The sequence below is a fragment of the Halorubrum sp. PV6 genome (assembly GCF_003990725.2).
In the GTDB taxonomy this organism is placed as follows: Archaea; Halobacteriota; Halobacteria; order Halobacteriales; family Haloferacaceae; genus Halorubrum.
The window spans coordinates 2,062,283-2,170,059 of sequence record NZ_CP030064.1 but is presented as its reverse complement, the minus strand read 5'-3'; the positions used below and the strand labels follow the sequence as shown (position 1 = coordinate 2,170,059).

The following is a 107,777-nucleotide window of genomic DNA, read 5'->3' as shown; positions in this document are numbered from 1 at the left end:
GGTCGTCGTCGACGAACCGGTCGAGTCGCGCGTCGACCCAGTCGGGACTGACGAGCACGTCCGCCGGGTACGCCGTGTCTGTCGATGCGTCGCTCCGTCGCCGCTCCCCGTCGTTCGATGGATTCTCGGTCGTCATAGTTGCTGATCGACGAATCGCTTCGCCAGCTCTGCGGTCGCTCGTCGGAGCCGATACGAGGCGGTCGAGCGGGGCAAGCCGAGTTCGTCGGCGAGTTCGTCGAGGGTGACCTCCCGCGGCGTCTCGAAGTAGCCGCGCTCGACGGCCACGTTCAGGATCTCGCGCTGCTCGGCGCGAACGTCCGCACGCGAGAGCAGGCCGCTCTCCCAGTGGTCGACCTCCGTCAGGTGGGTAAACGAGAACGACAGCCCCTCGCCGAGCTTCGCGGAGAGGGTGTCGTACAGGAGCCCGATCTTCGAGTCGTCCTGTACCAGCACGCGCCACCGAACCGTGTCGCCGGTTCGCGTCTGCTCGAACAACACGCCGTCGTCGACGTACTTCGCCGCGATAAGCGGCACCGACTCGCAGTAGTCCACGTCGGTGACGTACGTGTACGCGACGCGTCGACGCTGCTCTTCGGTCAACAGGCTGGCGATCCGCGTCGAGTTACACGACCGAGCGCTGATCGACTCGCGGTCGACGGACTCGTCTAAGAGCAGGTCGTCGACGGTCGCGAGCGCGCTCGGGTCGCCGGTTACCGATTCGAGCGTCCACAGTTCCGTCGGCGCGAGACACGAGTAGATGGCCTCAGACCGGAGGGACTCGTGTTCGATGAACAGGTCGACGTAGTCGTCGACGCCGGGGTCGTAGGTTATCTCGAAGCTGAAGTCGTACATCTGGCGGTGAACTCGTTTTGTAAGCGGTCTCGGTTCCGCGGGCCGTCGCTGCAGCGCCGCCGACGAGGCCGGTCTGTCGGACCGTCAGCGGGCGTCTCGGTCGTTGGCTTGCGACAACACCCCTGATATGGGGTCGACGTACTTACGTCGTCCTGTATGGTACGAACACCCCGCATTCGACCGGATGCGCTGCGAAACCGGCTGCTGGTCCCGGCGGTCGCCGCGCTGCTCGCCGGACTCGGCGGCGTCGCCTTCGGACTCGCCCACGACGATATCGTCACCGCGCTGGGCGCGCTGTTGTTCGTCCCGAGCGCGCTGCTGCTGTTCGGCATCGTCGCCAAGCGCCGCGAGGGCGGCTCCCTCGCCTCGTCGAACCGACGGACGAACTGACGCCCCTCGCCCCGGTCACGCCGCATCCCGTATCCGCGCAGCGATGAGTCGGTCCACGTTGTACAGAAGCACCGCCACCGAGGCCAGGATCGTCGCGAAGTAGACGACGAGCTGCGGCGGCCCGGAGGCGGCCCCGCCCAACACCGCCCCCGCGAACCCGACGACCACCAACTCCACCCACGTGATCAACACTCGCGAGAGCAGCAGCGCCTCTCGCGTCGACGCCTCCGCCGTCATCTCCGTCGCGTCCGCGCCCATGTCAGTACGCCTCCTCCGCGGCTATCGGGCCGCTGAACGCCGAGTAGAGGACCGCGAAGTACGTCGCGACGAGCGGCAACAGCAGGGCCGCACCGACGGACATGAGGTTCAGCGGCAGCGTCGAGACGATGGCGTCGCCGACCGTTACCCCCGCGGCCGGGTCGATCATCGGATACATGAGGACCGCGACGACCGCGATCAACGCGTAGGTCAGCCCCGCGGCCGCCGCGAGCGCGACGACGTCTGACCGGCGCCGAAGCGCGACGACGTAGACGGCCCCCAGCACGACGGACCCGACGACCGCTGCGAGCACCGGCGCCGACAGCAGCGCGTCGACGCCGGCCGGGAGCCGGACCGCCAAGGCTCCGAGGGTCGCGACGACGCCGAGCAGGTACACCACGACCGCCCCGACGCCGATCTGCGTCACCCACTCGGGGAGCGCGTCCCGCGCTTTCAACTGGAGAAACGCCGCCCCGGAGACGACGGTGAGCACCGTGACGTCGACGCCGACGAGGACGCCGATCGGCGTGGCCGACCGGGGGGCGCCCACCAGCCAGTTCCCCGCGAACACGCCGAGGAGGAACGGCGCGAGGACGCTGCCGGCGACGAACGACCGTCCCCACCACCGCTGCCAGCGCGCGTCGTGGCGCTGTTCGTACATCTCCGGGGCGAGTCCGCGGAGGATGAGCGCCCCGAGAATGCCGAACATCAGGAGGTAGTGGCGGCTGAAAAGCCCCGCGTACACCGACGGGAACGCAGCGAACAGCGCCCCGCCGAAGACGACGAGCCACACCTCGTTGCCGTCCCAGAACGGTCCGATCGCCGAGAGGACCGCCTCGCGTTCCCCGGCGTCGTCGAGCGTCGCGAAGATAGCGCCCGCGCCGAAGTCGAACCCGTCGAGGAACAGGAACGTTCCGAGCAGGGCAAAGACGAGCCCGAACCACAGCGTCGGCAGCGGCAAGCCGAAAAGCGGCCCCGACGCCAGCAGCTCGACGCTCTCGCTAGTCATCGCCGGGCACCCCCGCCGTCGGGGCGTCGCGGTCGTCGACGGCATCGAGCGCCTCTCTGTCCGGCGGACCGCCGCGGAGGATGCGCGCGACGACGTACGTGTACAGGGTCAGGATAGCGGCGTAGACGCCGACGAAGCCGACGAGCGTCACGAGCGCTTCGTTCCCGGTGAGGCCGGGCGAGACGCCGTCGCTCGTCTTGAGGACCCCCTGGATCACCCACGGCTGGCGACCCACCTCGGTGACCACCCAGCCGAGTTCGACGGCGACGAACCCGAGGAGGCTCGACCCCATGAGCGCCTTGTGGAGCAGTCCGTCCTTGAACAGCTCCCCGGTGTACCATCGGTAACCGCCCCAGAACGCCAGGAGAATGAACCAAAAGCCCATCCCGACCATCGCGCGGAACGACCAGAACACGATGGCGACCGGGGGCGCCTCCGTCTCGAAGGTGTTCAGCCCGCGTATCTCCGCGGTCGCGTCGCCGCCGCTCGCGAGCCACGACGCGCCGCCCGGAATCCCGATGCCGAACAGCTCCTTCGCGCGCGGGTCGGTGAGCTGGCTCAGGTCGGTCGGGATCGCGAAGAGGTACTCGGGCACGTACGACTCGGTGTCCCAGACGGCCTCCATGGCGGCGAACTTCTGCGGCTGCGTCTCGTAGACGTGGCGGGCGTACAGGTCGCCCTGTAACACCTGCAGCGGCGCCGTGATCAGCAGCGCGACCAGCGAGATCTTCAGCGTCTTCTGCCAGAACGCGATGTTTGCGGTCTTGTACCCCCAGACGTGGTGTCGGTAGACGTAGTACGCCGAGACGCCGGCCATGAACAGCGCCACCGACTCGACGGCGGCGTTCTGCATGTGGACGTACATGTACCCGAATCGCGGGGTCAGGTACGCCGCGACCGGGTCGACGAGACGGACCACCTCCTGGCCGTTTTCGGTGACGAGTTCGTAGCCGCGGGGCATCTGCATCCACGAGTTCGCGATGAGGATCCAGACGGCCGACAGCCACGTCCCGACCCCGACGGCGAGACTGGAGACCATGTACAGCCGGTCGGAGACGCGCTCGCGTCCGAAGACGAAGATCCCGAGGAACGTCGCCTCCAACATGAACGCCATCATCCCCTCGATGGCGAGCGGACCGCCGAACAGCTCGCCGGCGGTCGTCGAGAACGCGGCGAAGTTCGTCCCGAACTCGAACTCCAGGACGATCCCCGTCACCGTCCCGACGACGAACGAGACGGCGAATATCTTGGTCCAAAACCGCCGCAACTGCTCGTAGACCGGGTCGCCGCCCCGGATGTCCTTCCACGTGAAGTAGATGAGGAACGGCGCGAGCCCCATGCTCATCACCGGGAAGATGATGTGAACGATCGTCGTCAGGGCGAACTGGAATCGGCTTGCGAGTACTGGGTCGATCATGCGTGATGGTGAGCGCGGTTGTCGCGTCGCGTCGGCTCGATCGGCGGTCGACTCTCCCGCGTAGTGCTCCGGACGCCTCCCGCATAACCTCGGAGTTGGCACAGGACAAACCGCCGTCGGCGGTCGATATCGGGCGTCGCGCGGGTTGGCGCAAGCCAACCGATCCCTTTGGTCGGCGCGCCGCGTCGGGTCACACATGGAAACGCGGCACGCCGTGTTGGCGCTCGTCTCGCTCGTGACGCTCGTGATGACCGTCCGCGCGGTCGTCGCCGCGGTCGCCGGCGACGTCGGCACGGTCGGTCGACAGGTCGGGGTCGGCGGGATCCTCCTCGCGTTCGGCGTCGCGCTCTACCGGAACTGGGACTCGATAGGCTGACGCGCGGGGGTCGCCCCCGGCGGACTCCCCCGCGCTCTCCTCGAAGTTGTCGTGCGACAACTGAACGCCGATATGCGTGGTTTTTGAACGTCTATGGGAGGGAGCCTCGATGACCGAACGCGTCGGCGTTCGACGCGACGCCACCGAACAACGACCACGCCCATCATGACAGCAACACGACCGTCCGTCCTCGTCCTCGGCGGCGGCGCCGCGGGGACGATGACGGCGAACGCGCTCCGTCGGCGCATCGACGCCGACGTGACCGTACTGGACAAAAGCCAGACGCACAGCTACCAGCCCGCCTACTACCTGATCCCCTTCGGCTACATGGACCTCGACGACCAGCGGCGGGACACGCGCGACCTGCTCCACGACGAGGTCCGCTTCGTTCACGACGAGGTCGTCGGCATCGACCCGGACAGCGAGACCGTCTCCGGCCGGGACGGGACCTACGAGTACGACGTCCTCGTCTCCGCGGTCGGGAACGACCTGCGTCCGAGCGCCGTTCCGGGGATGCGCGAGGGCTGGACGCAGACGGACTCCGTGTACCCCTTCTACCACGCCGACGCGGCGGCGGCGCTTGGCGACGCGGTCGACGAGTTCGACGGCGGGCGGTTCCTCGTCACGGTCCCGGACACGCCGATCAAGTGCGGCGGCGCGCCGCTGAAACTCGCGATGCTGCTGGAAGAGCACCTCCGCAACCGCGGGGTCCGCGAGGACGCCGAGGTCGTGATGACGAAGCCCGGCGAAGACGTGTTCGGGACCGGACCCAAAGCCCCGTATCAAGACCGGATCGAAGCGATCTGGGACGAGCGCGACATCACGTTCGTGCCCGAGTTCACCGTCTCCACGATAGACCACGAGTCCCGGACGGTCCACTCGGAGGAGGGCGACTCGCTGGAGTACGACCTGTACGCGCCGGTCCCGCCCCAGTACGGCCACGAGTTCGTCGTCGAGAACTCGCCGCTGACCGACGGCGGCGAGTACGTCTCGGTCGACGACAACACGCTCCAACACGAGACGTACCCGAACGTCTTCGCGCTCGGCGACAACGCCGACGTGCCGACCTCCCGGACGGCCTCGGCCGCGCGCAAGCAGTCGCACGTCGTCGTGGAGAACGTCGAGCGGTACCTCGACGACCGGGAGCTCGCGCCCGACTACGACGGCTACACGGCCTGTCCGATCCTCGTCGAGGAAGGAAAAGCGATGATCGCGGAGTTCGACTACGAGAGCGCCATCTCCGCGCCGGTCGTCAGCCGGCTCAACTGGATCCTCGACGTCAACGTGATCCCCTCGCTGTACTGGAACGTCTGGATGCGCGGCTACGACCCCGTTCCGTAATCCCATGAGCGACACCTCACCCGACCCGGACGCGTTCGCGACCGGCACCGATCCGGACATCGACGAACTGGCCGCGCGCGTCGACGCGCAGGCCGACGATCTGATCGCGCTGTTGGACCTGCTCGCGGTCGTCCGCGGGCTGAGCGACGACCTCGCGCCGGAACTGCGGACCGCCGCGGCGGAGAACCGCGAGCCGCTCGCCGACCTCCGCACCGCCCTCGAAAGCGAAGACACCGTGCGACTGGTCGAGCGGGTCGGCGACAATGCCGACTCGCTCGCCGACCTCCTCGACCTGGTCGTCGTCGCACAGGACCTGTCTGCAGACCTCGCGCCGGAGCTGCGGACCGTCGTCGCCGAGAACCGCGGGGAGATCGCGCAGCTCCGCATGGCGTTCGAGCGCGAGGAGACGCTCGTGCTGCTGCGTCGGATCGGCGACAACACCGACGCGTTCCTCGATCTCCTGTCGACGCTCGAACTCGCGAGCGACGCCCTCGCCGACGTCGCTCCCGAAGACGAGGCGGCCGCCGTGGCCGCCCGCGACGACGTGCGTCGACTCGCGGCGGCGTTCGACCGCGCGGCGTCGGTCGACGCGCTGGTCGCGCTCGGCGAGAACATGGAGACCGTTCGCGGACTGTTAGCGCTCGTCGAGGGGTTCGGCGACGCGGCCGACCGCGACACCGAGGAGTACTACCGGCTCGGGACGCAGCTCGGTCGGGCCACGGATCTGGTCGACCGGGCGAGCGACCCGCAGGTCGTCGAGACGCTCGACGCCGGCGCCAGCGCGTTCGCCGACGAGCGGAGCGACCGACGGGTCGGCCTCGTCGGGCTGCTGTCGGCGTTGCGGAACGACGACGTCCAGCGAACGCTCGGAACCCTCGTGGAAGCGGCGGAGCGCGCCGGGCGCACGCGGAGCCCCGAGGGACCGGAGTGAGTCGCGGCTCCGCGCGTTCACCCGCGGTCGCTCACGAGGCCGCCCACGGCCTCTCGGACGGAGCGCCCCTCGTCGACGACGTCGCGACGGTAGTGGACGTACACCGCGCCCAAGGGGGGTTGGATCACGTACGCCAACGCGATGGGCAGCACGGCGGCGGTCGGGACCGCGTCCGCGGCGACCACGATGGCGAGGGCGATAGAGAGGTTTCGCATGCTCGTCGCGTACACGAGCGCGACCGCCCGCTCCGCGTCCAACACCACCCGTCCCAGAGCGCTTCCGACGAACAGGATTCCCGCGTAAAACCCGACGAGCGGGACGACCGCGCTCGCCGACGCGACGGGGTCCGCGAGTATCTGGGCCGAGCGAAGCGACATCGCGACGAAGACGATGAGCGCCACGCCGAGCGAGGAGAGCCCGCCGAAGGTCGGTTTGAGGCGCTTGAACTCCTCGGCGGAGAACCGCCGGAGCAGGCCGTACCGAGTGATCGTCCCGGCGACCATCGGCAGGACGACGACCTGCGCGAGCTGTCGGTAGAGGGCCGTGGGGTCGAACCCGACGCTCGCGGGCACCAACACGGAGAGGTAGGTCGGCAAGACCGCGACCGCCGCGAGCAGGTTGACCGCCATCGCGACCAGCGCGGTCTCGAGGTCGCCCCCGGCGAGCCCGGTCCACGCGGCGGTCATCCCCGAGGTCGGGATCAGCGCGATGAAGTACAGCCCGATCGCGTACTCGACGCTGCCGCCGAAGAACAGCCGGGCGAGCCCGACCGCCAACAGGGGTGCGACGGCGAAGTTGAGCGCGAGGCTGAGCCCGACCGCCGCGGCGTGCTTCCGGACGTTGAGCACCTCGCGGAGGTCGATGTTGATCATCATCGGGTAGATCATCAGAAAGAGGATGGGGAGCACGGACGCCCGCAGGAGCCCCCTCGTCTCCGCCTCCGCGACCTGACCGAACAGCAGCCCGGCGGCGAGCGAGCCCACCACCACGTACAGGAGGTTCGACTTGAGCGCCCGGAGGACCGCGCCGATCATGGCTCGCACCTCCAATCCGGGTCCGGCCTCGTCGGTCGGATCGGATCCGCGTCCGATGCTCTCGGTCGTCCGCGCCGGGGCGCCGCGAGCCGGTTGCCACCGCGCACCTGTGACGTATTTGTGTATATTGTCCAAATAATACAACAATAAATGGAGGGGGCGCTAAAGAAACTTTTGCGCGCTACCGAGCGCGCGGAACCGTGATACCTCGCTAGACGTGGGAATAAACGAGTTCGACGACAGCGGCGCATTGCGGCGCCTCTCGGTCGTCGCCGCTTTCCGCCGCGTTCGACGTGACCTCCTTCGCAAGGAACTTGAATATTGTACAAGACAAACAATATAAGGTAGGGCCACGTAGCGACACCCATGCGCATCGTATTCGCGACGGACCTCTCGGACGCGAACAAGGCGGCAATCGAGTCGCGGACCTGTCTGGAGTGTCTCGACAACATCGGCGTGCGGACCGTTCACCTGCTCACCGTCGTCCCCGACAACGTCTCCACCGGCCTCCCCGGCATGGGCGTAGCGAGCGACGCGCGAACCGCGCTCGCGAGCCAGCGCGAGGCGTTTTCGGAGGCGGGCTTCGAAGTCGAGAGCCACGTCGCGCGGGGGACGATACACCGGCGGATCAACGGGCTGGCGGAGCGAGTCGACGCCGACGCGATCGTCGTCGGGTCCCGCGGGGAGTCGCCGCTGGAGAACCGATTCATCGGCGGGACCGTCAGAAACGTCGCGCGAACGGCGGTGCGGCCGCTGCTCGTCGAGCGGATCGAACGCACCGACGCCGGCCACGGGGTCAAGAAGGAACACCTGTTCCAAGACACGCTGTACGCGACCGACTTCTCTTCGAACGCCGAGCGCGCCTTCGACTTCTTCCCCCAGTTGACCGGGGCGACGCAGCGCGCCTTCCTGCTCCACGTGCGCGGTCGCGAACAGATGGACGGGGGTGACTCCGACGAGGCGGCCCGAGAGCGGCTCGACGAGATGGCTACCGAACTGCGCGACCAGATGGGGATCGAGGTGGAGACCAACGTCCGAACCGGGGGCGTCGTCGACGAGATCCTCGCCGAAGAGCAGCGCGTCGGCGCGACGACGACGCTCCTGGGGGCCCGCGGAACGAGCCGGCTCCGACGGCTGCTGCTCGGCGACACCGCGGAGACGGTCGTCGCGCGCAGCAACAACAACGTCCTCCTCGTTCCGCCGGAGTCCGCGGTCCCGCGCTGAGCGCGCTCCGCGACGGACGGGCGCCTCGCCGCTGCCGCCCGGACAGACCCGTCCGCCGCGCCCGTTCGGACCGGCGACACTTTATGCAGACCCCCGCGTAGTGTGGGTATGGAAACGATCGACCGCGGGTCGGCGGGCTCGGCTCGCGTCGCGATCGTCGGCGGTATTCACGGTGACGAGCCCGCCGGCGAGCGGATCGTCAGGCGACTTGCCGACGAACTCGACGCGGACGGGACGGGCAGCGGCAGCGTTCGACTGATCATCGCCAACGAGCCGGCGCTGGCGGCGGGCACGCGGTACACGGACACCGATCTGAACCGCGCGTTTCCCGGTGACGCCGACAGCGACGAGTACGAGCGCGCGCTCGCGCCGCGGCTCGCGGCCGAACTGGAGGGGATGGACGCGGTGCTCGCGCTCCACACCTCCCACAGCGCGCCGCCGCCGTTCGCGATCTACAGCGAGGTCACCCCGTCAGTTCGCCGAAGCGTGACGGCGATGCCGATCGACTACGTCCTCGACGCGAGCGGGCTCCGGGGCACGACGCTCGACTCGACTATCCCCCACACCGTCTCGATCGAAGTCGGGAAACAGGGCAGCGAGGAGGCCGTCGAGTTCGGCTACGAGGCGACGCTCGCGTTCCTCCGGGCGCACGGCGCGATAGACGACGCGCCGCCGACGTTCTCCGCGACGACGGTCGTCGCGGGCGACCGGGAGGTGCCGAAGGGGAGCGGCGACCCCCGCGTCCACTTCGCCAACTTCGAGCAGATACCCGTCGGTGCGGTGTTCGCCGAGGACGACGAGTACACGCACACCGTCGACGAGGAGGGCGTGGTCCCGGTCTTGGCGAGCGAGGAGGGGTACGAGGACATCTTCGGGATCTACGGGCGCATCTCGGGAACGCTCGAACCGCCGGCTGCGGGCGACGGCGCGGATCTCGCGACAGAAGAGAGCGACTAAGCGGTCGGGACCGGCGGCAGACGGCGGAGCGACGAACCGGACGGCACCGCTTCTCCCGCGGTCACTTCGCGGTCGGCGTCACGTCGCCGACCGCGTCCATCACCTGCATCGCGGCGCTCGCGGCGAGCCCGCGAGCGACCTCGTCGGTGTCGGCGTCGGCGATGCCGGCTTCCAGTTCGTCGGGGTCGGGCGTGAACCCCGCCGAGACCGGATGGCCCGCGGGAGGGTTGACGGCGACGGTGGCCTGCGGCCCGTTCGAGCCGACCGACAGCTCGGAGCCGACGGCGTAACTGTCCGGGAGATACGATTCGGTTCGCGATACGATTCCGGCGACCGCGCGCCGGAGACGCCGTTCTTGGTCCGGAGAGAGGTCGACGCCCGCGGGCTCGCCCGCGTTCGCCACACCCGGTGCCCCGGCGTACGGGTTGTTGCCGTTCATCGAAGACACGACAGATACGTGGAGCCTATTAAAAAAGGCGTCGGCGGTGGCGACCGACGCAGGCGGTCGGCCGGATCGCCTACAGAACGGGTTCAGACTCGCCGTACGCGGCGATGACGACCGCCGTGGTGAAGCGGTCGGGGGCCGCGGCCGCCGTCTCGACGCGGACCTCGCGGTCCGGGAGGTCCCAGTCGCGCAGGTCGCCGCCCGCGTCGAGCCCCGCGTGAATTCGCTCGCGAACGTCGTCGGGGTCCTCGCCGGTCACCTCGTAGAAGAGGCCGGGGCCCGGACCGGTGGCCCAGCCCAGTCCGGCGGCCACGTCGGGGTGGCGGCGCGGCGCGCGCTTCGTGTCGGCGTCCTCCGCGCCGGCGCGTCCGCCCTCGCGGAAGTCGACGGCGTCGCCCGGCCCGACCGTCCGGCGAGCCTCGACGACGGTGAGGCGATTCCCGGCGGGGCCGAGGTCCGGGACCGCGTCGACCGCTTCGACGGTCGCCTCGGCGGGGACGACGGAGGAGACCGCAACGAGGTTGTAGTTGTGGAGGTCGGCGTCGGCGAGCGCCGCGTCGTAGGAGGCCATCGCCGTGTCGGCGACGCCGACGCCGCCGGCGACGTGGATGGTGTTCATCGGCGTGGAGTCGGCGGCGCGAGCGCTAAGGGGTTACGGACCGGCCGCCGCTCGCGCGGTCTGTGTATCAACGGAACGCGGCGGGTCACGCCAGGTCGCGGTCGTCGCCCGCGTGCGCTCGGACCCACAGTTCGCCGATGCGCGAGAGGGTGGTCCGGTAGGACTTCCCGCGCTCCTCGCGCTCGATGTACCCCTTTCCGCCGGGGCCGAGGCGGTCGACGTTGTAGATCACCTTCGAGCGGAACGAGTCGGTGTACTCCTCGTTGAGGTCGTCGGCGAGCGTCTCCGCCAGCTCGGAGACCGACTCGAACTCGCCGTGTTCGCCGAGGGTGAAGAGGACCAGCTCCTCGAACGGCTTCACGTTCTGGAAGGAGGCGACCGGGAGCTCGATCACGTGGCTGTCGCCGATGCGTTTCGCGCCGATGGTGGTCCCGCGCTCGTCGAACTCCGCCAGCAGGTCGGTGGTGCTCGCGAGGCGGTCGGCGATTCGCTCGGCGTCGGCGTCTCCGTCGTCGTCGAGGTCCTGCAGGAGGTCTCGGGTCGCGCGCAGCTCCTCGGCGAGTTCGGTCTCCAAGTACTTCTCCGGAGCGGTGTAGTAGGTGTGAATCCGGTCGCGGTCGTCCTGTCGCTCGACCATGATCGAGTGGGCGGCGGTCGCGAACGCGAACGAGACCGGGCGCGGCATCGAACAGAGGTTCACCCACACCTCGCGCTCGTCGGCCGGCGCCTCCGGCTCCTCGGAGTCGTCGACGCCCTCGTCGCGGTCCAACTCGGCGTTTATGAGGTCGAAGGCGCGCTCGAAGGCGGCGTCGTAATCGTACACGTCGGTCAGCTGTTCGCGGACCGTCTCCGCGCCGAGGAGGTTCCGGAAGTCCTGCTCGAGCTTGCGCGCGATGTTGCGCGAGTACTCGACGTTCGCCTCGCTGCCGACCGTCCCCTGCAGGAGGATCACCCGGTCGACGTCGAACTGGTCTCGGATGAGGGGCGCGATCATCCGGTCGTAATCGAACCCGACCGGGACGATGTGCGTCTGCATACAGTGACTGTGCGCGCGGCGCTCGTAAAAAGCCGAAGTCTCGCGGCCCGTCGCACGCCGGGCGACGCTTCGCCCCGACGTTCGCGGTCGGGCTCGCCGCCGGGGAGGTTAATGAGCCCGCGCGGTAATTTTTGAAATGTTAAATAATATTTATATCATTTCAATTGCTACTAATCATAAGTTGAACCCAATAAAAAAAGCCGTGAGAACCACGTTTGACGACGTTAAAAACAGACGTGTCTACCTCGCCGCTTTCCACGGGGCGACCGTCCTGCTCGCTGGCTTAGGGATGGAGAATCTGCTTCGAGCGGTTGATCAACCGGGGTACGAACCGATCAAGATCAGTTGTATTCTCATCCTCGGTGTCTTCTCCGTTGTGGCTATCCAGTATGTGTATATGAAAAAAAATAATAATTTTGACAGCATTGCGCGTATTGGCGCGATGTTCTGTTTATATGGAAGCCTCGTCGCCGCTCTCGTCGCCTTCGGAAATTCCATTGGATCTGCGGTGGCGATGGACCTGAATTATACAGTTGCGATGGGCGGTTTAGCCGGGGTTATCGCCGGGATGCCGGTCGGATACATTTACGTGAGTTTCGGCCAGGCAAAGACCCTCGGACAGCAACGGCAAACAAAACTTCGCAGCGTTTCGAACCGTATGCGTATCCTCTATCGGGTCACTCGGCACAACATCCGAACGGAGACAAACATCATTCTCGGATACCTCGACCTGATCGACTCGGCGGACCGTTCAGGTGTCTCTGACGAGCATATGCGTGTTCTGCGTGAGCACGCGACGCGGTTAAACTCGATCTCAGAACACGTCAAACGACTCCGACTCATCTGGCAGAACGAGGACAGCACGGTCGACACGGCCGCGACCGCGCTCGTGGCGAAAGCGGTGCATCCCTTCCGCGGGCGCGGTGATGCGATAGACATCGGAGGAGTCGGCGACTCGACGGTTCGGTGTCACCCCTTCGCACACTGGGCGGTCGAGGAGGCGATCGACAACGCGCTGGCTCACAACGACGACGGAACGACTGTCACCGTGCGAACCGCAGCGGTGAACGGGCGCGTCAGGGTGATCGTCGAAGACGACGGTTCGGGGATCCCGCCGCTCGAAATCGAGTCGTTACGGCGGCGAACGGAGTCCCAGTTGGTCCACGGACAGGGGCTGGGACTGCAGGTTATCTACTGGGCCATCGAGTCGGCCGGCGGATCGCTCACGGTCGAAAACCGCGAGCGGGGCGGAACGAGGGTCGTAATGGAGTTTCCGGCAGTCGACTCCGGCACGGCGGTCTGAGCCCCGTTGCGGAGTCTGTGACCCCGCCGATCGAGGTCGCGTCCGACGCCCCCTCGTCGCCGGGGACGGCACGATTATACTGTGGCACGCCATAACAACGCACGTCATGTCACAGCAAGGCGTCCAAGAGGAACTGTACGTCGATCAGTACACGCTCGGGCTCGTCGGCCCCGATCAGGAGTGGGCCGGCACCGTCGCCGACGGCGGCACGGTGACGACGTACACGCCGCCGGGCTGTTGGGGGCCGATGGTCACCCCCTCGTTCCGGGGCGGCCACGAGGTGACCCGACCGATCCGCGTCGAGGGCGCCGAGGTCGGCGACGCGGTGGCGATCCACATCCGCGACGTGGAGGTGACGAGCATGGCCACCAGCACCGGCTCGATGGCGGAGCGCGACGCGGCGTTCGGGGACGACCCCTTCGTCGACCACCGCTGCCCGGAGTGCGGGACGACGTGGCCCGACTCCGTCGTCGAGGGCACCGGCGAGGACGCGATCCGGTGTGCGGAGTGCGGCGCCAACGCCTCCTCGTTCGGCTTCGAGTACGGGTACACCGTCGCGTTCGACCACGAGAACGGGGTCGGGATCACCCTCGACGAGGAGGGGGCCCACGCGCTCGCGACCGACGCGGAGCGCGTGATGGACATCCCCGAGAACGCCCGTCAGCACCCAATCTTGCTGTACGAGCCGGACGAGATGCCCGGCACGCTCGGCCGCCTCCGCCCGTTCATCGGCAACATCGGCACGACCCCGCCGGTGACGATGCCAGACTCGCACAACGCCGGCGACTTCGGGCAGAACCTGATCGGCGCCGACCACGACTACGGCGTCGAGACCGAGGAAGACCTCGAACTGCGCACCGACGGCCACATGGACGTGCCCGAGGTCCGGGCGGGCGCGACGCTGATCTGCCCGGTCGTCGTCGACGGCGGCGGGATCTACGTCGGCGACCTCCACGCGAACCAGGGCGACGGCGAACTCTCCTTACACACCACCGACGTGAGCGGGACCGTCACGATGGACGTCGAGGTGATCGAGGACGTCGACCTCGACGGGCCCGTCCTGCTGCCGAACGAGGAGGACCTCCCGTTCATCAGCGCGCCCTACAGCGACGAGGAGGTCGCGGCGGGCGACGACCTCGGCGCGGAACACGGCGTCGACATCGACACCGACGCCGCGCCGATCCAAGTGATCGGCTCCGGCGCGACCGTCAACGACGCCACGCAGAACGCCTTCGACCGCGCCGGGACCCTCCTCGACATGAGCGAGGGCGAGGTCCGCGCCCGGTGTACGTTCACCGGCGGTGTCCAGATCGGGCGGCTCCCCGGCGTGGTCCAGCTCGACATGCTCGTGCCCGCGGACGTGCTCGCGGACTCCGGGCTCGACGACGTGACGCGCGAGCAGTACGGCCTCTAACGCGGTCGTCTGTCGTCGCGGTCGCGACTCCGCCCGGCGTCCCCCGCCCGGCCCGCCGCAAGGAAAACTGGTAATTCCCCGGCCGCGAAAGACCACAGGTATGGACGCACGCGTACGCGAACACGCCGAGATAATCGTCGACCACTCCACCGACATCGAGTCGGGCGACGACGTGGTCATCCAGATGCCGAAGGAAGCGGAGGACCTCGCGGTCGCCCTCCACGAGCTCTGCGGGGACCGCGGCGCCAACCCCGTCTACCTCAACTACTCGAAGCGCGCTCAGCGCGCCTTCAAGCGCTCCTCCGACGACTTCTCGGAGCCGGAACACCGGCGCGCCCTCTACGAGGCGGCCGACGCCTTCATCATCGCCCGCGGCGGCTCGAACGCCACCGAGGACGCCGACGTCGACCCGGAGACCAACGCGGCCTACAACCGCGCGATGGAGGACGTCAAGCGGACGCGCCTCTCGAAGACGTGGTGTCTCACGCAGTACCCGACCGCGAGCCACGCGCAGCTGGCCGGGATGAGCACCGAGGCGTACGAGAACTTCGTGTGGGACGCGGTCTCGCTCGACTGGGACGACCAGCGCGAGTTCCAGTCCGAGATGGTCGAGATCCTCGACGCGGCCGACGAGGTCCGGATCGCGTCCGGCGAGGGGACGGACCTCACGCTCGACATCTCCGGCAACTCCACGCTCAACGACTACGGCGAGGCGAACCTCCCCGGCGGCGAAGTGTTCACCGCGCCGGTCCGCGACGGCGTCGACGGCGAGGTTCACTTCGACCTGCCGCTGTACCGCTACGGCCGCGAGATCGAGGGGGTCCGCCTCCGGTTCGAGGACGGCGAGGTCGTCTCGCACTCCGCCGAGCGCAACGAGGACCTGCTGACCGGCATCCTCGACACCGACGAGGGGTCGCGCCGCCTGGGCGAGTTGGGTATCGGAATGAACCGCCAGATCGACCGGTTCACCTACAACATGCTGTTCGACGAGAAGATGGGCGACACCGTTCACATGGCGGTCGGCTCCGCGTACCCGGAGACGGTCGGCGAGGAGAACGCCGTCAACGAGTCCGCCGAACACGTCGACATGATCGTCGACATGAGCGAAGACTCCGTCATCGAGGTCGACGGCGAGGTCGTCCAGCGCGACGGGACGTTCATCTTCGAGGACGGCTTTTAAATATCGTCCGCGCTCGGTCCCGTCGGAAGCGCGACCGCGCGCCGCGAGCGGTGGCCGGTGGACCGATTTATACCGTCACGGCGCGTACACGAACGTATGCCAGAAGAAGTCCTATTTAAATCCGAGAGCCGCCGGAGCCGCGAAGAGATCGCCGCGTACCTCCGCACGGTCGCCGATTCGCTCGCCGCCGGCGACGACCTCACGCTTTCGAAGGGCGGCGAGTCGGTGACGATGGCCCCGCCCGCACAGCCGACGTTCGAAGTGAAAGCCGAGCGCGAGGGACCGGCCGACGGGCCGGGCGAACTCAGCGTCGAGTTCGAGTTAGAGTGGGACGAGGGAGACGGCGGCGACGACGGCGAGTTAACAATCGAGTAGCGCGGCGGATCTCGGCGGCTCGCTCCCGAGAGCCGCTATATCGCGTTGCCCGGAACCTCGACGAAGGCGTCGCGCGCGGAGAGGCTGTCGAGCGTGGTGTCGACGCGGTCGCGGACCGTCTCGATCTGCGCCAGCAGCTCCTCGTACTCCTCGGTGTCCGTCATGTCGGTCGCTTCGAGCGCCGCCTTCTTCGAGGCCAGCGCGAAGAACTCCTGGCTGTTCTCGTCGAACTCGGCCCGGTGGAGCAACACCTCCACGAGCGTGAGCAGGTCCTCTTTCGTGACGGGCTTCGTCTTGTAGTCGTCGAACGGCATCTCGACGATGTCGACGTCCGGCTCGACCGCGGTCAACATCGCGATCCGCGCGTCGTACCCCTGTTCGCGGATCTCCGCGAGCACCTCGTGGCCCGACAGGTCCGGCATGCGACGGTCGAGGAGAACGACGTCGACCGTGTCGTCGGTCATCTCTATCGCCTCCTCGCCGCCGGTGGCGATCCGCACGTCGTACTCGTCGGCGAGGTACACCCGATACAGCTCGGCCAGGTCGGGCTCGTCGTCCACCGCGAGAACCGTGGGCTGCGTCGCGGCGCCGCTCATGGGAGCGACACCCGCAGTCCCGGCGTTGAGGCCTTGGGGTGGTCGTCGCCTGTTCGAATGTTCATGGAACGAACTACTCGCGTCGCCGACTAAAGCGTTGACCCACGAATATCAGCAATGATATTTTAAACGAACCCACACGCGAGCCGCCGGCGTTCGGCGAGGAACGGTCGGCGGCTGGCCCCGTCTCCGGCGGCCGTTCTCCGATCCGGATCCGACCGACGACGCGTGCCGGGCGCGACGCGCGGCGCGCCCCGGCCGGGAGACCGCCGTGACCCAAAGGCACATTTACGCGCGCTTCCTAGCCGTGTTCAACCAATGTCTCACAGCCCCTCACTGCCCGACCGCCCCCGTCTGGAGCTCGATCCGGAGATGAGCGAGGCGGAACGGCTCGAAGCGATCCGCCAGCACTTCCGGCGGATCCGGCAGGTGAACGACGAACTCGAGGAGCGCTTAGACGACGCCCAAGACCGGCGCGGCGACCTGAAGACGGACGTCGACGAGCTCAAACGCGAAAACGAGGTGCTGAAGACCTCCTCGCTGTACATCGCCTCCGTCGAGGAGATAACGGACGACGGCGTCGTTATCAAACAGCACGGCAACAACCAGGAGGTCCTGACGGAGGCGGCCACGAGGCTCGACTCCGACCTCCGGCCGGGCGACCGCGTCGCCATCAACGACTCGTTCGCGGTCCAGCAGGTCCTCGACGACGAGACCGATTCGCGGGCGCAGGCGATGGAGGTCACCGAGTCGCCCGACGTGGTCTACGACGACATCGGCGGCATCAGCGATCAGATCCGCGAGGTCCGCGAGGCCGTCGAGGACCCCCTCGACGACCCCGAGCAGTTCGAGAAGGTGGGCGTCGACCCGCCGAGCGGCGTCCTCCTCCACGGGCCGCCGGGCACCGGGAAGACGATGCTGGCGAAGGCGGTCGCCAACGAGTCGAACGCGACGTTCATCAAGATGGCCGGCTCCGAACTCGTCCGGAAGTTCATCGGTGAGGGCGCCCGCCTCGTCCGCGACCTGTTCGAACTGGCCGCCGACCGCGAGCCCGCGGTCATCTTCATCGACGAGATCGACGCTGTCGCCGCGAAGCGGACGGACTCGAAGACCTCCGGCGACGCCGAGGTCCAGCGCACGATGATGCAGCTGCTCTCCGAGATGGACGGCTTCGACGACCGCGGCGAGGTCCGGATCATGGCCGCCACCAACCGCTTCGACATGCTCGACGAGGCGATCCTCCGCCCCGGCCGCTTCGACCGACTCATCGAGGTGCCCGAGCCGAACGCCGAGGGCCGCGCGCGCATCCTCGAAATCCACACCCGCGACATGAACGTCGCCGAGGGGACGGACGTCAGCGAAGTCGCCAGCGAACTCGAGGGGTACAGCGGCGCCGACATCGCGTCGCTGGCGACCGAAGCCGGGATGTTCGCGATCCGCGACGGCCGGACCGAGGTCACGCAGTCGGACTTCGAGCAGGCCCGCGAGAAGCTCCAAGACGCGGAACAGGACGAACAGGTCATCAACTACCAGTACTGACCGGGCCGGTCGGCGGCCCGAAGCGGACGTACCGACGCTTCTCCCGGATGACCGATAACGACGCTTCTCTCGGATGATCCACCGCAACTCACGGACGGCGGCGCGTTGGCGGGCGGGAGCGACCGCGCTCCGGACGCGACGGGCCAGCGAGTGCCGTGACCGTCCCGCTTTTACCCGTCGGACGGGGAGTGAAAGGTGATGAATCCGGCGCGGGACCCCGAGGCGACCGACCGCGACGCCGCCGCCCTCGACGGCGAGTTCGGCTTCGCCGAGCCGTCGACCGACCAGTCGTTCGAGAACGCGCTCGCTGCGGCCCGCGCCGGCGACCGACTCACCGTCGACGACGCGACCGAACTGCTCGCCACCGGGACGGACACCGCGGGCATCGACCCGGTTCGGAAAGAGCGCGTCCTCGAACTGGCCGACCGCCGGCGCCGCGAGGAGGTCGGCGACGAGGTCACGTTCGTCGCCAACCTCAACAACAACGTCACCACCGCCTGCAACACCGGCTGTCTGTTCTGTAACTTCAAGGACTCGGCGCACGCCTTCGAGGCCGACAGCGACGCCGACCACGCGGGGTTCACGAAGACGCCCGCCGAGTCCCGCGCCGTCGTTGAGGACGCCCTCGATATGGGGGTCTACGAGGTGTGTTCGGTGTCGGGGCTCCACCCCGCGCTCGCCTTAAACGAGGAGCACCACGAGATACTCCGGTCGTACGACGACCCCGAGAGCGCGGTGAACTACAAGCCGCCCGAGCGATACGCGACGGATCCGGGGACCTACGTCGAGCAAATCGAGGCGATGTCGGTCGGCGGGGTCCACCTCCACTCGATGACGCCCGAGGAGGCGTACCACGCCGCCCGCGGCACCGACTGGGACTACGAGCGCGTCTACCGCGAACTCGCGGCCGCCGGCCTCGACTCCGCGCCCGGCACCGCCGCCGAAATCCTCGTCGACGAGGTTCGCGACGTGATCTGTCCCGGCAAGATCCGCACCGACGACTGGGTCGCGGCGATGGAGGGCGCGATGGCGGCCGGCCTCGACACCACGTCGACGATGATGTACGGCCACGTCGAGACGGTGGCTCACCGCGCGGAGCATTTAAAAGTAATCCGCGATCTGCAAGACCGGACGGGCGGAATCACGGAGTTCGTTCCCCTCTCCTTTATCCACCAGAACACGCCGCTCTACCGCCACGGCGTCGTCGAGTCCGGCCCCTCCCGCGACGAAGACGAGTTGGTGGTCGCCGTTGCGCGCCTCTTCTTGGACAACATCGATCACGTGCAGGCCTCGTGGGTCAAATCCGGCGACGCCCACGGGCTGAAACTCCTCAACTGCGGCGCGGACGACTTCATGGGGACCATCCTCTCCGAGGAGATAACCAAACGCGCCGGCGGCGAGTACGGCGAGTTCCGGTCGTTCGAGGACTACGTCGACATGATCACGGCCATCGGTCGGACTCCGGTCGAGCGCTCGACTGACTACCGAACCCGTCGCCGGATCGACCCTGAAAACGGGCCGCACGGCCCGCGACTCGGGCCGCGAGCCGACGGAACGCCGATGGTCTCGCAGCCCCCGAAAAGCGAGCCACCGAGCGCCGGGTCAGCGGACGCCGACGACTGATCGGCCCTGCGCGTCGGCTCCGTTTGGACTCTCAACTCGCGAGAACCGGCAACGTTTTCTTTATATTGGCACCCGTTATCACGGATATGCCCCCCGCGTCAGACGCGCCGACGTTCGGCTCAACGGCGGACGAGTCGCGCGACGACGGCGGTGAGTCGGACCCTTCCTCGGTCGCGCTCACCCGCACCGACGAACGAGTGATCGCGTACCTCGACGACGTGGGGACCGATTACCCCGCGTTCGTCGCGAGCAACACGGGCCTGTACGTCGACCACGTGGAGTCGCGGCTGGACGCGCTCGCCGACGCGGGACTCGTCGAACGAGCCACCGACGAGGCGGTGTTCCGGGTCACGGACGCCGGCCGCGAGGCGCTGCGTGCGGACTGTGCCGCCTGGTCGGACTGAGGGAGGGAGTCGTCGCTCGCGTCCACCTTTTTATCGCCCGAGGTCGGCGTGCGCCGACGAGAGGTGTCTGGAGCCGAGCGCCGCGAGCAGCGAGAGTTCGCCGGCGAGCGCGCCGACCGCGATCGCTTCCGCGAGCGCGTCGCCGTTGCTCCCGGCCGGGTCGCCGCCGCCGCGGACCCCGAGGATCTCTAGGCCGGCGGCCTGCGTCGGAAGTTTCGTCCCGCCGCCGACGGTGCCGACTTCGAGGCTCGCTATCGACACGGAGAGGTACAACCCGCCTTCGGGCGTCGTCTCCGCGGTCGTGATCGCGTTCGCTCCCTCGACGACCTGCGCCTCGTCCTGGCCGGTGGCGAGGAACATCGCGGCGACCGCGTTGGCGACGTGGGCGTTGAAGCCGAGCCCGCCCGCCTTCGCGGAGCCGACGAGGTTCTTGCGGGTGTTGATCTCGGCTATCGACTCGGGGGTGGTGTGCAGCCGGTCTTCGACGACCTCGCGGGGGATCGTCACGTCGGCGGTCACGGAGCGCCCGCGCCCCTCGACCGCGTTGACCGCGGCCGGCTTCTTGTCGGAACAGAGGTTCCCAGACAGCGCGACGAGCGAGGCGTCCGTCTCGGCTTCGATCGCGTCGCACGCCTCGCGTGTCGCGATGGTGACCATGTTCATCCCCATCGCGTCCTTCGTGTCGTACCGGAATCGGAGGTAGACGTTGTTGCCGACGACGTACGGCGTCACGTCGAGCAGTTCGCCGTGGCTCGTCGTCGATTCGGCCGCGTCCCGCAGCGTCTCCTCGTTGTCGCGCACCCACGAGACGAGCGCCTCCGCCTCGGCCACGTCGGCGACGCGGAAGACGGGCGCGCGGGTCATCCCGCTTTTCGTGACGCGTGCGGTCGCTCCGCCGGCGTCGTTGACGACCGAGCAGCCGCGGTTGATGGAGGCGACCAACGCGCCCTCCGTGGTCGCCATCGGGAGGTAGCGCTCGCCCGAGAGCGCGCCGCCGTTCACCGCGACCGGGCCGGCGACGCCCATCGGGACCTGCACGGCCCCGATCATGTTCTCGATGTTCGAGCCGTGGACGTCGGCCGCGTCGAACGCGTACTCGCCGACGGCGTCCACGTCGGCGTCGGCCGTCTCGGCGACGAGCAGGCGTCTGGCCGCCGCGGCGGTGTCGGTGTCGGCGTGCTCTTCGAGCGCGTGGAAGCGGACGTCGCCCTCGCGGACGCGGTCCGCCAGCGACGCGGGAGTGGGTTCCGTCATGGCCGACTGTCCTCGCGGCGCGTGCTAATGGCTATCGATTCCGACGGTTCCGAGCGAGTCGCCACGCCGCCGCGCGCCTACCGGCCCACGAAGTCGGAGAGGCGCTTGCGGAGCGAGTCGCCGCCGAGTTTGAGGTAGTAGGCGTCGCCGCCGTCCTCGTAGTAGTCGTTGATCCGGCGGACGACCTCGAAGCCCAGATGCTCGTAGAAGCCGAGCGCGCGGGTGTTGGTCGTGCGGGCGTGGCAGGTGACGGAGCGGTGGTCCTCGGCCACGTCGGCGATGAGCCGCTCGGCGTGGCCGCGCCCTCGGTGGTCGGGGTGGACGGCCAAGAAGAGAATGTACCCGTCCCGGCGCACGGAGGCGAACGCGACGATTTCGTCGCTTTCGACGAGCAGGTGTGTCGTGGAGCGACGGTAGGCGTCGACGAAGAACCCTCGGCGCTGCCGGAGGACCCCCTCGTCGGCGTGGATCCGCTCTTTGAGGTTCCACGCGTCCGTGGCGTGGTCGGCCTGGCCGGGCGGATCCGTCCGTTTCTCCACGTTGACGCTCACTGCAGCAACGTAACACGCCAGCGGAATATAACTCCACCGCCACCGGGGACGGTTGCGACCGGCTGGCGGTGCGAGATGGGATGGGCTGGCGGTGCGAGACGGGGTGCGCTGTGCGACGCGAGACGGGAGCACGGAGGTCGATGCGTCGAGCCTCGCCGGCGTCGCTCGGGGGTCGGTCGGCGTCTCGCGGAAGCGACGGAAGCGTTTTGTCGCGCTCGGTCTTGCATCCGGTAATGATCGACCCGTCGCCGGTGGGCCGGGACCGGCTCCGCCGCTCGTTTCTGACCGGCGTCGCCGTCATCGTCCCCTCCGTGATCACGCTGGCGGTGCTCGGCGTGGTGTTCAACGCGATCTACAACTACCTGAACGCGTTCTCGTCGGTGGTCGCGTCGGCGTTTCCGGCCGAGACGCTCCCCGTCGGTCGCCGGGTCGCCATCGAGGTCGCGACGCCGGTCGTCTTCGTCGCGTCGATACTCGTCATCGGCGTCGTCGTCGAGTCGACGCGACACGGCCAGCGCGCGGTCGACTACGCCGACTACGCCATCGAGCAGATTCCGGGCGTCGGCTCCGTCTACCAGGGGTTCCGGCAGATGAGCGACGCCATGTTGGAGTCGGACAGCGGGAACTTCCAAGAGGTCGTCCTCGTCGAGTTCCCCACCGAGGAGGTGTACACGCTCGCGTTCGTCACGAGCGAGACGCCGGACGCGGTCGCCGCCCCGGCCGAAGGCGGGTCGATGCGGACGCTGTTCATGCCGATGGCGCCGAACCCGGTGATGGGCGGTCACGTCCTCTTCGTCCCCGAACGCCGGATCGTCGAGGTCGACCTGACCGTCGAGGAGGGGATCCGGGCGCTGGTGACGAGCGGGGTCGCGCTCGAACGCGCGGCCGGCGAGGCCGAGGGCGTCTCGCCGGACCAGATCCGCGACGCCGGACGCGAGGGGCGAATCGGCTCGTACCACTCCTCGATGTCCGACGCCGCGAAACGCCCCGACGACGACTACGACGGGTCGGGCGACGAGCGCCTCACGCCGGACGACCGAGGAGACGATCGATGAGTTTCGCCCTCCGCGATCACACGGCAGACGTCGCCGTCGAGGCGACCGCGCCGACCCTCGACGCGCTGTTCGAGGCGGTCGCCGACGGGCTCACCGCGGCGAGTTTCGACGCGGTCCCCAAGACCGGCGAACGGTTCGAGACGACGGTGAGCGCCGAGAGCCGCGAGGCGCTCCTCTTCGATTACCTCGATCAGCTGATCTACGAGCGCGACGTGCGACTCGTTCTCCCCGCTGGCCACCGGTGTGCGATTAGCGGTCCCGACGATTCGACGCCGACCGACCCTGCACCGGCCGACGGAGCGACCTGGACCGTCGACGCGACGGCGCGTGGAGTCCCCCTCGGCGACGTCGCGGCCCGCGAGATCAAGGCGGTCACCTACTCGGAGATGACGCTGGAACGCCGGGACGGCGACTGGTACGCGTACGTCGTCTTCGACGTGTGAGCGCTGGATGGCCTCTCACCCGTTGACGGACCGCCGTTTGACGCCCGCCCGCTGACGCAACGCCCTTTGCCTCCCCGCGCTGAACCCCGGACATGACCACGCGCGAGTTCGACGGGATCCGGTTAGAGAAGGTCCGCGACCACGTCTGGGAGATCCCCCGCGAGGGCGACATGAACGTCCCCGCGCGAGTGCTCGCCAGCGAGTCGCTGCTCGAAGCGATCGGCGACGACGACTCGCTGCAACAGCTCAAAAATGCGACCCACCTTCCGGGGATGGTCGAGCCCGCGCTCTGTATGCCGGACGGCCACCAGGGGTACGGCTTCCCCGTCGGCGGCGTCGGCGCCATCGACGCCCGAAACGGCTGTATTTCGCCCGGAGCGGTCGGCTACGACATCAACTGCGGGGTTCGGATGGTCCGGACGAACCTCACCTACGACGACGTGCGCGGCCGCGAGGCGGAGCTCGTCGACGCGCTGTTCGAGGCTGTCCCCTCCGGCCTCGGCGGGGGCGGCGTCATCGACGGCGACGCCGACGCCATCGAGGGCGCCCTCGAACGCGGCGTCGAGTGGGCGGTCGAGGAGGGGTACGGGATCGAAAGCGACCTCGCGCGCTGTGAGGACGAGGGGCGACGGCCCGACGCGCGACCGGAGTACGTCTCACAGAAGGCGATGGACCGCGGCCGCAACCAGATGGGGTCGCTCGGCTCCGGGAACCACTTCTTAGAGGTGCAACGGGTCACGGACGTGTTCCGCGAGGACGTGGCCGAGGCGTACGGGCTCGCGGAGGACGGCATCGTCGTCCTGATCCACTGCGGGAGCCGCGGGCTCGGCCACCAGACCTGCAACGACTACCTCCGGCGGATCGAGAAGGAACACGGCGACTTGCTCGACGAACTCCCCGACAAGGAGCTCGCGGCCGCGCCGGCCGGCTCCGAGCTGGCCGAGGAGTACTACGGCGCGATGGGCGCCTGCATCAACTTCGCGTGGGTGAACCGCCAGCTCATCACCCATCAGGCCCGCGAGACGTTCGGCGAGGTGTTCGACGCCGACCCGATAGCCGACCTCGGGATGGAGCTGCTGTACGACGTGGCCCACAACATCGCGAAAAAAGAGGTCCACGAGGTCGGCGTCGACGAGGCGGGCCGGCCCGCGGTCGGCGACGAGGCGGTCGACCGGGCCGACCGAGAGGTGTACGTCCACCGCAAGGGCGCCACCCGCGCGTTCCCCGCCGGGAACGAGGCGGTGCCGGCCGTGTACCGCGACGTGGGCCAACCCGTCATCATCCCCGGCAGCATGGGGGCGGGCTCGTACGTGCTTCGCGGTGGCGACGAGTCGATGTCGGTGTCCTTCGGCTCGACCGCTCACGGCGCCGGCCGGCTCATGAGCCGGACGCAGGCGAAACAGGAGTTCTGGGGCGGCGACGTGCAAGACGACCTCGAAGCCGGCCAGCAGATATACGTGAAAGCACAGTCCGGCGCCACCATCGCCGAGGAGGCGCCCGGCGTCTACAAGGACATCGACGAGGTGATCCGCGTCAGCGACGACCTCGGGATCGGCGACAAGGTCGCGCGGACGTTCCCGGTGTGTAACATCAAAGGATAGGTCGGACGGCCCCGCTCCTTTCCCCGCGTCCCCGACGACTCCTTATCACGCATACCGCGGCCACTCCGCGTCGGGATGACGAGCCACGCAGCCACCGACGACGAACAGCGAACGACGACGCGGCGGTCGGTCCTCGGCGGCGTCGCCGCCACGGCGGGCGCCGCGCTCGCCGGGGTCGGCGCGCTCGCAACCGCGAGCCGACCGGCGGCCGCCGTCGACGGCGATCCGGCGGCCTTCGAGGCGGGCGACGCCCCGACGGTCACCAGCAACGACGGGCTGATCGAATCGGTCTACCTCTCGCCGACGGTCGACGTGTCGTGGACCGACTTCTCGGCCGGCGTCGAGCGCGTGACCCTCACGCTCGCCGTGGGGAGCGAGGCCGGTGTCGACGAGGTGTACCGCGAGACGCTCTCGGCGAGCGACCCGGCAGCGACGCCCGGCGACGTGGCCTCGGTGCGCGGCCTCGACGGCGACGGCGCCGACACGCCCTCGGACGCTCCGCCCGAGTTCGGCGCGGTCGACGGCGGCCTCACCGCCGCCTTCGAGCGCGTCGACGCGACGGCCCGCGGCGACGCGGTGACGACCGAGACGCTCTCGGCGACGGACCTCTCCGGCGGCGAGACGGCGACGACGACGCTCGACGTGGTGTTCCGCGCCGACGTCGCGGGCAGCGGCGAGGAGGTGACCGTCGTCCGAACGACCACGGTCGACCTGACCGTGGAGAACCCCGCCGGGGACGCGACCGCCGGCGGGTCGGTCGCCGTCGACGCGGTCTGATCGGCGTCCCCTATCGGGGCGGTGCGACGGCGACCGACGCTCACCGCTCCCGCTTCGCCGGCCGGCCGAGGCGCTCCTCGACGGCCTCGACTTTCTCCGCAGCGGTCGTCTCCGCGGTCCGCTTGTCGTCTATTTTTAAGACCGTGGAAACGCGGTCGCCGTCGACGGCCTCGTGGGCGGCCGCGGCCGCCGCGAACAGCGTCTCCGCGTCGTCGGCTTCGATCACGGTCCCCATCGGGTTCGTCTCGTAGCTCACGTCGAACGCGTCGAGCGCGGCGACGGCCGCCGCGACCTCGTCGGCCATGCTCCCCTCGATCACCGGTGCGACGCTCAACAGCGCAATCGCGGTCATAGCCGCGTCTCCGGGGCGCGAGCACTTAAGAATGGAGCGCGGGGCGGCCGCGCGCCCGCCGGCTCAGTCGAGCGCGTCCGCGAGGAAGGACAACTGGTGGCCGATCGCCGGCGTGAAGTCGGCGCCGAACGGCGAGAAGTGGTCGGCCGGCATGGTGACGACGGTGCCGCGAGACAGCGTTTCGCCCGCGTCGACGACCGCCTCGCTGTCGACGATGGCGTCGTCGGTTCCGGCCAGAAGCAGCGTCGGCGCGCGGATCTGTCCGAGCCGCGTTACCGGTCGGTAGTTCGCCACGTTGAGCAGCGTCCGCGCGGGCGTCTCGTTGCGCCACGCCGACTCCCGGTCGACCAGGTCGAGGTACTTCCGCTTCGTCCCCGGCTCCGTGATCGCCGCCAGCTCCTCGCTTCCGCCGACGATCGGGACCGTCCGCCCGCGACCGACCCGGTGGCCGAGCAGGTCGCGAACGCCGGCGGCCGCCGAGCGCGCGAGGTACCGCCCGCCGCGGCGCCGAGCGATCGCCCGCCCGTCGAGCATGGGGACAGCACCGATCACGGCGTCGACGTCGCGCCGCTCCGCCGCGAGCGTGAGGACGTGCGCGGCCGACAGCGACGCGCCCCATAACGCCAGATCGCGGCCGATTTCGTCGACCCGGCGAACGCGGTCGATCGCGGCCGCGTAGTCGGCGCGCTGGCCCGCGGGGTCGACGAGTTGTGCGTCGCCGTCGGACGCCCCGAACCCGCGGTAGTCGAAGAGGAACGCGGCGTAGCCGGCGTCGGCGAACCGCTCTGCGACGGCCGGGTAGCCGAAACTCCGCTCCGCGCCCAGTCCCGGCGCCATCACGACGACCGGGGGGTCCTCGCCGTCGCCGCCGGGGAGGTACAGCGTGCCGCGACAGGTGTCACCGTCGCTCTCGAACGCGAGCGCACGGGTGGCGAACCGCTCGCGCGGGGGGCGGTCGAGCCGTCGCTGCGCGCGGTTCACCGGATCCCTGCGGGTCACGCTTCGTCCTCCGAGTCGGCGGGCGCGGCGGCGTCGGGCGCGTCGTCGTCGTGGCTCAGCGTCGCGAGCACGCGCGAGGAGAACTCGGTCTCGCTGATCTCATAGCCTATCAGTTCCTCGAACCACGATCCGTCGGCGTGCCACGTCCCGAGGACGTCGCCCGGAGAGCGGACCACGGTCGCCTCGACGCGAACGGGGTCCCACGCGTCGGCCTCGGCGCGGTCGATGAGCGCGTTGAGCGCGCGCCCGATTTCGGCGCGGTGTACCTCGCGTCCGGGAAACGCCGTCATGTACGTGAGCTGTAAGGGATCGCCTGGCTCGACGGCCTCGACGCTGATCCCGTAACTGCGGAGCGTCGGCTCCACCTCGTTCGTCCGCTCGTCGCCGGTCATACGCGACCCACGTTCGGGCGCGATAAATCGGTACCGGCGTCCGGACGGCGTCGTCGCTCGGGGTGTGAGGCGGTCGTACGAAAGCCGCGGACGGGGGGCCGACCGCCGGCAGCGACGGTCGGGATCGATTTGTCAGAGGCACACGATGTTCCCGTGCGGCCGAAATTTACTATATCGCCAGAATATATAAGGTCTCGGGAAAATACTTTTTTAGTTCATTCAGTCGTCGCAAGCAACTCTCCGGTTCCGGACACCATTTATGAGCGCCGCCCGACTGGATCGAGTATGCTCCGGGAGACGACGGCGGCGCTGCGGCGGTCGCCCGACCCGGCAGGCGTCCTCGTCGTCGGCGGTCTCTTGACGCTGCTCTCGTGGCTCGTCATCCCGGTCTGGGTCGGCGGCGCGCTGGTTTTCCCCCCGCTCGCGCTGTTCGCCCCGCTCGCGCTCGCGCCCGCGTTCGTCGCCCGCGGCTACTTCGTCCGCGTCCTCGCCGCCGGCGTCGCGACCGGGAACGTCGACGGCGCCCCCTCCTTCGTTGGGTGGAACGAACTGTACGTGAACGGCCTCAAATCGACCCTCCTGAGCGTCGTCCTCCTCGCGCCGCTGGGGCTCGGACTCGCGGTCGTCGCCCTCGCTGGGGGCGCGCTCGCGGCCGGGGTCGTCGATCCCACGCCCGTCGCCGACACCGTTCGCGAACTCCTCGGCGCCGGCGGCGGCGCGGCGGTCGTCGGCGTCGCCGGTGCCGTCGTCGCGGCGACCACGGCGGCGTACCTGCTCGCGTTCGCGTACGTCAGGCCGGCGGCGCTCGCGGCGTTCGCCGCCTCGGGGCGCCTCAGAGACGGGCTCAGGCCGGGCCGCGTCGCGCGCGTCGCCGGCTCCGGCACGTACGCCGCGGCGTGGGTGGTCGCGGTCGCGACGCTCGGCGCCGGCTACGCGCTGTCCGGCCCGTTCGTCCCGCTCCTCGTCGGGTTCGTGTTCGTCTTCGCGGTCCGCGTCGCCGGGTACGGCCTGTACGGTCGCGGCGCGGCGGCGACGCTCGACGCCGGTGGCGCGGCCGCCGCCGTCGACGAGGAGACGACGACCCCCGCGGGAGACGAGTCCTCGGGGTCGTCCGGTCCGTCGCAGTCGGTCGGTCCGTCGCAGTCGACCGGCCCGTCGCAGTCGTTGCCCTCGGAGGTCCCGCCGGCGGTACAGACGGGGCGGTCGGTGCCGATCGTCGGCGCCGACGGCGGGTTCGACTGGCTGACGGCCGAGCGCGAGACCGGCCGCGACGGCGACGCCACCCCCGACGCGTTCGAGTGGGCGAGCGACGCCGCCGACCCAGAAGACAAGCGTTGATACGCCGGCGGTGTGACGTTCGGCCATGCGCATCACCGACCGGGGGTACGGCGAGGAGGGCCGCGAACGGCTCAGCCTCGTCCCCGAGAACGTCGACGACCTCTGGCACCTCGCACACGTCCTCGAACCGGGGGACCTCGTCGAGGGCGACACCACGCGCCGGATCCAGCGGAACGACGACCAGATGCGGGACACCGGCGGCCAGCGCGAACACCTGTTCGTCACGCTGGAGGTCGGCGAGGTGGAGTTCGCTCGGTTCGCCAACCGGCTCCGCGTCTCGGGCGTGATCGTCGCCTGTTCGCGCGAGGACCAACTCAACGCCCACCACACGATAAACGTCGAGGAACACGACGAGATTACGGTCGAAAAACAGTTCAAGCCGGACCAGACCGAGCGGTTAGAGGAGGCGACCGAGGCCGCGGAGAACCCCGACGTGGCCATCGCGACCGTCGAGGAGGGGGCCGCCTACGTGCACACCGTCCAGCAGTACGGCACCGAGGAGTACGCCTCGTTCACGAAGCCGACCGGGAAGGGCGACTACTCCCGGCCGCGCGAGGAGCTGTTCGCCGAGCTGGCCGAGGCGCTGGCGCACCTCAACGCCGACGCCGTAATCTTAGCCGGGCCGGGGTTCACGAAGCAGGACGCGCTCGATTACATCCAAGCGGAGTACCGCGACCTCTCCGAGAGCATCACCACCGTCGACACCTCGGCCGCCGGCGATCGGGGGGTCCACGAGGTGCTCAAACGCGGCGCGGTCGACGACGTACAGAAGGAGACCCGCATCTCCAAGGAGGCGACGCTCATCGACGACCTCACCGCCGAGATAGCGCAGGGCGCGAAGGCGACGTACGGCCCGGACGACGTCGCCGAGGCCGCCGAGTTCGGCGCGGTCGAGACGCTGCTCGTGGTCGACGACCGACTCCGAACCGAGCGGCAGGGCGAGGGCGACTGGGCCATCGACGCGAACGAGGTGATCGAGTCGGTCGAACAGCAGGGCGGGGACGTGGTCGTCTTCTCCTCGGAGTTCGACCCCGGCCAGCAGCTCTCGAACCTCGGCGGTATCGCCGCGATCTTGCGATATCGGCTGCAGTGAGGGTCGGAGACGGCCCGACGTCCATTTATAAGTGAACTGTGCGGTGGCGCGAGGAGCGCCGCGCGAGTCCTCGCCGGCTGGGCCTTGGAGGTGTTCGCCGAGCGGTTACCAGCAACGGTTTATAAGCGTACGACGAGGGCGCTGGAGACCTCGCCCGTCGACGTAGCGTACTCGGTTATCTACCCGTAAGCGCCTCGCTCGCGGGCGCGAAGTCGATCGTCTGCCCGCGACCCGCCTCGCTCGCCCGCTCGTAGAGCATGTGCGCGGCGGCGACGGTCTCGACGCCGGTTCCGCCGGAGTCGAAGACCGTCACCTCGTCGTCGCTCGTCCGGCCGGGATGTGTGCCGGCGATGACCTCGCCCAACTCCGCGGCGACGTGGTCCTCGTCGATCAGCCCCGACTCCAGCGCCGCGAGGAACGAGCCGGCGTCCTGGGTCGCTCGCGCGCAGAGGTCGGGGACGTACGTCGCGCGGGCGACGAGTTCGGGCGGGAGTTCGTTTTTCCCTGGGCTGTACTGTCCCATCGCGGTGACGTGGGTGCCGGGCTCGACAGCCGCGTTGTCGATGACGGGGTCGCTCGCGGTGGTCGCCGTGATGACCACGTCGGCTCCGGCGAGCGCCTCGCCTGCGCTCGCGACCGCCGACACGTCGGCGTCGAGCCGGTCGGCGAACTCGCCGGCGAACGCCTCGCGGTTCTCGGCGGTCGGCGAGAACACCCGCACGGCCTCGAACGCGCGGACTGTGGCGGTCGTCGCGAGCTGGCCGCGGGCCTGCGCGCCGCTCCCGATTATAGCAATCTCACTTGCGTCCTCGCGAGCGAGCGCGTCGACCGCGACCGCTCCCGCGGCACCCGTCTTGAACGGGTTCATCGAGGCGCCGTCGAGCAGCGCGAGCGGCTCGCCCGACTCGGCGTCGAACAGCGGCGTCATAAACCAGGCGTCCTCGGCGCCGAACCCCGCCGAGTAGGTGTACCCGCCCATCGCGCCCGTCTCCGGGAGGACGGCGGCGTACGTCGTAAGCATACCCGGCGGCTCGCGGTTGAGCAGTTTCGTCCGCGGCTCCGCGGGCGCGCCCTCGCCGATCTGGCGGTACGCGTCGCGGACGACGGTGACGTAGTCGGCCGGCTCAGCGAGGTCGTCGACGTCGGCGCTCGAAAGGAACAGGGTGTCCGTCATACCCGGCCACTCGGGGCGCGGGAACTAAACGGTACAGGCCGCGGCGATCCGTCGGGGTCAGACGGACGAGCGCCCGCTGGAGCCGCTCTGGCGGCGGTCGGAGCGCGCGGCGTCTCCCCGCACGTCGTCGCTGACTGGGGCCCGCACGAACATCGCGTGGACCATCACGGCGGCCGCGACCGCCGCGCCCGCGGGCAGCGCGGCCGTCAACGACAGCCCGACTAAGGCGAGGAACGCGGTCACGCCGATCAGTGCAGCCGGGATGAGCCCGAGGACGAGATCGTAGTATCCAGTCATGCTATCGTTGAATACTAACCGGAAATCGCTAATAAATCTTTCTCGTGGTTCGTCGGTAGTTCCTTCGAGAGTACGCCAAAGCAGTGCATAACTTATAGACCGAACACGCCGTCGACCGTCTCCGTCGAGGTCGTGAGCGGAAAGGGTGAGCGGCTGCGGGTCGTCGAATCGGGCGGTGCGTCTACCGGAGGCGGAAGTAGAGCGCGCGCCAGCCGCCGAGCGCGACGGAGCCGAGCACGAGCATGACGACGGCGAACGCGGGGGCGGCGCCGCCCCGGAAGACGAACGCGCGGAGCGCCAGCCCGACGGCCGCGGCGGGTATCCACGACCGAATCACCAGGGGGACCGACGACTTCGCGGTCTCGACGGCGCCGGCCGAGTACGCGCCGACGAGCGGCGCGACCAGCGCCCACGCGATCAGGAACGGCGCGAACACCTCCAGCAGGTACAGCGGATTTGACGACAGAAACTCGGCGGTGCTGTGGTTGAGCGCGCCGACGGTCAGCAGGACGATCAGTGCGAGCAGGTCGCCGACCGCGAGGGGCGCGGCGCCGCGGTCGAGGCGTGTTGCGAGGAACGACGAGTCGGCCATATCGACCCGTCGGGGTCCCCCCTACTTTGTACGCACGGATTCGATTCGACGACCGGCTACGCCGGGAGCGGCTCCGGGGTCACTCGTACAGCGGGTGCGCCTCGCAGAGCTCGACGACGCGCTCGCCGACCTCGTAGATCACGTCGTCGCTCTCGACGTTGTCGACGACGCGGTAGATGAGGTCGCCGACCTCCCGGATCGCCTCCGCGTCGAAGCCGCGGGTCGTGAGCCCCGCGGTGCCGGCGCGGATCCCCGAGGGGTTGAACGGCGAGCGCGTCTCGCCGGGGACCGTGTTCCCGTTGAGGACGATGTTCGCGGCCGCGAGCGCGTCGGCGGCGTCGCCGCCCGGCAGGTCCGGGTGCGACTCCCGCAGGTCGGCCAGAACGAGGTGGTTGTCGGTGCCGCCGGAGACGAGCGAGAGGCCGTGGTCCTGCAGCGTCTCGGCGAGGACCTGCGCGTTGTCGACGACGGTCTGCGCGTACTCCTCGAAGGAGGGGTCGAGCGCCTCCTTGAACCCGACCGCCTTGCCCGCGATGTTGTGCATGAGCGGGCCGCCCTGCCCGCCGGGGAACACCGCCTTGTCGATGTCGTCGGCGAACTCCTCGTCACACAGCACGATCCCGCCGCGGCCGGCGCGGATCGTCTTGTGGGTGGAGCCGGTGACGAAGTCGGCGACGCCGACCGGCGAGGGGTGGACGCCCGCCGCGACGAGCCCGGTGATGTGCGCGATGTCGGCGAGGTGGTAGGCGTCGACGGCGTCGGCCGCCGCCTGGATCTCCTCCCAGTCGACCGCTCGCGGGTACGCGGAGTAGCCGGAGACGATGATGTCGGGGTCGAACGCCTCGGCGGCCTCGTGGAGCCCCTCGTAGTCGATGTACCCCGTCTCGGTGTCGACCTCGTACTGCTCCACGTCGTACATCTGCCCGGTGAAGTTGGCCGGGTGCCCGTGAGAGAGGTGACCGCCGTGGCTCAACTCGAGCGAGAGGATCTTGTCGCCGGGGTCGAGCGTCGCGTAGTAGACCGCCTGGTTCGCCTGCGTCCCGGAGTGCGGCTGGACGTTGACGTGGTCTGCGCCCCACAGCTCCTTTGCGCGTTCGATGGCGAGTTCCTCGACGACGTCGGCGTACTCGCAGCCGGCGTAGTATCGCCCGCCCGGATACCCCTCGGCGTACTTGTTGGTGAGGACGCTCCCCTGGGCCTCCAGTACCGCCTCGCTCACGTGGTTCTCGCTCGCGATCATCGCGAGGGTCTGCTCCTGTCTGTCGCGCTCGCCGTCCAGCGCGTCGGCGACCGCGGGGTCAACTGCCCGGACGTGCTCGTGGTCCATGGTGAAACACCGGTTCGATCGCGCATTAATCCTTCCGTCACGTCCGTCGTTGCGGCGCCGTCACGGTCGCTGTTGCGGCGTCAACGCGCCCGTCGTTGCGGCGCCGTCACGGCCGCCCGATCGCCGCTCGCTCAGACCGCAGATCGATCAAACACCGAATCGGCCATATTTCGGTGTTTCGAGGGCTAGAAACACATTGTTCGCTCTCTGAATCCCGTTAATATTAAATACGCAACTGGCCTTTATTCGGAGAGATATATGGTGTCGAATTTACTGGAGGCAGACGTAGAAAACATCCTCGATGCCGCCTTTGCGGGCGACGACGAGGCCCTGTTCGTCGTCGACCCCGCGGCGGAGACGATCGTGTCGCTCGTCGAGGCGGCCAGCGACCGCGACGACCTCCCCGAGATGTCGATGCTCGTCGACGAACAGGCGCTCAAAGACGTGATGGAAGACTTCCTCGTCGCGTCGAAGGCGGCGGACCTCGTCGACCAGGGAGCGCTCGACCTCCGCGTCCTCGGCGAGGCGGTCGACAACGCGCTGTTTGTTTCGCCCTCGCGCGTCGTCGTGTTAGTGAGCACCACGGACCACGTCGCCGCGCTCGCCTCGGACGACGGCGAGTTCGTCGACGCGGTGTTCGAGACCCACAGCGAGGCGTTCGCCGACGCCGAGCCGTACGCGCTCCGGACGCCCGCGATCAGCCGCGTCCGGGAGACGATGGACGCCGAAATCGGCGCGGCGACCCGCGAGGACTTCGACGCCATGCTCGCCGCGATGGACGCCGCCCGCGGCGACGGCGGGGACCTCGACGAAGTGACGGTTTCGCTGCTCGTCGCCGCGAAAAACGACGTCCTCCTGTACGACATCTCGAAGTGGGGCGAAGACGTCGGCATCGCCTCGAAAGCGACGTTCTCTCGCACGAAGACTCGGCTCGAAGACCTCGGCGTCATCGACACCGAGAAGGTCCCGATCGACGTCGGCCGCCCTCGCCTCCGGCTGAAACTCGGCGACGAGCGCCTCCACGACCTCGACGCCAGCGCCCTCGCCGTCGAGGCCGCCGACCTGCTCGCCTGAACCCGCCTCCGCGCCGACCGGCCTCCAGTTCGCCGCCTCACCCGCGGCTTTTTTTCGCTGCTTCGCGTCGACGGACACATGGATATCGGACTTGTCGGTGACGGCCCCGCGGTCGAGGCCGTCTCGGCCGCGCTCGGCGACGTCGACGTGAACGTGATGCCCGTCGAGGCGGGGCTCCTCGACGGGTTCGACCTCGCGGTCGTGGCCGACACCGCCGGCTCGGAGCCGTTCGCGACCGCCGACGCCCTCGTCGACCGCTGGGTGGCGATAGAGGTCGGCGGGCTCGGCGGGGTCCCGCTGGCGTCGGTCGACGCCGCGGTGTCCGTCTTCGACGACGCCTGTTACGACTGCCTCCGGCGACGCGTCGCGAGCAGCGACCCCGAGGCCGCCGACGCCCCGACCGGCCGGCGGTCTGCCGTGCGCTACGCCGGCGCGAAGGCGGGGAGACGACTCATCCGGCTGCTCGCCGGCGACCCGGTGGCCGACACGGTCGTCGAGGTGCCCGGCCCCGAGCGGACCCTCCTCCCGGTCCCCGGCTGCGACTGCGGTTCCGATCCGGGGGACGCGCTCCCCCACGACGACGCGACCCGCTCGCTCGCCGAGGCCGTCGACCGGGCCGAGCGCGCGGTCGACTCCCGAGTCGGCCCCCTCACCGAGGTCGGCGAGCAGGCGTCGTTTCCCGTGCCGTACTACGTCGCGCGGCTCGCCGACACGACGCCGTTCTCCGACGGGCGCGCGACCGAGTTCGGCGGCGGCGTCGACGCCGGCTGGGACGCCGCGTTCATGAAGGCGCTCGGCGAGGGGTTAGAGCGGTACGCCGCCGGGACCTACCGCGAGGCCGCGTTCACGCACGCGCCGGCCGCGAACGTGCCGAACCCGGTGCCGCCGGACGCGTTCGTCCGCCCCGAGAGCGCGTCGCCGTACGCCCGCGAGGACCGGCTGGCGTGGGTGACCGGCGAACGCCTCGGGACGGGCGAGGTCGCGAGCCTCCCGGCGGAGTTCGTCCAGTTCCCGCCGCCGGAGCGCCGGTATCGCCCCTCGATCACCACCGGGCTCGGGCTCGGCAACTCCGGGCCGCACGCCGCGCTGTCGGGGCTCTACGAGGTCATCGAGCGGGACGCGACGATGACGAGCTGGTACTCGACGGCCGATCCGCTGGGAATCGACGTCGACGACGAGGGGTTCGCGGAGCTGCGGAAGCGCGCCCGCGCCGAGTCGCTCTCGGTGACGCCGCTGCTCGTCACCACCGACATCGACGTGCCGGTCGTCGCGGTCGGCGTCCACCGTGACGGCGACTGGCCCCGGTTCGCGGCGGGGTCGGGCGCCGACCTCGACCCCGCGGCCGCGGCCCGGAGCGCGCTCGCGGAGGCGCTACAGAACTGGACCGAACTGCGCTCGATGGGCCCCGACGCGGCCGAAGAGCAGGGCGCGGCGATCGGCCGGCACGCCGATTTCCCGGCGGAGACGCGGGCGTTCTTCGACCCGGAGGCGACGACGCCGGCGGCGTCGCTCGGCGAGCCGGAACTGACGGGCGCCGACGAGCTGGCCGCGGTCGTCGACCGCGTCGAGGCGGCCGGGCTGGAACCGTACGTCGCGCGGACGACGACTCGCGACCTCGCCGCGCTCGGCTTCGAGGCGGTTCGCGTCCTCGTCCCCGGCGCCCAGCCGCTTTTCACCGGCGACCCGTTCTTCGGCGACCGGGCGAGGGAGGTGCCCCGGTCGATGGGGTTCGAACCCGACCTCGACGCGACGTACCACCCGTTCCCCTGAGCCGTCGCGTCGCGATTGCCCCATCCCGCCGATTTAAACCGTTCCCGCCCGCTCACGACGGTATGGAGGTCCACCCGGACGCAGACGACGCGGCGGTGGAAGCGGTCGACGGCGTACGCCTCACGCAGGGCGCCGCCGGCGACGAGACCAGCATCCAGCGGTTCGTCATCGACCCCGGCGCCACGGTGCCCGAACACGACCACCCGCACGAGCAGGTGGGCGTGATCACCGAGGGCGCCCTCACCTTCGTCGTCGACGGCGAGGACCGGGTCGTCGAGGCGGGCGACACGTACGTGATTCCGGGCGACGAACCGCACGCGGCCCGGAACGACGGCGACGAGGTCGTCGTCGGCTACGACATCTTCTCGCCGCCGCGGCCGAACCCCGACTGGGGGGAGTAGTCCCTTATAAACCGTCGCGCTCGAACCGCCCGCGCGCCGGGCCGCGATCCGAATTCCGGGGCAACGCCCGCCACTGCCACGCACCCTTTATAAGACCGACCCGAACCGAATGACAAGTATGGCACGCGTGAGCGTCGGGGCGCGGCTCCACTTCGGCTTCTGTAACCTCAGCCTCTCGCACGAGCGCCTGTACGGCGCGCTCGGCGTCGGGGTCGCCGAGCCGCGGGTCGTCGTCGACGCGGAGCCGGCCGAGGCCGTGTCGGTCGACTCGGTCCCGGCAGGCGCCGACCCGTCCGTGCGCGCCGACCTCCGCGAGTACGCGACCACGGCCGCCGACCTGCTCGGCGTCGACGGCGCGCGACTCCGGCTCCGGGAGTCGCTCCCGCGCCACGCCGGCCTCGGGAGCGGGACCCGACTGGCCGCGGCGACGCTCGCGGCGGTGGCGGCCGCCCACGAGCGCCGGCCTCGCGTCCGAGAGCGCGCGCCGGCGCTCGGTCGGGGCGGGCGCTCCGGCGTCGGCGTCGCGACCTTCGAGGCGGGCGGGTTCGTCCTCGACGCCGGCCACCCCACCGCGCGCTTTACCACCGACCGCCCCGCAGACGGCGAGTGGACCGTGCCGCCGGTGGCGGCCCGCCACGCCGTGCCCGACTCGTGGCGATTCCTACTTGTCCGACCGGACGCCGACCCCGGCCGCGACGGCGACGCCGAGGACGGAGCGATGCGGACCGCGGTCGAGCGCGCGGACCCGGCGCTCTCCGACCGCATCGGCGGCATCGTCACCCGGCGCGCGCTCCCGGCGGTCGCGGCCGGGAACGCGGAGCGCTTCGGCGTCGCGGTCGCGGAGATCGGTCGGCTCAACGGCGCCTGGTACGCCGACGAGCAGGGCGGCGTCTACCGGCCGCCGGTCGGCGACGTGGTGGCGTCGCTGTCGGGGTCGCCGGCCGTCTTCGGCGCCGGACAGTCCTCGTGGGGGCCGACCGTCTACGGCGTCACCGACGCCGAAAACGCCCGTGCGGCCGCGGCCGCCGGCGAGCGCGCTCTCGCCGAGGCGGGCGTCTCCGGGTCGGTGTCGGTCGTCGAGGCGGCCGACGACGGCGCGCGGGTGACGCCCGGGGACTGACCGCCGGGCCGCCCCCGAACGAGCAACAACACTAAGCGGAGCGGCGTTCCCATAGGGAGTATGCCGAGTCTTCCGTTCGGCGTCGCCCGGCTCGACTCGCTGTTAGAGGGCGGGGCGCCGCCGGGGAACGTCGTGTTGCTCGCCGGCGAGTCCGGCGCCGGCGCCCGCGAGTTCCTGTACACCAGCGCGGCGATAAACGCCCTCGGGCACGCCGACGAGGAGCTGTTCGACCTCTACTACGGCGACATCGCCGCCGACGCGACGCTGCCCGAGGAGGTCCACTACATTTCGTTTACCGCGGACACCGGGGCGCTCACCCGCGAGATGGGGTACACGATGGCCGACGACATCGTCGACGCCGCCATCGACGAGATCAACTTCCGCGACCTCTCGCCCGAGTACTTCCAGCTCAGCCCGATCCCCCGCGACTGGTACGAGGCGGAGACGGCGTCGATCACGGAGCTGGGCGACCGCGGCGAGTACGAGGACGTCCTCACGGCGTTCGGCGACTACCTGTCCGCACACGGCGACGACAGCCTCGTCTGTATCGACTCCGTGACCGACCTCGTCTCGATGGTCGACGACGACACCGACTGGAGCGACGTGGCGATGGTGATGAAGGGGCTCAAGAAGGCGGCCTACGAGTGGGGCGGGCTCATCCTCGTGTTGGTCAACACCGACTCGATCACCGACCGGGAGTTCGGGGCGCTCATGGACGCCGCGGGCGGCACCCTGCAGTTCACGTGGGAGAGCGGCGGCTCACAGCGCGCCCGGACGATGTTCGTCCGCGAGTTCCGCGGCGTGCTCTCGCGGCTGGAGTCGGAGAACATCGTCCGGTTCGAGACCGAGATCCACGACGGCGGCTTCGACATCAGCGACGTGCGCAAGATCCGGTGAGGGCGGCTCCCGAGTATCGTTCGAGAAAATGACGCGACAGATTACTTAACCCTCCACGTCGAACGGGTCGTAGATGACGGGGGACCAGCGATGAGCGATTCCGATCCGACCGACGCCGCCGACGGTCCCGACACCGTCGCCAGCGACGAGGAGGCCGACGCGCCCGCCGACCTCGCTGACGCCGCGGCCACGGCCGCCGCCGAAGAGGTCGGCGCCAGCCGCGAGGAACTGGTGAAACGCGCTCTCGTCGCGCTCGCGGAGTCGGAGGGGATCGACGTCCCCGACGAAGAGCGGGTCGCCGACGTGGAGTCGCGACTCGACGCCCTCGACGAGTCGGTCGACGAGAAGGTCGCGGACCTCCGCGAGCGCTTCGTGGAGCTGTACCGAGACCTCGAATCGACCGCCTCCGCGGACCACAGCCACGAGGAGACGACCGAGCGGCTGGACGCGGTCGCGGCCGAACTCGACGCCGTCGCCGCCCGCCTCGACGAGGTGGAGGCCGAGGCGACCGCCGGCGAGACGGTCGACGAGCGGCTCGATTCTACTGACGAGCGGCTCGATGCCACTACCGAGCGACTCGACGCCATCGACGACCGACTGGCCGGCGCCGAGTCGACCATCGAGGACCTCGACGAGTTACCCGCCCGGATCGAGGCGCTCGAAGACCGCGTCGACGACCTCGACGACGTCGACGAGAAGCTCTCTCGCGTCGCGAGCGCGGTCGTCAGGGTCCGCCGGCGGCTGGATGCGGCCGAGCGCGACCGCGGCGACCGCGAGCGCCTCGACGCGCTGACCGCCGCCGCGAACCGCGCAGGGGTCCGGAAGGCCAAGTGTACCAACTGCGGCGACGCCGTCGACCTCGGGCTGTTGACCGCGCCGGAGTGTCCCCACTGCGGTCGCGGGTTCGCCGAGTTGGAGCCGAACACCGGCTTTCTCGGCACGTCGCGGCTGGTCGCCGCCGACCAGCCCGCGCTCGACGGCACGGTGAGCGGAAGCGCGTCCGACGCCGGGACGCACGGAGGCGACGTGAGCACCCGCGGGACCGACGGAGGGCGGGAGTCGTGACCGACGACGCGGACGACGAGGCGGCTCCGGGAGACGACGACGAGGGGTTCTCCGACCCGCTGGACGAACTGGGGGCAGACGAGGAGCCGGTCGACGACCCCTTCGCTCAGTTGGATGCGGACGCGGCCGACGCCGACGCCGACGCCCCCGGCGACGACGCGTTCGACGACGAGGCGTTCACGGACAGCGGGTCGGACACAGGGGCGAGCGAGTCCGAGGAACCGCTCTTCGGCGAGGCGAAGGCGGAGGGCGGCGAAGCGGGCGAGCGCGACGACCCGTTCGACGAACTCGGCCCGTCGACCGGCGACGCGGACCTCGACGAGGCGTTCGAACGGATGGACGTGGGCGAACTGTCCGACGAGGACGTCTGGAAGTCGCTTGACGAAGACGACGGGCCGCCGGGCCCCGGCGCCGCGGGCTTCGATTCTGCGGGGCCGTTCGGGGGCGCCGACGTCGGCCGCGTAATCTCGAAACAGGCGTACTGCCAGCAGTGCCCGCACTTCTCGGCACCGCCGGCGGCGACCTGCACCCACGAGGGAACCACCATCCTCGAAGCCATCGGGTTCGACGAGTTCCGCGTTCGGAACTGCCCGATGGTCGACGACGACCCCACCTTCGACGCGGCGGACGCGGAGTGAGTTATAAGACGTCGGCGAGCGCGTCCATGGCCTCGTCGACGCGCTCGACGCGCGCGGCGTGTCCCATGTGACCGATACGCAAGATATCGTCGGCCGACGCTCCCAGCCCGGTCGCGACGAGAACGTCGTGTTCCTCGCGGAGAGCCGCTTGGAGCGTCTCGGCTCGGCCGGGCACCTCGAAGGCCGTCACCGTCGGCGAACTGCGCTCGGGGTCCGGGTACGGCGCGAGCCCCAGGTCCGCGCCGCGCTCGCGACACTGCGCCGCGGCGGCCCGGTGGCGCTCCCTGACGGCGCCGAGGCCCTCCTCCAACCACAGGCCGAGCGCGGCGTCGAGCGCGACGACCTCGGTGGTGAGGTGTGTGTAGGGGAACCCGTCCGCCGTGTCGCGCCACGGGAGGAAGTTCGTGTACAGCGAGTGCGGCTCTCGCTCCGCCATCGCCGCCCACGCGCGGTCGCTGATCGCGGCGGTGGCGAGCCCCGGCGGGGCGCTGAAACACTTCTGTGAGGCGCCGAGACACACGTCGATCCGGTCGGTTGGCACCTCGACGCCGCCGAGCGACGAGACGGCGTCGACGACGGTGAGGATCTCTCCGTCGGCCGCTTTTAAAAGATCGAGCGCTGGGCCGAGGTCGTTGAGCGTCCCCGTGGGCGTCTCACAGTGGACCATCGTCGCGAGGTCGAACTCGTGGTCGTCGTCCCCGAGGACCGCGTCGAGGTCGACGAGCGGGAGCGGGGCGTCGTAGTCGGCGCCGACCACCGTCGCCTCGCCGCCGTACGACTCGACGAAGTCGGCGAAGCCGTCGCCGTAGAGCCCGTTCGAGAGGCAGAGCACCTCGGTCCCCGGTTCGACCAGCGAGGCGACCGCGGCTTCGAGCCCCAGTATCCCCTCGCCGCCGGGGACGACCACGTCGCGCGTCACTGCGTCGCCGTCGTCCTGGCCGTCTCCCCCGTCTGCGGGCTGGTCGACGCCGTACACCGTCGCGAGCCGGTCCGTCAGCCGGTCGTATATCCGGTGGAACTCGGGGTCCACGTCGGGGTTTATCAGTTCACGGCTCATCGCGTCGCGGACGGCGGCTGGGACCGCCGTCGGTCCCGGCGTCATGAGCATACGCCGTCACGGGGTTCTACCGGCATAAGGGCGCCGTCCCGGCCCGGCGGCGCCGCGCGTCTCACCCCCACGAGTACGTTTATATCCCGCCGAGTTGGATCTGATATATGACACGAAATCGCCGTCTCCCCTCCCGGACGGCCCTTTCCGTCGGCGGGTGCACACCGAGCGCGGGACCGGAGGCGTGAATGTCCCGCCGACTCGTGGCGCTCCTCGCCATGGCCGCGCTCCTCGGCGGCGTGTTCGCCGGCCTCGCCGTCGCCCAGGAGCAGCCGCCCTTCGTGCGCGGCGAACCGGAGCTGGACGTGTACCTCCCCGACGGTACCGTGTCGCCGGGGACGGCGACGGATCTCACGGTACAGATCGCGAACGACGGCGAGGTTGACGCGGGGGTCGACACCCGCAGAGCCGTCGTCACGGCCGCCCGGAGCGTCGTCGTCGAGGTCCGAAACGACGACTCGCCGCTCGTCGTCGAGACGGGCCGGTTCGCCGTCGGGTCGATCGGCGAGGGCGCGGTCCGCGACGTGCCGGTCGCGGTGCGGGTCCCGGCCGACGCGGCGCCGGGGACGTACTCGCTCGACGTGCGGCTCGACTACTCGTACACCTCCGTGTCGGTCCCGCGAAGCACGATTGTCCAGGACCGAACGCGAACCCGCACCGAGTCGGTCTCGGTGACCGTCGACGACGGGCCGCGGTTCGCGATGCGAACGGTCGACACGGACCTGCAGGTGGGCGACTCCGGCACGCTCGCCGTGAACGTGACCAACGTCGGCGGCGAGGTCGCTCGCGACCTGTCGGTCGAACTCGTCGCGAACGGCCCCGACCTCACGCTCGGCGAGACGGCCCGAAACACCGCGCGGATCGACCGGCTCGCCCCCGGCGCGAACGCGACGATCAGGGTCCCGGCGAGCCTCGGCGAGCGCGCCGCGGGCGACGCCTTCGACCTCACCGGCGCCGTTCGGTACACCGACGGCGAGGGGATCCGCGACGCCCACGAGGGGATTCCGGTCGGGGTCCGCCCCCTCCCGGAGCAGTCGTTCTCGGTCGCCGTCGACGACTCGACGCTCCGCGTCGGCGAGAACGGGAGCGTCAGCGGGACGATCAGAAACGAGGGGCCGACCGACGTGCGGGGCGTCGTCGTCGCGGTCGGCGACGGGGCGTTCGTCCCGCGCAGCCCGCGGTACGCCGTCGGCGACCTCGACGCGGGCGAGCGCGCCTCGTTCCGGTTCCGCGGCGAGATTCCGGCGAGCGCCGACTCGGTCCCTCAGCAGCTGCGCTTTACCGCCCGCTACCGGAGCGCCGCCGACTCTCAGCGAACGGTCACCGAGTCGGTGCGGGTCCCGGTCGCCGAGCGCCGGGACGCGTTGACGGTGTCCGCGGGCGACCCGCGGTTCGCGGCGGGCGAATCGGGCGTGCTGCGACTCGACGTGACGAACCGTCGGGACGTGACGATTGAAAACGTCGAACTGCGTCTCGTCGTCGACGCGCCGCTCGAAAGCGAGTTCCGCACGACCGTGATCCCGTCGCTGGCGCCCGGCGAGACCGGACGGGTCGCGTTCGACCTCACGGTCGACGGCGACGCCCCGCCGACCCGGTACCCGGCGAGCGTCGAGACCGCGTACACCGACTCCGACGGCGGTCGCGTCGACGGCGCTCCCGCGACGGTCGCCGTCGCCGTCACCGAGTCGTCCGGGGGCGACGTCCCCATCGAGATGGGCGTGTTGGTCGTGCTCCTGGTCCTCGTCGCCGCCGGCGCGTGGTGGTTCTATGTCAGATGAGCCCGGCTCGCCCATCGTCGCCGACGGGCTGACGAAGGACTTCGGGAGCGTGCTCGCGAACGACGACGTGTCCTTCGCGGTGGACGAGGGGGAGGTGTTCGGCTTTCTCGGCCCCAACGGCGCCGGGAAGTCGACGACGATACGGTTGCTGTTGGGGCTGTTGAAACCCACCGCGGGGACGGCGCGGGTGCTCGGCGCCGACATCCGCGACGAGACCGCGCTGACGGCGGCCAAACGCCGGATCGGGTACCTCCCGGCGCACCTCGGCTTCAGCGAGGCGGCGACCGGAGAGGCGGTGCTCGACTACCACGGCGCGATGAAAGGCGACGGTCGCCGCGAGGAGCTGTTGGAGCTGTTCACGCCGCCGATAGCGCGACCGATACGCGAGTACTCGACCGGGAACCGGCGCATGCTCGGGCTGGTACAGGCGTTCATGCACGACCCCGACCTCGTGATCATGGACGAGCCGACCGCCGGGCTCGACCCGCTCAAACAAGAGGCGTTCAACGAGTTCGTGCGCACCGAGCGCGACCGCGGCACGACCGTCTTCTTCTCCTCGCACGTCCTGAGCGAGGTCCAGCGCGTCTGCGACCGCGTCGGCATCCTGCGGGCCGGCTCCCTCGTCGAACTCGAAACCGTCGACGCGCTGCTTCACCGCAGCGGCAAACACGTCCGCGTCCACGCGAGCGACGCGGCGGTCGCCGAGATAACCGCGCTCGGCGGGGTCGTCGGCCCGGAGCGGTTCGGCGGCGGCGTCCAGTTCGTCTACGCGGGGGACCTCGACGCGCTCCTCGACGCGCTCGCGGCGCACGACGTTCGCGACGTCGAGATCGGCGAACCGCCGATAGAGGACGTGTTCGCACACTACTACGGGAGCGAGGAGTCGCCGGCCCAAGGAGACCGCGAGGCCTCAGATCGACGAGAGAACGGCTCGTCGGCGGTCGACGAGCGCGAGGCGGACAGTGCTTGAGACGCTTCGGTACGAGGGGAGACGCCGGCTCCGCGGCGCGGCGATCCTCACGGGCGGTATCGGGGCGTACGCCGGCTTCATCGTCTGGTATTTCACCATCTTGGAGGGCGTCGACTACGAGGACATCTTCGACGACCTGCCGCCGGCGATGCTGGAGGCGTTCGGCATCGAGAGCCTGTCGACCATCGAGGGGTTCCTCGGCGCGCAGGTGTTCAACTTCGTCTGGCTGCTCGGACTGGGGCTCTACTTCGCGTACGTCGCCGGCGGCACCATCGCGAGCGACATCGAGACGGAGCGGCTGGACCTGCTCCTGTCGCTCCCGGTCACGCGGTCGCGGCTGCTCTTCGAGAAGTTCGCCGCGCTGCTCGTCCCCGTCGTCGTCGTCAACGCCCTGGGCGGGCCGCTGATCTACCTGTTCGTCGTCGCCGCCGGGGAGACGATCGCCCTCGACCACCTGCTTCTGGCGCACCTCCTCTCGATACCGTTCCTCCTCGTCTGTGCGGGGATCGGCCTCGTTTTCTCCGTCGCTGTCGACCGCGCGGCGATCGCCGAGCGCGCCGCCGTCGGCACCGTCTTCGTCTTGTATCTGATCGAGTCGTCCGTCGGCGGCGCCGAGGGGTACGACTGGATGCAGTACGTGAGCCCGACGCAGTACTACGAGCCGACGCCGATACTGATGGACGGCTCCTTCGAGCCGATCGACTCGGCGATCCTGCTCGTCGCGTTCGTCGGCCTCATGCTCCTCTCGCAGGCCCTGTTCGTGCGCAGAGACGTGTGACCGTGGCTCACGGTACCACGATACTGGCCGTGCCTCACGGTACCATGATAACAGCCGTGGTTTATGGTAACACGATGGCCGGAGTATTCATAAGCATCTGTTGCTTTAGTTAGGCCACAATGATGCTCCCGACCCACGTCCTCGGTGGGATGTTGCTCGCCGCACCGCTGGTGCGTGTGGCCCCAGAGCTGGCGCCGATCGGTTTCGTCGCCGGGTTCGTCGGGGGGCTGTTCCCGGATCTGGACATGTACGTCGGCCACAGGAAGACGCTCCACTTCCCGGTGTACTACGGCGTCGCGGCCGTGCCTGCGGTCCTCGCGGCCCTGCTCGCGCCGAGCGCGGTGACCGTCGCCGCGGCGCTCTTTATCCTCGGCGCCGCCGTCCACAGCGTCGCCGACATGTACGGCGGCGGCCTGGAACTGCGCCCGTGGGAGGGGAACTCCGACCGCGCGGTGTACAACCACTACCGAGGGGCGTGGATCGCCCCGCGGCAGTTCGTGCGCTACGACGGCGCCGTCGAGGACCTCGCGCTGTCGGTCGGGCTGGCGCTCCCGCTCCTGTTCCTGCTCGACGGCCGGCTTCAGCAGGTCGTTCTGGGAACGGTCGCCGTCGCCGCCGGGTACACGGCCCTTCGGCGCTCCCTCGCCGACCTCGCGGGCCGGCTCGTCCCGTACGCGCCGGACGCGGTGTCGCCGTTCCTCCCGGACCGGTACTTCGACGACGAACCGGACCGGTAGCGGCGTCTCGGCCCGCCATTTATAAGTGAACGTCCGCACCGCGGGCCGCGAGAGCCGCTCCGGGAGGCGAACGAGACGACCGGTCGCGTCGCGCCGCCCGGACTCGTCGGCGTCCATCCGGAAGAGAACAGTCTGTTACGGACAACACCATACGCCCGCCGAGAGGCGAACGACGGCCACACTCGGTCTGATTCACTCGTGAGTGCGAGTTGTTAACACGCTACCGCTGCGACATCTTGCGATTTCTCGGCGGCGCCGAATTCGGAGCGTAACCAGCGATACGTTCTTTGTAAGTTATCCATGGTGGCGCGTTCGTCATACGGATATAGTATTGTGCGCTTGTCCCAAAATCATTATATCCTATCGACTGCTAGGTGTCTGTGTATGAGTGAATCCGGACTGCGGGAGCCGCCGCGCGCGCGTTCCCAGCCCGCGGAGGGGAACCGATGACCGGGACAGAGCTGCTGCCCGGCGCGTCGCCCACGCTGGCGGCGCTCGTCGTCCTCGCCGTGGTCGTCCTCGAAGCCGGCCTGCTCCACGCCGGATACGGCATCGTAGAGGACCGACTCGGTCCAGTCGTATTCAAACGGATCGCCCGCCGATAGATGCTCGGACTACTCGGATTGAGCCCCGGCCTGTTCGCGCTCTTCGTCGTCTTCGGCTTCATGGTCGGCGTGTTCTTCGGCTTCTTCGGGATGGGCGGGTCGTTCCTCGTCACCCCCGCGCTGCTCATCCTCGGCTACCCGGCGCCCGTCGCCATCGGGAGCTCGATGACGTTCGTCTTCGGGACCGCCGTGATCGCGACGCTGAAACACCACGACTCGGGGCAGGTGGACTACCGGCTCGGCGGGCTGATGTTCGTCGGCATCGCCCTCGGCATCGAGGGCGGGAGCCGGCTCGTGTTCGGCTTAGAGGCGCTCGGCATCGCCGACGCGGTCGTCGGGGTGGCGTACGTCCTCGTCCTCGCGGCCATCGGGCTCCTCTTCACCCGGAGCGCGCTGAACGACGACGGCGACGAGGACGAGACCGACGAGGGCGACGAAACCGACGAGTCGAGCGACGACGACGTTCCCGCCATCGCCCGGCGGATCCAGTCGTACGACATCCCGCCGATGATGACGCTCGCCGACGGACAGCAGGCGTCGCTGTGGACGATCTCCGGCGTCAGCGCCGCCGTGGGCGTCATCTCGGGCTTCCTCGGCGTCGGCGGGGGGTTCGTCCGGATGCCCGCCATCTACTACGTCATCGGCACCTCGCTCGCGGCGGCGGTCGGGACGAGCCTCTTCACCGGGCTCCTCTCCGGCGGCGTCGGGGCGTTCACCTACGGGCGCGCCGGCGTGATCGACTTAGGCATCGTCACCGCGCTGTTAGTCGGGAGCGCGCTCGGCGCCCGGATCGGCTCCGGGGCGACCGCCTACGTGAACGAGGACGACGTGACCATCTACTTCGGGGTCATGCTGCTCGTCGCGAGCGCCGCGGTCGCGCTCGGCGAGGGGGCGCGGTGGCTCTCGATGCCGGTCCTCGATCAGGTGAGTTTCGTCCTGCTCGTCGGCTCCGCGCTGTTCGTCTGCTCGATCATCCTCTATCACGGCGCCCTCGCGGTGCGCCGCGAGCGCGGACCGTCGTCGGTGTGAGCAGGCGGCTCCGGGGGCCGGTCCTCGGGTCAGTCGCGGTTCGGGTCAGCCACAGTTCGGGTCAGTCGCGGTCGTCGATCGCCCGCGTCGCCGCGAGCACCGTCTCGTGGAGCGCGCCGTTCGAGACGACGAGCCCCGTCGAGTCGTGTCGCCAGCGGTTCCCGTCCAGGTCCGTCGCCCTGCCGCCCGCCTGCCGGACCATGAACACGCCCGCGACCGAGTCCCAGGGGTTCGCGGCGAGGTTCGAGATCACTCCTTCCAGGCCGCCCGCGGCGACGGTCGGTAAGACGATCTGTGCGGCCCCCAGTCGGCGCAGGTCGCCGAACCGCCGGACGACGGCCTCGCAGGCGGCGGCGTACTGGTCGCGGGAGTCGAAGTCCCACCATAGCGTCGGGGCCACCGCGGCCCGCTTCGGGTCCGACACGTCGCTGACGGAGAGCTGCTCGCCGTTGCGGTACGCGCCTTCCGCGTCCGCGGTGTACACGTCGTCGAGCGCGGGGGCGACGATGGCCGCGGCGACCGGTTCGCCGTCGACGACCGCCGCCACCGCGGTCGCCCACACCGGTATGTCCCGGACGTAGTTGTCGGTGCCGTCGATCGGGTCGATCACCCACGCGGCGCCCGTCTCGGGGACGGTCTTGCGCTCTTCCTCTTCCTCGCCGACGATCGCGTCCTCCGGGAACGTCTCCCGGATCGCGTCGATCACCGTCCGCTGTGCCGCGCGGTCCGCCTCCGTCACCACGTCGGCGTTGCCTTTGGTCTCGACTTCGATGTCGCTGCGGAACCGCTCGTGTGCGACCCGCGCGCCGGCGCGCGCCGCGCGCTCGGCGACGGCGGCGCGCTCGTCTGTGTCGGTCATGGACCCGATCCGACCGCCGGACGCGTATACACGTCGATCCGGCGATCGCCGGCCCGCCCGAACTATTAACTCAGTTCCGAATCCGAGTACATTTAAGTACATTCGGGGGTGACGTGGGTGTATGGAACCCGAGGAAGCGGTCCGCCAGCTGGAGTACGCAATCGATGCCTCGCTTGACGAGACCGGACAGCGAACGGCCGCCACCTACCGCCCGACCTTCGAACGCGTCGCCGACCGCGCGGACGGGGGCGCCGTCTATGCGCTCGCCGGCGCGCTGGCCGACACGGTCGCCGCGGGCGACCGACCGTCTCCTGCCGAGGCGAACGCGACCGCCGACCGCGTACTCGACGACTGGGCGTACACCGACGGCGGGGCGTAAGCGCCCCGTCGAGCCCGGCCTGCACCCCCGCTCGAATCTCTCTCCTCGATCCGGCTGTCCCGTGAGCCGCGGCGCTGTCCGTCGTCCGGTTCGCCCTGCTGCGGGCCTCGTGTGAGAGGGTGAGTCGATCGCGAGCCGGCCGATACAGACCGTTATCGGTCGGCTAACGGTCACACACCGCGTGAAAAAAATCTCTCTGCGAACGATATCGCAACTACCGATCTACTCGACGCCCTGCTCTGCTGCCGCGTTCGCGTTGATCACAAGGCTCCCGTCCAGGACCTGTTCGCCGGTCGTGTCCGGACTGTCCGTCGTATCGATCTGGAGTGACACGTACACGGCCTCCCCTGAGGGAATCGACTCGCCCTGTCCGGGTGACCCACTTCCGGAGTCGCCGGGGTTCCCGTCGTTGAAACTGAGTGCTTCGAGGGGCTGTGTCTGCTTGACGGTCGGATCTGCGAGATCGATCGCGCTGGTGGCCGTTGCCGAGTCGACCTTACTCGGCGAATCGTCGGACGACGAATCGTTGATATCGGACGCCGCACCTTGGAGGTACAGCGTTGCTCCGGCCTCATCTTGGGTAGCGCTATCTTCGTCGAGGACGTAACCAATCTCCAAGTCGATCGTGCTGTCGGTCTGGTTTTTGACGACGAAGGCAGATTGATCGATGTCGTCCCCGGCGACGTAGGGCCGTCCGTCACCGGCCGCCCGGTAGCCAACCGTATCGTCGTCGTAGATGCTCTCGAAGTCCGTACTTTCGAGACCGTCACCCAGCGCGTCATCGTTCATCGCGCCGAGTTGGTACTTCGAGTTGTCGTTCACCCCTTGACCTCCCTGGCCCGAGGTGAAGTCGATTTCTAGGTCGCCGTTGTTCATGCCGACTATCTCACCGACACCACGCCCCCCACCGACCTCAAGCGCGACTAAGGCGCTGGAGTCGTCGACGACAGAGAGAGTCGCGTCCCGTTCGGCGGTCATTGAGGAGAACGCCCCCGTCCCTGTTGCGGCCGCTGCTCCCGAAGCCAATGCACCCAGTCCAATCACGAATTTGCGTCGTTCCATGTCGTATGTCACCTGTGTTCACGCACCCCCGCAACCCGCCCACCGGGCCGGGAGCGCTCGGATAGTCCATACGGGGGATGATACTTCGTTATGAATTTCTCGACATGTTCACGAGTCGCTCTTGATGCGTGACGTCCCCAGCTCAATGCATCGAAGGTGCGACTCGTCGTCCGGACCCGTATAATCTAAAAGACGTAGATGAAGCCCAGAAATCGCATTAAACCGGGTTCCAACTAATCAACGACTCCCTGAAAAACCGGTTGGGTGTCCTTACTGGATTTCAGCCACCCGATGTCTGACCGACGATCGAGGCCTAATTCACCAGAAAAATTATACTAACAGGTTAACTATCCTACCTATTTATCACGGTACCTCGCACACGTTTCAAGCGACAATCGCCGGTTCTTGGGAGGGGGTCGGCGTCACAATCCCGAGGTGGCCACACTAATGATCTCTACAACTGCCATGACCGATGGACCGAGCCGAAAGGGGAGTAAACTATCCGAGGATGAGATCTTCGAGGTGCTATCGAACAGACGGCGACGCTTCGTCATCCACGCGCTCAAGCGTGCAGAAGAGCCGCTCGATGTCTCGGATCTCTCGACTCGCGTCACCGGGTGGGAACTCGACGTCGACCCGGACGAGGTCGGGTACGAGGACCGACGGAACGTGTATAGCACGCTCCAACGAACGCACCTACCGAAACTGGAAGAGAAGAACGTGATAACTGTTCACGAGGAGGAGAACCTCGTCGAGCCGACGGCAGAGCTGGAGGAACTCGATATCTACGTCGAAGTCCTCGGGAGCCGAGAGATTCCGTGGAGCCTCTACTACGTCGGCCTCGCGGGACTCGCCGCCGCGCTCCTGTGCGCCGTCGCCGTCGAGACGCCGGGCTTCGCCGGCCTCGAAGCGCTCGACGTGGGCGTGTTCACCGCCACCGCCTTCGGCATCTCGTCGGTCGCACACCACACGATCGGCCGCCGAACGCGCCTCGGCAACACGGAAAAGCCGCCCGAACTCCGCAAGCGCAGATGAGCGCCGCAACCCGGTCGCCGCCGGCCCGGATGCGAACCCTTCGGACGCTGAGCCTCGTGCTCGCGTTCACGGCCGCGGTCGGGTTGATATTCGGCACCGCCGGGTTCACCGCGTTGGAGGCCGACCGCGGGGTCGCGGTCAACGTGACCGACGACGAGCGCGCGTTTCTCGGCTACGAGCCGCTGACCGACGATGTCCGCCACGGAGAGCCCACGGTCGTCGTCGAGTACCGGAACCAGTTCGGGTCCGACTTGGATGAGCTCAACGTCTCCGTCTCGATCGCGGACGACGGTTCGACGCGAGCCGCGATCGATTCGGTCGAGACGCCCTCTTCCATCGGCGAGGGGACCGCGGCCGGCGTCAACGTCACGCTGCACTGTCCCAAGCGAGAGCCGGTCCCGCTCCTGTTCGAGGCCGACGGAAACGGCGGCGGCGTCAGCGTCTCGCTCGACCGAGTCCACACGGTGACGTGCGTGCCGGAGGCCCCGGAAGTGACCGGCGTCACGTTCGACGACGCCGCGAACGGGAACGTCTCCGTGAGCGGCTCCGACGGCGACGTTGTCGCGACCGTGTGGCTCGCCGAGAACCCGCCGACCGAGAGCGTCGAAACCCTCACGGCGGTGTCGTTCGAGGGAGCGGCCTCGTTCGACACGTCGAAGAAACTCAAGCCGCAGGTCGTTCAGCACCCGTCCGCAGACGAACTCGCTCAGGATCAGAAGATCGTCGCCGTCGAGTTTCTCTCCCAGAGCGTCACGTACGTCCACCCCGGTTGGGACGCCGGCGTCTACGAGAACCCTTCCTCGAACAACGGCGTCGAGTATTACGGGGCCGTCGACGAGCAGTTCCTGCTGAACGTCTCGGTCGAAGGCGACGAGGTCACCGCCGAAAGCGAGGCCGACGACTGACTCCTCCCTCGGTTCGCCTTTTTATATCTCGATTCGCTCCCCGAGAGCGGGCGCGCTCGCGTCGACCCCGTCCTCGCGCAAGTCCGCCGCGAACGCCTCGCAGCGGTCGCCGTGGTTGATGAGGACCCGCGCGTCGCGGTACGACGCGAGGAACGACTCCAACCCCCCGCGGTCGGCGTGTGCGGAGAAGTCGAACGACTCCACGCGGGCGCTGACGGGCCGGACCTGTCCGTTTATCGCCAGTCGCCCGTGGTCTTGGAGCTCTCGGCCCGGCGTCCCCTCGACCTGGTACCCGGTGAGCGTCACCGCGTTGGTCGGGCTCCCGCGGATCTTCGGGAGGTACGAGTGGACGGGGCCACCGGCGAGCATCCCCGACGTGGTGATGATCAGCTCGTTGTCGGCGGCGATCCGCTCGCGCTGGCCATCGCGGCCCGTGACGAAGCGTGCGGCACCCTTCGCCTGGCGGAACGCCTCGGCGTCGCGCAGAAAGTCGGGGTACTGGCGAACCAGTCGCGTCACCTCGATACCCATCCCGTCGACGTAGGGGGTCAGGTCGTTGGCGGCGGCGACGAGCATGAGCTCTTGGGTCCGCCCGATGGCGAACGCGGGCGCGACGACGGTCCCGCCCTCCCACATCGTCGTTTGCACGCGCTCGGCCCATCGCTGTTCGACCGCCTGCCGGTCCTCGTGTGTCACGTCCGCGTACGTCGCCTCGCAGATCACGGCGTCGGCGTCGGGCCGGGCCGTCGTCCCCGACACGAGCCGTTGGTCGTCGGTGTGGAAGTCGCCGGTGTACAGCAGCGTCGTCTCGCCGTCGTCGACGAGGACGTGTGCGGAGCCCGGAATGTGGCCGGCGTTGAAAAGCGTCACCTCGTAGTCGGTCCCCCCGGCCGAGACGACGAACGGCTCCTCGTAGCCGTGCCGCCGTTCGACCTCGCCGAGCCGCGCGACGTGCTCCTCCGAGAAGGGACAGCGCGGGCTCGTCCCGTGGAGTTTCAGCGTGTCCCGCGCCAGCGTCCGCGTCAGGTCCGCGGTCGGCGGCGTCCAGTGGATCGCGGGCCGGCGGTCGCCTTTTACGAGCGCCGGCACCGCGCCGACGTGGTCGAGGTGGCCGTGCGAGACCACCACCGCGTCGGGTTCGGGGTCGCGGACCGGGTACTGCGGCGGGTCCGCGGTCAACAGGCCGTAGTCGATGAGCAGCGCGTCGTCGACGAGCACCGCGCTCCGACCGACCTCGCGGGCGCCGCCCAGAAACTCGACCTCCATTGCCGGCCCGTAGCCGCCCGTCGCGTTAGTGTTCGTCGGTCCGGTCGCCGTCGAGCCGCGCCGAGCCGCGCCCGGCGACCGGCAGCGGCCCGACGAACCACACCCACGCGGCGAGCGCGATCGCGCCGGGCAGTTCCGGCAGCGCCAGGCCCGTCACCGGCCACCACCCCGCGAGGAACGTCGCCCAGACCGCGACGTGAACCGGCACGAAGGCGAGCGCGAGCGCGCCGGTCGTCGTTCCCCGTCGGAGCGCCCCGTCGACCGCGAAGGTGGCGGTGAGGAGCGCGTAGAACCCGATCGCGGCCGGCGCGTGCAGCGGCTCGGTGAGATCGAAGCGCCCGACCCCCGCCATCGCGACCATCGCGAGCGCGAGGAGCGCGGCTCGGCCGGCAACGCCGACCCCGCGCCGCGCCGAGGTCGCCCAGACGCCGACCGCGTACCCGACGCCCGCGGCGCCGCCCAGCATGAGCCCCCAGTTGAACGCGGGGGCGCTCCGCGGGCGGACGCCCAGGTCCGAGAGCGCGTCGGCCGTCCACGAGAACGTCGGATCGAGAAGGATCGCGGCCGCGACGCCGCCGAGCGCGAACAGCGTGGCCGCGGCGCCGAGCGCGCGGACGAGGTCGGAGGCGTCACGCTCGGCGCGTTCGGTCGGTGGCGCGGCCATCCCGCGGGCGGTCAGTCGAGGCGTTCCGCGGCGTCGCGCTCGACCAGCGGCGCCGCGTTCTCGGCGGGGAGGGTCACGACGTCCTCGCTGGCGAGGTCGTACTCTCGCTCGTCGACGCCGAAGATGGAGCCGATGTCGCGCGTCACCCTGACGGTCGCGCGGTCGGTGGCGGTCGAGTCGGCGACGCCCGTCTCCGCGTCACTCTCCCCTGCGTCGCTCGTTGCTTCGTCACTCGTCGCTTCGTCACTCGTCGCTTCGTCACCCGTCCCTGCGCCGCCGGACGGTTCGCCCGTCCCCGCGTCGTCCTCGCCCTCCACGCCGGGCGCTCCGGGCGGGGCGGGCTCCGGCGGGACCGGCGTCGGCCCGTCGGCGTCGCCCGCATCGCGCTGCGGGGCCGAGGCGTCGCTTTTGCTCTCTCCGTCCGCGGCTCGCGCCCCGCCGTCGGTCGAGGCGTCGAGGGCGTCCGTGACCTCCTCGGTCGACCCGCCCATGGCGCCGGCGAGCGCGTCGCCGCGCCCTCCGGACTCGGCCGCCGCGCTCGGCTCGGTCGGCGGCTCGTCCGCCCCTTCGGCCGCCTCCGCTTCCGGGGGCTCGGGGGTCGGTGCGGGCGGCGCTCGGTCCTCAGTAGGCGCGTCGCTCGCGGGACGGTGGGCGTCCGAGTCCGTCGCGGGGGTTCGTCGGCCGGGGGCGTCGGATCGGTTGGCGGCGTCGAGTCCGTCGAATCCGTCGGGGGTGTCGAGTCCGTCGAATCCGTCGGGGGTGTCGAGTCCGTCGCGGGCACCTCACCGGCCAGCACGTCGAGCACGCGCGACTTGTTCTCGGTTATCCGGTCGACGAGGTCGTCGAACAGCTGTCGTTCCTCCGTGGTCATCCCGTCGGCGTCGACCGACATGTCCGCCGCCGCGAACGACGCGAGCTTGACGACCTTGCCGACGCGGCGCTCGTACAGCGCCTCGGCGACCTCCTCGGCGGTCTCGACCTCGTCGGAGAGGCGCCGCACGTCGTCGTCGGAGAACGGCTTCTCGACCTGCTCCGCGCGGCGGTCGCGGGCCGCGCGCAGGTCGGCGACGTAGGCGGCCACGTCGTCGTAAAAGGAGTCCCGCAGGTGCTGGAGGCTGTCCTTGCGGCGTTCCTTCGCTTGGGCCGATCGAAGCTCGTCGAGATTCATCGTTCGGGGGCTTTCCGCGCCTCGCCGCGGGCCATCAGGAAGACGCCCACGTGTTCGGGCACGGTGTTCGTACCGGGTTCAACTCTCGTGCGCTCGCCGTTTAATTCTACCGTCCGATCCGCGTCGGTCTCGATCCGGATATCGCGGCCGACGAACCGGTCGGGAACCGCGTCGCGGAGCGGGTCGAACTCGGCGAGTTCGTCCCGATTTAGGGGGGTGACGACGAGCCCGGAGCCGCCGTGAAGCGTCCCCGGCAGCCGGATGAGCCGACGCGTGTCGGTGGTCACCGGCTCGTCGATCGGCGCGGTGTCGGTCGCGGTCACCCGCGCGGCGAGCGCGGAGACGAGTCGGCGGACGCCGGGGCCGCCGGCCTCCACGTTGCCCTCGCGGACCGCGGTGGGGTTGCGGTCGAAGGCGCCGAGGATCGTCTCGGCGCGCCCCTCGCCGATCCCCTCCAGTTCCATCAGGCGCTCGCGGGCGTCGGCCTCGTCCATGTCCCGGAGGTCGTCGGCGTACTCGACGAGCGCCGCGTGGACGCGCGCGCCCCACCCGCCCTCGGTCCGGAGGACGCGCTTCGTCGTCCCGCGCTCGGAGACGGTGCGAATCAGCCCCTCGGTGTCGAGGTCGATGGCGCGCACGTAGTCGACGACCTCGCGGCGCGCCTCGCTGTCGAGTTCGCGGACGCTCTCGTCGCGAACGTGGACGTGGTAGCCGCGGCCGCCGGAGAAGACGACGGTGCAGTCGTCGAACGCGAAGTCGTCGTCGAGGAACTCTAAGAGCCGCAGGAGGGCGTCTTTACACGCGGCGAGCATCTCGGGGTAGCTGGTCTCGGCCGGGTCCACGCCGGGGAGGTGGTCGGCGTCGAGGTCGAAGACCAGATCCGCGGAGCGCCAGCCCTTCTTCGACATCGTCGAGGCGCCGGGGTCGTCGTACCGGGCGGCCGAGAAGTACGCGTGACGGGGCGCGTTGTCGGCAAAGAACGTGTCCACGTCGCCCAAGTCGTACAGCGACTGATGCCGGAGCATCGTCGTGCCCGACCCCGGCGTCCACGGGATGTGGCCCCACTCCCGGAGGTTCGCGTCCGGCGGGAGCACGGGCGAGGCCCGGCGGTAGTAGTCGCCGAACCGCCCCTTGAGGTACTCGCGCGTCCGGTCGTCCATCGTCTCCTTCGCTACCGGCGGTCGACGTATCAACGTATCGTTCGGGAGCGAGCAGGGGCGGATATCCCCGCCGGAGAGCCGCCCGCGAGTCACTCGATTTCGCGGATCACCCGCGCCGGATTCCCCCCGACGACGACGCGGTCCGGCACGTCGTCCGTGACGACCGCGCCCGACCCGACCACGGCGCCGTCGTCGACGCGCACCCCCGGATTGAGCACCGCGTTCCCCCCGATCCACACGTCGTCGCCGACGCTCACCGGCTCGGCGCGCTCGCGGCCCGCCGCGCGCTCCGCCGGGTTGAGCGGATGCGTCGACGTGTACACCTGCACGCCCGGTCCGAGCATACAGCGGTCGCCGAACGTGACCGCGTTCGCGTCGAGGAACACGCAGCCGTAGTTCGCGAAGAAGTCGTCGCCGACGGCGACGGTGTAGCCGTAGTCACACCGGAAGGTGGGGTGGACGACCGGGTCGTCGCCGACCTCGTCGAACAGCCGTCGAAGCAGCGTTTCGCGGCGTCTCTCGGCCGCCTCGCTCGTCGCGTTGTACCGCCGGGCGAGGTCGCGGGCGCGCGCTCGGTCGGCGACCAGCTCCGGCGCGCTCGGGTCGTACGGGTCTCCGGCGAGCATCCGCTCCGTCTCCGTGGGCATACGCCCGAGAGCGGACGCCCCGACATAGTGGTTCGCGTCGCGGCGGCCGCTCGCCGCTGCGCCGATTCTTAAACCGCCGTCACCCACGCCCGGTAGTCGTCGTCGAGCTCGTACACCTCGCGGAACGCCCGCTCGACGAACCCCGCGACGCGGTTCGCGTCCGACCGCGCGGTGACGACGGCGTTCGTCCCCTCCGCCTCCTCGGGGCTCACCAGTTCGTCGATCCGAAACTCCGGGAACTCGCCGAGGAGAGTTTTTAAACGGTCCAGCTCCGCGTCGGTGCAGTCGACGATGAGCTCCGTGCCCGCGAGTTGGATCCACGGCGGCACCTCGCCGCCCTCGGTGGTGTCGCTGTCGGGGTCGATATCCACCGTCATCACCTCGCTCGACCGCGCGCGGTGGGCGGTCGCCGCGTCCGCGAACAGTTTCAGGCGCTCCCCCTCGGTCGCGGCGTCGAATCGGGTCATGTCCGCTGCTCCGCGCCGCCGGGTCTTAAAAATCGGCACCCCGCCCCGACGCGAGCGACCCGGCGACCGGTCAGTCCCGCTCCGTCTCCGCGAGCACGTCCTCGGCGATGGCCGCGGTCCGTTCCGCCGTCCGGAGCCAGTCGTCGATTTCGCCCGTCCGGATGAGGTCCAACTCGGGTTCGTCGAGCCCGTCGCGCACCACGGCGGCGCGGCGGCGGCGCGCGTACGCCTCGTCGCGCGCGAGCTCGCGCACCGACCGGAGCGTCGCCACCGTCTCGTCGCCGGCGACCCGCGAGACCAGCGGGATCAACTCGTCGATCTCGTAGGCCAGCTCGTCGCCGGCCGCGGGCGGCCAGTCGAGCGTCAGCGGCTCGGCGTCGAGCCGCTCGACGTAGGTGCGGTGGACCGCGACCGCGGTCCGGAGCGCGCCGGGATCGTCGACGTAGTGTTCCAGCTTCGAGTTGGAGTAGTCCGCGTACTCCAACAGGGTCGGTAACGGCTCCTCGCCCGCCTCGTACTCGTCGACGTACTCGCGCAAGTCGGTCGGCGGCACGTCCGCGTCGACGAACGGCGTCCCGTCGGCGCGGTCGAGGAACGCGAAGACGTCTCGGGCCGACGCCGACTGATAAAAGTCGGCGAACTCCTCGCGGATCGCGTCGTTGTACGACTCGACCGGCGCTCGCACCGCCTCCACGTCGGCGTCGAGGTCGGCGTCGGCCATCTCGGCGACCTCGCGCAGCTCTTCGAGGCGGGCGTCGAGCCCCTTCCGCGCCTCCCGCGCCTTCTTGCGCGCGGCCCGGTACTCGTCGAGTGCGTCGTCGCGGTCCGTGAGCAGGTCGACGTACTCTCCCGCCGGTTCCAGCGCCTCGCGGGCGGCCGCGAAATCGGCCTCGGAGAGCCGGCGCTTGTCGACCGCCTCGTCGGCGGCGGCGAACGCGTCGGCCGCGAGCGCGTCGTCGTCGACGTCGACCGCCTCCCCGAACTCCCCGCGGAACTGAACGTACGAGCCGAAATCGCCCGTGCCGACCGCGTCGTCCTCGTACTGGTCGAGGACGCGGTGCGCCTGCCGGTAGGTGTCGGCGGCGGCCTCGATCCGGTCGCGTCCGATCTCGGCGATCCGCGCTTCGATCCGCGCGAGTTCGTCGTACCGCTCGCGCAAGGTCGCGGCCGCCGCGCCGGCGTCGCGAACGGGGTCGTCCGCGTCCGCCATCAGTACACCTCGTCCGGGTCGAACACCCGGTCGCCGACGTGCTCGCCGTCGACGGTGCGGTAGAAGCACGAGCGGTGCCCCGTGTGACACGCCCCCACGTTCTGGTCGACGAGGTAGAGGAGCGTGTCGGCGTCGCAGTCGACCCGCACCTCGCGCACCTCCTGGGTGTGGCCGGAGGAGCCGCCCTTGTGCCACAGCTCGTCGCGCGACCGCGAGTAGTAGTGGGCCTCGCCCGTCTCGCGGGTCCGTTCGAGCGCCGCCGGCGAGACGTACGCGAGCATCAGCACCTCGCCCGAGTCGGCGTCCTGTGCGATCGCCGGGACGAGGCCGTCCTCGCCGAAGTCGACCTCGATCGCGTCCTGCCCCGCGTCGGCGTCGGTCATGTCTCGCCCGACGCGTGGGGCTCGAATAGGCCTTTTGTCTGTCTACCCCCGCCGCAACACCAGCGCGTCGCCGTCGGCGTACGCGTCGGCCCGCCGGTCGACGACCGCGAACGACAGCGACTCGTACAGCGAGAGCGCGGCGTCGTTGTCCGGGTGCGCCTGCAGCGTCACGGGGCCGGTCGCGTCGTCGATGACGGCGGCGAGCAGCCCGCGGGCGCGTCCCTCTCGGCGGTAGTCCGGATCGACGACGAGCTCCGCGAGGTGGACGCCGGGGCGGTTCGGCGCGTCGACCGGGAGCAGGTAGCCGACCGCCCGCCCGTCGGCGACGCTGACGAGCGCCGAGCCGACCGCGAGCCCGTACTCCAACAGGTCCGCGTTCGGCTGTCGGAGGTGCGACTGGAGCTCCCGGATGCGGTCGGCGTCGCCCGGCCGCGCGGCGCGGACTCTCGGATCCGTCGCGCGGCCGTCGTCGCCGCGGCCGCCGGCTGACCCGTCCGTCATCTCACACCCCCACGCCGAGCGCGACCGCGGCGACGACCGCGACGGCGGCGCCCGAGAGCGTCGCGAGGAAGTTCACCGCCTGGTTCCCGACGCGGTCCCCCTCGATCAGCGCGCCGAGGAGGCTGTCGACGGTCATCCCGGCGAGGCCGGCGAGGACGACGAGCGCGCCGCCGAGGACCGCCCCGCCGATCGGCATCCAGAGCCCGGCGAGGGCGGCGACGAGGGCCGCGCCCGCGATTCCGGCCAGTTCGCCCTGCCACGTCACCGCGCCGTCGGTGCCCGGTTCGACGCGGCGCAGGGTCGTTATCAGCCGGGGACCGTCGTACAGTCCCCCGATCTCGGACGACAGCGTGTCGGCCATCGCGGTCGCGGTCGCCCCGGCGAAGGCGAGCGCGAAGAGCGCGCCCGGCACGTCGACGTGGGCGGTCCCCGCGTAGCCGACGAGCGCGGCGAGCGCGACCGCGGAGTTGGCCAGCACGTTCCCGGTGCCGCGGGCGCCCTCGTTCTCCTGTGCGACGCCCCGGCTCGCCTTCTCGTCGAAGCGGTACTTCGAGGCCAGCCCGCCGATGGCGTAAAAGGAGATGAGGGTGGCGAACCAGCCGAGCCCGCCGAGGACGACGGCGAGCAGCGCCGACAACACGCCCGTCAGCATTCCGGGGACCGAGGCCGTCCCGAGCGCGAACGAGACGTAGCCGAGCCCCCCGCTCACCGCCAACCCGAAGGCGACGAGCGGGACCGTGACCGCCGGGTCGAGCCAGATGAACCCCCAGACCGCGAACGCGACGAGGATCATCGTGATGTGCGCGTCCCGGTCGAAGACGAGCGACCTGACGAGCGCCGCCGCGAGCGCGGCCACGGCGGCGAGGAAGGCGACCTCCGGAAGCCCGCCGACGAGTCCCGACCCCTCCGTCTGGAGCCGCACGCCGACCTGTCCGGCGGCGGCCCCGGCCGTCCCGGCGCCGACGTAACTCGCCACGAGCGTGAACTCGTCGTCGGTGCGCCCGGCGGCGACGGTGCGGCCGAGCCGTCCGACGCCGACCGCGAGGGCCGCGGCGGCAAACGCCTCGTGCGGGAGCGGCGCGCGGGGGAGGGACGCGAACAGCGCGAGGCCGCCGGCGGCGACCGCGAACGCGACGAATCCGTAGAGGCGTTCCTCCTCGCGGTCTCCCGGCAGCGCGAGCGTCTCGAACCACTCGCCGTCGCGGACGCCGAAGAAGGCGAGGCCGGCGACGGCGAGGAACGGCACGGCTGCGGCGTCGCCGAGAGCCGGCGCGAGAACGGCGACCGCCGACACCGCGGCGAAGACACTCGCCCGTCGAAGCCTCCGTATCACACCCTCGGCTACCCGCGACGCGCACTTAACGGTCCCGACAGCGCTCGGGGGCGCACCCGCTCGCAGTCGGTCGATCACCGGCGGTCGGCGCGCTCGCGACGGCTCGGCGACCGCGAGTGAGCGCCCGGACCCCTCAGTACCGGTACTCGTTGAACTGCACCGCGTGGCCCTCGATGACGCGGACGGCTTCCTCCGGGTCCTCCTCCTCGTCGCTTCCCTGCTCCCCGTGTGAGGTACCCCCTCTCATACGTCATCGGTTATCGTGGTAGTTTATAAGGGTTTTCCACGGCGTGAAAGTGGTCGTTCGGGAACGTCGGCGAGCGGCGATGGGCGGTCGTCCCCGCCTCACCCGAGCAGCCGGTCGACGTCGCCGAGGTCTTCGAGCACGTGGTCCGGAGAGACGTCCGCCGCCGCGACGGCGGCCTCGTCGGTGACGCCGGAGAGGACGAGCGCCGTGGTCATCCCGGCGCGCTCGCCGAGCGCGATGTCGGTGTCGAGGCGGTCGCCCACGACGAGACACTCCTCCGGGGGATACGGCAGGCGCTCGCGAACCATCTCGATGGCGGTGTCCGAGGGCTTCCCGAGGACCGCGTCCGGTTCGCGCTCCGCGACTCCGGCGATGGCGTTGATGACGGCCCCGGACCCCGGCACGTCGCGGTCGGGCGCGGGGATGACGACGTCGGGGTCGGTGCCGATGAACGGAATTCCCCTTTCGAGCGCCCACAGGGCCGTACAGAGGTCCTCGTAGCCGAACTCGCGGTCGATGGACGCGACGAGCGCGTCCGCCTCGTCGACGTCGTCGGTCGTCGCGAGCCCGGCCGCCGCGAACTGGTCGAGCAGTCCGGCCTCGCCGATACACAGCAGGTCGTCGTCCGCGTGGTGCGCGCGCAGGTAGCGCGTCGTGACGGCGCCGGCGGTGAACACCTGGTCCGCGTCGGCGTCGTAGCCGGCGGCGCCCAGCCGGTCGACGTACGCCGGCGGCGCCTTCGTTGGGTTGTTCGAGACGAACAGCGTCTCGACCCCGGCCTCGCGGAGCCGCCGGTACCCCGCCGGCGCGCCCGGTATCGGCTCGTCGCCTCGCACGACCGTGCCGTCCACGTCCAAGACGGCGCCGCTGAACTCCATACCGTCGCTCGGGGCGCCACGCTCGTAGGCGTTGCGCCGCCCCGCGTCCCGCCTCGGCCCCCCGGTTCGCCGAGTCGCGTTTCATATCCGATACCCGTTTCACCTTCGGGATAACGGAAGCGTAAAGCGGGGCCGTTCCCAACCTGTCTTCACTGTGACGACGACTCAGGTGACGCTGGTCCAGATCGACAACTACGGGCCGTGGACGGTGACGCCGGAGCCCAGACGGGAGATGGACCTCCAGACGCTCCAGTCGCGACTCTTCGCCGACGTGGCCCAGTTCGTCGGTCCGCGGGACGCCTACGTCTTCTCCACCCGCTACGACAACATGATCGCCGTGACGAACGGCCTCGACGGCGCGGCTCACGCGGCGCTCCAAGAGTCGGTCGGGAACCGCTACCCGGTGACCGTCAGCCTCGGCACCGGCGTCGCCGAACGACCGATAGACGCCTTGGAGTCTGCGAACCGCCTGATCCAGACCGAGGGAAGCGCACAAGACGAGACCCGAAGCGAGGTGCTCGCCGGCGACTATCTTACCGAGACCACGCCGTCGGACCTCCAGATCGCGCACTTCGACGTGGTCGACGTGACCGGGAAGTACACCGACCGCGGCAACGAGTTCGACACGTTCCTCGCCGTCGAACGCGCGTACGGGTCGCTGGCGCGGTACCTCCGCGAGCGCCACGGCGCCCTCTCGTTTTTCGTCGGCGGTGACAACGTCGTCGCCGTCTGTCCGGATCTGCCCGAAACTGCCTTCGCCGACGCTGTCGCGCACGTCGCCGACGACGCCGACATCGAGCTACAGGTCGGCGTCGGTCGCGGCGCCTCGGCTCACGAGGCCGGCTTCGCGGCCAAACACGCTCTCGAAGCCTGTCGCGACGACGGCACGAGCGTCGAACTCGCCGGCGCGCCGGTTCTCAGCGACTGACCCCGCCGGACGACTCCCGTCGCCAGCCTGTTATCAGGAGTAATAATCTAACTGAGATATTTTTATACTCCTGGTCAGTACGCTCGGATAACATGTCTGATGAGATAGTGTTCGTCTGCACCGCGGACGGCTGTGACGCAGGGCCGTGGGAGGGCTCCCACGACGCCATGGCGCACTGCGCCGAGTACCCGGACCACGGCTACACCGGGCGCCCGCGCGACGCGGTCGACGACGTGATTCCGGCGACGGCGACGCGGAAGCGGGACAACCGAAACCTCCAGCACAAAGGGCACCCGAAGGGCGCGCTCGCCCAAGACGACTGATCGGTCCGCTTCTCGCCGGCCGCGGCTGCGGAACTCAGGCCTTCTCGAAGAGACCAAGGTCCTCCGCGACGAGGTCCGCGAGCTGGTCTTTCAGCGCCGGGTCGACCTCCGCGATCTCCTCGCCGTCGTGTTTTCCGTCGTTGTGTTTTTCCAGTGCGTCCGCCACGTCGGACAGGGCAACGCTGGTCTCCGTCCCGCACTCGCTACAGCGTATCGGGACGGACGGTTCGTCGGTGGACATAGTCGAGCAATTACGGGTCGCGGATATATGCCTTCGGGGCGCGCCCGCGCCGTGGCCCGGTTCGGCTCGAACCGCCAAGGTCAGGGCCGTGGGGTCGCTACTCGCTCGCATGCGCGTCCTCGTGACCGGAGCGGCCGGCGGCATCGGCGGCGGCGTGGTCGGAACCCTCGCGGCCGCCGGTCACGAGGTGATCGGCCTCGACCGCGACGCCGACGGGCTGGCCGCCCTCCCCGACTCCGTGGAGACGCACGCGCTCGACTTGCGGGACGGCGCCGCGGTCGCGGAGCTGCTCTCCGACCGCGACCTCGACCGCGTCGTCTCCTGCGTCGGCGGGTACGAGATCGCCGCGGTCGAGGACACCACGCCGGACGCCTTCCGCCGGCAACTCGACACGAACCTGACCGCGGTCCACACCGTCGTCCGGGCCGCGCTCCCCGCGCTCCGCGAGCGGTCCGGGCGAGCGGTCGTCGTCGGGTCGATGGTCGGCTCGACCGCGCTCCCCTATCACGGCGCCTACAGCGCCGCGAAGGCCGGCCTGCGCGGGTACGTCGACGCGCTCCGCCGCGAGGTCGAACCGCACGGCGTGACCGTCGCGTTCGTCGAGCCCGGCCCGGTCCCGACCGGGTTCAACGAGCGCGCGGCCGCGGGGATCACGGAGCGGCGGGCGGACGCCGACGGGCCCTACGCCGACGCCTACCGCGACTTCGAGGGGTACGCGCCGGCCGCGACCGACCGCGAGACCGTGGTCGAGGCGGTCGCTGACGCGGTGACGACCGATCGCCCGCGGGCCGTTACCCGAGTGAGCCGGCGGGCGCGCTGGCTCCCGCGCTTCGCGGCCGTGATCCCGGACCGGCTCTACGACCGGCTGGTTCGCGCCGGGCTGCCGGGCGGGGTCCTCGGTCGGCTGATCGACCGCTAACGTCGCTTCCGGGCCGAATTGACCGGACCCGGCCGCGACGGCTGTCGGTTCCGGTCGGACCGCGCCCGGTGTCGATGACTCCCAGTTTCCGGGTCGACTCGCAAACCCCTAAGTCCCGGAGACCCAAGTCGACGTATGGTCGAGGCACCACAGACCGAGGAAGGGTGGTTCGCGCTGCACGACTTCCGGTCTATCGACTGGGACGCGTGGCGCGACGCCCCCGAGAGCGAGCGAGAACGGGCGATCGAGGAGGGCGAGGCCTTCCTACAACACCGCGAACTGGTCGCCGACGCCGAGGAGGGCGACTCCGGGCTGTTCTCGGTGGTGGGCCACAAAGCCGACCTCCTCTTCGTCCACTTCCGCCCGACGCTCGACGACGTGTCGTCGATCGAGCGCCGGTTCGAGGACACCGCGCTCGCGAAGTTCACGGAGCGAACGACCTCCTACGTCTCCGTCACCGAGGTCTCCGGCTACGTCTCGGACGAGTACTTCACCGAGCCGGAGTCGGTCGACGAGGGGCTCAAACGCTACATCGAAGGGAAGATGCGCCCGGAGATTCCCGACGACGAGTACGTCTGCTTCTACCCGATGAGCAAGCGGCGCGGCGAGGAGTACAACTGGTACGACCTCTCCTTCGAGGACCGCGCCGACCTGATGGCCGGGCACGGCGAGGTCGGCAAGGAGTACGCCGGGAAGATCAAGCAGGTTATCGCCTCCTCCGTCGGCTTCGACAGCCACGAGTGGGGCGTCACGCTGTTCGGCTCGGACCCGACGGACATCAAGGACATCGTCTACGAGATGCGCTTCGACCCCGCCTCCTCGCGCTACGGCGAGTTCGGCGAGTTCTACATCGGGCGGCGGTTCCCGCCCGCCGATCTGGGCGCCTACCTCGCGGGCGAGACGGTCCCGACGCCGGACGGCGACGCCGACGGCGCTCACGGCCACGCACACGAGGAAGGCGGGCACCACGGCGACGGTCACGGCGGGGAACACGCCCACGGCGGCGCCGGCGGCTCGGCCCACGGCGACCACCCGCACGCGGAAAGCGAGGCGGGCGGCGAGGGGGACCACCCGCACGGTGACGACGAAGCGGGCGGCGAGGGCGACGACGACGACGACATCCGCGGTGAACTCGCGGATCTGGACATCTACGCCGGCAAGCCGCACGGCGAGGACGTGTACGCGACCGTCCTCTACAGCGAGGCCGACGAGGACGAGCTGTTCGACGAGGTCGAGGGGCTCCGCGGCAACTTCGACCACTACGGCACGCACGTGAAGACGGCGGTGTACGAGGGGCGCGTGACGGACCGCGCCGCCGTCGTCTCCATCTGGGAGACGGCCTCCGCGGCCGAGACCGCGGCGGGCTTCCTCTCGGAACTGCCGGGCATCGTCGCCCGCGCGGGCGAGGAGTCCGGCTTCGGGACGATGGGGATGTTCTACACCGTCAAGCCCGAACACCAGGGCGACTTCACCGACACCTTCGACGACGTGGGCGACGTCCTCGCCGAGATGGATGGTCACGTCGAGACCGACCTGATGATGAACGTCGAAGACGAAAACGACATGTTCATCGCCAGCCAGTGGCAGGCGAAGGAGGACGCCATGGGATTCTTCGGCTCCGACGAGTTCCGCGAGACCGTCCAGTGGGGCCGCGAAGTGCTCGCCGACCGACCGCGACACGTCTTCTTAGCGTAAGGCGGGACGCGGCCGGGATTTAAAAGGTGAGTCTGCGGTCGCGTACCGCTTCGAGAGAAGAGTCTGCTACGTCGACACGTCGATTCCGCTGTACGTCGACTCTACGTCTTCTGGATCGTTCGTCCCATCCACGAGACCGCTCTGGTCATCGCAGTCGTTCGTCAACACCAACTCTGCGGTGAGTTCGCCGCCGGTCAACTGCCCCTCGTCATCGTAGTACTCCCCGATCGGAATCTGATAGCGGACCCGTCCGGAGCCTTCCTGATAGTACGGCTCACCGAGGTCCGTCACGTTCGTTCCCCAATTTTGGGTGCCCGCAAGGCGGATCATCCGGCTTTCGTCTTGTCCTTCGGCAAACCCGACCGCATGAATCTCACAGACCACGTCGCTTTCGAACGTCACAGACAGCGTCGTGTCCGGCGTTATTGTGTAGGATTTGTCAGTTTGGGCCCATTGGTTCCCCTTTATTTTGACTGTCCGTCCGTTCTGCGATACCGTGGCAGTCCCATTATCACTGCCTGGGTTGACGTCTCCCGACGCTTTGAGCCCCCCACCGTTCGTCCCCAGGTCGACACCGAGAACCGAGACGGTGCGCCGCCAGTTTCCGATCGGCTGCTTGCTCGCCTCGTCCACCAGGTACACCGTGTACGAACTGGCAGACGCGGTGTACAGCAGCGTGACGCTCTCACCGACGGTCAGGCGGCCGTCGGCGTCGCTGTCAACCGCGTCGGACAGCCGAATCCGCTCCGTGTTCCCGTCGTTGCCATTTAAAACGACGACGGTGTCGCTCGCGTTGAGCGACTCGCCCGACAGATGGGTGAACACGAGCGACGAGCTGTTCATGTCGAGATTGAGCGCCGTACTCGGCGCGGTACGCGGCGTGTCGCCGACCGTGTTGGACCCGGCAACGAAGATGGTCCCACCGACAATGAACACGATCGCCACGAGGAGCACCGTGGCGACGACGGTCGACTGTGCCCTCGAATCCATTATTTAAACCACGACGGTGGTAGGTATAAACCATACCGCATCCACCGTCGCGAGACAGCGGCATCGACCGCCTGTTTTTAACTATCGCCTCGGCGAACGGGTGTCTATGTTCGACACGATCGTGGTCGCGACCGACGGCTCCGACAGCGTCCGCCGGGCCGTCGAGGTCGCGATCGACGTCGCCGTGCGGTTCGACGCGGAGGTTCACGCCGTCTACGTCGTTGACAGCGGCGAGGTCGAGTCCACGCCCGACGAGGTCCGCGACGACCTCCGCGAGGCGCTCGACGACCGCGGCGCGGCGGCGATCGACCAAGTGACCGACGCCGCGACAGCCCACGACGCCGACATCTCCATCTCGACCGAGGTTCGCGAGGGCCGGCCGGCCGCCGAAATCTCCGACTACGCGCGCGGTGTCGACGCCGACGTGGTCGCGATGGGCACCCGCGGCAGACACGGGGAGAACCGATTCCTCATCGGCTCGGTCGCCGAGCGCGTCGTCCGGACCTGTCCGATCCCCGTCCTCACCGTCCGCCAACTCACCGACGAGGACCCGCGGCGGACGACGATCTGAGCGCGGACACGCCCGCGACCGCCGGAGAACGGCGGAGTTTTCCCGCTCCCGACCGGTTCGCCGGTATGGACGACGAACTCATCGACGAGGGGAACGTTCCCCGTTCGCGGTACACGCGGCTGCCCGGCAAGGGCTTCTTCTATCCGGACTCGCTCGACGAGGAGCGCGCCGAGCGACGCGCACGCGAAGCCATCGAGGGGAGCGAAGCCGTCGTGATCGCCGACGGCGACGCCGACGGCCTCGCCTGTGCGGCGATGGTCCGCGAGGCGTACGACGCCGCGCTCGACCCCGACTCCTTCGAGGCCGCCATCGCCGCCCGGCTCGACGATGGGGCGGGAGCGGGTGAGGGAGACGCCGCCGACGAGGCCGGCGACGGCGACGAATCGCGGGACGCCGACGACACCGAGGACGCGCACGCCGAGTCCGCGGTCGGGCTGGTCGCCGCCGGGCCGTACTCCATCGACACGTCGCTTGAACGCGTGCTCGCGTACGCCGACGACGATATCGATCTGTTCGTCTGTGACCTCTGTCCCGACGACTACGAGTGGATCGCGGAGCCGCTGGAGGCGCTCGCGGAGACGACCGCCTCGATCCGGTGGTTCGACCACCACCAGTGGGACGACGAGACGGCGGCGGCCGTCCGCGACCTCGGCGTCGATCTCGTGGTCGGCGAGTCCGACGAGGAGTGTACCGCCGACGTGGCGCTCCGCTCGCTCGATCACGAGTTCGACGACCGCTGGAGCGAACTCGCGACCGTGACCCGCGATCACGACCTCTGGATCAAGGCGGACCCCCGCTCCGACGATCTGGCCGACTACTCGTACTGGGCCGGCAGCGAGGAGTACGCGACGATCGTGGGCGCGTACGGCGCCGACCTCCCCGAGACCGTCCAGTCGTTCGTCGCCGATCGGCGCGTCGAGAAGCAGGCCCGGATCGACGCCGCCGTCGACCGAGCCGTCACCCACGAGGTCGACGAGTGGAGCGTCGCCGTAACCTACGGTCGCTGTTCCCAGAACGAAGTCGCCGAGTCGCTCCGCGAGCGGGGCGCCGACGCCGCCGTGATCGTCAAACCCGCCGGCTCGGCGTCGATCCGCGGCTCCGAGGAGTTCCAGCACGCTCACGAGGTCGCCGGGAAGGTGAACGGCGGCGGCCACCCGCAGGCGGCCGGCTGCAAGCCCGACATCTACGACGACATGCTCGACTACGCACAGCACTGGACGACCGAGGGACAGGCCTGCAAGCGCGTCATCCTCGCGGCGTTCGAGGCGGTCGCGGACGAGGTCGCGGACGGCGACGCGACCGACGCGGAGTAGGCGGGATCGTTCCGGCTCCGGTGGCGCTGCGACCTGCCCGCGTCAACCCACCCGCCCGCGTCAACCCACCCATCCACCCGCGCCGACGAACCGTACTTTCATAGCGACCGACGCCGCTCCTTCGAGGTATGACTGACATCCTCGTCGCCGGCGAGACGCTCGTCGACCTGCTCCCGAACCCCGGTGAGACGCTCCACGACGTGGACGGCTTCACGCACCGACCGGGCGGCGCCCCGGCAAACGTCGCGGTCGGGCTCTCGCGGCTCGGCGCGACCCCGGCGTTCTGGACCCGCCTCGGCGACGACCCCTTCGGCGACTTCCTCCGGGAGACGCTCGACCGGGAGGGCGTCGACGACGCGCTCGCGAGGCGGGTCGACGGCAACACCGCGCTCGGCGTGGTCTCGCCGCCGGGCGTCGACGACCGACGCTTCCGGTTTTACGGCTCGCGAGACGTGACGTTCGGCTTCGAGCCCGACGCGGTCCCGACCGACGCGCTGGCGACCGCCTCGTGGGTCCACCTCGGCGGCGTCGCCCTCACCCGCCCGACGGGCCGGCGCGCGATGCGCGAGCTGGCGGCCGCGGCCGCCGAGCGGGGCTGTACGGTCTCGTTCGACGTGAACTACCGACCGGACCTGGTCCCGGCGGGGGACCGCGACGCCGTGGTCGACGCGATCCGCGACATCCTCGGCGACGCCGACGTGGCCTTCGCGAGCGACGAGGACGTGGCCGCGACCGGCATCTCCGCGGACGAGGGGCCGGAACTGGCGAGCGATCTGTTAACCCACGGCCCGCACACGGCGGTCGTCACGCTCGGCGCCGCGGGCGCGGTCGCGGCGAGTTCCCCGGCGGCGCCGTGGGGGGAGACGACCGCCCGACACGACGGGTTCCGCGTCGACGCGGTCGACGCGACCGGCGCCGGCGACGCGTTCACCGCGGGGCTGGTGGCGCTCCTGTCGGGGGTGACCGACGCCGACTCCCCGGCCCTCGACGGCGCGCTCGCGTTCGCCAACGCGACGGCCGCGCTCTCCGTGGGGGAGCGCGGCGGCATGACGGCGCTGCCGGACCGCGAGGCGGTCGAGGCGTTCCTCGCGGCGCGGCGGTAGCCGGCGCCCGGAGCCGCGCGCTTTATTCCCCGCCCGGCGCACGGGTCGGTATGGAGCGTTCCGAGTACGTCCGACGGCTCGACGACCGACTCGACACGGCGGCGTACGCCGACGTCGACGCCAGCGCGAACGGGTTGCAGGTTGGATCGGACCGCGGCACAGTTGACCACGTCGCCTTCGCGGTCGACGCCGCGACCGCGACGATCGAGGCCGCGGCCGACGCGGGCGCCGACGTCCTCGTCGTCCACCACGGCATCTCGTGGGGCGGGATCGACCGCGTGACCGGCCGAGCGTACGACCGGATTTCGGCGCTCGCCGACCACGATATCGCGCTGTACGTCTCACACCTCCCGCTCGACGGTCACGCCGACCTGGGTAACGCCGCCGGCGTCGCGGCGGAACTCGGGCTCGCCGACCGGGAGCCGTTCGGCGAACTCGGCCCCGTCACGATCGGAACGATCGGGGAGACGGCGGCGCCGCGGTCGGCGGCCGCGATCCGCGAGACGCTCGACGGCTTCGAGGGACAGTCGGACGACGACCCGTCGCCGACGCAGGTGCTCGACTTCGGCCCCGACGAGATCCAGCGCGTCGCCGTCGTCACCGGGTCCGGGACCGATTGGCTCGACGAGGCGGTCGAGGCGGGCGCCGACGCGCTCATCACGGGCGAGGGGAAGGGGAAGGCCTACCACGAGGCGCGGGAGGCCGGCCTGACCGTCTTCCTCGCGGGCCACTACGCGACCGAGACGTTCGGCGTTCGGTCGCTGCAGGCGCTGACGGAAGAGTGGGGGCTGGAGACGACCTACCTGAGCCATCCGACGGGGCTCTGAGGCGAGGCGGGGTCGGAGTCCCCTCCCGTCGCCCCCGAACGCAACCCTTACCGCCCGCGTCCGCCCACTCCGGGTATGCGCGATCACTTCGAGATCCGGGACCACGACGCCGCCGGGCGGATCGGTCGGCTGGAGGTCCCCCGCGCCGGGGTAACCGTCGAGACGCCGGCGCTGCTGCCGGTCGTCAACCCCAACGTCCTCACCGTCGAGCCGTCGCGGCTCGCCGCGGAGTTCGGCGCGGAGATGCTGATCACGAACTCCTACATCATCCGTAGTACCGACCGGATCCGCGACCGGGTCCTCGATCAGGGGCTCCACGACTTCTTGGGGTTCGACGGCGCGATCATGACCGACTCCGGCTCCTTCCAACTGGCCGAGTACGGCGAGATCGATGTCACGACCGAAGAGATAATCGAGTTCCAGCGGCGGATCGGCAGCGACGTGGCCACCCCGGTCGACGTGCCGACGCCCCCCGACGTCGACCGCGAGCGCGCCGAGCGGGAGCTGGCGACGACCCGGCAGGCCATCGCCGACGCCGAGGCGGCGGAGACGGGCGAGATGCTCGTCAACGCCCCCGTGCAGGGGTCGACGTTCCCCGACCTCCGCGAGGAGGCCGGCCGACACGCGAGCGCGAGCGACCTCGACGTGTTCCCCGTCGGGGCGATGGTTCCCCTCTTAAACTCCTACCGCTACGCCGAGGTCGTCGAGGCGGTGCGGGCGGCCAAGCGCGGGCTCGCCCCCGACGCGCCGGTCCACCTGTTCGGTGCCGGCCACCCGATGATGCTCGCGCTGGCCGTCGCGGCCGGCTGTGACCTGTTCGACTCGGCCGCCTACGCGCTGATGGCGCGCGACGGGCGCTACCTCACGGTCTCCGGCACCGAACACCTCGAATCGATGGAGTACTTCCCCTGCTCGTGTCCCGTCTGCGCCGAGTACACGCCCGCGGACCTCCGAGCGATGGACGACGGGGCCGGCCCCGACGACGAGGACCGCTCCGCCGAGCAGCTCCTCGCCGAACACAACCTCCACGTCACCTTCGAGGAGCTGCGTCGCGTGAAGGCCGCGATCCGGTCCGGCAACCTCCTCCAACTCGTCGACCGACGCGCCCGCGGCCACCCCGCGATGCTCGACGGGTTCCGGACCCTCCTCGACCACGCCGACGAACTGGAGCGGACCGACCCGGTGTCGAAAGACGCGTTCTTCTACACCTCGCACGAGTCGGCCCGCCGGCCCGAGGTCAGCCGGCACCACGACCGGCTCTCGCGGCTCGCGGTCCCCGACCGGCTCCTCCTCACCGAGTCGGACGCGCCGTCGAACCACGAGTACGACGCCGTGTGGCGGATAAAGCCCCCCTTCGGTCCCTTCCCGCGGGCGCTCTCGGAGACGTACCCGCTCACCGCGGAGGTCCCGGACCGGATCGACGGCGCGGCGCAGGTCGCGGCCGCCGAGGGGGTCGCGAGCCTCGTCGACGCCAACCCGGACGCCGACATCACGCTCGGCCACGACGACTGGGTGGCGCGCGCCGTCGAGGCCGTGCCCGACAGCGTGGACGTCGAAAACCTGCGGTTCATCGGGCGCTAAACGGTCGGCTCGCGGCCGCGGTCAGTCGTCGGCCGATCCCATCCGCCCGCTGTAGTCCCACGAGTGGAGCCGCTCCGGTTCGATCCGGATCTTCACCTCTTCGCGCTCCGGTCGGAGGAGCCGGTCGGCGGTCGGGTTGTCGGTCCCGCCGAGGTACCGATTCAACAGCGCTCGCAGCAGCTCCTTGTCCGCGTCCGGCGACACCGCCGCGTGTCCGCGTCCCCGCACTCCTTTATAAGGCGGGTCGTTCGTCGACACCTCGAAGGACACGTGGTCGTCCGCCGCGAGGAAGTCGGCGAGGTCGGCGCTCGCGCTCGTCGCGCAGTTGACGGCCCCGTCCCACGAGAACCACAGCGAGACGATCCACGGGGCGTCACGCGGGGTGCGACAGCCGAGCCGAACCGGGACCCGCGCCTCGCCGAGGAACTCGTCGATTCGGTCGCGGTCCCACGGGCCGGTTATCTCCATACGACTGATACGAGCGCCGGGAACCTAACGGTTCGGCCGGGGCGACCGCGGAACACAAGAGAATTGACCGTCCCCCCGCGAGAGGGAGTATGACCGAGTACTTCGAAGTCCACGAGCGCGACGGCGCCGCCCGGCTCGGGGAGCTTCGCCTCTCCGACCCCGTGACGACGCCGGCGCTCGCGGACCCGTTCCTCGCGGACGCGGGCAGCCTCTGGGCGGCCGAGCGCACGGTCCCCGACGGCGACGAAGAGGCGCTCACCGTCCTCCCGCACCGCGCGTTCCCCGCGGGCACCCGCGACGAGGTCCGCGAGTCGTTCGCCGTCGACCACCCCGCCGTCGAGTTCCCGTCCGCGGCCGTCGTCGACAGCGGGACCCCCCGCGACGTGGGCGCCGACGCCTACGTTCTCGCGGACGCGTCCGGCTTCGTCGGCCACGGCGAGGCGTTCAAGGAGGCAATCGTGACCGCGAAGGACGCGCTCCCGGCCGACACCGCGCTCGTCCTCTCGGGCGTCGCCACCCCCCGGAACGTCGCGCTGCTCGCGTACGCCGGCGTCGACCTCGTCGACGCGACGCTGGCGCGCACGAAGGGCACCCAGGGGATGTACTGCACCGCCGACGCCGAACACTTCTTGGAGGACCTCGAAGAGCTCCCCTGCGCCTGTCCCGCCTGCGCGAAACCCCGCGACGAGTTCACGCGGGAGGACTGTGCCGACCACAACGTCAACGCGCTCCGCGCCGAGTTGCGGCGGGTCCGCGAGCGAATCCGCGCCGGGCGCCTGCGCGACTACATCGAGGGACAGACCCGCCACGAGCAGTGGCTCACGGCCGCGTTCCGCGAGTTCGACGACCAGTGGGGGTACCTCGAAGCGCGGACGCCGCTCATGCGCGACGCCGAGGTGACGGCGGCGACGAGCGAGACGCTCGACCGCGTCGAAATTCGCCGATTCGCCGACCGGGTGACGAGCCGGTACCGCAACCGGTTCACCGACCAGCCGCTCGTGTTGGTCCCGTGTTCGGCCACCAAACCGTACAGCGACTCGCAGAGCCACGGGCAGTTCCACGACGCGATCCAGTGGCGCGGGCACACGGTCTCGATGACCTCGCCGATCGGCGTGGTCCCGCAGGAGCTGGAGACGACCTACCCCGCACAACACTACGACGCCGTCGTCACCGGCGACTGGAGCGAAGACGAGATCGGCTTCGTCAGCGAGGTTCTCCGCCGATATCTGGAGCGCAACGACTACTCGCGAGTGATCGCGCACGTCCCCGAGGACGGCTACCGCGAGATCTGCGAGCGGGTCGAAGCCAACCCCGCGATCGACGTACCCTTCGAGTACACCTGCGTCGGCCACCCGACGAGCGACGAGTCGCTCGGGGAGTTAAACGCCGCCCTGCAGGGCGAGCCGGCCTACAGCAAGCGGGAGCGCGAACACAACACGGTCCGAGCGCTCGCCGACTACCTGCTCGGGGACGGCGCCGGCGACGACCTGTTCGGCGGACCCGGCGAGGCCGACATCCGGACCACCGGCCGGTACCCCAAACTGCAGGTGTGGGGCGACGACCCCGACGCCGGGCGCGAGGGCGAGCCGGGCGAACAGCTCGCGACGATGGTCCCGCAGTACGGCACGCTCTCTTTCACCATCGACGGGGCGCGCCGGTGGGTCGAGAGCGACGCGCCGACGAAGCGCGTCGAAATCGACCCGTTCGTCCCCCACGGCTCCGTCTTGGCGCCCGGCGTCGTCGACGCGGACGACGACATCCGCGTGGGCGACGAGGTCGTCATCGAGGGGCCGAAGGCGTTCGCGGTCGGGCGCGCCGAGATGTCCGGTCCCGAAATGGTCTCGTCGACGCGGGGCGTCGCCAGCGAGGTTCGGCACGTCGACGAGACGTAGGGACGAGACGCGGCGAGAGCTATTTATAACGAGCGAGAGGACGGCGACAACAATTTATAAAGAGACCCGCGCTGGCGCGTGCCTGCGAGCGGCCGCTCTCGGCGGCCGCGAGTCAGCACGCGCGAGGGAGTCGGTCGTCCGGAGCGGCGCGGAGGACGACCGACGAGGCTGGGGAGGCGTGCGGCGCGGTTGCGGTCCCGTGAGTGGAACGAGCGGGAGCATGGAAGCCACAGCCCGCACAGCGAACGGAGTGCGCGAGCAGGAACGTCTTCCAGTGGTGCTGTGCGGGCGGGACGCAGAGGGACAGCCGGCGAGGCGGTGTTCACCGACGATCTCCCAGGCGCGATTTACCCGCGACCAGCCGAGTGCAACCGGCGGATCAGTATCTTCAAAACCGCGCCGAACGGATCCGCGAGTATGGCGCTCGAAAAGGAGGTAGACTGTCCCTCGTGTGGAGAGACCCAGTCGTTTTACCGGACCGGTGCGATGACGCTACACCTCGGCGAGAAGACGAAGTGGCGCTGCCCCGAGTGCGGGTACGGCTACGTCGAGATCGACGGTATCGACACGCTGCCGGCGTAGGTCGGCTCTCCTCTCACGCGCGGCCGCCGTTCTCTCTCTCCCACGGCCGACGTTCTCTCTCCCGCGGTTCGTCCTTTACCCCCGTCCGATCTCCTCCGTCCCGCTACTCCCTCTCCTCGCCGACCACGTCCGCCGTTAACACGCCAACGCCCTCGACCTCCGCCCGGACCGTATCTCCGGGCTCGATACCGCCCGCGCCGGGAGTCCCGGTCGAGATGAGGTCGCCGCGCTCTGCGGTGAACACGCGCGAGTGGACGCTGACGAGCTCCTCCGGCGGGAACAGCATCCGGTCGACGGTGTTCTCCGCGACCGTCTCGCCGTTGATCACGGTTCGGACCGTCGTCCCCGCGAGCCGGTCGACGCTCACCGGCGCCACGATCCACGGCCCGACGACGAGGAACGTGTCGTAGCTCTTCGCCCGCGTGAGGAACCGCGGGTTCCGCTGGAGGACGTCCTCGGCCGTCACGTCGATGACCGGGACGACGCCGGCGACGACCTCGCCGAACGCGCCCTCGTCGACGTCGGTGCAGGTCCGACCGATCACGAGGCCGAGTTCCGCCTCCGCCGTGATCCGGGCGGCCTCCTCGGTCGGCGGCAGCCGAATCGGCCCGCCGGGCGCGGTCAGCGCGGTCGCCGGGCGCATGAAACTCGCCGGCTCCGCGGGCCGGACCGCGTCGAGGTCGGCCGCGTGGTCGGCGTAGTTGAGGCCGATCCCCCACAGCTTACCGGGGTCGAACGGCACCCCGAACGACAGTCGCCGCGCCGGCGTCCGCGCGGCGGGGAGCGACTCGACCGACGGGAGCGACGACGCCCCGCACCCGACCGCCGCGCCGAGCGCCTCGTCGATTCCGTCCATGCCGGCCGACGCGAGGGGCACGAACCCGTCCTCGTCGCCGACGAGCGGGCGTCCCTCGACCGTCCGCGCGAGGCGAATCGGCGCCGCGTCGCTTCCCCCCGCCCGTGGCGTGTCGCTCGTCATCACTCCTCGCGATCCGTCCAGAAGTCGAATCCGCGGCCGGGCGCGAACACGTCGAGGCCAACCGCGCGCTCGTCGGTCCGGTTCTCGACGCGGTGTGACTCCCACCTGTCGAGGTGGACCGAGTCGTACGGTCCCAAGACGGCACTGTCGGCCTCGGTGTGCACGACGAGCTCACCCTCCAGACAGAGGCACACCTGCTCGTTCTCGTGGTCGTGCATCGGCGAGGAGTGGCCCGCCGGCTTCTCGAACCACTCGAAGGTGAATCGGTCGCTGCCCGCCAGCGCGGCGCGCGCCCACCCGGCTTCCGGCTCGTACGTCTCGGCGTCCTCGAAGGCGACGTGGTCCATGCGCCGTGAGATGACGCCCCACGGCATATCGGTTCGGGTCGCGGCGGGAGCCGTCCCGATCTGTTCGCCGTACCTCGCCGTCCCTATCTGTTCGCCGTACCCCGCCGTCCCGATCTGTCCGGCTCACACGGTCGTCCCGATCAGTTCGATCAAGAGGGTCAGCGATCCGACCGACGCGACCGTCGTGACGAACACGTTCAGCGAGGCGAACCCGGCGTCGCCGCCGAGCTCGGTCGCGAACACGTACGTCGACACCGCGGTCGGCGTGCCGAGCATCACGACGCCGGCGGTGAGCGTCGCCGCGTTGACGCCGAGCAGCGCGAGCGCCGCCCACGCGATGGCGGGCATACACGCCACCTTGAGCGCGACCACCGACGCGGTCGCCCCGCGGTCGATCGCCGCCCGGTCGACCTGCAGCGTGGCGCCGACGCAGAGCAGCGCCAGCGGGAGCGCCAGCGACCCGGCCCAGCCCAGCGCCGTCGCGGCCGGGCTCGGAACGCCAACCTCGAACCAGCCGATGGTCATCCCGGCGACGAGCGCCAGCAGGACGGGGTTGCCCGCGAGCGACCGGAGGTGTCGCCCCAGCGCGCCCTCGGTGTTCTCCCCGTTCATCGACACCAGCAGGATCACGGTCAGCGGCACCTGGACCAGCGACCCGATCCCCAAGACGACGCTCGCGATCGCGGTCACGCGGGGGCCGAACGTCGCGGCGACGACGGGGAGCCCGAGGTACCCCACGTTCGAGTGGTACGACTGGACGACCGCGACGCTCCGGCGCGCGCTCGGCGAGCGGCGGCGGTGGACGACGCCGGCAACGACCGCCGTGCCGAGGTACGCGGCGAGGACGGCGACGAGCAGCTCCCACGAGACGACCTCGCCGATGGCTTGGTCGTAGGTCGCGACGAACACCAGCGCCGGGAGCGCGCCGTAGTAGGCGGCCCGGTTGAGGAGCTCCGTGCGGGCCGCGTCGAGGACGCCGGCGTACCGGAGCCCCGTCCCGACGAGGAGCAGCGCGAGCAGTCCGGCGAGTCGCACGAGGACCTCCATCTACACGCAGCGAGGCCATCCCCCCGGTTGACGGTTGCGGTCGCGGTCACGCGGGGGCCGCAGACAGCGCTCCCCCAACTACAGGGTCGCGTCGCCGCCGCCACCGTCGACGACGATGGCCTGCCCGTTCACGTACCCGGAGCGCGGCGACGAGAGGAAGGCGACGGTGTTCCCGAGTTCGATCGGGTCGCCGATGCGGTCGAGCGGGTTGTCGACCCAGTCGGCGAGCCCCTCCTCGTAGGAGTCGTACTCGCCGCGCTCGATCGCCTGATCGACGAGTTCTCGGATCCGGCTCGTCTCGTGCGAGCCGGGGAGGACGGCGTTCGCGCGCACCTCCGGGCCGAGCTCTTTCGAGAGCGTCTTCTCTAAGCCGACGACGCTCATCCGCACCGCGTTCGACAGCACCAGCCCGTCTATCGCCTCCTTCACCGACCGCGAGGTGATCGTGACGATGGTCCCGCCGTCCCCGTCGGCCAGCGGCTCGGCGCACTTCCGGGCGAGGCGGACGACGCTCATCACGAGCAGTTCGTACGCCGCCTCCCAGTCCTCGTCGTCGGTGTCGAGGAACGCCCCCGAGGGCGGGCCGCCGGCCGAGGTGACGAGGTGGTCGAGCCGGCCGAACTCGTCGACCGTCGTCTCGACGAGCCGGTCGAGGTCGTCGGTATCCGTGATGTCGCCCTGCACGGCGACGACGCGGGCGCCGTCGGCCGCCTCGCGTTGCAGCGACTCTTTCGCCGCCGCGAGGCGGTCGCCGTCGCGGCCGTTGATGACGACGTTTACCCCCTCGCGAACGAGCGCCTGTGCGGACGCGAAGCCGAGACCGCTGCTCGATGCCGTCGTCAGCGCGACGTTCCCCGAGATGTCCAGATCCATACGGAACCGATCGCCTCGCCGCCGTTTAACGGTTGGCGACGCGGCGGGCGTCGCCGCCGGGAGGCTCATTACCCGCCCGGCCGACTCCGGGGACATGGACGCGACACGGCGACGGACAGGCGAGGTGATCCGGCGTGGTCGGTGAGGCGCGCGATCCGGACGGCGACGCGGGGCCGCTCGACGGGCTCACGGTCCTCGACGCCTCCCGCGTGCTGGTGGGGCCGTTCTGTACCATGCAACTCGGCGACCTCGGCGCCGAGGTCATCAAAATCGAGCGGCCGGGGGAGGGCGACCAGACGCGGACGTGGCGCCCGCCGGCGTTCGGTGAGGGAGAGGAGTCCGACCCCGACGACGCCCAGAGCGCCTACTACGCCAGCGTCAACCGAAACAAGCGCTCCGTCGAGTTGAACCTCGCGAGCGACGCGGGGCGCGCGGTGTTCCGCGACCTCGCCGGGGAGGCCGACGTGCTCGTCGAGAACTTCCGGGTCGGCAAGATGGCCGACTGGGGCCTCGACTACCCGGATCTCGCCGCCGCGAACCCCGAACTGATCTACTGCGGTATCTCCGGCTACGGCGAGTGGGGGCCCGACCGCGACGAGCCGGCCTACGACATCGTGATGCAGGCCCGCGGCGGGTTCATGTCGATGACGGGCGTCGAGGGCGGTCCGCCGGTTCGGATCGGGGTCGCGCTCGCCGACATCGGCGCCGGGATGTACGCGACCCAAGCGATCCTCGCGGCGCTCTTGGAGCGCGAACTCGGCGACGGCACCGGCCAGAAGATCGACGTGAGCCTGCTCGACGGACAGGCGGCGTGGACCAGTTACATGGCCGCCAACTACTTCGCGAGCGGCGAGCCGCCGGGCCGGATGGGGAGCAAACACCCGAACATCGCTCCGTATCAGGCGTTCGAGACGACAGACGGCTACGTCGTCGTCGCCTGCGCCGCCGACGCGTTCTGGCCCAAGCTCTGTGAGGCGCTCGATCGTCCGGACCTGCTGGCCGACGAGCGATTCGAGACCAACGAGAAGCGCGTGCGCAACCGGGACGCGCTCGACCCCGAACTCGACGCCGCGTTCGCGGAGCTCACGACGGCGGCGGCGATCGATCGGCTCAGCGATCACGGGGTGCCCGCGAGCCGCGTTCGCGACATGGCCGAGGTGTTCGACGACCCGCAGCTGGCCGCGCGCGACATGGTCGCCGAGTTCGAGCATCCGACCGCCGGCCCGATGCGGGTGCCGGGGTCGCCGATGCACTTCTCGCGCACGCCGACGACGAACCGTCGCTATCCGCCGTCGCTCGGCGAGCACACGGAGGCGGTGCTCGGCGAGTACGGGTACGGCGACGGCGACCTCGCGGAGCTGAAAAATCTGGGGGCGATTCCGGACCGATAGCGGGGCGCGACGCGCTCAGTCGTCGTCGTTCTCGGCGGTGATCGGGTCGCTCTCCTCGTCGGTGAAGCCGGCCGACTCCTCCTGCCGCTTTCGGGCCTCGGGGTCGAACTCGGCCTCGATGTCCTGGTACCGCGGGACGAAGGAGAGCTCGTGGTGGCTCTCGGTCTCGTGGCCGATGTACCGGTCTTCGAGGTCGAACTGCGCCTGCTCGTCGTTCTCGGCGATGTTCGAGAGATCCTCGTACACCGCGTGGGCGCCCGAGTGGAGCCCGTACAGCGTGATGAAGATGTACTGGTAGCCCAGGTCGCCGAGCTCCTCGAACGTGAGCGGGTCCTCTTGGGCGCCCCACTCGAACGACGAGGAGTAGTTGAAGGCGAGATCCAGATCGGGGTGGGTCTCGTGGATCGTCTCGGCGTACTCGACCGCGTCCTCGCGGGACGGGTCGGGCATCTCGGGCCAGACGAGGTCGACGCCGGCGTCGGCGTAGATCCGGCCGCGTTCGAGATGCTCCTCCCAGTCGCCGTTGGCGGAGCCGTACGCGTCGGTCCGGGCGATGATGACCGTGTCCTCGCTCTGCTTGGCGTCGACGGCCGCCTCGAAGCGCGACCGCGCCTGCTCGCGGGAGACGATCTGCTTGCCCGCGATGTGGCCGCACCGCTTCGGTGAGGTCTGGTCTTCGATGTGGACCGCGGCGACGCCGGCCTTCTCGTACTCGCGGACCGCGCGCCGGACGTTGTGGACGCCGCCGTAGCCGGTGTCGCAGTCGGCGACGACCGGGAGGTTCGTCGCCTCGACCATGCGCTTCGCGTTCTCGACCATCTCGGTCATGGTGACCATCTCCAGGTCGGGGAAGCCGAACTGGCCGAGGACGGTCGAGTAGCCGCTCATGTACGCCGCGTCGACGCCGGCCATCTCCGCGAGGCGGGCGTCGAGCGCGTGGTAGATGCCGGGCGCGAACGTGTAGTCCTGCTCTTCGAACAGCTCGCGGAGCTTTCGGCCGGCCGGGTTGTCGATATCTTTCCGATAGACGTCGTCGTCGAGTTCGTTGGGATGCATTAGTGGCTCTCCGTCGTCGCGTCGTCGTCGAACCGCGCTGCGGTCGATTCGGGTCGGTCGGTCGTCTCGTCGGCTCGGTCACCGCGGCCGTCGAACTGCTCTATCGCGCGCCGCGTGAACGTCGTCGGGTCCGGTCGCGGGCCGCGGCCGGTCCCAGCCATCGGGACGGCGCTCATCGCGACCCCCCGTCCGTCGCCCGGCGACGCGTCGGTCGCAGGTCGGGGACCAGCGGGGCGTCGCGCTCGGCTTCGGTCGGCGGCGGGCTCGGTCGCCGGCGGCTGTCGGTGGCCATCGGCTCCGTGGTGCGCGTCGTCGTGTGCGTCCTCGGGACGATGGGGGCACCCGCCTCCTCGGTGGTGGGCAGGCGCCCAGGGATCGATCGCGTAGAAGGATCGGCGGTCGGGTCTCGGCCCGTCGCGGTCGGACGGCTCGTCGTTCGGTCGGTCTGTCGGTTCGTCTTGTCGGCCGTGGGTGTGGTGTCGTCAGGTGTCGTCATCGGGTCGTGTAGGGGGTTGCGGCGGTCGTCTGGTTATCGTGCTGTCGGCGGGTCGGGGCGCTGCGTGTCCGCGTACGGATACTGTCATTGCGATTGGTACGAGCGGGAGGATGGTAATAAACATAATGATTGATAATGATAATATTCGTTAATGTGTTTAGGGCCTTTAAATGGTGGTTGGTACCTATCCGCACGGTATCGGGGAATCCGATCGACGACCCCGCGAGACGGCCGAATCGGACAGTTATAATCCGCCCCGGCGTGAACCGCCGGTATCGTGAACGAGCGAGACGCGCTTCGGGCGCTCGCGGCCGACCTGCCGCACGCCGGCGACGACGCCGCCGTCGTGGACGACACCGTGATCACGACCGACATGCTCCACGAGCGGACCGACTTCCCGCCGGGGACGACGCGCTACACCGCCGGGTGGCGCGCGGTCGGCGCGTCGCTCTCGGACGTGGCGGCGATGGGGGCGACGGCGACCGCGGCGGTCGCGGTGTACGCCGACAGCGACTTCGACGACGGGGGGCTCGACCGCTTCGTCGCCGGCGCGGTCGACGTCTGCGAGGCGGTCGACGCCGAGTACGTCGGCGGCGACCTCGACAGCCACGACGAGTTCACCACGGCCTCGACCGCCATCGGCACCCTCACCGGGGCCGGCGCCGTCACTCGATCCGGCGCGCGACCCGGCGACGCGCTCTGTGTCACCGGCGAGTGGGGACGCTCCGCCGCCGCGCTCCGATTATTTAAAAGGGATGACGACGAGGCGGTCGAGCGCGCGAACGACCTGTTCCGGTTCACGCCCCGCGTCGCCGACGGGCTGGCGCTCGCCGACCGCGCGACCGCGATGATGGACTCCTCGGACGGGCTCGCGCGCTCGCTCCACCAACTCGCCGAGGCGAGCGCGGTCGGCTTCGAACTGGACGCCGACCGCGTTCCCGTTCACCCCGCCGTCGAGGCTGTCGCCGACGAGTCGGGCGAGCGCTTCGAGCTGGCCGCGCACTTCGGCGAGGACTTCGAACTCGTCTGTACGCTCCCCGAGGAGGCGGTTCCCACGGCTCGCGAGGCGTGTCCGGGCGGGCTGACTCGCGTGGGACGGGTCGTCGACGAAGCGGACGGGGTCACCGCCGACGGCGACCCGCTCCCGGACCGCGGGTACACGCACGGGTCAGAGAGCGGTTCCGGCCGACCTCAGTAGTGCCAGGGGTACTCGCGGAACTGCGGCTCGCGCTTCTCGACGAACGCGTCGCGGCCCTCCGCCGCCTCGTCGGTCATGTACGCTAAGCGGGTGGCCTCGCCCGCGAACACCTGCTGGCCGACCATCCCGTCGTCGGTCATGTTGAAGGCGTACTTCAGCATGCGCATCGCGGTCGGCGACTTCTTCGTCATCTCGTCGGCCCACGCTATCGCCTCGTCTTCTAGCTCCTCGTGCGGGACCGCCTCGTTGACCATCCCCATGTCCGCGGCCTCCTCGGCCGAGTAGGTCTTCCCGCGGAAGAACACCTCGCGGGCCTTCTTCTGGCCGATCTGTTTCGCGAGGTACGCCGACCCGAACCCGCCGTCGAACGACGCCACGTCGGGGTCGGTCTGGAGGAACTTCGCGTGCTCGTCGCTGGCGAGCGTGAGGTCACAGACGACGTGCAGCGAGTGGCCGCCGCCGACCGCCCACCCCGGCACGACCGCGACCACGGGTTTCGGCATAAACCGGATCAACCGCTGAACTTCGAGGATGTGGAGGCGGCCCGCCCGCGCCTCCTTGACGAGGGGGTCGTCTTCCTCGCCGGCCTCGTCGTCGTCGCGGTACTCGTAGCCGGAGCCGCCCCGCACCGACTGGTCGCCGCCGGAACAGAACGCCCAGCCGCCGTCCTTCTCGGAGGGGCCGTTGCCGGTGAGCAGCACGCAGCCCACGTCGGCCTGCTTTCGCGCGTGGTCGAGCGCGGCGTACAGCTCGTCGACGGTGCCGGGGCGGAACGCGTTCCGGACCTCGGGGCGGTCGAACGCGATCCGGACGACCGGCACGTCGACGCCGCGGTGATAGGTGATGTCGTCGAACTCGTCTGTCACCTGCTCCCACGCGTCGGGGTCGAAGAGATCCGAGACCATGCCCTCCGTTGGCGGGCGATCCCATAAACGACGGCGGTTGACGGCCTCCTTCGGCGACTCCCGGACGACTCGCGGCCGAGTCTCGCAAGTATTGCGCGATCCTGTGACCCCGGATAAACCGCGAAACACGGTAAAACGGCCCTGTGGGGCCTTATAAACCGCGTACTCTGCCGATCGGTCGTCACCGAATCGTGCCGTCGTTGCTGGTGACGCGAGGGTGTTGGTCCCGGACGCCGTTGTGTGGATATGTACGACGCGAACTCGCCGCCGACGCGCCGGTCGTTCCTCGCCGGTGCCGGCGGCGCCGCGACGCTCGGACTCGCCGGCTGTCTCGGCGGTGGCGGGGACGGACTCGACGAACTGACGGTCGCACACATGCCGATCTACCCCGACCTCCAGTGGTACGTGATGGAGGGCGAAGGGTACTTCTCGTCGATCGACGCCGAAATCGACGGCCGGGAGTTCACCGACGGCCCGGCGATCGTGCAGGCGTTCAGCGGCGGCAACATCGACGTCGCGATGTTCGGTATCGTCCCGGCGATGATCGTCATCGACAACGACATCCCGGCGCAGGTGACGGCGGCAAACATCCGCGAGCCGATGGGGATCATGGCCGAACAGTCGTTCCACGACACCTTCGAGCAACACGGCGGCGACGCGTTCGACGTGTGGGCCGAAGAGAACGGGCGTCCCTTCCGCTTTGGGACCTTCCCGCAGGGGAGCGTCCCCGACGTGCTGCTCCGCTACTGGCTCAGGGAGACCGGTGTCGACCCCGAGGCGAACGACAGCGTGGAGATCCGCGAGATAAACGGCGCGAACGCGGTCTGGCAGGCGATAAACGGCGGCGACATCGACGGCACCTCGATCATGGAGCCGGTCCCGACGATCGCGCAGGCGGAGGGCTCCTCGGTCACGATGCTCCGGACGGCCGCCGAGATACTTCCCGGTCAGCCGGCGGCGGTCACGCTGATGAGCGACGAGGTGCGTGACTCCCCGCTCGCGGCGCAGTTCCTCGAACAGCACGTCCGCGCGACCGAGTTTATCGGCGCAAACCCCGACGCGACGGCCCAACACGTCGAGTCGGGGATCGGAATGCCCGCTGACCGCGCGCGGAAGGCGCTCGACTCGCCGCTCTCGAACTTCGTCACCGACCCGGCGTCCATCAGCGAGGCGACGCCCGTCTTCTCGGAGTTCGCGGCGTCGAACGGCCAGATCGACGAACAGCTCACCAACGACCAGATATTCGACCGGAGCGTCTACGACTCGCTGTAATGGCTACCGACACCAGACGGGAGGTCGACGGGAGCGCGCTGGGCGTCGATATCGCCCTCGGAGACCCGCGGCGACTGCTCCGCGGCGCCGCGGGGCTGGCCGGGTTCGTCGTGGTCTGGCACCTCGTCTCGCTCACGCAGCCGGCTATCGTCCTGCCCTCGCCGGTCGCGGTCGCGGCGGAGTTCCGGGGCCAACTCGCCTCGGGAGCGATGCCGGCGGCGCTGGTCTCGAGCGTTCGACACTGGATCCCCGGCACGCTCGTCGGCACGGGCCTCGGCGTCGGCGCCGGCGTCGCGTTCGCGTGGAGCGGCCTGCTCGACGACGTGACCGCGCCCCTAGTCCGGGTGTTACGCCCCGTCCCGCCGCTCGCGCTCATCGGCTTCGCCATCGCGTGGTTCGGCCTCAACCACGCCGGCGCGGCGTTCATCATCGCCGTCGGCGGGTTCTGGATCAACTTCTACGCGAGTTACGGCGCCGTCGAGGCGGTCTCCGACGACCTGATCGACGTGGGGCGGACCCTCGGCGTGCGCAGCGACCTCGATATGGTCCGGTCGGTCGTCCTGCCGGCGTCGCTGCCGGGGATCATGACGGGCATCCGCACCGGGCTCGGCCGCTGCTGGATGCTCGTGATCGCCGCCGAGATATTCTCCGTGCCGGGCGTCGGTCGCGAGATCCTCCGCGCGAGCAACAACCTCCGGGTCGACCGCGCGCTCGCGTACATCTTCGTGTTGAGCCTGCTGTATCTCGTCGTCGACGTGGCGTTCCGCGCGGTCCAACGTCGGGTGTTAGCATGGCAGGCGTGAACGGCGGCTCCGGAGCGACGGGCGGGTCGCCCACGGGAGACGGCGGCGACCCCGGCGTCGTCCTCGACGGCGTCGGGAAGACGTACGACGACGGCGGGACACCGGTTCGCGCGTTAGACGACGTGTCGTTTTCGGTGGCGGACGGCGAGTTCGTCTGTCTCGTCGGCCCGTCCGGCTGCGGCAAGACGACGCTGTTCCGGATCATCGCCGGGCTGACCCAGGCCACCGACGGGGCGGTCCGGGTCGCCGGCACGCCCGTCACCGACCCCACGACCGACATGGGCGTGGTGTTCCAAGAGTACCACCTCTTCCCGTGGCTCACCGTCGCGGAGAACGTCGCCTTCGGGCTCGAACGGACCGACCGGAGCGAGGCCGAGCGCGAGCGGCGGGTCGATGAGATGCTCGACCTCGTCGGCCTCTCCGAGTTCCGCGACTCGTACCCGAAGTCGCTCTCGGGCGGGATGAAACAGCGCGTCGCCATCGCGCGGTCGCTCGCGGTCGACCCGGAGCTGCTCGTCATGGACGAGCCGTTCGGCGCGGTCGACGCCCAGACCCGCGAGATGCTCCAGCGGGAGCTGCTCGACGTGTGGGGGTCGACCGGCAAGACCGTGCTGTTCGTCACCCACGACGTGGCCGAAGCGGTGACGCTCGCCGACCGAATCGTCGTGATGGCGGCCGAACCGGGCCGCGTCGACTCGGTCGTCGACGTCGACGTGCCGCGCCCGCGCGAGCGCGGCGACCCGGCGTTCGGCGACCACGTCGCCCGCATCCGGGAACTGATCGGCGCGGGGCCGTGACAACTGATCGGCGCGGGGCCGTGACAACTGATCGGCGCGGGGCCGTGACAACTGATCGGCGCGGGACCGTGACGAGATGAGCGGCACGCGGTCGCGAAGCGAGCCGACGCTTCGTCGGCGACCGCCCGTCTCGTCTCAGTCCCCGTCTCCCTCGTCTACGACGGCGGCCAGTTCGTCGATGTGCGTTCGGAGGACGGTGAGGGTCGCGTCGGCGTCGGCGTACCCCTGTTCGTAGTCGTCCAGCGTGGACTCGGCCTCTTCGAGGAAGCGTTCGAGGGCGTCGTCGGTGGCGTCGTCGACGGAGTCGTCGGTCATACAGCCCGGTTCGACCGCCGTCGGGTTATACCCTCGGCGCCGGGAGCGGGAGATCTGACCGGGGGATTTATCGCCGGTGCGGTAATATTGTGTGGTATGAGAAATACCGACGCGAAAAATGCGTGCGTCCGACGACTCGCCGCCGGCGCGGGGAGCCCATGATTCCCGGCTCGGCGGCGCCCGGCCGGTCCGCGACCGGAGGGCGGTCCGCGGTGATCGCGACCGACCTGTCCGAGGCGAGCGAGACGATGATCGAATCCGACACCGGGCTCTCCTGTCTGAACCGGATCGGCGTCGACCGCGTCCACCTCGTGACGGTCGTCCCCTCGAACATCCACTCCGGGATGCCGGGCATGAACTTCCAGAAGCGGCGGAAGCGGGCGCTCAAGCGGTACCGGTCGACCATCGAAGCCGAGGGGTTCGAGGTCGAGACGCACGTCGTCCGCGGGACGCCGCACCGCCGGATCAACGGCATCGCCGAGTCGGTCGCGGCCGACCTGATCCTGGTCGGCTCCCGCGGGAAGAGCCCCCTCGAAAACCGCGTCATCGGGTCGACGGCGCGCAACTTGGCCCGCACGACCGTCGTCCCGCTGCTCGTCGACCGCATCGAGCGCGGCGTCGACGACCCGGAGACGATCCGCCGGCACCTATTTAAACGGACGCTGCTCGCGACGGACTTCTCGGAGAACGCCGAGCGCGCGTTTCAGGCGCTCGAATACCTCCGGTACGCGACCGCCGAGGTGACGCTCGTCCACGTCCGGTCGCCGAAAGACGAAACGAGCGACGACGACCCCGCCGGGCGGCTGGGCGACCTGGCCGAGCGCCTCGACGACTGGGGGTTGGAGGCGCGGACCGAGGTCCGACGGGGCGACCCCGCCACGGAGATCCTCGCGGCGGAGGCGGAACACGACCCGAGCACCCTGCTTCTCGGCTCTCGCGGGCGCAGCCGGCTCCGGCGGCTCCTGCTCGGGAGCGTCTCCGAGGAGATAGTCACTCGCGCGACCGGGAACGTCCTCCTCGTGCCGCCGCCGCGCACGGCCTGACGGCGCAGCGGCGCTGCCCGCGTGAGTCGACGAGTCGACGAGTCGGTGACGACGGACGGGCCGTTAGCAGGATGTCGCAAGATTGTGTTATCTATACACAAGCCTTTTACAAGTACGCGCCGTACAACCTCGTAATACCATGCCGGACTCCCTGTCAGAACAGCTCCAAAGCGACATGCAATGCGAGGGGCTCTTAGAGTGTTTCCACGGGCTCAAGCCGCTCGACCGAGAGTGTTTCAGAGCCCTCGTCGAGAGCGACGACCCCATGACGATCGACGCGGTGGCGGAGGAGGTCGACCGCGAGCGGTCCACCGCCTACCGAGCGATCCAGCGCCTCTTGCAGACGGGCTTTATCAGCAAAGAACAGATCAACTACGATCAGGGCGGCTACTACCACGTGTACTCGCCGACCGACCCCGAGCAGATCACGAACGAGATGCAGCGAATGCTCAACGACTGGTACGCGAAGATGGGCCAACTCATCCAGGAGTTCGAAGAGAAGTACGACGGCTCGGAGACCGAGTCCGTCACCGCGTCGAGTTAACTCCGGCTCGGTTGCGGAAGCGGCTGTTCGCCGACTCGACCGTTTTCCTTGTATCGCGCGTTCGTCGTCAGCGACGGCGCAGCGCGTAGACGGCGTACCCGACGGCCGCGAGCAGCCCGCCGTAGAGCAGGCTCCCGTACACCGCCGGCGAAGCCTTGACGTACTCGCCGAACGGGTCGGTCAACGCGAGGACGCCGACGACGAGCGCCACGGAGATGAAGATGCCCACCGCACCGAATACTTTGAACGCCGCGTCGAGGTCTAGACCACGCGATTCGTGTCCGGTCGAATGGCTCATACTCCTCAGTACGGCTGCCACGTATAAATGGACCCGGCGGCGTTCTCACGCTAAGAGAACGCGACAGCGCGCCTCGACGGTACGGACGCGCGATGCCGTTTAAAAACGCGCTCGCGTCGCTCCGCTCAGGCCCCGCTCAGGCTCCGCTCTCGGGGTGCCCCTCGACGATGGCGACGCCCGAGGAGGCGCCGATCCGCGTCGCGCCGGCGTCGAGCATCGCCGCCGCCTCCTCGTAGGAGCCGACGCCGCCAGACGCTTTCACCGGGAGGTACTCGCTCATCAGTTCCACGTCGGCGACGACGGCGCCGCCGTCGGCGAAGCCCGTCGAGGTCTTCACCATGTCGGCGTCGGCGGCGACCGCCGCCTCGCAGGCCCGGCGTTTCTCCTCGTCGGTTAACAGTGCGGTCTCGATGATCACCTTCACCGGGATCGGTACCGCGGCGACCACGTCGGAGAGTTCGGCCGCGACCACGTCGTCTTCGCCGGCCTTCAGCCGACCGACGTTGATCACGATGTCGATCTCGTCGGCGCCGTGGTCCCACGCGCGGACGGCCTCGTCGCGCTTCGCCTTCGGCGCGTGCTGGCCGTGCGGGAATCCGACCACGGCCGCGATGGTCTCCGGCGCGTTCCGGTAGTCGGCCGCCTCCGCGACGTAGCACGGCGGGATACAGGCGTTCAACCCGTTGTCCGCGGCCTCGTCGAGAACGGTCTTCACGTCGGCCCAGGTCGTCTCCGGGCCGAGGACGGTGTGGTCGATGCTGGCGGCGAACTCGTCGCGGTTCATGCGCGTTTCGTTCGCGCGACCGATAAAAGGCGTACCGACCTGCGGAGCGGCGGGTCGCCGACGGACCGTCTCCCGACGCCGCCGAACGGTTGGATTCAAGTCCGCCGCAGGGGAACCGGGTGGTATGCAACCGGGAGATCGCGTCCGCGTCGACCGCGGGGACGTCACGAACGAGGGCGTACTGCTCCCCTCGACGACTCGCGACCACCTCGTCGTCAAGATCGACGGGGGGTACAACGTCGGCATCGACCGCGAGGCGGCCGACGTGGAAGTGCTCGAATCGGGCGTCAGAGACGTCGACGAGGGGGCCGACGCGGGCGGCGGCGAGGCCTCCGAGATCACCTTCGACGACGACCTCCCGACGATTTCGCTCATCTCCACCGGCGGGACCATCGCCTCCACCGTCGACTACCGGACCGGCGCGGTCACCGCCCAGTTCGACGCCGAGGACGTGTTGCGGGCCGTCCCCGACCTGGCCGGGCGCGCGAACTACCGCGGGCGCGTCGTCGCCAACATCCTCTCCGAGAACATGGACCCGCCGATCTGGCAGGAGCTCGCGACCGCCGTCAGCGAGGAGATCGAGGCCGGCGCCGACGGCGTCGTCGTCATGCACGGCACCGACACGATGCAGTACTCCGCCTCCGCGCTCTCCTTCATGCTCGACGCGCCGGTCCCGGTCGTGTTCACCGGGAGCCAGCGCTCCGCGGACCGCCCCTCCTCCGACAACGTGATGAACGCGGTGTGCGCCGTCGAGGCCGCGAAGGCCGACCACGCCGAGACGCTCGTCTGCATGCACGCCGACGCCTCGGACGACGCCTGCGCGCTCCACCGCGGCACCCGCGTCCGGAAGAACCACACCTCCCGCCGGGACGCCTTCGAGACGGTCGGCGCCGCCCCCCTCGGTCGCATCGACTACGCGGCGGCGGCCGAGGCGGGGGCCGACGGCGACGCGGCCGACGCCGCCATCGAGTGGGCCCGCGAGCCGCAACCACGGGGCGAGACCGATATCGCGACCGCGACCGACCTCGACGCCGACGTGGAGCTGGTGACGTTCACGCCCGGCATGGACCCGGCGGCGTGGGACTACCTCGACGGGAAAGACGGCGTCGTGGTCGTGGGGACCGGGCTCGGACACGTCCACACCGACCTCATCCCGCGGATCGAGGAACTGGTCGACGACGGAACCGTCGTCGCGATGACGAGCCAGTGCCTCGCCGGCCGCGTCTGCGACCGGGTGTACGACACCGGCCGCGACCTCCTCGACGCCGGCGTCGTCGAGGCGGGCGACACCCTCCCCGGCACCGCGAAGGTGAAACTGATGTGGGCGCTCGCGAACCTGTCTGACCCCGCCGACGCGATGACGCGCGACCTCGCCGGCGAACTCACCGAGGAGTCACAGCCCTGGCGATGACGGCGTCCGGCGCGGAGTCGTCAGTCACCCCCGTCATCCGCGAGGCCAACCCCGCGGACGCCGACGCGGTCGCGGCGTTCACGCGGGACACGTGGGGCGAGCGCCACGAGGACTACATCCCGCGGGTGTTCGCGGAGTGGGCGGCGTCCGACGACTCCGACAGCGCTACGCTCGTCGCGACGCTCCCGCCCGCGGCGCTCGACGGAAGCGACGCGATTGCGAGCGACGACGCCCGCGAACCGGAGGACACCCTCGTCGTCGGCGACGGGACGGGCGTCGCGCCGGAGGGTGAGTCGGAGGCGGTCGTCGGCTGTATCCAGGGCGTCCTGCTCTCCGAGTGGGAGGCGTGGGGGCAGGGGATCCGCGTCGACCCCGCGGCTCGCGGCTTCGGCGTCGGGACCGCGCTCTCTAAGGCCGCGCTGGGCTGGGCCCGCGACCGCGGCGCGACCGTGTGCCGCAACATGGTGTTCTCGTGGAACGTCATGGGGCTCGGGCAGTCGCGCGCCGCCGGCTTCGACCCCGCGACCGAGTTCCGCTTCGCGGAGCCGGTTCCGGACTCGTCGGCTCTCGACGCCGAAACGGCCGCCGTCGACGTCGTCGTCGACCCCGACCCGAACGCCGCTTGGGCGTTCTGGACGACCAGCGACGCCCGATCGCACTTAAACGGGCTCGCGTTGGACCCCGAGGAGCCGTGGGCCTGCTCGGCGCTCACCCGCGAGCGACTAGTGACGGCCGCCGCCGAGAACCGACTGCTCGCTGTCGCCGACGCGGACGGGTTCGCCGGGTTCGCGGTCCGGGTTCGGGTTAGCGAGCAGGAGGCGGACGGCGAGACGGTCCGAACCGCGGTGTACGGGGTCGCCGCGTGGCGCGACGCCGACGCGGCGGGCGCGCTGTACGACGCGATCGCCGCGGACGCCGCCGCGGTCGACGCGGACGGCGCGCGAGTCCTGATCCCCGAGACGGTCGAACACGTGAGCGACACGGGCGCGAGCCGGGTCGCCGTCGCCGCCGAACCGGACTTCGTGATGCGCGCCGACCTCACGGGCGAGCGACCATGAGCGCCCTCGGCGTCGCGCTCCCGTGGTCGCTCCCGCTCACGCTCGTGATATACGGCGTCCTCGTCGCGGCCGCGGTGTGGATCTACCGGGACGCGAGCGCACGCGGGAACCGCTACGCGCTCCTCTGGGCGCTCGCGACCCTCGTCTTCGCCATCGTCCCGGTGCTCGTGTACCTGTATCGCTACCGCGACGCCGGTCCCGCGCCGTAACCCGCACCGATCACTTATCAATATCGTCCCAAACCGCACGAACGAATGCCCTCCGTCAGCCTCCCGCCGCGGCTCCGAGCGCTCGCTCGCGGTCGCCGTCCCCGCGCCCTCTCGGTCGCGGCCGCGAACGTGCTCCCGCTCGTCGGCGTCGTCGCGCTCGACTGGAACGCCGCCGCCCTGATGGCGCTCTACTGGTTCGAACTCGGTATCACGGCCGGCTGGGCGCTCGTCCGCGCGCTGTTCGCCGGGCGGCCGTCCGAACTCGACCGAGACGGACTCGTCGTCGGCCCGCTCGCGCAGCGACGCGCCGGCCTGTCAATCCCGTGGACCGGCGTCGAGATCCGGCTCTCCTCGCTGCTCGTCCTCCCCGTCGCGGCGCCGGTCCTCGCGGCCGTTTGGGCGGTCGTCGGGGTCCTCACGGTCGGCGTCGTCGCTGACGGCGGGCTGGCGCCCGACGCGCTCGACACCGTGACGCTCGCGGTCCTCGCCGTCTTCGTCGCGGAGGGCGCGACGACGCTCGTCGAGTACTTCGGACGCGGCGAGTACCGCGACCACAGCGCCCAGACCGCGATCCAGGGCGTGTTCGTCCGCGGCGCGGCGATCTTCTTCAGCGCGCTGTTCACCGTCACCGTCGTCGCCGCCGGGACGCTGGAAGACGACACGCCGATCAGCGCGCTCGATCCGGACGCGATCGGCCTCCCGCTCCTGCTCGGCGTCGTCGCCGTGAAGTTCGCCTTCGACCTCTCTGGGCTGTACGGCGACCGACTGGCCGCGTTCGACGAGTCGTCGTCGCTCGATCTGGGGTTCGCCTACGACCCGCCCGCGGCGGAGCCGGTCGACGGCTCGCTGACGGGGACGGTTCGGACCGTCCGTCAGTCCCGCCGGAGCCGACTCGCGGGGGCGCTGACCACGCCGCTCGGCCACCCCGGCCTGTGGTACCTCGCCGCGGTCCCCGCGCTCGTGGCCGCGCTGTTCGCGATCGGCGGCGAGTGGGCGACCGTGGCCGCCCTCCTCGCGGTCGCGGTCGTCGTCCCGCTGGGGGTGGCCGCGCTCGACCACGAACTGCGATACGGGCTCGTCGCCTACCGCGCCGGCGACGACGCGCTCGTCGCCCGCGACCGCCTGTCCGGCGCGACGCTGTGGCGCGTCGAACCGTGGGACGAGACGGCCCTGCGCGTGACGCGGGGGCGGCTCGACCGGCGGCTCGGCACGGCGACCGTCGTGATCGAACTCCGCGACGACGAGTACCGGATTCCGGGGCTCGCGGACCCGGAGCCGGTGCTCTCCGTCTTCGACAGGCGGGCGGAGCGACCCGACGGGGCGACCGACGACTGACGGTCCCGCCGACGCGCCCCCGCGATATCGCACGTGATACGCAAACCCGAACGCCTAATGGCGCCCGCGCCGCCCGTGGTGACATGTTCGCGACGCTGCCGGACGCCCTCCGCCTGTTCGTCGTCCCCGTCTTCGCGTGGGCGGCCCTGCGGGACGTTCGGACTCGACGCCTCCCGAACCGGGTCTGGCCGCCGCTGTACGCGTTCGGGGCCCTGCTCTTGATCTGGGAGACCGCGGCGGTGTGGCCCCTCGCCGGCCTCGAAGGGACGCGGTTCGCGGTGCGGGTCGCGATCAGCCTCCTCTTCGTCGCCCCCCTCGGGTACGCGTTCTGGTACCTCGGCGCGTTCGGCGGGGCGGACGCGAAGGCGCTGATCGCGCTCGCCGTCCTCTTCCCGACCTTCCCCGCCTACGAGATAGCCGGGGTGACGCTCCCGGTCGTCGACACCCTGCTCGGCGTGTTCTCGCTGACGATCCTCACGAACACGGTGTTGCTCGCGCTCGCGTACCCGCTCGGGCTCGCCGGGAGCAACCTCCTCCGCGGAGAGCTCTCGCCGACGATGTTCTTCGCGCGGCCGGTGGCGACCGACTCGCTGCCCTCCCGCCACGGGCGGCTGTTCGAGGACGACGACGGCCGGACGCGGACCGGCCTCGATTTGGACGCGCTCCGGATGTACCTCCGCTGGCGCGGCCTGACGCTCGCGGAGTTCCGCGCGAACCCGGACCGCTTCCGCGACCCCGCGAGCGTCGGCGAGACGCACGACCCGACCGACGGCGGGACCCACCTCAGCCCGCGGACGGACGGCGGCACCGCGACCGGCGACGCGGGCGGGAGCGACCCCTGGGCCGCGGCGCGCTTTTTCGACGAGATCGACCACGGCGCGTACGGGACCGACGCCGAGACGCTCCGCGGCGGCTTGGCGGTCGTCGCGCGGCAGGACCGCGTGCTGGTGTCGCCGGGGATGCCGTTCGTCGTCCCGATGGCGGTCGGACTGGTCGTCTCGCTGACCTACGGTGACGTGCTGTTCGCGGCGCTCGGCGCTATCGGACTGGTTTAAATAAGGTACCCTCTCGCCGTCTCCTTTTATACCGGGTCGCCGCTCACGCTCGGGAGCGTTTATCAATAGCCTCGCGGGTCGCCGCGGTCAGCTTCCCGCGCGGAGATCGCCGACGGTGAGCACCCGCGTCCCGACCGGCTGTTTCACGAACTCGCCGACCTCGCGGCCGAACAGCCCGCTGACGCCGCGCTGGGCGGCCACGTCGAGCAGCCGTTGGTCGATAACGCCGTCGATGACGACGGTGTGCGGGGCCGTCTCGGCGTCTTCAACCGCGCCGAAGGCGTCGCCCGCGTCGACCTCCGCGAGGACGCTGCGGTCGTCGCCGAGGAGCCGGGCGCGGTCGCTGCCGGCGTCGACGACCTCCTGGACGTGTTCTTCGATCGAGCGCGGCTCGTCGTCGAGGACGGCGTCGTCTGCTTCGTCGGCTTCGCTCGTGATCTCGCCAGATCCACCCGCGTTCTCGTCGGCTTCGTCAGCACTCTCGTCGTCGGGCTCGGAGACCGCCTCGGCCGCTCGGCGCTCGGCGCTCTCGTCGGCTTCGGCCTCGGCCTCGGAATCGACCGCTTGGGCCGCCGACTCCGCTGACTCCGCCGACTCCGCCGTCGCGTCCGTCGCGGCCGACGGTGCGGCCTCGACCGCCTCCACGAGTCCCCCCTCTACCGCACCGCGGGCTTGGGCGCCGTCGGCGACGACACCGTCGTCGCTCGCCGCCGCGCCCGCCGCCTCGCCCCCGGCCGTGCGGTCGCCGTCGTCGCTCGCCGACTTCGCTCCGTCCCCGGAGCGGTCGGCGCCGTCGCTCGCGGTCGCGTCTCCAGCGCCGCTCTCGGGGGCGTCTCCGGCGCCGCCCTTGGGGCCGCTTCCAGCGTCGCCCTGGGGGGCGCTTCCGTCGTCGTCCGCGGCCGCCTTCCGGAGGTTCGGCTCGTCGGCGAGGCTGCTGTACGGCACCTTCCCGCGGAGCGCCTCGAAGACGGCGTTGCGGCCGAGGTCCTCGACCGACTCGCCGGGCGGCGCGAACGCGACGTAGTCGACGTTCCCCACCTGCGCGAGCTCGCGGAGGATCAACTCGCCGCCCCGGTCGCCGTCGAGGAAGGCGGTGACGGTCCGGTCCGCGGTCAGGTCCGCCACCGCGTCGGGGACGTTCGTCCCCTCGACGGCGACCGCGTTCTTGATCCCGCAGTCGAGAAGTGTGAGCACGTCGGCGCGCCCCTCGACGACGATGACGGCGTCCGAGTCGCCGACGCGGGGGCCGGCGGGGAGTCCCTCGTAGTCGACGATTCCCTCGACGCGGGCAGCCTCTCGGACCTCTTCGAGGATGTCGTTGCTCGCGAGGCTCGTCTCCTCGAAGCCGCCGGCGATGAGCTCCTTCGCGCGCTCGACGACCTCGCGGCGTTTCGCCGCCCGAACGTCCTCGATGCTCGTGACCTCGACCGAGGCGTGACAGGGGCCGATTCGGTCGATGGTCTCTAAGGCGGCGGCGAGAATCGCGGTCTCGACCTTATCGAGGCTCGACGCGACCGTGACCTCGCCGAACGACTGGCCGTTCTCGGACTCGACGGCGACGTCGATCCGGCCGACCCGCGAGGACTCTTGGAGGTCCCGTAAGTCGAGTTCGTCGCCGAGGAGTCCCTCCGTCTGCCCGAACACCGCGCCGACGACGTCGCTCCGTTCGACGACGCCGTCGGCCGCGATGGTGGCGTGGATGAGATATTTTTCAGTGTCTTTCATGATGGTGAATGGTGATGAGTGGACGGTACAGACCGCCCGTGTATTGTTGTGTCCGTCGCCGAAAATAGTTATCGCACCTGACTGCGTTGCCGGTTATTGAAGAAAAATTCTCTTCGACAGTGTCGTTCGAATCAGTCAAATACTATTTAACCACTGAGTTGTAACGTTGTCCCAGATGAGACGAGTTCGAAGCGATCTCGTATGGATACCGATATTCGCGGTCCTCGTCGCGCTCGCCGTGCCGTGGCCGCTGTGGGGTGTCGACCGAGTCGTCGCCGGCTTACCGGTGTGGATCTGGTGGCACGTGGCGTGGCTCGGGCTGTGTACCGTCCTGTTCTCGCGGTTCGTCGGGAGCGGCGCGTGGGAGCGGGGCATGGGTCACTCGGAGGCGGACGGCGGCGCGGCGATCGGGGGTGACCGACGGTGACGCTCGGCCTCTCGCTCGGCATCGTCGTGGGCTATCTCGTCTTTGCGCTCGCCATCGGTCTCGTCGCCTACCGCGTCTCCGAGTCGACCGCCGAGGACTACTACCTCGCGAACCGCTCTATCGGGACGGCCGTCCTCCTCTTTACGACGTTCGCGACGCTGCTCTCCGCGTTCACCTTCTTCGGCGGGCCGAACCTCGCGTTCGCCGCCGGCCCGGAGTGGCTGATCGTGATGGGGACGTTAGACGGCGTGTTGTTCGCGGTGCTGTGGTACGTCATCGGCTACAAACAGTGGTTGATAGGCGATCGAAACGGCTACGTCACGCTCGGCGAGATGCTCGGGGACCGGTTCGGCTCCGTCGGCCTGCGCGCGCTCGTCGCCGGGGTGAGCCTCCTCTGGCTGTTCCCGTACGTCATGCTCCAGCAGATGGGCGCCGGCGAGGCGCTCGTGGGGCTCACCGACGGCGCCGTGCCCTACTGGGGCGGCGCGGCGCTGGTCACCGGATTCATGATCCTCTACGTCGTCCTCGCCGGGATGCGCGGCGTGGCGTGGACCGACACCGTGCAGGGGCTGTTCATGCTCTCCGTCGTCTGGATCGCCGCCGTGTGGGTGGTCTCGGCGGTCGGCGGCGTCGGCGCGGCCACCGGCGCGATGCTCGACGCGAAGCCCTCGTTCGGGTCGTTCGGCGGCGGTCTCTACTCGCCCGGCTTCATCATCTCGACAGCGATTACCATCGCGTTCGGCGTGACGATGTTCCCGCAGATCAACCAGCGGTTCTTCGTCGCGCGGTCCGGCGAGACGCTGAAACGCTCGTTCGTCCTGTGGCCCGTGTTGGTCCTCCTCCTCTTCCTCCCCGCGTTCATGCTCGGCGCGTGGGCGGCCGGGATGCCGATATCGGTGCCTGAGGGCGCCAACGTGCTCCCGGTCGTCTTAAACGAGTACACGCCAGCGTGGTTCGCGGCGCTCGTGGTCGCCGGGGCGATGGCCGCGATGATGTCCTCGTCGGACTCGATGCTGCTCTCCGGGTCGTCGTACTTCACCCGCGACCTCTACCGTCCCGTCATCAACGCCACGGCGTCCGACCGCCGTGAGGCGTGGGTCGCCCGCATCGGCGTCGCCGTCTTCGCCCTCCTCGCGTTCGTCGCGAGCCTCTTCCGGCCCGGCACGCTGATCGAGGTCGGCGACACCGCGTTCTCCGGGTTCGCGCTGCTCGCGCTCCCCGTGATCTGTGCGCTCTACTGGGAGCGGACGACGCGCACCGGGATGGTCGTCGGCGTGCTCGTCCCGCAGGTCGCGTACCTCGCGGTGGTGCTGTCCGCCGTCGTCGCCGCCGTGCCGACGCTGCCGCGCACGGTCGCCGGCGGATGGGACGTGGCGCTCGGGCTGATGGCGCTGTCGGCGATACTCACCGTCGGCGTCTCGCTTCTCACCGCACAGACCGCGGACAGCGACGCCTCGCGGTTCGCGGTCGCCGGCGACTGACGGCGGTCGCTGTCGCCATCGGCTTCGGCTGACGCCGCCCTCGGCTTCCGCTTTTCGGGTCGATTGATAAAGAACGGCCGCGGCTCCCGGCTCAGTCGTCGAGTTTCTCGGCGATCGACTCCGGGGCACCGTCGATGTCGCTCGGGGCGGCCTCCTTCGACGCCGGCCCCTCCGGGAGCGTGTCGAACTCGGGGTCGAACAGCTGGAGCGCGGTCCGGATCGTCTCCCAGTCGTCCTCGCCGGCCGCGTCCCGCAGCGACCGGGTCGGCGCGGCGAGCAGCTGGCCGACCAACGCGTCCGCGAGGTCCTCGACGGTCTCGCGCTGCTCGTCGGTGAGGTCGCCCTGCGCTTCGAGCTTCGAGACCGCGCGGTCGACCTCGCGGGCCTTCACGCGGTCGGCGCCGGCGTACATCGCCGAGATGGCGTCGTCGGCGCGCTTGCGCTTGTACGCCTGCAGGATGCGGTCGAGCTCCTCGTCGATGATGGCTTCGACCTCCCGCGCCTCCGCCTCGCGGCTCTCGCGGGTCCGCCGCGTCACGTCCTCTAACGCGTCGATGTCGTACAGCGAGATCCCCTCGCGCTCGCCGAGCGCCGGGTCCACGTCTCGCGGCTGCGCGATGTCGATACAGACGAGCCGGTCGGCGCCGGTCACGTGTTCGGCGCCGATCACCGGCTCCGAGCTGCCGGTCGCCGCGATCACGAGGTCAGCGCCGGGGACCACCGTCGCGAGGTCGGCGAGCGACACCGCCTCGGCGGGCGTGTCGACCTCGCCGGCGACGAACGCCGCGTTCGGCACGGTCCTGTTGGCGACGATGATCTCCGAGACCGGGGTGTCGTCGAGCGTCCGGGCCGCGAGCGTCCCCATCTCGCCGGCGCCGATCACGACGGCGGAGCCGTCGGTCAGGTCGATCTCGGTCGCGGCCAGCCGCACAGCGGCCGACCCCAGCGAGACGACGCCCTCGTTGATCGACGTCTCGTTGCGCGCCCGCTCGCCGACGTGGAGCGCCTTCGTCACGGCGTCTTTTAAAACGGGGCCGATGCCGCCCGCGGACTTCGACTCCTCGTAGGCCTCCCTGAGCTGTCCGATGATCTGGTCTTCGCCGAGGACGAGCGATTCGAGCCCGGACGCGACCCGCATGAGGTGTCGCAAACTCTCCTCGTGGTCGAGCCGGCGGACCGATCCGCTCGGGACCTCGGGCGCGAACGACTCCAGCGCGACCGACCCCTCGGCCGTCTTGTCGGTGACGACGTACGCCTCGGAGCGGTTGCAGGTCTGGAGCGCGAACGCCTCCTGGACCCCGTCTCTCGCGAGCAGGTCGGAGACGGTGGCCCGGACGCCGTCGCCGCCCGCGGCCTCGATCTCGTCGACCGTCGCGCGGGAGTGGGCGACGCTCACGCCGGTGATAGCGCCCGTCTCCATCATCTGTTGAGTACCTCCTCGATCACGGAATACGCCTCTTTTTCACCGTAAGTATCCCCCTTTTGTAAACCCTTCCAAACCCCCGCGGATCGGACGACGCGACGGATCGCCGCCCGCCGTTTTTCCGGGGGTACACCTTGGTCTTTCAGCTCCTCGCGGAGCCGCCCCGACAGCTCCGCCATCGCCCCCGCGCCCTCGATGTCGGCCTCGATGCGCTCGCGCAGCGCCTTCGCGAGCGCCGGACTCGCGCCCCCGGTCGAGAGCGCGACGCGGACCGGGTCGTCCGTCACGGTCGCCGGGACGACCACGCTCCGTGCGCCCCGCCCGCCCGAGTGGTCGGCCGCCGACACGTCGGTCCGGTTGACGAGCAGGCCCGCGTCCAGCGCGGCCGCCTCGGCCGCCGTGTTGATCGCCGCGTCGTCGGTGGCGGCGACGACGAGCGCGGGACCGACGCGGGCCACCCACTCGCGCACCGCGTCGGCGTCCGGCGCGGCGCGCACGAGTTCGACGCCGGGGCCGTCACCCCCCGCCGCGAGGTCGCGCAGCCGCTCGTCGAACGCGGGGCTCACGACGACGACCCGCGCCTCCGCGGCGAACCGGGCCGCCTTCCGCGACCCGACCCCGCCGCCGCCGAACACGAGCACCGCCTCGCCGGTGAAGTCGTGATACAGTGGGATCACGGGTGTCTCTCTCTGGCCGTCGTTCGCCGGGTCACGCCGTGTTGCTGTCCGCGCGGTCGGCGATGCGGATGCCGGTCTTCTTTAAGATCCGGGTCGAGAACAGCGTGTCCCAGTCGTCCTCGCCGACGGTCCAGTACTCGTCCATCAGCGCTTTGACCTCCGCGATCCGCCGCTCGCTTTCGGCCTCCGTCCGCCCGTGGGTCATCGCGAAGAAGTTGTACTCCCAGACGCCCTCGTGCCGGGGGCGCTCGTAGCAGTGGGTGACGAACTCGAGGCTCGCGACCGCCGGGCCGACCTCGGCTAAGGCGTCTTCCGGGACGTTCCAGACGGTCATCCCGTTCTCCGTGTAGCCGAGGGCGTAGTGGTTCGGGATGACGCCGACGCGTCGCACCTTCCCCTCCGCGTTGAACCGCTTTATCGTCTCGATCACCCAGTCGGCGTCGGCACCGATCGCGGCCGCCACGTCGGCGTACGGCGTCTCGGTGATCGGAAGCCCGCCCTGAATCTCCACGACCAGGTCGCGCTCCTCCGGCGTGAGCGTCTCCCGACTGCTCGGCGTCACTTCGGGGCCGAGATCCGACAGGTCGACGTCGCCCTCGGGGACGGGGCCGTCGAGGAGGAACTTCGCGCCGACGTGGAACTCCTGGACCTTCGGGAGGTTGTACGTCTCCTGTCCGGTCGCCGCCTCGATGTCCGCGAGGACCTCCTCGACGCGGTCGGTCCCGTCTTTGTCCGGGTCCGGGTGGTCGGCGACGCTCACCACGAACCACATGTTGAGGTGCGGGTGCTCGCGCTCGTAGTTGTGCGCGACCGCGGTGAACTCGTTTACCGTCTCCGCGACCTCCTCGTACCGGTCCGGCGGGGCGTGCATCGCGACGAGCGACGCCGCACCGCCGATCTCTTCGGCGTTGACGAGCGCGCCGAACCGCGAGAGGATCCCTTCCTCGTCGAGTTCGCGCACGCGATCGCACAGTTCCGGGCCGGTCACGTCGACCCCGCGCTCGCGGAGCGCGGCCGCGGCCGGTTCGAACGGGCGCTCGACGACGGGGAACCCGCCCTGGAAGGCGTTGATGATCCCGCGGTCGAGCGCCGTCAGATCCGCGTCGACCTCTTGCATACCGTATCATCGGGTCCGCGCGAGAATAAGGGATTCGGCCCGCTCGTCGGCGGCCGCGTCGGGCGGATCGTCGCGTTCCGAGGGGGCTCAGCCGTCGAGGTCGCGAGCGATGTCCGAGAGCGACGACCGAGGGCCGCGCGTCGCCTCGTACATCGCCCGTTCGCCGGGGATACGAAGGCCGTACAGCTCGCCGGGGACGACGACGTCGAGGACGACGACCTCGCCCGGCTCTCGACCGTTCTCGTCGAGCCACTCGGCGAGGCGGTTCGCGCCCTCGCCGGGCTCCCGCGCGAGCCGCCGGTTGTCGAACGCGCCCCGGAGGAGTCGCCCCTCGCCGTCGCTCCGCACCGGCGCGTAGTGCTCCTCGCGGTCGAAGGCGACGCGGACGATATCGCCCGCAGCGAGCGACAGCGACTCACAGGTGCCGGACTCGACGCGCCCGTCGAGCGCGTCGTCGTTCGGGATCCGGACGCAGGGCCGGCGAGTGCCGCCGCTCCGGGCGAGTGAGACGCGAATCGAAGCGACGCCCTCGTCGTCGGAGGGAACGCGGGGCATCGAAAACGGGGAGTTACTCCTCGTCGGCGTCGTCGCCTTCGCCGAGCGCGGCGGCGACGTCGTCGCCCTCGACGACCGAGACGTTGATCTGCGCCACGTCGTCGTCGATTTCGCGGCCGCGGACGGTGATGCGCTTGCGCTCGCCTTCGCGGGACGGCTCGAAGCCGACGCCACCCTCCAAGAGGAGTTCCTTCAGGCGCGTGCCGGAGACGTCCTCGCGCATCGGGCGCCCGGTCTCGTCGGAGCCGCCGGTGATGGCGACCGTGTGCTCGGAGAGCCCGACGGCGTCGCCGCCGATCTCGTCGCCGATCTCGCGACCGAGGAATCGGTTTGCGTCCTGTCCGTCGACCTCTCGCTGGAACGTCTCGCCGGTCTCGGGGTCGGCGATGACGACTTTGAATTCGGCCATGCGCGAACCGAGACCCCCGCGAATAAAAAGCACGTCGAAAGCGTAACGCGGCCGCGATCCGCCGGGCGGCCGCCTCGACGCCGACAGGCGCCCCTCAACCGTCCGGGTCGATCCGGGTCACCCGCGGATCGCCGTCGCCCCAGGGTCCGTCGAGAAACGCCGCCTCCAGCGCCCGTGCCACGCGCTGCGGGGATTCGGGGCCGCCGGCGCCGGCGATGCTCCCGACCGTCTCCGGGTCGAACGACACGTCGAGCGCGTCGTATATCGCGGCGGTGACCTCGGCGATGTCGCTCGCGTCGGCTCGCGTGACGATCACACACCCCGCCACGAGCGCGGCGTCACCGCGAACGCGCTGGGCGATCCCCGCGACCTTTCCGCCGCTAGCGACCCGGATCGAGTGGTCGCCGGGACAGAACGACGCCGGCGGCTCGCCGACCGTCACGTCGGCGCCGAGCCCCCGCAACGCGTCGCGGACGGTCTCGGTCGCGAGTTCGTAGCGCTCCGATATCGACCCGCGGTCCCGGCCGTCGCCGAGCGGGAGCGCGTGCGCGAACGCGAGCGTGTCGCCGGGGTAGGCGACGGCCCGCCCGCCGACGTCGCGCTCTATCGTCGCGAACCCGCGCTCCGCGGCGGCCGCCGTCGCCCGCCTGAACCCCGACTCGCGGGCGTCTCGCCGGCCGAAGGCGACCTGTCGAACGGGCGTCCACACCCGGACCCCCGGTTCGCCGTCGCCCGCGTTCGCGAGCAGCGCCGCCGTGTGTTCGCGGTCGACCGCGGGCCGCGGGTCGCGCCCTCTGACCACGTGCATACCCGGAGCGTGGGGCCGCCCGGCCAAGCCGCTTGCGACGGGCGTCTGACGGGCGTCGGCGGCGAGTCAGCCGACGGCGGAGCCGTGGCACAAAGGTTTTGCCAACACTCCGACTGTCTCCGATACCGATGAGTGAACTCGGTGCGCTGCCGGTGCAAGCGTACCTCGCAGCCTGCCTGCTCGCCGGCGCCATCGGGCTCTGGCTCGGCCGCGTCGCGTGGCTCGACCGCGACGAGCCGGGGACCACCGAGGTCGCGCTCTACCTGCTCTGTGGCGGCGGCATCTCGCTTTTATATGCCGTCCGCGTCGCCGCCGCGAGCGAACTGGCGATGGTGGTCGCGCTCAACCTCTCGACGCCGCTCGTCGCCGCCGTCCCCGGCGTCTGGATGGCGTTCGTGCTGGCGTTTTCCGGACACGACCAGTGGCGCACCGAGAACCGCACCGTCGCGCTCGCGGTGCTGCCCTTCGTCTGGGTGTTGGCCGCGTGGTCGAGCGCCACGCACGGGCTCTCGCGCCGGTCGCTCTCCGCCGTCACCGAAGGGCCGTTCACGCTGCTCTCCTTCGGCCCCGGCGTCGCGGACGCGGCGTTCGTGCTGTACGCCTACGGGCTCTGCGTCGCCGGCATCTTGGTCGTGATCGACCTGTACCGCCGGACCGGGAACCGCTACCGCCTCCAGACGTTCGTCATCCTGCTCGGCACGCTGTTCCCGCTCCTCGGCGGCGTCGTCACGCTCGTCGACGTGGGGAGTTACGCGCACCTCGCGTGGTATCCGACGGGGCTCGTCGTCCACGGGGTCTTTTTATACGGCACCGTCTTCTGGCTCGGAACGCTCGACGCCGCCGTCGTCGCGCGCGACACGGCGGTCGAGGTGATCCAGGACCCCGTCATCGTCGCCGGGTCGGACGGCCGGATCCGCGATCTGAACCCGGCGGCGGAAGCGCTGCTCTCGCCCGACGCGCTCGGCGCGTCGCTCTCCGACGTGTTCCCGCGGCTGGAGGTCGGCGTGGAACACCCGATATCGATCGACGACCGCCAGTTCGACATCCAGGAGGACCCGATCACGGACCCCCGCGGCACCGACCGGGGACACGTGTTCCTGCTCCGCGACGTGACCGAACGCGAGCGCCGGCAGACGGAACTGGAGCGCCGCGAGGCCGAACTGGAGCGGCAGAACGAGCGGCTCGAAGACTTCGCCGGCGTCGTCTCACACGACCTCCGGAACCCGCTCGCCGCGGCGACGGCGGCGGTGGAGCTCGCCCGTTACGGCGACGGCGACACCGAGGAGGCGCTCGACCGCGCCGCGAACGCCCACGAGCGGATGGACGACCTGATCGAGGGGCTGCTGTCGCTGGCGACCGCCGGCAAGTCGGTCGACTCGCTCGACCGCGTTTCGCTCGACGGCACGACCAGGCGGGTCTGGTCACGCCTCGAGACCGCGGACGCGACGCTGTCGGTCGGCGGGTCGGACGTCACGGCGCTCGCGGACGGCGACCGGCTCGAACAGCTCCTCTCGAACCTGTTCCGGAACGCGATCGAACACGCCGGCGACGACGTGACGGTGCGGGTCGAGATTGACCGCGGCGACGACGGGGTCACCCTCCGTGTCGCCGACGACGGTCCCGGCGTCCCGCCGGAGAAGCGCTCGCAGGTGACCGAACGCGGCGTGTCGCTCGGGGGCGGGACCGGGCTCGGACTCGCCATCGTCGGCGACATCGCCGAGGCGCACGGGTGGTCGCTGTCGGTCGGAGAGTCCGAGGCCGGGGGCGCCGAGTTCGTGATCTCGGGGATCGAGCCGGCGGACGACTGACCCGGCGCGGGGCTCCGTCGCCGAGCAGCGCCCCGGTGACGCGCCGGCGACGCCCCGGTCGCCGCCTCCGACGCCCACTTGACCGTCGGCCCCCTTACAACGAGGCGATGGCCGTCACGCTCCCGTCGGCAGTCCTCGACCGCTACCGGCGATTCTCGCGGTTCAACTCCCCGTACCCCGCCCACGACGACGGCTGCGCGATCGATCTCTATCCGGCCGGCGAGACGGGCATCTCCCCGGTCGCTGGCGTCGTCCGCGACACGCGGACGGTCGGCTGCCCGGACCGCCCGTACGCCGCCGCCGAGGACCACCTGATCGTCGTCGAACTCGACGACGACTGGTGTCGGCGGGCGGGGGCCGCGCCCGGCACGCGCGCCCGGATACTGCACGTGGTCCCGGCCGTCTCGCCCGGCGATCACGTCGCCGTCGGGGACGCGCTCGGACCGATGACGCGCTCCGGCTTCTTCGGTCGGTGGGTCGACGACCACGTCCACCTCGGGTTCAGACCGCCGGACGCGAACGCGCTCCGGGCGAGCGGGTCGCTGCCGGTCGACGTCGCGGCGTCGGTCGCGCCGGTGCGGTGGGACGGGACCGGCGTGGTGAGCGCGCGCGGCCCGACCCACGTCGTCCTCGACGCGCCCGCCCACCCGGCCCCCGGTCAGGGGTTCGCGGCGCTCGCGAGCGATGAAGGGATTCCGCTCGACGGGGGGCTGGCCCACTACGCGGGCGGCGGCTCGTTCGACGCGCTCGCCAACGGGGCCGAGGTGTCGCTCTGGGGGACGCGCGTCGGCGTCGCCGCGGGGCGCGGCCTCGCCTGGGAGCCGGTCGACCTGCTCGCGAACGGCGAGCGCGTGGTCGGGCTCTCGCTTTTCGCGGCCGCCGGCGACGGGGTAGCCGCGAAGGTCGTCTGCCCGGACGCCGCGTTCGAACTCGGGGACCGCGTGTCGCTCGCGCTCGCGCCGAGCGACGACCCGATCCGGCTCGGCGTGGGGTGAGAGAGAGACCGAGCGGCCGCTCCGACCGCGCGCCAACCCCACTGCGGTTGTCGGGAGTTCCGAGGGCTACAAACGGGGCGACGCCGAGAGTGGGGTATGGACCGGAGTCAGGTCGAGGCGATGGAGCCGCTCCCGCAGGACGCGGTCGACCTCGTCAAGCGGCGGATCGAAGACGAACACGGCTACCTCTCGTGGCTGAACACGTCGGTCGACGTGGTCGAGCGCGGGCGCGTCGTCCTCTCTATCCCGTTCGACGACAAGTTGACGAACAGCGACGGCGGCACGATCCACGGCGGGGTGGCGGCGACGCTCGCCGACACGGCCGGCGGTCTCGTCCAGCGGACCGCCTTCGAGGACCCCGTCTCGGGCGGCGTGGCGACCGTGAACCTGGACGCGAACTACCTCCGCCCCGCGACCGGCAACCTCCGCGCGGAGGCGACCGTCGTCAGGTCGGGCGGGTCGATCGGCGTCAGCGACATGACGGTCACCAGCTCCACGAACGGCGACACCGCCGAGGTCGTGGTCGGTCAGGGCTCGTTCCGGCTGTTCCGCGAGTAGCCCGCCAGCCCGCGGAGCGGGTCGTCGTCCCCGCCCGCTCCCAGCGCCTCCAGCGCGCCCGCCAGTTCGCCGACCGCCTCGCGCTCGACGCGGTCGGGCGCGGCGCGGACGACGACCGACTGCTCGCCGAGCGACACGAACCCGCAGCCGAGGCGCTCGGCCGTCTCGCGGAGGCCGAGGCCGGCGTCGGCGTCCGCGGCGAGCACCTTCCTGACCGGGCTCTCGAACGCGCGGACGGTCCGCTCGTAGCCGTCGATCCGGTCGGTGAGGTCGGCGCGCGACGCGTCCCGCTCGGCCGCGAGGTCGTCGAGCGCGTCGTCGAACGCCCGCCGGAGCCCCGAGTCGGTGGGCCGGTTGACGAAGCGGCGGTCGCCGTCGACCAGATCGGCCAGCCCCGTCACGTCGGCCGGGTTCCCCGCGGGGACGACCAGCCCCCACTCGCGGGTCCAGCCGCCGAGGTCGACGGCGTCGACCTCTCTCGCCGTCGGGCCCGCGACGACCGCCGCGTCCGGCACGCCGTCGCGGAGCCGGCGGAGCCCCTCGCGGGAGCCGACCGTGAGGTACCGGGGCGAGTCCAGCCGGTCGAGCAGGCGGTTGAGCGCCGGGTCGTCCTCGCCGACCGCAAGCAGGGTAGGCGGTCTGACGTCGGGCGAGAACAGCTGGACCGAGACGCGCTCGCCGCGGTCGAGGTACTCGGTGTCCGGGTCGACCGGGACGACGCCGTCGGCCTCGACGAGGCTCGTCGTCGCGCCTGACCCCTTATCGACCGGGTAGACGAGCGGGGGGTCTCCGTCTTCCACCGCGAGCAGGCCGACCGGCATCAGCCGCATGCGCCCCTCGCCGTAGCGCTCGCCGACCGCCATCCGTCCCTCGACGGTCGCCGTCGCGGGCGCCGGCTGCCCGGCCGCCTCGCGGATCGCCGGCGCGACGAAGGTCCGGAAGATGGTGAGCGCCGAGACGGGGTAGCCGGGGAGCCCGACGTACGCGGACTCGCCCGCCCTGCCGCTCTCGCTCGCCGCGTCGCTCCCGCCGCGGTCGAGCCGCCCGACGAGCATCGGCTTGCCGGGCTTGACCGCGACGCCGTGGAGCAGCAGGTCGCCGCGCTCCTCGATCACGCGGTAGATTACGTCGACCGCGCTCGCCGAGGTCGACCCCGACGAGAGCACCAGGTCGCACTCGTCCGCCGCCCGCCGGAGCAGTCGCTCCATCTCCGCGTAGTCGTCGCCGGCGTGGGGGTAGAGGACCGGCTCGCCGCCCGCCTCCTCGACGCCGGCCGCGATCGTCGTCGAGTTCACGTCGTATATCTCGCCGCGCGAGGGGTCGAGCGCCTCGCCGGGGCGAACCAACTCGTCGCCGGTCGAGACGATGCCGACCCGCGGCCGCCCCCTGACCGGCACCTCGTCGACGCCGAGCGCCGAGAGCAGGCCGATTTCGCGCGGTGTC

At 70.2% G+C, this 107,777-nt stretch carries 118 protein-coding genes (2 of these 118 running past the window's edge); 63 read left to right on the top strand and 55 right to left on the bottom strand.

Features of this window, described 5'->3' with window-relative positions:
• Both DOS48_RS24810 and DOS48_RS24805 read right to left on the bottom strand, forming a co-directional pair.
• Positions 1-136, bottom strand: the beginning of a protein-coding gene (locus DOS48_RS24810; RefSeq protein WP_127118278.1) for a sulfurtransferase. 785 nt of this gene lie to the left of the window's left edge; only the first 136 of its 921 coding nucleotides appear in the window; its start codon is at positions 134-136; its stop codon lies off the left edge, out of view.
• Entirely contained in the window at positions 133-852 is a 720-nt protein-coding gene (locus DOS48_RS24805; RefSeq protein WP_127118277.1) for a helix-turn-helix domain-containing protein, read from the bottom strand. The genes DOS48_RS24810 and DOS48_RS24805 overlap by 4 nt, the downstream gene beginning before the upstream one ends.
• Before the next feature lie 156 nt (positions 853-1,008).
• Here DOS48_RS24805 and DOS48_RS24800 point away from each other — a divergent pair, with 156 nt between their 5' ends.
• A complete protein-coding gene (locus DOS48_RS24800; protein ID WP_127118276.1) occupies positions 1,009-1,242 on the top strand; it encodes a hypothetical protein in 234 nt (77 codons plus the stop codon).
• A gap of 15 nt (positions 1,243-1,257) precedes the next feature.
• Here DOS48_RS24800 and DOS48_RS24795 read toward each other — a convergent pair whose 3' ends face one another.
• Genes DOS48_RS24795 through DOS48_RS24785 form a run of 3 tightly spaced genes read right to left on the bottom strand, consistent with a single transcriptional unit; the run spans position 1,258 to position 3,926 of the window.
• Positions 1,258-1,500, bottom strand: coding sequence for a hypothetical protein (locus DOS48_RS24795; RefSeq protein ID WP_127118275.1), 243 nt, complete (start codon positions 1,498-1,500; stop codon positions 1,258-1,260).
• A gap of 1 nt (position 1,501) precedes the next feature.
• The gene (locus DOS48_RS24790; protein WP_127118274.1) at positions 1,502-2,509 is read right to left on the bottom strand and encodes a cytochrome d ubiquinol oxidase subunit II; all 1,008 of its coding nucleotides are present in this window, start codon (positions 2,507-2,509) and stop codon (positions 1,502-1,504) included.
• On the bottom strand, positions 2,502-3,926 hold the full coding sequence (locus tag DOS48_RS24785; RefSeq protein WP_127118273.1) for a cytochrome ubiquinol oxidase subunit I: 1,425 nt from the start codon (positions 3,924-3,926) through the stop codon (positions 2,502-2,504). Before DOS48_RS24785 ends, DOS48_RS24790 begins: the two co-directional genes overlap by 8 nt.
• 196 nt (positions 3,927-4,122) lie before the next feature.
• Between DOS48_RS24785 and DOS48_RS24780 the strand changes: the two genes are divergently transcribed.
• The 3 genes from DOS48_RS24780 (at position 4,123) to DOS48_RS24770 (ending at position 6,574) form a co-directional block, all read left to right on the top strand.
• On the top strand, positions 4,123-4,302 hold the full coding sequence (locus DOS48_RS24780) for a hypothetical protein (protein ID WP_127118272.1): 180 nt from the start codon (positions 4,123-4,125) through the stop codon (positions 4,300-4,302).
• A gap of 165 nt (positions 4,303-4,467) precedes the next feature.
• Entirely contained in the window at positions 4,468-5,643 is a 1,176-nt protein-coding gene (locus tag DOS48_RS24775; RefSeq protein ID WP_127118271.1) for an NAD(P)/FAD-dependent oxidoreductase, read from the top strand.
• Between the two features lie 4 nt (positions 5,644-5,647).
• Entirely contained in the window at positions 5,648-6,574 is a 927-nt protein-coding gene (locus tag DOS48_RS24770; protein ID WP_127118270.1) for a DUF1641 domain-containing protein, read from the top strand.
• A 17-nt stretch (positions 6,575-6,591) separates the two neighbouring features.
• Here DOS48_RS24770 and DOS48_RS24765 read toward each other — a convergent pair whose 3' ends face one another.
• On the bottom strand, positions 6,592-7,608 hold the full coding sequence (locus DOS48_RS24765) for an arsenic resistance protein (protein ID WP_127118269.1): 1,017 nt from the start codon (positions 7,606-7,608) through the stop codon (positions 6,592-6,594).
• 366 nt (positions 7,609-7,974) lie between these two features.
• On the opposite strand from DOS48_RS24765, the gene DOS48_RS24760 reads away from it, so the two are divergent.
• Both DOS48_RS24760 and DOS48_RS24755 read left to right on the top strand, forming a co-directional pair.
• Positions 7,975-8,832, top strand: a complete 858-nt coding sequence (locus tag DOS48_RS24760) for a universal stress protein (RefSeq protein ID WP_127118268.1) — start codon at positions 7,975-7,977, stop codon at positions 8,830-8,832.
• A gap of 108 nt (positions 8,833-8,940) precedes the next feature.
• Positions 8,941-9,789 carry a succinylglutamate desuccinylase/aspartoacylase family protein gene (locus DOS48_RS24755; RefSeq protein ID WP_127118267.1) on the top strand — a complete coding sequence of 283 codons (849 nt, stop codon included), beginning with the start codon at positions 8,941-8,943 and terminating at the stop codon, positions 9,787-9,789.
• 61 nt (positions 9,790-9,850) lie between these two features.
• On the opposite strand, the gene DOS48_RS24750 is transcribed toward DOS48_RS24755, so the two are convergent.
• The 3 genes from DOS48_RS24750 to DOS48_RS24740 all read right to left on the bottom strand — a co-directional run bounded on the left by DOS48_RS24750 (position 9,851) and on the right by DOS48_RS24740 (position 11,889).
• Positions 9,851-10,228, bottom strand: coding sequence for a DUF5811 family protein (locus tag DOS48_RS24750; RefSeq protein ID WP_127118266.1), 378 nt, complete (start codon positions 10,226-10,228; stop codon positions 9,851-9,853).
• 79 nt (positions 10,229-10,307) lie between these two features.
• On the bottom strand, positions 10,308-10,853 hold the full coding sequence (locus DOS48_RS24745; protein WP_127118265.1) for a pyruvoyl-dependent arginine decarboxylase: 546 nt from the start codon (positions 10,851-10,853) through the stop codon (positions 10,308-10,310).
• A gap of 85 nt (positions 10,854-10,938) precedes the next feature.
• Positions 10,939-11,889, bottom strand: a complete 951-nt coding sequence (locus tag DOS48_RS24740; RefSeq protein WP_127118264.1) for a DUF6293 family protein — start codon at positions 11,887-11,889, stop codon at positions 10,939-10,941.
• Between the two features lie 181 nt (positions 11,890-12,070).
• Between DOS48_RS24740 and DOS48_RS24735 the strand changes: the two genes are divergently transcribed.
• The 4 genes from DOS48_RS24735 (at position 12,071) to DOS48_RS24720 (ending at position 16,161) form a co-directional block, all read left to right on the top strand.
• Entirely contained in the window at positions 12,071-13,192 is a 1,122-nt protein-coding gene (locus tag DOS48_RS24735; RefSeq protein ID WP_158283846.1) for a sensor histidine kinase KdpD, read from the top strand.
• 106 nt (positions 13,193-13,298) lie between these two features.
• Complete coding sequence (locus DOS48_RS24730) at positions 13,299-14,606, top strand: acetamidase/formamidase family protein (RefSeq protein ID WP_127118262.1); 1,308 nt, start codon at positions 13,299-13,301, stop codon at positions 14,604-14,606.
• Between the two features lie 100 nt (positions 14,607-14,706).
• Positions 14,707-15,786 carry an aminopeptidase gene (locus DOS48_RS24725; protein WP_127118261.1) on the top strand — a complete coding sequence of 360 codons (1,080 nt, stop codon included), beginning with the start codon at positions 14,707-14,709 and terminating at the stop codon, positions 15,784-15,786.
• A gap of 96 nt (positions 15,787-15,882) precedes the next feature.
• Complete coding sequence (locus DOS48_RS24720) at positions 15,883-16,161, top strand: amphi-Trp domain-containing protein (protein WP_127118260.1); 279 nt, start codon at positions 15,883-15,885, stop codon at positions 16,159-16,161.
• A gap of 35 nt (positions 16,162-16,196) precedes the next feature.
• On the opposite strand, the gene DOS48_RS24715 is transcribed toward DOS48_RS24720, so the two are convergent.
• Positions 16,197-16,757: a response regulator gene (locus tag DOS48_RS24715; RefSeq protein WP_127118259.1), complete on the bottom strand. Its 561-nt coding sequence runs from the start codon at positions 16,755-16,757 to the stop codon at positions 16,197-16,199.
• A 318-nt stretch (positions 16,758-17,075) separates the two neighbouring features.
• Between DOS48_RS24715 and DOS48_RS24710 the strand changes: the two genes are divergently transcribed.
• The 3 genes from DOS48_RS24710 to DOS48_RS24700 all read left to right on the top strand — a co-directional run bounded on the left by DOS48_RS24710 (position 17,076) and on the right by DOS48_RS24700 (position 20,323).
• Entirely contained in the window at positions 17,076-18,296 is a 1,221-nt protein-coding gene (locus DOS48_RS24710) for a proteasome-activating nucleotidase (protein WP_127118258.1), read from the top strand.
• A gap of 198 nt (positions 18,297-18,494) precedes the next feature.
• Positions 18,495-19,919, top strand: a complete 1,425-nt coding sequence (gene cofH, locus DOS48_RS24705; protein ID WP_127118257.1) for a 7,8-didemethyl-8-hydroxy-5-deazariboflavin synthase subunit CofH — start codon at positions 18,495-18,497, stop codon at positions 19,917-19,919.
• An 86-nt stretch (positions 19,920-20,005) separates the two neighbouring features.
• A complete protein-coding gene (locus DOS48_RS24700; RefSeq protein ID WP_127118256.1) occupies positions 20,006-20,323 on the top strand; it encodes a DUF2250 domain-containing protein in 318 nt (105 codons plus the stop codon).
• A 30-nt stretch (positions 20,324-20,353) separates the two neighbouring features.
• On the opposite strand, the gene hmgA is transcribed toward DOS48_RS24700, so the two are convergent.
• A complete protein-coding gene (gene hmgA / locus DOS48_RS24695; protein WP_127118255.1) occupies positions 20,354-21,577 on the bottom strand; it encodes a hydroxymethylglutaryl-CoA reductase (NADPH) in 1,224 nt (407 codons plus the stop codon).
• A 77-nt stretch (positions 21,578-21,654) separates the two neighbouring features.
• Positions 21,655-22,128 carry an N-acetyltransferase gene (locus tag DOS48_RS24690; protein ID WP_127118254.1) on the bottom strand — a complete coding sequence of 158 codons (474 nt, stop codon included), beginning with the start codon at positions 22,126-22,128 and terminating at the stop codon, positions 21,655-21,657.
• A gap of 233 nt (positions 22,129-22,361) precedes the next feature.
• On the opposite strand from DOS48_RS24690, the gene DOS48_RS24685 reads away from it, so the two are divergent.
• From DOS48_RS24685 to DOS48_RS24670, 4 genes are all read left to right on the top strand, one after another.
• Positions 22,362-23,183, top strand: a complete 822-nt coding sequence (locus DOS48_RS24685) for a DUF502 domain-containing protein (RefSeq protein ID WP_127118253.1) — start codon at positions 22,362-22,364, stop codon at positions 23,181-23,183.
• Positions 23,180-23,626, top strand: a complete 447-nt coding sequence (locus DOS48_RS24680; protein WP_127118252.1) for an archease — start codon at positions 23,180-23,182, stop codon at positions 23,624-23,626. Before DOS48_RS24685 ends, DOS48_RS24680 begins: the two co-directional genes overlap by 4 nt.
• A gap of 92 nt (positions 23,627-23,718) precedes the next feature.
• Complete coding sequence (locus DOS48_RS24675; RefSeq protein ID WP_127118251.1) at positions 23,719-25,227, top strand: RtcB family protein; 1,509 nt, start codon at positions 23,719-23,721, stop codon at positions 25,225-25,227.
• A gap of 75 nt (positions 25,228-25,302) precedes the next feature.
• The gene (locus DOS48_RS24670; RefSeq protein WP_127118250.1) at positions 25,303-26,004 is read left to right on the top strand and encodes a hypothetical protein; all 702 of its coding nucleotides are present in this window, start codon (positions 25,303-25,305) and stop codon (positions 26,002-26,004) included.
• A 40-nt stretch (positions 26,005-26,044) separates the two neighbouring features.
• Here DOS48_RS24670 and DOS48_RS24665 read toward each other — a convergent pair whose 3' ends face one another.
• From DOS48_RS24665 to DOS48_RS24655, 3 genes are all read right to left on the bottom strand, one after another.
• On the bottom strand, positions 26,045-26,356 hold the full coding sequence (locus DOS48_RS24665; protein ID WP_127118249.1) for an MTH1187 family thiamine-binding protein: 312 nt from the start codon (positions 26,354-26,356) through the stop codon (positions 26,045-26,047).
• A 63-nt stretch (positions 26,357-26,419) separates the two neighbouring features.
• On the bottom strand, positions 26,420-27,355 hold the full coding sequence (locus DOS48_RS24660; RefSeq protein ID WP_127118248.1) for an alpha/beta hydrolase: 936 nt from the start codon (positions 27,353-27,355) through the stop codon (positions 26,420-26,422).
• Positions 27,352-27,747 carry a hypothetical protein gene (locus DOS48_RS24655; protein WP_127118247.1) on the bottom strand — a complete coding sequence of 132 codons (396 nt, stop codon included), beginning with the start codon at positions 27,745-27,747 and terminating at the stop codon, positions 27,352-27,354. The genes DOS48_RS24660 and DOS48_RS24655 overlap by 4 nt, the downstream gene beginning before the upstream one ends.
• Before the next feature lie 285 nt (positions 27,748-28,032).
• Between DOS48_RS24655 and DOS48_RS24650 the strand changes: the two genes are divergently transcribed.
• Together DOS48_RS24650 and DOS48_RS24645 are read left to right on the top strand one after the other, a co-directional pair.
• Positions 28,033-29,085 carry a DUF4013 domain-containing protein gene (locus DOS48_RS24650; RefSeq protein ID WP_127118246.1) on the top strand — a complete coding sequence of 351 codons (1,053 nt, stop codon included), beginning with the start codon at positions 28,033-28,035 and terminating at the stop codon, positions 29,083-29,085.
• Between the two features lie 25 nt (positions 29,086-29,110).
• Positions 29,111-30,178, top strand: coding sequence for an mRNA surveillance protein pelota (locus tag DOS48_RS24645; RefSeq protein ID WP_127118245.1), 1,068 nt, complete (start codon positions 29,111-29,113; stop codon positions 30,176-30,178).
• Positions 30,179-30,353: 175 nt separating this feature from the next.
• On the opposite strand, the gene DOS48_RS24640 is transcribed toward DOS48_RS24645, so the two are convergent.
• The 4 genes from DOS48_RS24640 to glyA all read right to left on the bottom strand — a co-directional run bounded on the left by DOS48_RS24640 (position 30,354) and on the right by glyA (position 33,568).
• On the bottom strand, positions 30,354-31,352 hold the full coding sequence (locus DOS48_RS24640) for an ornithine cyclodeaminase family protein (protein ID WP_127118244.1): 999 nt from the start codon (positions 31,350-31,352) through the stop codon (positions 30,354-30,356).
• Positions 31,353-31,409: 57 nt separating this feature from the next.
• Entirely contained in the window at positions 31,410-31,649 is a 240-nt protein-coding gene (locus tag DOS48_RS24635) for a hypothetical protein (protein ID WP_127118243.1), read from the bottom strand.
• Between the two features lie 181 nt (positions 31,650-31,830).
• Positions 31,831-32,241 carry a DUF3054 domain-containing protein gene (locus DOS48_RS24630; RefSeq protein WP_127118242.1) on the bottom strand — a complete coding sequence of 137 codons (411 nt, stop codon included), beginning with the start codon at positions 32,239-32,241 and terminating at the stop codon, positions 31,831-31,833.
• A 79-nt stretch (positions 32,242-32,320) separates the two neighbouring features.
• Complete coding sequence (glyA, locus tag DOS48_RS24625; RefSeq protein ID WP_127118241.1) at positions 32,321-33,568, bottom strand: serine hydroxymethyltransferase; 1,248 nt, start codon at positions 33,566-33,568, stop codon at positions 32,321-32,323.
• 258 nt (positions 33,569-33,826) lie between these two features.
• Here glyA and tbsP point away from each other — a divergent pair, with 258 nt between their 5' ends.
• The 7 genes from tbsP (at position 33,827) to DOS48_RS24590 (ending at position 40,533) form a co-directional block, all read left to right on the top strand.
• Positions 33,827-34,642: a transcriptional regulator TbsP gene (gene tbsP, locus DOS48_RS24620; protein ID WP_127118240.1), complete on the top strand. Its 816-nt coding sequence runs from the start codon at positions 33,827-33,829 to the stop codon at positions 34,640-34,642.
• A 78-nt stretch (positions 34,643-34,720) separates the two neighbouring features.
• Positions 34,721-36,412 (top strand): YcaO-like family protein, encoded by a 1,692-nt coding sequence (locus DOS48_RS24615; protein ID WP_127118239.1) that lies wholly within the window; start codon positions 34,721-34,723, stop codon positions 36,410-36,412.
• Between the two features lie 62 nt (positions 36,413-36,474).
• The gene (locus DOS48_RS24610; RefSeq protein ID WP_127118238.1) at positions 36,475-36,813 is read left to right on the top strand and encodes a cupin domain-containing protein; all 339 of its coding nucleotides are present in this window, start codon (positions 36,475-36,477) and stop codon (positions 36,811-36,813) included.
• A gap of 118 nt (positions 36,814-36,931) precedes the next feature.
• Positions 36,932-37,933, top strand: coding sequence for a beta-ribofuranosylaminobenzene 5'-phosphate synthase family protein (locus tag DOS48_RS24605; protein ID WP_127118237.1), 1,002 nt, complete (start codon positions 36,932-36,934; stop codon positions 37,931-37,933).
• A 60-nt stretch (positions 37,934-37,993) separates the two neighbouring features.
• Positions 37,994-38,830 carry an HTR-like protein gene (locus DOS48_RS24600; protein ID WP_127118236.1) on the top strand — a complete coding sequence of 279 codons (837 nt, stop codon included), beginning with the start codon at positions 37,994-37,996 and terminating at the stop codon, positions 38,828-38,830.
• 90 nt (positions 38,831-38,920) lie between these two features.
• Positions 38,921-39,895, top strand: coding sequence for a hypothetical protein (locus DOS48_RS24595; protein WP_127118235.1), 975 nt, complete (start codon positions 38,921-38,923; stop codon positions 39,893-39,895).
• Positions 39,892-40,533: a hypothetical protein gene (locus DOS48_RS24590; RefSeq protein ID WP_127118234.1), complete on the top strand. Its 642-nt coding sequence runs from the start codon at positions 39,892-39,894 to the stop codon at positions 40,531-40,533. Before DOS48_RS24595 ends, DOS48_RS24590 begins: the two co-directional genes overlap by 4 nt.
• Position 40,534: 1 nt before the next feature.
• On the opposite strand, the gene DOS48_RS24585 is transcribed toward DOS48_RS24590, so the two are convergent.
• On the bottom strand, positions 40,535-41,641 hold the full coding sequence (locus DOS48_RS24585) for an alanine--glyoxylate aminotransferase family protein (protein ID WP_127118233.1): 1,107 nt from the start codon (positions 41,639-41,641) through the stop codon (positions 40,535-40,537).
• Positions 41,642-41,829: 188 nt separating this feature from the next.
• On the opposite strand from DOS48_RS24585, the gene DOS48_RS24580 reads away from it, so the two are divergent.
• The 6 genes from DOS48_RS24580 to DOS48_RS24555 all read left to right on the top strand — a co-directional run bounded on the left by DOS48_RS24580 (position 41,830) and on the right by DOS48_RS24555 (position 47,538).
• Entirely contained in the window at positions 41,830-43,419 is a 1,590-nt protein-coding gene (locus DOS48_RS24580) for a COG1361 S-layer family protein (protein ID WP_127118232.1), read from the top strand.
• Positions 43,409-44,389 (top strand): ABC transporter ATP-binding protein, encoded by a 981-nt coding sequence (locus DOS48_RS24575; protein WP_127118231.1) that lies wholly within the window; start codon positions 43,409-43,411, stop codon positions 44,387-44,389. Before DOS48_RS24580 ends, DOS48_RS24575 begins: the two co-directional genes overlap by 11 nt.
• Positions 44,382-45,167: an ABC transporter permease subunit gene (locus DOS48_RS24570; protein WP_127118230.1), complete on the top strand. Its 786-nt coding sequence runs from the start codon at positions 44,382-44,384 to the stop codon at positions 45,165-45,167. The genes DOS48_RS24575 and DOS48_RS24570 overlap by 8 nt, the downstream gene beginning before the upstream one ends.
• A 119-nt stretch (positions 45,168-45,286) precedes the next feature.
• Positions 45,287-45,904 carry a metal-dependent hydrolase gene (locus DOS48_RS24565; RefSeq protein ID WP_127118229.1) on the top strand — a complete coding sequence of 206 codons (618 nt, stop codon included), beginning with the start codon at positions 45,287-45,289 and terminating at the stop codon, positions 45,902-45,904.
• A 446-nt stretch (positions 45,905-46,350) separates the two neighbouring features.
• Entirely contained in the window at positions 46,351-46,509 is a 159-nt protein-coding gene (locus DOS48_RS24560; protein WP_168654263.1) for a hypothetical protein, read from the top strand.
• Complete coding sequence (locus tag DOS48_RS24555; protein WP_127118228.1) at positions 46,510-47,538, top strand: sulfite exporter TauE/SafE family protein; 1,029 nt, start codon at positions 46,510-46,512, stop codon at positions 47,536-47,538.
• Positions 47,539-47,599: 61 nt separating this feature from the next.
• On the opposite strand, the gene DOS48_RS24550 is transcribed toward DOS48_RS24555, so the two are convergent.
• Positions 47,600-48,397, bottom strand: a complete 798-nt coding sequence (locus DOS48_RS24550) for an inositol monophosphatase (protein ID WP_127118227.1) — start codon at positions 48,395-48,397, stop codon at positions 47,600-47,602.
• 121 nt (positions 48,398-48,518) lie between these two features.
• On the opposite strand from DOS48_RS24550, the gene DOS48_RS24545 reads away from it, so the two are divergent.
• Complete coding sequence (locus DOS48_RS24545) at positions 48,519-48,776, top strand: hypothetical protein (protein ID WP_127118226.1); 258 nt, start codon at positions 48,519-48,521, stop codon at positions 48,774-48,776.
• A gap of 222 nt (positions 48,777-48,998) precedes the next feature.
• Here the strand turns inward: DOS48_RS24545 and DOS48_RS24540 are convergent, their stop codons facing one another.
• Positions 48,999-49,838, bottom strand: a complete 840-nt coding sequence (locus DOS48_RS24540) for a hypothetical protein (protein WP_127118225.1) — start codon at positions 49,836-49,838, stop codon at positions 48,999-49,001.
• A 447-nt stretch (positions 49,839-50,285) separates the two neighbouring features.
• Here DOS48_RS24540 and DOS48_RS24535 point away from each other — a divergent pair, with 447 nt between their 5' ends.
• Both DOS48_RS24535 and DOS48_RS24530 read left to right on the top strand, forming a co-directional pair.
• Entirely contained in the window at positions 50,286-50,873 is a 588-nt protein-coding gene (locus DOS48_RS24535; RefSeq protein ID WP_127118224.1) for a transcriptional regulator, read from the top strand.
• Complete coding sequence (locus DOS48_RS24530; protein ID WP_127118223.1) at positions 50,870-51,778, top strand: hypothetical protein; 909 nt, start codon at positions 50,870-50,872, stop codon at positions 51,776-51,778. The genes DOS48_RS24535 and DOS48_RS24530 overlap by 4 nt, the downstream gene beginning before the upstream one ends.
• Positions 51,779-51,799: 21 nt before the next feature.
• Here the strand turns inward: DOS48_RS24530 and DOS48_RS24525 are convergent, their stop codons facing one another.
• The 11 genes from DOS48_RS24525 to DOS48_RS24475 all read right to left on the bottom strand — a co-directional run bounded on the left by DOS48_RS24525 (position 51,800) and on the right by DOS48_RS24475 (position 61,702).
• Positions 51,800-53,044: an MBL fold metallo-hydrolase gene (locus DOS48_RS24525; protein ID WP_127118222.1), complete on the bottom strand. Its 1,245-nt coding sequence runs from the start codon at positions 53,042-53,044 to the stop codon at positions 51,800-51,802.
• A gap of 25 nt (positions 53,045-53,069) precedes the next feature.
• On the bottom strand, positions 53,070-53,708 hold the full coding sequence (locus DOS48_RS24520; RefSeq protein ID WP_127118221.1) for a DUF998 domain-containing protein: 639 nt from the start codon (positions 53,706-53,708) through the stop codon (positions 53,070-53,072).
• A gap of 11 nt (positions 53,709-53,719) precedes the next feature.
• Complete coding sequence (locus tag DOS48_RS29410; RefSeq protein WP_244629336.1) at positions 53,720-54,199, bottom strand: hypothetical protein; 480 nt, start codon at positions 54,197-54,199, stop codon at positions 53,720-53,722.
• Positions 54,200-54,872: 673 nt separating this feature from the next.
• Positions 54,873-56,036: a DNA primase small subunit PriS gene (gene priS / locus DOS48_RS24510; RefSeq protein WP_127118220.1), complete on the bottom strand. Its 1,164-nt coding sequence runs from the start codon at positions 56,034-56,036 to the stop codon at positions 54,873-54,875.
• A gap of 89 nt (positions 56,037-56,125) precedes the next feature.
• Positions 56,126-56,683, bottom strand: a complete 558-nt coding sequence (locus tag DOS48_RS24505) for a sugar O-acetyltransferase (protein ID WP_127118219.1) — start codon at positions 56,681-56,683, stop codon at positions 56,126-56,128.
• Between the two features lie 68 nt (positions 56,684-56,751).
• Positions 56,752-57,150 (bottom strand): hypothetical protein, encoded by a 399-nt coding sequence (locus DOS48_RS24500; RefSeq protein WP_127118218.1) that lies wholly within the window; start codon positions 57,148-57,150, stop codon positions 56,752-56,754.
• A gap of 70 nt (positions 57,151-57,220) precedes the next feature.
• Positions 57,221-58,360: a hypothetical protein gene (locus tag DOS48_RS24495; RefSeq protein ID WP_127118217.1), complete on the bottom strand. Its 1,140-nt coding sequence runs from the start codon at positions 58,358-58,360 to the stop codon at positions 57,221-57,223.
• Positions 58,360-58,743, bottom strand: coding sequence for a phosphoribosyl-AMP cyclohydrolase (hisI, locus tag DOS48_RS24490; RefSeq protein ID WP_127118216.1), 384 nt, complete (start codon positions 58,741-58,743; stop codon positions 58,360-58,362). The genes DOS48_RS24495 and hisI overlap by 1 nt, the downstream gene beginning before the upstream one ends.
• Positions 58,744-58,785: 42 nt before the next feature.
• Positions 58,786-59,244: a GNAT family N-acetyltransferase gene (locus tag DOS48_RS24485; RefSeq protein WP_127118215.1), complete on the bottom strand. Its 459-nt coding sequence runs from the start codon at positions 59,242-59,244 to the stop codon at positions 58,786-58,788.
• A 1-nt stretch (position 59,245) separates the two neighbouring features.
• Complete coding sequence (locus DOS48_RS24480) at positions 59,246-60,577, bottom strand: DUF92 domain-containing protein (protein WP_193309114.1); 1,332 nt, start codon at positions 60,575-60,577, stop codon at positions 59,246-59,248.
• Between the two features lie 345 nt (positions 60,578-60,922).
• A complete protein-coding gene (locus tag DOS48_RS24475) occupies positions 60,923-61,702 on the bottom strand; it encodes an HAD-IIA family hydrolase (protein ID WP_127118214.1) in 780 nt (259 codons plus the stop codon).
• 154 nt (positions 61,703-61,856) lie between these two features.
• On the opposite strand from DOS48_RS24475, the gene DOS48_RS24470 reads away from it, so the two are divergent.
• The gene (locus DOS48_RS24470; protein WP_127118213.1) at positions 61,857-62,630 is read left to right on the top strand and encodes a GTP cyclohydrolase III; all 774 of its coding nucleotides are present in this window, start codon (positions 61,857-61,859) and stop codon (positions 62,628-62,630) included.
• A 92-nt stretch (positions 62,631-62,722) separates the two neighbouring features.
• Positions 62,723-62,953: a hypothetical protein gene (locus DOS48_RS24465; RefSeq protein ID WP_127118212.1), complete on the top strand. Its 231-nt coding sequence runs from the start codon at positions 62,723-62,725 to the stop codon at positions 62,951-62,953.
• A 34-nt stretch (positions 62,954-62,987) separates the two neighbouring features.
• Here DOS48_RS24465 and DOS48_RS24460 read toward each other — a convergent pair whose 3' ends face one another.
• Positions 62,988-63,194: a hypothetical protein gene (locus DOS48_RS24460; RefSeq protein ID WP_127118211.1), complete on the bottom strand. Its 207-nt coding sequence runs from the start codon at positions 63,192-63,194 to the stop codon at positions 62,988-62,990.
• 109 nt (positions 63,195-63,303) lie between these two features.
• Here DOS48_RS24460 and DOS48_RS24455 point away from each other — a divergent pair, with 109 nt between their 5' ends.
• Both DOS48_RS24455 and DOS48_RS24450 read left to right on the top strand, forming a co-directional pair.
• Entirely contained in the window at positions 63,304-64,113 is an 810-nt protein-coding gene (locus tag DOS48_RS24455) for an SDR family oxidoreductase (RefSeq protein ID WP_168654262.1), read from the top strand.
• 135 nt (positions 64,114-64,248) lie between these two features.
• On the top strand, positions 64,249-65,808 hold the full coding sequence (locus DOS48_RS24450; protein ID WP_127118210.1) for a heme-binding protein: 1,560 nt from the start codon (positions 64,249-64,251) through the stop codon (positions 65,806-65,808).
• Between the two features lie 66 nt (positions 65,809-65,874).
• Here the strand turns inward: DOS48_RS24450 and DOS48_RS24445 are convergent, their stop codons facing one another.
• On the bottom strand, positions 65,875-66,798 hold the full coding sequence (locus tag DOS48_RS24445) for a type IV pilin N-terminal domain-containing protein (protein WP_127118209.1): 924 nt from the start codon (positions 66,796-66,798) through the stop codon (positions 65,875-65,877).
• A gap of 106 nt (positions 66,799-66,904) precedes the next feature.
• Here DOS48_RS24445 and DOS48_RS24440 point away from each other — a divergent pair, with 106 nt between their 5' ends.
• The 5 genes from DOS48_RS24440 (at position 66,905) to tgtA (ending at position 72,193) form a co-directional block, all read left to right on the top strand.
• Positions 66,905-67,369 (top strand): universal stress protein, encoded by a 465-nt coding sequence (locus DOS48_RS24440; RefSeq protein WP_127118208.1) that lies wholly within the window; start codon positions 66,905-66,907, stop codon positions 67,367-67,369.
• Between the two features lie 65 nt (positions 67,370-67,434).
• The gene (locus tag DOS48_RS24435) at positions 67,435-68,682 is read left to right on the top strand and encodes a DHH family phosphoesterase (RefSeq protein ID WP_127118207.1); all 1,248 of its coding nucleotides are present in this window, start codon (positions 67,435-67,437) and stop codon (positions 68,680-68,682) included.
• Between the two features lie 128 nt (positions 68,683-68,810).
• Positions 68,811-69,785: a carbohydrate kinase family protein gene (locus DOS48_RS24430; protein ID WP_127118206.1), complete on the top strand. Its 975-nt coding sequence runs from the start codon at positions 68,811-68,813 to the stop codon at positions 69,783-69,785.
• A 50-nt stretch (positions 69,786-69,835) separates the two neighbouring features.
• Entirely contained in the window at positions 69,836-70,612 is a 777-nt protein-coding gene (locus DOS48_RS24425; RefSeq protein WP_127118205.1) for a Nif3-like dinuclear metal center hexameric protein, read from the top strand.
• A gap of 75 nt (positions 70,613-70,687) precedes the next feature.
• On the top strand, positions 70,688-72,193 hold the full coding sequence (tgtA, locus tag DOS48_RS24420) for a tRNA guanosine(15) transglycosylase TgtA (RefSeq protein WP_127118204.1): 1,506 nt from the start codon (positions 70,688-70,690) through the stop codon (positions 72,191-72,193).
• Positions 72,194-72,214: 21 nt separating this feature from the next.
• Here the strand turns inward: tgtA and DOS48_RS24415 are convergent, their stop codons facing one another.
• On the bottom strand, positions 72,215-72,661 hold the full coding sequence (locus tag DOS48_RS24415; RefSeq protein WP_127118203.1) for a pyridoxamine 5'-phosphate oxidase family protein: 447 nt from the start codon (positions 72,659-72,661) through the stop codon (positions 72,215-72,217).
• Between the two features lie 89 nt (positions 72,662-72,750).
• Here DOS48_RS24415 and arcS point away from each other — a divergent pair, with 89 nt between their 5' ends.
• Together arcS and DOS48_RS24405 are read left to right on the top strand one after the other, a co-directional pair.
• Complete coding sequence (arcS, locus tag DOS48_RS24410; protein ID WP_127118202.1) at positions 72,751-74,553, top strand: archaeosine synthase subunit alpha; 1,803 nt, start codon at positions 72,751-72,753, stop codon at positions 74,551-74,553.
• A 417-nt stretch (positions 74,554-74,970) separates the two neighbouring features.
• On the top strand, positions 74,971-75,135 hold the full coding sequence (locus DOS48_RS24405; RefSeq protein ID WP_168654261.1) for a hypothetical protein: 165 nt from the start codon (positions 74,971-74,973) through the stop codon (positions 75,133-75,135).
• A gap of 103 nt (positions 75,136-75,238) precedes the next feature.
• Here the strand turns inward: DOS48_RS24405 and DOS48_RS24400 are convergent, their stop codons facing one another.
• The 4 genes from DOS48_RS24400 to DOS48_RS24385 form a co-directional block, all read right to left on the bottom strand.
• A complete protein-coding gene (locus DOS48_RS24400) occupies positions 75,239-76,114 on the bottom strand; it encodes a fumarylacetoacetate hydrolase family protein (RefSeq protein WP_127118201.1) in 876 nt (291 codons plus the stop codon).
• A complete protein-coding gene (locus DOS48_RS24395; RefSeq protein ID WP_127118200.1) occupies positions 76,114-76,461 on the bottom strand; it encodes a cupin domain-containing protein in 348 nt (115 codons plus the stop codon). The genes DOS48_RS24400 and DOS48_RS24395 overlap by 1 nt, the downstream gene beginning before the upstream one ends.
• 123 nt (positions 76,462-76,584) lie before the next feature.
• Positions 76,585-77,508: an AEC family transporter gene (locus tag DOS48_RS24390; protein ID WP_127118199.1), complete on the bottom strand. Its 924-nt coding sequence runs from the start codon at positions 77,506-77,508 to the stop codon at positions 76,585-76,587.
• Between the two features lie 78 nt (positions 77,509-77,586).
• Positions 77,587-78,381: an SDR family oxidoreductase gene (locus DOS48_RS24385; RefSeq protein WP_127118198.1), complete on the bottom strand. Its 795-nt coding sequence runs from the start codon at positions 78,379-78,381 to the stop codon at positions 77,587-77,589.
• Positions 78,382-78,515: 134 nt separating this feature from the next.
• On the opposite strand from DOS48_RS24385, the gene DOS48_RS24380 reads away from it, so the two are divergent.
• Positions 78,516-79,772 (top strand): CaiB/BaiF CoA-transferase family protein, encoded by a 1,257-nt coding sequence (locus tag DOS48_RS24380; protein WP_127118197.1) that lies wholly within the window; start codon positions 78,516-78,518, stop codon positions 79,770-79,772.
• 15 nt (positions 79,773-79,787) lie between these two features.
• On the opposite strand, the gene aceA is transcribed toward DOS48_RS24380, so the two are convergent.
• The 3 genes from aceA to DOS48_RS24365 are packed head-to-tail and all read right to left on the bottom strand — an operon-like array spanning position 79,788 to position 81,324.
• On the bottom strand, positions 79,788-80,828 hold the full coding sequence (gene aceA / locus DOS48_RS24375; RefSeq protein ID WP_127118196.1) for an isocitrate lyase: 1,041 nt from the start codon (positions 80,826-80,828) through the stop codon (positions 79,788-79,790).
• Positions 80,828-81,004, bottom strand: a complete 177-nt coding sequence (locus tag DOS48_RS24370) for a hypothetical protein (RefSeq protein WP_168654260.1) — start codon at positions 81,002-81,004, stop codon at positions 80,828-80,830. Before DOS48_RS24370 ends, aceA begins: the two co-directional genes overlap by 1 nt.
• Positions 81,001-81,324 (bottom strand): hypothetical protein, encoded by a 324-nt coding sequence (locus DOS48_RS24365; RefSeq protein WP_127118195.1) that lies wholly within the window; start codon positions 81,322-81,324, stop codon positions 81,001-81,003. Before DOS48_RS24365 ends, DOS48_RS24370 begins: the two co-directional genes overlap by 4 nt.
• Before the next feature lie 277 nt (positions 81,325-81,601).
• Between DOS48_RS24365 and thiL the strand changes: the two genes are divergently transcribed.
• Positions 81,602-82,522 (top strand): thiamine-phosphate kinase, encoded by a 921-nt coding sequence (gene thiL / locus DOS48_RS24360; RefSeq protein WP_127118194.1) that lies wholly within the window; start codon positions 81,602-81,604, stop codon positions 82,520-82,522.
• Here thiL and DOS48_RS24355 read toward each other — a convergent pair.
• Positions 82,516-83,427 carry a 1,4-dihydroxy-2-naphthoyl-CoA synthase gene (locus tag DOS48_RS24355; protein ID WP_127118193.1) on the bottom strand — a complete coding sequence of 304 codons (912 nt, stop codon included), beginning with the start codon at positions 83,425-83,427 and terminating at the stop codon, positions 82,516-82,518. The genes thiL and DOS48_RS24355 overlap by 7 nt on opposite strands.
• Before the next feature lie 246 nt (positions 83,428-83,673).
• Between DOS48_RS24355 and DOS48_RS24350 the strand changes: the two genes are divergently transcribed.
• From DOS48_RS24350 to DOS48_RS24340, 3 genes are read left to right on the top strand one after another with little or no spacing between them, the layout of a single operon-like run.
• A complete protein-coding gene (locus DOS48_RS24350) occupies positions 83,674-84,699 on the top strand; it encodes an ABC transporter substrate-binding protein (protein ID WP_127118192.1) in 1,026 nt (341 codons plus the stop codon).
• Positions 84,699-85,502, top strand: coding sequence for an ABC transporter permease (locus DOS48_RS24345; RefSeq protein ID WP_127118191.1), 804 nt, complete (start codon positions 84,699-84,701; stop codon positions 85,500-85,502). The genes DOS48_RS24350 and DOS48_RS24345 overlap by 1 nt, the downstream gene beginning before the upstream one ends.
• The gene (locus DOS48_RS24340) at positions 85,490-86,299 is read left to right on the top strand and encodes an ABC transporter ATP-binding protein (protein WP_127118190.1); all 810 of its coding nucleotides are present in this window, start codon (positions 85,490-85,492) and stop codon (positions 86,297-86,299) included. Before DOS48_RS24345 ends, DOS48_RS24340 begins: the two co-directional genes overlap by 13 nt.
• 135 nt (positions 86,300-86,434) lie before the next feature.
• Here the strand turns inward: DOS48_RS24340 and DOS48_RS24335 are convergent, their stop codons facing one another.
• Entirely contained in the window at positions 86,435-86,614 is a 180-nt protein-coding gene (locus DOS48_RS24335) for a hypothetical protein (protein ID WP_127118189.1), read from the bottom strand.
• Positions 86,615-86,772: 158 nt separating this feature from the next.
• Between DOS48_RS24335 and DOS48_RS24330 the strand changes: the two genes are divergently transcribed.
• Both DOS48_RS24330 and DOS48_RS24325 read left to right on the top strand, forming a co-directional pair.
• Positions 86,773-87,657, top strand: coding sequence for a universal stress protein (locus DOS48_RS24330; protein ID WP_127118188.1), 885 nt, complete (start codon positions 86,773-86,775; stop codon positions 87,655-87,657).
• Between the two features lie 139 nt (positions 87,658-87,796).
• On the top strand, positions 87,797-88,201 hold the full coding sequence (locus DOS48_RS24325) for a helix-turn-helix domain-containing protein (RefSeq protein WP_127118187.1): 405 nt from the start codon (positions 87,797-87,799) through the stop codon (positions 88,199-88,201).
• A gap of 67 nt (positions 88,202-88,268) precedes the next feature.
• Here DOS48_RS24325 and DOS48_RS24320 read toward each other — a convergent pair whose 3' ends face one another.
• Together DOS48_RS24320 and deoC are read right to left on the bottom strand one after the other, a co-directional pair.
• Complete coding sequence (locus DOS48_RS24320; protein WP_127118186.1) at positions 88,269-88,499, bottom strand: hypothetical protein; 231 nt, start codon at positions 88,497-88,499, stop codon at positions 88,269-88,271.
• A 136-nt stretch (positions 88,500-88,635) separates the two neighbouring features.
• The gene (gene deoC / locus DOS48_RS24315) at positions 88,636-89,283 is read right to left on the bottom strand and encodes a deoxyribose-phosphate aldolase (RefSeq protein WP_127118185.1); all 648 of its coding nucleotides are present in this window, start codon (positions 89,281-89,283) and stop codon (positions 88,636-88,638) included.
• A 124-nt stretch (positions 89,284-89,407) separates the two neighbouring features.
• Between deoC and gatD the strand changes: the two genes are divergently transcribed.
• The 5 genes from gatD to DOS48_RS24290 all read left to right on the top strand — a co-directional run bounded on the left by gatD (position 89,408) and on the right by DOS48_RS24290 (position 94,351).
• Positions 89,408-90,694 (top strand): Glu-tRNA(Gln) amidotransferase subunit GatD, encoded by a 1,287-nt coding sequence (gene gatD, locus DOS48_RS24310; RefSeq protein WP_127118184.1) that lies wholly within the window; start codon positions 89,408-89,410, stop codon positions 90,692-90,694.
• Positions 90,691-91,752, top strand: a complete 1,062-nt coding sequence (locus DOS48_RS24305; RefSeq protein ID WP_127118183.1) for a GNAT family N-acetyltransferase — start codon at positions 90,691-90,693, stop codon at positions 91,750-91,752. The genes gatD and DOS48_RS24305 overlap by 4 nt, the downstream gene beginning before the upstream one ends.
• Positions 91,749-91,961, top strand: a complete 213-nt coding sequence (locus tag DOS48_RS24300; RefSeq protein WP_127118182.1) for a hypothetical protein — start codon at positions 91,749-91,751, stop codon at positions 91,959-91,961. The genes DOS48_RS24305 and DOS48_RS24300 overlap by 4 nt, the downstream gene beginning before the upstream one ends.
• Positions 91,962-92,006: 45 nt before the next feature.
• On the top strand, positions 92,007-93,296 hold the full coding sequence (locus DOS48_RS24295) for a DUF6498-containing protein (protein WP_127118181.1): 1,290 nt from the start codon (positions 92,007-92,009) through the stop codon (positions 93,294-93,296).
• Between the two features lie 83 nt (positions 93,297-93,379).
• The gene (locus DOS48_RS24290; protein ID WP_127118180.1) at positions 93,380-94,351 is read left to right on the top strand and encodes an A24 family peptidase; all 972 of its coding nucleotides are present in this window, start codon (positions 93,380-93,382) and stop codon (positions 94,349-94,351) included.
• An 87-nt stretch (positions 94,352-94,438) separates the two neighbouring features.
• On the opposite strand, the gene dnaG is transcribed toward DOS48_RS24290, so the two are convergent.
• The gene (gene dnaG, locus DOS48_RS24285; RefSeq protein WP_127118179.1) at positions 94,439-96,076 is read right to left on the bottom strand and encodes a DNA primase DnaG; all 1,638 of its coding nucleotides are present in this window, start codon (positions 96,074-96,076) and stop codon (positions 94,439-94,441) included.
• A gap of 175 nt (positions 96,077-96,251) precedes the next feature.
• On the opposite strand from dnaG, the gene DOS48_RS24280 reads away from it, so the two are divergent.
• Positions 96,252-96,503 (top strand): DUF3311 domain-containing protein, encoded by a 252-nt coding sequence (locus tag DOS48_RS24280; RefSeq protein ID WP_127118178.1) that lies wholly within the window; start codon positions 96,252-96,254, stop codon positions 96,501-96,503.
• Complete coding sequence (locus DOS48_RS24275; RefSeq protein WP_127118177.1) at positions 96,500-97,984, top strand: sodium:solute symporter; 1,485 nt, start codon at positions 96,500-96,502, stop codon at positions 97,982-97,984. Before DOS48_RS24280 ends, DOS48_RS24275 begins: the two co-directional genes overlap by 4 nt.
• Positions 97,985-98,075: 91 nt before the next feature.
• Here the strand turns inward: DOS48_RS24275 and hemA are convergent, their stop codons facing one another.
• From hemA to DOS48_RS24245, 6 genes are all read right to left on the bottom strand, one after another.
• Positions 98,076-99,407 carry a glutamyl-tRNA reductase gene (hemA, locus tag DOS48_RS24270; RefSeq protein ID WP_127118176.1) on the bottom strand — a complete coding sequence of 444 codons (1,332 nt, stop codon included), beginning with the start codon at positions 99,405-99,407 and terminating at the stop codon, positions 98,076-98,078.
• Positions 99,404-100,084, bottom strand: coding sequence for a bifunctional precorrin-2 dehydrogenase/sirohydrochlorin ferrochelatase (locus DOS48_RS24265; protein WP_127118175.1), 681 nt, complete (start codon positions 100,082-100,084; stop codon positions 99,404-99,406). Before DOS48_RS24265 ends, hemA begins: the two co-directional genes overlap by 4 nt.
• Positions 100,085-100,115: 31 nt before the next feature.
• Positions 100,116-101,201, bottom strand: coding sequence for an Lrp/AsnC family transcriptional regulator (locus DOS48_RS24260; protein ID WP_127118174.1), 1,086 nt, complete (start codon positions 101,199-101,201; stop codon positions 100,116-100,118).
• A gap of 87 nt (positions 101,202-101,288) precedes the next feature.
• Positions 101,289-101,756, bottom strand: a complete 468-nt coding sequence (locus tag DOS48_RS24255) for a hypothetical protein (protein WP_127118173.1) — start codon at positions 101,754-101,756, stop codon at positions 101,289-101,291.
• Between the two features lie 13 nt (positions 101,757-101,769).
• Positions 101,770-102,165, bottom strand: coding sequence for a 30S ribosomal protein S6e (locus tag DOS48_RS24250; RefSeq protein ID WP_127118172.1), 396 nt, complete (start codon positions 102,163-102,165; stop codon positions 101,770-101,772).
• A gap of 94 nt (positions 102,166-102,259) precedes the next feature.
• On the bottom strand, positions 102,260-102,973 hold the full coding sequence (locus tag DOS48_RS24245; protein ID WP_127118171.1) for a lipoate--protein ligase family protein: 714 nt from the start codon (positions 102,971-102,973) through the stop codon (positions 102,260-102,262).
• A gap of 128 nt (positions 102,974-103,101) precedes the next feature.
• Here DOS48_RS24245 and DOS48_RS24240 point away from each other — a divergent pair, with 128 nt between their 5' ends.
• The 3 genes from DOS48_RS24240 to DOS48_RS24230 all read left to right on the top strand — a co-directional run bounded on the left by DOS48_RS24240 (position 103,102) and on the right by DOS48_RS24230 (position 106,334).
• Positions 103,102-104,781: a histidine kinase N-terminal 7TM domain-containing protein gene (locus DOS48_RS24240; protein WP_127118170.1), complete on the top strand. Its 1,680-nt coding sequence runs from the start codon at positions 103,102-103,104 to the stop codon at positions 104,779-104,781.
• Between the two features lie 107 nt (positions 104,782-104,888).
• Positions 104,889-105,776, top strand: coding sequence for a hypothetical protein (locus DOS48_RS24235; protein ID WP_127118169.1), 888 nt, complete (start codon positions 104,889-104,891; stop codon positions 105,774-105,776).
• Between the two features lie 96 nt (positions 105,777-105,872).
• On the top strand, positions 105,873-106,334 hold the full coding sequence (locus DOS48_RS24230; RefSeq protein WP_127118168.1) for a PaaI family thioesterase: 462 nt from the start codon (positions 105,873-105,875) through the stop codon (positions 106,332-106,334).
• Here the strand turns inward: DOS48_RS24230 and DOS48_RS24225 are convergent.
• A protein-coding gene (locus DOS48_RS24225) for a molybdopterin biosynthesis protein (RefSeq protein ID WP_127118167.1) crosses the window boundary here: on the bottom strand, positions 106,304-107,777 show its 3' portion. Its footprint extends 506 nt past the window's final position; 1,474 of the gene's 1,980 nt are visible here — the last part of the coding sequence; the start codon falls outside the window, past its right edge; the stop codon is at positions 106,304-106,306. The genes DOS48_RS24230 and DOS48_RS24225 overlap by 31 nt on opposite strands.

Excerpts from the sequence above, each read along its gene's own strand:
- DOS48_RS24755 (WP_127118267.1), top strand. The coding sequence starts at position 8,941 with ATGGAAACGATCGACCGCGGGTCGGCGGGCTCGGCTCGCGTCGCGATC.
- DOS48_RS24775 (WP_127118271.1), top strand. The coding sequence starts at position 4,468 with ATGACAGCAACACGACCGTCCGTCCTCGTCCTCGGCGGCGGCGCCGCG.
- DOS48_RS24365 (WP_127118195.1), bottom strand. The coding sequence starts at position 81,324 with ATGACGACACCTGACGACACCACACCCACGGCCGACAAGACGAACCGA.
- DOS48_RS24540 (WP_127118225.1), bottom strand. The coding sequence starts at position 49,838 with ATGGAACGACGCAAATTCGTGATTGGACTGGGTGCATTGGCTTCGGGA.
- DOS48_RS24445 (WP_127118209.1), bottom strand. The coding sequence starts at position 66,798 with ATGGATTCGAGGGCACAGTCGACCGTCGTCGCCACGGTGCTCCTCGTG.
- DOS48_RS24555 (WP_127118228.1), top strand. The coding sequence starts at position 46,510 with ATGCTCGGACTACTCGGATTGAGCCCCGGCCTGTTCGCGCTCTTCGTC.
- glyA (WP_127118241.1), bottom strand. The coding sequence starts at position 33,568 with ATGGACCACGAGCACGTCCGGGCAGTTGACCCCGCGGTCGCCGACGCG.
- priS (WP_127118220.1), bottom strand. The coding sequence starts at position 56,036 with ATGGACGACCGGACGCGCGAGTACCTCAAGGGGCGGTTCGGCGACTAC.
- DOS48_RS24350 (WP_127118192.1), top strand. The coding sequence starts at position 83,674 with ATGTACGACGCGAACTCGCCGCCGACGCGCCGGTCGTTCCTCGCCGGT.
- DOS48_RS24640 (WP_127118244.1), bottom strand. The coding sequence starts at position 31,352 with ATGACGGACACCCTGTTCCTTTCGAGCGCCGACGTCGACGACCTCGCT.
- DOS48_RS24370 (WP_168654260.1), bottom strand. The coding sequence starts at position 81,004 with ATGAGCGCCGTCCCGATGGCTGGGACCGGCCGCGGCCCGCGACCGGAC.
- DOS48_RS24465 (WP_127118212.1), top strand. The coding sequence starts at position 62,723 with ATGTCTGATGAGATAGTGTTCGTCTGCACCGCGGACGGCTGTGACGCA.
- DOS48_RS24545 (WP_127118226.1), top strand. The coding sequence starts at position 48,519 with ATGGAACCCGAGGAAGCGGTCCGCCAGCTGGAGTACGCAATCGATGCC.
- DOS48_RS24750 (WP_127118266.1), bottom strand. The coding sequence starts at position 10,228 with ATGAACGGCAACAACCCGTACGCCGGGGCACCGGGTGTGGCGAACGCG.
- DOS48_RS24325 (WP_127118187.1), top strand. The coding sequence starts at position 87,797 with ATGCCGGACTCCCTGTCAGAACAGCTCCAAAGCGACATGCAATGCGAG.
- DOS48_RS24525 (WP_127118222.1), bottom strand. The coding sequence starts at position 53,044 with ATGGAGGTCGAGTTTCTGGGCGGCGCCCGCGAGGTCGGTCGGAGCGCG.
- DOS48_RS24400 (WP_127118201.1), bottom strand. The coding sequence starts at position 76,114 with ATGACGAGCGACACGCCACGGGCGGGGGGAAGCGACGCGGCGCCGATT.
- DOS48_RS24530 (WP_127118223.1), top strand. The coding sequence starts at position 50,870 with ATGAGCGCCGCAACCCGGTCGCCGCCGGCCCGGATGCGAACCCTTCGG.
- DOS48_RS24685 (WP_127118253.1), top strand. The coding sequence starts at position 22,362 with ATGATCGACCCGTCGCCGGTGGGCCGGGACCGGCTCCGCCGCTCGTTT.
- DOS48_RS24485 (WP_127118215.1), bottom strand. The coding sequence starts at position 59,244 with ATGACGGACGGGTCAGCCGGCGGCCGCGGCGACGACGGCCGCGCGACG.
- DOS48_RS24630 (WP_127118242.1), bottom strand. The coding sequence starts at position 32,241 with ATGGCCGACTCGTCGTTCCTCGCAACACGCCTCGACCGCGGCGCCGCG.
- DOS48_RS24240 (WP_127118170.1), top strand. The coding sequence starts at position 103,102 with ATGAGTGAACTCGGTGCGCTGCCGGTGCAAGCGTACCTCGCAGCCTGC.
- DOS48_RS24450 (WP_127118210.1), top strand. The coding sequence starts at position 64,249 with ATGGTCGAGGCACCACAGACCGAGGAAGGGTGGTTCGCGCTGCACGAC.
- DOS48_RS24575 (WP_127118231.1), top strand. The coding sequence starts at position 43,409 with ATGTCAGATGAGCCCGGCTCGCCCATCGTCGCCGACGGGCTGACGAAG.
- aceA (WP_127118196.1), bottom strand. The coding sequence starts at position 80,828 with ATGCATCCCAACGAACTCGACGACGACGTCTATCGGAAAGATATCGAC.
- DOS48_RS24550 (WP_127118227.1), bottom strand. The coding sequence starts at position 48,397 with ATGACCGACACAGACGAGCGCGCCGCCGTCGCCGAGCGCGCGGCGCGC.
- DOS48_RS24730 (WP_127118262.1), top strand. The coding sequence starts at position 13,299 with ATGTCACAGCAAGGCGTCCAAGAGGAACTGTACGTCGATCAGTACACG.
- DOS48_RS24535 (WP_127118224.1), top strand. The coding sequence starts at position 50,286 with ATGATCTCTACAACTGCCATGACCGATGGACCGAGCCGAAAGGGGAGT.
- DOS48_RS24610 (WP_127118238.1), top strand. The coding sequence starts at position 36,475 with ATGGAGGTCCACCCGGACGCAGACGACGCGGCGGTGGAAGCGGTCGAC.
- DOS48_RS24435 (WP_127118207.1), top strand. The coding sequence starts at position 67,435 with ATGGACGACGAACTCATCGACGAGGGGAACGTTCCCCGTTCGCGGTAC.
- DOS48_RS24650 (WP_127118246.1), top strand. The coding sequence starts at position 28,033 with ATGCTCCGGGAGACGACGGCGGCGCTGCGGCGGTCGCCCGACCCGGCA.
- DOS48_RS24250 (WP_127118172.1), bottom strand. The coding sequence starts at position 102,165 with ATGGCCGAATTCAAAGTCGTCATCGCCGACCCCGAGACCGGCGAGACG.
- DOS48_RS24300 (WP_127118182.1), top strand. The coding sequence starts at position 91,749 with ATGAGCGCCCTCGGCGTCGCGCTCCCGTGGTCGCTCCCGCTCACGCTC.
- DOS48_RS24395 (WP_127118200.1), bottom strand. The coding sequence starts at position 76,461 with ATGGACCACGTCGCCTTCGAGGACGCCGAGACGTACGAGCCGGAAGCC.
- tgtA (WP_127118204.1), top strand. The coding sequence starts at position 70,688 with ATGCGCGATCACTTCGAGATCCGGGACCACGACGCCGCCGGGCGGATC.
- DOS48_RS24235 (WP_127118169.1), top strand. The coding sequence starts at position 104,889 with ATGGCCGTCACGCTCCCGTCGGCAGTCCTCGACCGCTACCGGCGATTC.
- DOS48_RS24745 (WP_127118265.1), bottom strand. The coding sequence starts at position 10,853 with ATGAACACCATCCACGTCGCCGGCGGCGTCGGCGTCGCCGACACGGCG.
- DOS48_RS24385 (WP_127118198.1), bottom strand. The coding sequence starts at position 78,381 with ATGGATCTGGACATCTCGGGGAACGTCGCGCTGACGACGGCATCGAGC.
- cofH (WP_127118257.1), top strand. The coding sequence starts at position 18,495 with ATGAATCCGGCGCGGGACCCCGAGGCGACCGACCGCGACGCCGCCGCC.
- DOS48_RS24680 (WP_127118252.1), top strand. The coding sequence starts at position 23,180 with ATGAGTTTCGCCCTCCGCGATCACACGGCAGACGTCGCCGTCGAGGCG.
- DOS48_RS24765 (WP_127118269.1), bottom strand. The coding sequence starts at position 7,608 with ATGATCGGCGCGGTCCTCCGGGCGCTCAAGTCGAACCTCCTGTACGTG.
- tbsP (WP_127118240.1), top strand. The coding sequence starts at position 33,827 with ATGGTGTCGAATTTACTGGAGGCAGACGTAGAAAACATCCTCGATGCC.
- DOS48_RS24345 (WP_127118191.1), top strand. The coding sequence starts at position 84,699 with ATGGCTACCGACACCAGACGGGAGGTCGACGGGAGCGCGCTGGGCGTC.
- DOS48_RS24585 (WP_127118233.1), bottom strand. The coding sequence starts at position 41,641 with ATGCTCATGACGCCGGGACCGACGGCGGTCCCAGCCGCCGTCCGCGAC.
- DOS48_RS24780 (WP_127118272.1), top strand. The coding sequence starts at position 4,123 with ATGGAAACGCGGCACGCCGTGTTGGCGCTCGTCTCGCTCGTGACGCTC.
- DOS48_RS24355 (WP_127118193.1), bottom strand. The coding sequence starts at position 83,427 with ATGGTCTCGGATCTCTTCGACCCCGACGCGTGGGAGCAGGTGACAGAC.
- dnaG (WP_127118179.1), bottom strand. The coding sequence starts at position 96,076 with ATGAAAGACACTGAAAAATATCTCATCCACGCCACCATCGCGGCCGAC.
- deoC (WP_127118185.1), bottom strand. The coding sequence starts at position 89,283 with ATGAACCGCGACGAGTTCGCCGCCAGCATCGACCACACCGTCCTCGGC.
- DOS48_RS24715 (WP_127118259.1), bottom strand. The coding sequence starts at position 16,757 with ATGAGCGGCGCCGCGACGCAGCCCACGGTTCTCGCGGTGGACGACGAG.
- DOS48_RS24605 (WP_127118237.1), top strand. The coding sequence starts at position 36,932 with ATGGCACGCGTGAGCGTCGGGGCGCGGCTCCACTTCGGCTTCTGTAAC.
- DOS48_RS24475 (WP_127118214.1), bottom strand. The coding sequence starts at position 61,702 with ATGGAGTTCAGCGGCGCCGTCTTGGACGTGGACGGCACGGTCGTGCGA.
- DOS48_RS24430 (WP_127118206.1), top strand. The coding sequence starts at position 68,811 with ATGACTGACATCCTCGTCGCCGGCGAGACGCTCGTCGACCTGCTCCCG.
- DOS48_RS24500 (WP_127118218.1), bottom strand. The coding sequence starts at position 57,150 with ATGACCCGATTCGACGCCGCGACCGAGGGGGAGCGCCTGAAACTGTTC.
- DOS48_RS24560 (WP_168654263.1), top strand. The coding sequence starts at position 46,351 with ATGACCGGGACAGAGCTGCTGCCCGGCGCGTCGCCCACGCTGGCGGCG.
- DOS48_RS24290 (WP_127118180.1), top strand. The coding sequence starts at position 93,380 with ATGTTCGCGACGCTGCCGGACGCCCTCCGCCTGTTCGTCGTCCCCGTC.
- DOS48_RS24340 (WP_127118190.1), top strand. The coding sequence starts at position 85,490 with ATGGCAGGCGTGAACGGCGGCTCCGGAGCGACGGGCGGGTCGCCCACG.
- DOS48_RS24335 (WP_127118189.1), bottom strand. The coding sequence starts at position 86,614 with ATGACCGACGACTCCGTCGACGACGCCACCGACGACGCCCTCGAACGC.
- DOS48_RS24455 (WP_168654262.1), top strand. The coding sequence starts at position 63,304 with ATGCGCGTCCTCGTGACCGGAGCGGCCGGCGGCATCGGCGGCGGCGTG.
- DOS48_RS24635 (WP_127118243.1), bottom strand. The coding sequence starts at position 31,649 with ATGACTGGATACTACGATCTCGTCCTCGGGCTCATCCCGGCTGCACTG.
- DOS48_RS24785 (WP_127118273.1), bottom strand. The coding sequence starts at position 3,926 with ATGATCGACCCAGTACTCGCAAGCCGATTCCAGTTCGCCCTGACGACG.
- DOS48_RS24245 (WP_127118171.1), bottom strand. The coding sequence starts at position 102,973 with ATGCACGTGGTCAGAGGGCGCGACCCGCGGCCCGCGGTCGACCGCGAA.
- DOS48_RS24520 (WP_127118221.1), bottom strand. The coding sequence starts at position 53,708 with ATGGCCGCGCCACCGACCGAACGCGCCGAGCGTGACGCCTCCGACCTC.
- DOS48_RS24700 (WP_127118256.1), top strand. The coding sequence starts at position 20,006 with ATGCCCCCCGCGTCAGACGCGCCGACGTTCGGCTCAACGGCGGACGAG.
- hmgA (WP_127118255.1), bottom strand. The coding sequence starts at position 21,577 with ATGACGGAACCCACTCCCGCGTCGCTGGCGGACCGCGTCCGCGAGGGC.
- DOS48_RS24415 (WP_127118203.1), bottom strand. The coding sequence starts at position 72,661 with ATGGAGATAACCGGCCCGTGGGACCGCGACCGAATCGACGAGTTCCTC.
- DOS48_RS24320 (WP_127118186.1), bottom strand. The coding sequence starts at position 88,499 with ATGAGCCATTCGACCGGACACGAATCGCGTGGTCTAGACCTCGACGCG.
- arcS (WP_127118202.1), top strand. The coding sequence starts at position 72,751 with ATGACCGAGTACTTCGAAGTCCACGAGCGCGACGGCGCCGCCCGGCTC.
- DOS48_RS24720 (WP_127118260.1), top strand. The coding sequence starts at position 15,883 with ATGCCAGAAGAAGTCCTATTTAAATCCGAGAGCCGCCGGAGCCGCGAA.
- DOS48_RS24740 (WP_127118264.1), bottom strand. The coding sequence starts at position 11,889 with ATGCAGACGCACATCGTCCCGGTCGGGTTCGATTACGACCGGATGATC.
- DOS48_RS24615 (WP_127118239.1), top strand. The coding sequence starts at position 34,721 with ATGGATATCGGACTTGTCGGTGACGGCCCCGCGGTCGAGGCCGTCTCG.
- DOS48_RS24795 (WP_127118275.1), bottom strand. The coding sequence starts at position 1,500 with ATGGGCGCGGACGCGACGGAGATGACGGCGGAGGCGTCGACGCGAGAG.
- DOS48_RS24790 (WP_127118274.1), bottom strand. The coding sequence starts at position 2,509 with ATGACTAGCGAGAGCGTCGAGCTGCTGGCGTCGGGGCCGCTTTTCGGC.
- DOS48_RS24280 (WP_127118178.1), top strand. The coding sequence starts at position 96,252 with ATGAGACGAGTTCGAAGCGATCTCGTATGGATACCGATATTCGCGGTC.
- DOS48_RS24800 (WP_127118276.1), top strand. The coding sequence starts at position 1,009 with ATGGTACGAACACCCCGCATTCGACCGGATGCGCTGCGAAACCGGCTG.
- DOS48_RS24760 (WP_127118268.1), top strand. The coding sequence starts at position 7,975 with ATGCGCATCGTATTCGCGACGGACCTCTCGGACGCGAACAAGGCGGCA.
- DOS48_RS24305 (WP_127118183.1), top strand. The coding sequence starts at position 90,691 with ATGACGGCGTCCGGCGCGGAGTCGTCAGTCACCCCCGTCATCCGCGAG.
- DOS48_RS24670 (WP_127118250.1), top strand. The coding sequence starts at position 25,303 with ATGACGAGCCACGCAGCCACCGACGACGAACAGCGAACGACGACGCGG.
- hisI (WP_127118216.1), bottom strand. The coding sequence starts at position 58,743 with ATGACCGACGCCGACGCGGGGCAGGACGCGATCGAGGTCGACTTCGGC.
- DOS48_RS24725 (WP_127118261.1), top strand. The coding sequence starts at position 14,707 with ATGGACGCACGCGTACGCGAACACGCCGAGATAATCGTCGACCACTCC.
- DOS48_RS24665 (WP_127118249.1), bottom strand. The coding sequence starts at position 26,356 with ATGACCGCGATTGCGCTGTTGAGCGTCGCACCGGTGATCGAGGGGAGC.
- DOS48_RS24295 (WP_127118181.1), top strand. The coding sequence starts at position 92,007 with ATGCCCTCCGTCAGCCTCCCGCCGCGGCTCCGAGCGCTCGCTCGCGGT.
- DOS48_RS24330 (WP_127118188.1), top strand. The coding sequence starts at position 86,773 with ATGATTCCCGGCTCGGCGGCGCCCGGCCGGTCCGCGACCGGAGGGCGG.
- DOS48_RS24645 (WP_127118245.1), top strand. The coding sequence starts at position 29,111 with ATGCGCATCACCGACCGGGGGTACGGCGAGGAGGGCCGCGAACGGCTC.
- DOS48_RS24675 (WP_127118251.1), top strand. The coding sequence starts at position 23,719 with ATGACCACGCGCGAGTTCGACGGGATCCGGTTAGAGAAGGTCCGCGAC.
- DOS48_RS24230 (WP_127118168.1), top strand. The coding sequence starts at position 105,873 with ATGGACCGGAGTCAGGTCGAGGCGATGGAGCCGCTCCCGCAGGACGCG.
- DOS48_RS29410 (WP_244629336.1), bottom strand. The coding sequence starts at position 54,199 with ATGGGCGGGTCGACCGAGGAGGTCACGGACGCCCTCGACGCCTCGACC.
- DOS48_RS24405 (WP_168654261.1), top strand. The coding sequence starts at position 74,971 with ATGGCGCTCGAAAAGGAGGTAGACTGTCCCTCGTGTGGAGAGACCCAG.
- DOS48_RS24565 (WP_127118229.1), top strand. The coding sequence starts at position 45,287 with ATGATGCTCCCGACCCACGTCCTCGGTGGGATGTTGCTCGCCGCACCG.
- DOS48_RS24260 (WP_127118174.1), bottom strand. The coding sequence starts at position 101,201 with ATGCAAGAGGTCGACGCGGATCTGACGGCGCTCGACCGCGGGATCATC.
- DOS48_RS24600 (WP_127118236.1), top strand. The coding sequence starts at position 37,994 with ATGCCGAGTCTTCCGTTCGGCGTCGCCCGGCTCGACTCGCTGTTAGAG.
- hemA (WP_127118176.1), bottom strand. The coding sequence starts at position 99,407 with ATGATGGAGACGGGCGCTATCACCGGCGTGAGCGTCGCCCACTCCCGC.
- DOS48_RS24770 (WP_127118270.1), top strand. The coding sequence starts at position 5,648 with ATGAGCGACACCTCACCCGACCCGGACGCGTTCGCGACCGGCACCGAT.
- DOS48_RS24425 (WP_127118205.1), top strand. The coding sequence starts at position 69,836 with ATGGAGCGTTCCGAGTACGTCCGACGGCTCGACGACCGACTCGACACG.
- DOS48_RS24440 (WP_127118208.1), top strand. The coding sequence starts at position 66,905 with ATGTTCGACACGATCGTGGTCGCGACCGACGGCTCCGACAGCGTCCGC.
- DOS48_RS24460 (WP_127118211.1), bottom strand. The coding sequence starts at position 63,194 with ATGTCCACCGACGAACCGTCCGTCCCGATACGCTGTAGCGAGTGCGGG.
- DOS48_RS24710 (WP_127118258.1), top strand. The coding sequence starts at position 17,076 with ATGTCTCACAGCCCCTCACTGCCCGACCGCCCCCGTCTGGAGCTCGAT.
- DOS48_RS24805 (WP_127118277.1), bottom strand. The coding sequence starts at position 852 with ATGTACGACTTCAGCTTCGAGATAACCTACGACCCCGGCGTCGACGAC.
- DOS48_RS24505 (WP_127118219.1), bottom strand. The coding sequence starts at position 56,683 with ATGCCCACGGAGACGGAGCGGATGCTCGCCGGAGACCCGTACGACCCG.
- DOS48_RS24495 (WP_127118217.1), bottom strand. The coding sequence starts at position 58,360 with ATGGCGGACGCGGACGACCCCGTTCGCGACGCCGGCGCGGCGGCCGCG.
- DOS48_RS24580 (WP_127118232.1), top strand. The coding sequence starts at position 41,830 with ATGTCCCGCCGACTCGTGGCGCTCCTCGCCATGGCCGCGCTCCTCGGC.
- gatD (WP_127118184.1), top strand. The coding sequence starts at position 89,408 with ATGCAACCGGGAGATCGCGTCCGCGTCGACCGCGGGGACGTCACGAAC.
- DOS48_RS24655 (WP_127118247.1), bottom strand. The coding sequence starts at position 27,747 with ATGACCGGCGACGAGCGGACGAACGAGGTGGAGCCGACGCTCCGCAGT.
- DOS48_RS24390 (WP_127118199.1), bottom strand. The coding sequence starts at position 77,508 with ATGGAGGTCCTCGTGCGACTCGCCGGACTGCTCGCGCTGCTCCTCGTC.
- DOS48_RS24255 (WP_127118173.1), bottom strand. The coding sequence starts at position 101,756 with ATGCCCCGCGTTCCCTCCGACGACGAGGGCGTCGCTTCGATTCGCGTC.
- DOS48_RS24595 (WP_127118235.1), top strand. The coding sequence starts at position 38,921 with ATGAGCGATTCCGATCCGACCGACGCCGCCGACGGTCCCGACACCGTC.